This is a genomic window from Microtetraspora glauca, assembly GCF_040656155.1.
Taxonomy (GTDB): domain Bacteria; phylum Actinomycetota; class Actinomycetes; order Streptosporangiales; family Streptosporangiaceae; genus Microtetraspora; species Microtetraspora glauca.
Genome location: NZ_JBFALK010000003.1, coordinates 56,219 through 171,561 on the forward strand (window position 1 = coordinate 56,219; position 115,343 = coordinate 171,561).

Annotated in this window: 103 protein-coding genes, 1 pseudogene and 1 riboswitch (1 of these 105 cut by a window edge); of the genes and pseudogenes, 66 read left to right on the forward strand and 38 right to left on the reverse strand. The window is 70.1% G+C overall.

Features of this window, described 5'->3' with window-relative positions; translation table 11 throughout:
- Together AB0I59_RS06480 and AB0I59_RS06485 are read right to left on the reverse strand one after the other, a co-directional pair.
- A protein-coding gene (locus AB0I59_RS06480; protein ID WP_061252581.1) for a Fur family transcriptional regulator crosses the window boundary here: on the reverse strand, nt 1–130 show its 5' portion. The gene continues 302 nt to the left of window position 1, outside the view; 130 of the gene's 432 nt are visible here — the first part of the coding sequence; the start codon lies at nt 128–130; its stop codon lies off the left edge, out of view.
- A 178-nt stretch (nt 131–308) separates the two neighbouring features.
- Complete coding sequence (locus AB0I59_RS06485; protein ID WP_358130733.1) at nt 309–902, reverse strand: TetR/AcrR family transcriptional regulator; 594 nt, start codon at nt 900–902, stop codon at nt 309–311.
- Between the two features lie 278 nt (nt 903–1,180).
- Here AB0I59_RS06485 and AB0I59_RS06490 point away from each other — a divergent pair, with 278 nt between their 5' ends.
- From AB0I59_RS06490 to AB0I59_RS06530, 9 genes are all read left to right on the forward strand, one after another.
- Nucleotides 1,181–2,089 (forward strand): NAD(P)-dependent oxidoreductase, encoded by a 909-nt coding sequence (locus tag AB0I59_RS06490; protein WP_358130736.1) that lies wholly within the window; start codon nt 1,181–1,183, stop codon nt 2,087–2,089.
- Nucleotides 2,090–2,098: 9 nt separating this feature from the next.
- Nucleotides 2,099–2,272 (forward strand): hypothetical protein, encoded by a 174-nt coding sequence (locus AB0I59_RS06495; RefSeq protein ID WP_358130739.1) that lies wholly within the window; start codon nt 2,099–2,101, stop codon nt 2,270–2,272.
- Nucleotides 2,273–2,500: 228 nt separating this feature from the next.
- Nucleotides 2,501–3,142 carry a GOLPH3/VPS74 family protein gene (locus AB0I59_RS06500; protein ID WP_358130742.1) on the forward strand — a complete coding sequence of 214 codons (642 nt, stop codon included), beginning with the start codon at nt 2,501–2,503 and terminating at the stop codon, nt 3,140–3,142.
- A gap of 36 nt (nt 3,143–3,178) precedes the next feature.
- Nucleotides 3,179–4,651, forward strand: coding sequence for an APC family permease (locus AB0I59_RS06505; protein ID WP_061252578.1), 1,473 nt, complete (start codon nt 3,179–3,181; stop codon nt 4,649–4,651).
- A complete protein-coding gene (locus AB0I59_RS06510) occupies nt 4,648–5,289 on the forward strand; it encodes a GNAT family N-acetyltransferase (protein WP_358130745.1) in 642 nt (213 codons plus the stop codon). The genes AB0I59_RS06505 and AB0I59_RS06510 overlap by 4 nt, the downstream gene beginning before the upstream one ends.
- Nucleotides 5,290–5,696: 407 nt before the next feature.
- Nucleotides 5,697–5,879 carry a hypothetical protein gene (locus tag AB0I59_RS06515; protein ID WP_061252576.1) on the forward strand — a complete coding sequence of 61 codons (183 nt, stop codon included), beginning with the start codon at nt 5,697–5,699 and terminating at the stop codon, nt 5,877–5,879.
- An 89-nt stretch (nt 5,880–5,968) separates the two neighbouring features.
- A riboswitch (M-box (ykoK) riboswitch) is annotated at nt 5,969–6,143 on the forward strand.
- A 264-nt stretch (nt 6,144–6,407) separates the two neighbouring features.
- Nucleotides 6,408–8,057: an NRAMP family divalent metal transporter gene (locus AB0I59_RS06520; RefSeq protein WP_358130749.1), complete on the forward strand. Its 1,650-nt coding sequence runs from the start codon at nt 6,408–6,410 to the stop codon at nt 8,055–8,057.
- Between the two features lie 70 nt (nt 8,058–8,127).
- Nucleotides 8,128–8,907 carry an MgtC/SapB family protein gene (locus tag AB0I59_RS06525; RefSeq protein ID WP_358130752.1) on the forward strand — a complete coding sequence of 260 codons (780 nt, stop codon included), beginning with the start codon at nt 8,128–8,130 and terminating at the stop codon, nt 8,905–8,907.
- A 9-nt stretch (nt 8,908–8,916) separates the two neighbouring features.
- Nucleotides 8,917–9,114, forward strand: coding sequence for a hypothetical protein (locus AB0I59_RS06530; RefSeq protein WP_358130755.1), 198 nt, complete (start codon nt 8,917–8,919; stop codon nt 9,112–9,114).
- On the opposite strand, the gene AB0I59_RS06535 is transcribed toward AB0I59_RS06530, so the two are convergent.
- The gene (locus AB0I59_RS06535; RefSeq protein WP_358130758.1) at nt 9,094–10,491 is read right to left on the reverse strand and encodes a sensor histidine kinase; all 1,398 of its coding nucleotides are present in this window, start codon (nt 10,489–10,491) and stop codon (nt 9,094–9,096) included. The two genes, AB0I59_RS06530 and AB0I59_RS06535, sit on opposite strands and share 21 nt — an antisense overlap.
- Nucleotides 10,492–10,792: 301 nt before the next feature.
- On the opposite strand from AB0I59_RS06535, the gene AB0I59_RS06540 reads away from it, so the two are divergent.
- Both AB0I59_RS06540 and AB0I59_RS06545 read left to right on the forward strand, forming a co-directional pair.
- Nucleotides 10,793–11,461: a FadR/GntR family transcriptional regulator gene (locus AB0I59_RS06540; RefSeq protein WP_358130761.1), complete on the forward strand. Its 669-nt coding sequence runs from the start codon at nt 10,793–10,795 to the stop codon at nt 11,459–11,461.
- Complete coding sequence (locus tag AB0I59_RS06545) at nt 11,458–12,285, forward strand: ABC transporter ATP-binding protein (protein ID WP_358130764.1); 828 nt, start codon at nt 11,458–11,460, stop codon at nt 12,283–12,285. Before AB0I59_RS06540 ends, AB0I59_RS06545 begins: the two co-directional genes overlap by 4 nt.
- 143 nt (nt 12,286–12,428) lie before the next feature.
- Here AB0I59_RS06545 and pip read toward each other — a convergent pair whose 3' ends face one another.
- The 3 genes from pip to AB0I59_RS06560 are packed head-to-tail and all read right to left on the reverse strand — an operon-like array spanning nt 12,429 to nt 15,236.
- On the reverse strand, nt 12,429–13,385 hold the full coding sequence (gene pip / locus AB0I59_RS06550; protein WP_061252572.1) for a prolyl aminopeptidase: 957 nt from the start codon (nt 13,383–13,385) through the stop codon (nt 12,429–12,431).
- Nucleotides 13,386–13,389: 4 nt separating this feature from the next.
- A complete protein-coding gene (locus AB0I59_RS06555; RefSeq protein WP_358130768.1) occupies nt 13,390–14,277 on the reverse strand; it encodes an LLM class flavin-dependent oxidoreductase in 888 nt (295 codons plus the stop codon).
- Nucleotides 14,274–15,236 (reverse strand): NmrA/HSCARG family protein, encoded by a 963-nt coding sequence (locus AB0I59_RS06560; protein ID WP_358130771.1) that lies wholly within the window; start codon nt 15,234–15,236, stop codon nt 14,274–14,276. Before AB0I59_RS06560 ends, AB0I59_RS06555 begins: the two co-directional genes overlap by 4 nt.
- A gap of 84 nt (nt 15,237–15,320) precedes the next feature.
- Here AB0I59_RS06560 and AB0I59_RS06565 point away from each other — a divergent pair, with 84 nt between their 5' ends.
- Nucleotides 15,321–15,929: a TetR/AcrR family transcriptional regulator gene (locus tag AB0I59_RS06565; RefSeq protein WP_358130774.1), complete on the forward strand. Its 609-nt coding sequence runs from the start codon at nt 15,321–15,323 to the stop codon at nt 15,927–15,929.
- Nucleotides 15,930–16,010: 81 nt separating this feature from the next.
- Here AB0I59_RS06565 and AB0I59_RS06570 read toward each other — a convergent pair whose 3' ends face one another.
- On the reverse strand, nt 16,011–16,328 hold the full coding sequence (locus AB0I59_RS06570) for a hypothetical protein (RefSeq protein WP_358130776.1): 318 nt from the start codon (nt 16,326–16,328) through the stop codon (nt 16,011–16,013).
- A 9-nt stretch (nt 16,329–16,337) separates the two neighbouring features.
- Between AB0I59_RS06570 and AB0I59_RS06575 the strand changes: the two genes are divergently transcribed.
- The 5 genes from AB0I59_RS06575 (at nt 16,338) to AB0I59_RS06595 (ending at nt 20,985) form a co-directional block, all read left to right on the forward strand.
- On the forward strand, nt 16,338–16,607 hold the full coding sequence (locus AB0I59_RS06575) for a hypothetical protein (protein WP_358130779.1): 270 nt from the start codon (nt 16,338–16,340) through the stop codon (nt 16,605–16,607).
- Between the two features lie 710 nt (nt 16,608–17,317).
- The gene (locus AB0I59_RS06580; RefSeq protein ID WP_358130781.1) at nt 17,318–18,286 is read left to right on the forward strand and encodes an ABC transporter substrate-binding protein; all 969 of its coding nucleotides are present in this window, start codon (nt 17,318–17,320) and stop codon (nt 18,284–18,286) included.
- 53 nt (nt 18,287–18,339) lie between these two features.
- Nucleotides 18,340–19,212 (forward strand): ABC transporter permease, encoded by an 873-nt coding sequence (locus tag AB0I59_RS06585; RefSeq protein WP_061252567.1) that lies wholly within the window; start codon nt 18,340–18,342, stop codon nt 19,210–19,212.
- Nucleotides 19,209–20,096: an ABC transporter permease gene (locus AB0I59_RS06590; RefSeq protein WP_358130784.1), complete on the forward strand. Its 888-nt coding sequence runs from the start codon at nt 19,209–19,211 to the stop codon at nt 20,094–20,096. The genes AB0I59_RS06585 and AB0I59_RS06590 overlap by 4 nt, the downstream gene beginning before the upstream one ends.
- Nucleotides 20,083–20,985, forward strand: coding sequence for an ABC transporter ATP-binding protein (locus tag AB0I59_RS06595; RefSeq protein ID WP_358130787.1), 903 nt, complete (start codon nt 20,083–20,085; stop codon nt 20,983–20,985). Before AB0I59_RS06590 ends, AB0I59_RS06595 begins: the two co-directional genes overlap by 14 nt.
- 81 nt (nt 20,986–21,066) lie before the next feature.
- On the opposite strand, the gene AB0I59_RS06600 is transcribed toward AB0I59_RS06595, so the two are convergent.
- Both AB0I59_RS06600 and AB0I59_RS06605 read right to left on the reverse strand, forming a co-directional pair.
- Complete coding sequence (locus tag AB0I59_RS06600) at nt 21,067–23,490, reverse strand: carbohydrate-binding module family 20 domain-containing protein (protein ID WP_358130790.1); 2,424 nt, start codon at nt 23,488–23,490, stop codon at nt 21,067–21,069.
- A 447-nt stretch (nt 23,491–23,937) separates the two neighbouring features.
- Complete coding sequence (locus AB0I59_RS06605; protein ID WP_358130793.1) at nt 23,938–26,733, reverse strand: MFS transporter; 2,796 nt, start codon at nt 26,731–26,733, stop codon at nt 23,938–23,940.
- A 3-nt stretch (nt 26,734–26,736) separates the two neighbouring features.
- Here AB0I59_RS06605 and AB0I59_RS06610 point away from each other — a divergent pair, with 3 nt between their 5' ends.
- Nucleotides 26,737–28,125, forward strand: coding sequence for an alpha-amylase family glycosyl hydrolase (locus tag AB0I59_RS06610; protein WP_358130795.1), 1,389 nt, complete (start codon nt 26,737–26,739; stop codon nt 28,123–28,125).
- Between the two features lie 160 nt (nt 28,126–28,285).
- On the opposite strand, the gene AB0I59_RS06615 is transcribed toward AB0I59_RS06610, so the two are convergent.
- Nucleotides 28,286–29,323 carry a LacI family DNA-binding transcriptional regulator gene (locus tag AB0I59_RS06615; RefSeq protein ID WP_358130798.1) on the reverse strand — a complete coding sequence of 346 codons (1,038 nt, stop codon included), beginning with the start codon at nt 29,321–29,323 and terminating at the stop codon, nt 28,286–28,288.
- Between the two features lie 332 nt (nt 29,324–29,655).
- On the opposite strand from AB0I59_RS06615, the gene AB0I59_RS06620 reads away from it, so the two are divergent.
- Nucleotides 29,656–33,174, forward strand: coding sequence for a pullulanase-associated domain-containing protein (locus tag AB0I59_RS06620; RefSeq protein ID WP_358130801.1), 3,519 nt, complete (start codon nt 29,656–29,658; stop codon nt 33,172–33,174).
- Nucleotides 33,175–33,247: 73 nt separating this feature from the next.
- Here AB0I59_RS06620 and AB0I59_RS06625 read toward each other — a convergent pair whose 3' ends face one another.
- On the reverse strand, nt 33,248–34,072 hold the full coding sequence (locus AB0I59_RS06625; protein WP_358130804.1) for an IclR family transcriptional regulator: 825 nt from the start codon (nt 34,070–34,072) through the stop codon (nt 33,248–33,250).
- Between the two features lie 203 nt (nt 34,073–34,275).
- On the opposite strand from AB0I59_RS06625, the gene AB0I59_RS06630 reads away from it, so the two are divergent.
- From AB0I59_RS06630 to AB0I59_RS06650, 5 genes are read left to right on the forward strand one after another with little or no spacing between them, the layout of a single operon-like run.
- The gene (locus AB0I59_RS06630; RefSeq protein WP_358130807.1) at nt 34,276–35,031 is read left to right on the forward strand and encodes an SDR family NAD(P)-dependent oxidoreductase; all 756 of its coding nucleotides are present in this window, start codon (nt 34,276–34,278) and stop codon (nt 35,029–35,031) included.
- A complete protein-coding gene (locus AB0I59_RS06635) occupies nt 35,028–35,603 on the forward strand; it encodes a carboxymuconolactone decarboxylase family protein (protein WP_061252560.1) in 576 nt (191 codons plus the stop codon). Before AB0I59_RS06630 ends, AB0I59_RS06635 begins: the two co-directional genes overlap by 4 nt.
- Nucleotides 35,600–36,472, forward strand: a complete 873-nt coding sequence (locus AB0I59_RS06640; protein ID WP_061252559.1) for a fumarylacetoacetate hydrolase family protein — start codon at nt 35,600–35,602, stop codon at nt 36,470–36,472. Before AB0I59_RS06635 ends, AB0I59_RS06640 begins: the two co-directional genes overlap by 4 nt.
- Complete coding sequence (locus AB0I59_RS06645; protein ID WP_358130811.1) at nt 36,469–37,302, forward strand: fumarylacetoacetate hydrolase family protein; 834 nt, start codon at nt 36,469–36,471, stop codon at nt 37,300–37,302. The genes AB0I59_RS06640 and AB0I59_RS06645 overlap by 4 nt, the downstream gene beginning before the upstream one ends.
- Before the next feature lie 42 nt (nt 37,303–37,344).
- A complete protein-coding gene (locus tag AB0I59_RS06650; protein ID WP_061252557.1) occupies nt 37,345–38,130 on the forward strand; it encodes an SDR family NAD(P)-dependent oxidoreductase in 786 nt (261 codons plus the stop codon).
- Between the two features lie 85 nt (nt 38,131–38,215).
- On the opposite strand, the gene AB0I59_RS06655 is transcribed toward AB0I59_RS06650, so the two are convergent.
- The gene (locus AB0I59_RS06655; protein WP_358130814.1) at nt 38,216–38,800 is read right to left on the reverse strand and encodes a helix-turn-helix domain-containing protein; all 585 of its coding nucleotides are present in this window, start codon (nt 38,798–38,800) and stop codon (nt 38,216–38,218) included.
- A 67-nt stretch (nt 38,801–38,867) separates the two neighbouring features.
- Here AB0I59_RS06655 and AB0I59_RS06660 point away from each other — a divergent pair, with 67 nt between their 5' ends.
- From AB0I59_RS06660 to AB0I59_RS06715, 12 genes are all read left to right on the forward strand, one after another.
- On the forward strand, nt 38,868–39,584 hold the full coding sequence (locus AB0I59_RS06660; protein WP_061252555.1) for an AzlC family ABC transporter permease: 717 nt from the start codon (nt 38,868–38,870) through the stop codon (nt 39,582–39,584).
- Nucleotides 39,584–39,892 carry an AzlD domain-containing protein gene (locus AB0I59_RS06665; RefSeq protein WP_358130817.1) on the forward strand — a complete coding sequence of 103 codons (309 nt, stop codon included), beginning with the start codon at nt 39,584–39,586 and terminating at the stop codon, nt 39,890–39,892. The genes AB0I59_RS06660 and AB0I59_RS06665 overlap by 1 nt, the downstream gene beginning before the upstream one ends.
- Nucleotides 39,893–40,144: 252 nt before the next feature.
- Nucleotides 40,145–40,876, forward strand: a complete 732-nt coding sequence (locus tag AB0I59_RS06670; protein ID WP_061252553.1) for a PIG-L deacetylase family protein — start codon at nt 40,145–40,147, stop codon at nt 40,874–40,876.
- A gap of 10 nt (nt 40,877–40,886) precedes the next feature.
- Nucleotides 40,887–41,588: a 4-carboxy-4-hydroxy-2-oxoadipate aldolase/oxaloacetate decarboxylase gene (locus AB0I59_RS06675; RefSeq protein ID WP_061252552.1), complete on the forward strand. Its 702-nt coding sequence runs from the start codon at nt 40,887–40,889 to the stop codon at nt 41,586–41,588.
- Nucleotides 41,585–42,379 carry an NAD(P)-dependent oxidoreductase gene (locus AB0I59_RS06680; RefSeq protein ID WP_358130821.1) on the forward strand — a complete coding sequence of 265 codons (795 nt, stop codon included), beginning with the start codon at nt 41,585–41,587 and terminating at the stop codon, nt 42,377–42,379. Before AB0I59_RS06675 ends, AB0I59_RS06680 begins: the two co-directional genes overlap by 4 nt.
- Nucleotides 42,376–43,515, forward strand: a complete 1,140-nt coding sequence (locus AB0I59_RS06685; RefSeq protein WP_358130824.1) for a 4-oxalomesaconate tautomerase — start codon at nt 42,376–42,378, stop codon at nt 43,513–43,515. The genes AB0I59_RS06680 and AB0I59_RS06685 overlap by 4 nt, the downstream gene beginning before the upstream one ends.
- A gap of 68 nt (nt 43,516–43,583) precedes the next feature.
- A complete protein-coding gene (locus AB0I59_RS06690) occupies nt 43,584–44,537 on the forward strand; it encodes a VOC family protein (protein ID WP_358130827.1) in 954 nt (317 codons plus the stop codon).
- A gap of 101 nt (nt 44,538–44,638) precedes the next feature.
- On the forward strand, nt 44,639–45,307 hold the full coding sequence (locus tag AB0I59_RS06695) for a GntR family transcriptional regulator (RefSeq protein ID WP_061252549.1): 669 nt from the start codon (nt 44,639–44,641) through the stop codon (nt 45,305–45,307).
- 482 nt (nt 45,308–45,789) lie between these two features.
- Nucleotides 45,790–46,767, forward strand: a complete 978-nt coding sequence (locus tag AB0I59_RS06700) for an ABC transporter substrate-binding protein (protein ID WP_061252548.1) — start codon at nt 45,790–45,792, stop codon at nt 46,765–46,767.
- Entirely contained in the window at nt 46,764–47,594 is an 831-nt protein-coding gene (locus AB0I59_RS06705; protein WP_358130831.1) for an ABC transporter permease, read from the forward strand. The genes AB0I59_RS06700 and AB0I59_RS06705 overlap by 4 nt, the downstream gene beginning before the upstream one ends.
- Nucleotides 47,595–47,599: 5 nt before the next feature.
- Nucleotides 47,600–48,373: an ABC transporter permease gene (locus AB0I59_RS06710; protein WP_435830924.1), complete on the forward strand. Its 774-nt coding sequence runs from the start codon at nt 47,600–47,602 to the stop codon at nt 48,371–48,373.
- Between the two features lie 52 nt (nt 48,374–48,425).
- The gene (locus AB0I59_RS06715; RefSeq protein WP_358131581.1) at nt 48,426–49,208 is read left to right on the forward strand and encodes an ABC transporter ATP-binding protein; all 783 of its coding nucleotides are present in this window, start codon (nt 48,426–48,428) and stop codon (nt 49,206–49,208) included.
- Nucleotides 49,209–49,266: 58 nt separating this feature from the next.
- Here the strand turns inward: AB0I59_RS06715 and AB0I59_RS06720 are convergent, their stop codons facing one another.
- Nucleotides 49,267–50,505 (reverse strand): Cmx/CmrA family chloramphenicol efflux MFS transporter, encoded by a 1,239-nt coding sequence (locus AB0I59_RS06720; RefSeq protein ID WP_358130834.1) that lies wholly within the window; start codon nt 50,503–50,505, stop codon nt 49,267–49,269.
- A gap of 459 nt (nt 50,506–50,964) precedes the next feature.
- Nucleotides 50,965–51,483, reverse strand: a complete 519-nt coding sequence (locus AB0I59_RS06725) for a hypothetical protein (protein WP_358130837.1) — start codon at nt 51,481–51,483, stop codon at nt 50,965–50,967.
- A 598-nt stretch (nt 51,484–52,081) separates the two neighbouring features.
- On the opposite strand from AB0I59_RS06725, the gene AB0I59_RS06730 reads away from it, so the two are divergent.
- The 7 genes from AB0I59_RS06730 (at nt 52,082) to fes (ending at nt 57,446) form a co-directional block, all read left to right on the forward strand.
- Complete coding sequence (locus tag AB0I59_RS06730; RefSeq protein ID WP_358130839.1) at nt 52,082–52,429, forward strand: alpha/beta fold hydrolase; 348 nt, start codon at nt 52,082–52,084, stop codon at nt 52,427–52,429.
- The gene (locus tag AB0I59_RS06735; protein WP_358130842.1) at nt 52,404–52,628 is read left to right on the forward strand and encodes an alpha/beta fold hydrolase; all 225 of its coding nucleotides are present in this window, start codon (nt 52,404–52,406) and stop codon (nt 52,626–52,628) included. Before AB0I59_RS06730 ends, AB0I59_RS06735 begins: the two co-directional genes overlap by 26 nt.
- A 237-nt stretch (nt 52,629–52,865) precedes the next feature.
- Nucleotides 52,866–54,086: a cytochrome P450 gene (locus AB0I59_RS06740; protein WP_061252542.1), complete on the forward strand. Its 1,221-nt coding sequence runs from the start codon at nt 52,866–52,868 to the stop codon at nt 54,084–54,086.
- 2 nt (nt 54,087–54,088) lie between these two features.
- Entirely contained in the window at nt 54,089–54,748 is a 660-nt protein-coding gene (locus tag AB0I59_RS06745) for a TetR/AcrR family transcriptional regulator (protein ID WP_061252541.1), read from the forward strand.
- Nucleotides 54,749–54,767: 19 nt separating this feature from the next.
- A complete protein-coding gene (locus tag AB0I59_RS06750; RefSeq protein WP_061252540.1) occupies nt 54,768–54,968 on the forward strand; it encodes a ferredoxin in 201 nt (66 codons plus the stop codon).
- Nucleotides 54,965–56,152 carry an NAD(P)/FAD-dependent oxidoreductase gene (locus AB0I59_RS06755; protein ID WP_061252539.1) on the forward strand — a complete coding sequence of 396 codons (1,188 nt, stop codon included), beginning with the start codon at nt 54,965–54,967 and terminating at the stop codon, nt 56,150–56,152. The genes AB0I59_RS06750 and AB0I59_RS06755 overlap by 4 nt, the downstream gene beginning before the upstream one ends.
- Before the next feature lie 187 nt (nt 56,153–56,339).
- Nucleotides 56,340–57,446 (forward strand): enterochelin esterase, encoded by a 1,107-nt coding sequence (gene fes / locus AB0I59_RS06760; protein WP_358130848.1) that lies wholly within the window; start codon nt 56,340–56,342, stop codon nt 57,444–57,446.
- A gap of 24 nt (nt 57,447–57,470) precedes the next feature.
- On the opposite strand, the gene AB0I59_RS06765 is transcribed toward fes, so the two are convergent.
- The 6 genes from AB0I59_RS06765 to AB0I59_RS06790 all read right to left on the reverse strand — a co-directional run bounded on the left by AB0I59_RS06765 (nt 57,471) and on the right by AB0I59_RS06790 (nt 62,409).
- The gene (locus tag AB0I59_RS06765) at nt 57,471–58,217 is read right to left on the reverse strand and encodes a copper homeostasis protein CutC (RefSeq protein WP_358130851.1); all 747 of its coding nucleotides are present in this window, start codon (nt 58,215–58,217) and stop codon (nt 57,471–57,473) included.
- Nucleotides 58,214–59,179 (reverse strand): asparaginase, encoded by a 966-nt coding sequence (locus AB0I59_RS06770; protein ID WP_358130854.1) that lies wholly within the window; start codon nt 59,177–59,179, stop codon nt 58,214–58,216. Before AB0I59_RS06770 ends, AB0I59_RS06765 begins: the two co-directional genes overlap by 4 nt.
- A 67-nt stretch (nt 59,180–59,246) precedes the next feature.
- The gene (locus AB0I59_RS06775; protein ID WP_358130857.1) at nt 59,247–60,086 is read right to left on the reverse strand and encodes an amino acid ABC transporter permease; all 840 of its coding nucleotides are present in this window, start codon (nt 60,084–60,086) and stop codon (nt 59,247–59,249) included.
- The gene (locus AB0I59_RS06780) at nt 60,083–60,727 is read right to left on the reverse strand and encodes an amino acid ABC transporter permease (RefSeq protein WP_358130860.1); all 645 of its coding nucleotides are present in this window, start codon (nt 60,725–60,727) and stop codon (nt 60,083–60,085) included. Before AB0I59_RS06780 ends, AB0I59_RS06775 begins: the two co-directional genes overlap by 4 nt.
- Nucleotides 60,727–61,659 carry a glutamate ABC transporter substrate-binding protein gene (locus AB0I59_RS06785; RefSeq protein WP_061252826.1) on the reverse strand — a complete coding sequence of 311 codons (933 nt, stop codon included), beginning with the start codon at nt 61,657–61,659 and terminating at the stop codon, nt 60,727–60,729. Before AB0I59_RS06785 ends, AB0I59_RS06780 begins: the two co-directional genes overlap by 1 nt.
- A gap of 21 nt (nt 61,660–61,680) precedes the next feature.
- A complete protein-coding gene (locus tag AB0I59_RS06790) occupies nt 61,681–62,409 on the reverse strand; it encodes an amino acid ABC transporter ATP-binding protein (protein ID WP_061252533.1) in 729 nt (242 codons plus the stop codon).
- A gap of 105 nt (nt 62,410–62,514) precedes the next feature.
- Here AB0I59_RS06790 and AB0I59_RS06795 point away from each other — a divergent pair, with 105 nt between their 5' ends.
- Nucleotides 62,515–63,684 carry an ROK family transcriptional regulator gene (locus tag AB0I59_RS06795; RefSeq protein ID WP_061252532.1) on the forward strand — a complete coding sequence of 390 codons (1,170 nt, stop codon included), beginning with the start codon at nt 62,515–62,517 and terminating at the stop codon, nt 63,682–63,684.
- Nucleotides 63,685–63,766: 82 nt separating this feature from the next.
- Here AB0I59_RS06795 and AB0I59_RS06800 read toward each other — a convergent pair whose 3' ends face one another.
- Together AB0I59_RS06800 and AB0I59_RS06805 are read right to left on the reverse strand one after the other, a co-directional pair.
- The gene (locus AB0I59_RS06800; RefSeq protein ID WP_358130865.1) at nt 63,767–64,972 is read right to left on the reverse strand and encodes a ThiF family adenylyltransferase; all 1,206 of its coding nucleotides are present in this window, start codon (nt 64,970–64,972) and stop codon (nt 63,767–63,769) included.
- A 117-nt stretch (nt 64,973–65,089) separates the two neighbouring features.
- Nucleotides 65,090–65,845, reverse strand: coding sequence for a GNAT family N-acetyltransferase (locus tag AB0I59_RS06805; protein ID WP_358130868.1), 756 nt, complete (start codon nt 65,843–65,845; stop codon nt 65,090–65,092).
- A 483-nt stretch (nt 65,846–66,328) separates the two neighbouring features.
- Between AB0I59_RS06805 and AB0I59_RS06810 the strand changes: the two genes are divergently transcribed.
- Together AB0I59_RS06810 and AB0I59_RS06815 are read left to right on the forward strand one after the other, a co-directional pair.
- A complete protein-coding gene (locus AB0I59_RS06810) occupies nt 66,329–69,340 on the forward strand; it encodes an AfsR/SARP family transcriptional regulator (RefSeq protein WP_358130870.1) in 3,012 nt (1,003 codons plus the stop codon).
- 118 nt (nt 69,341–69,458) lie between these two features.
- Complete coding sequence (locus AB0I59_RS06815; protein ID WP_358130873.1) at nt 69,459–71,015, forward strand: radical SAM protein; 1,557 nt, start codon at nt 69,459–69,461, stop codon at nt 71,013–71,015.
- A gap of 55 nt (nt 71,016–71,070) precedes the next feature.
- Here the strand turns inward: AB0I59_RS06815 and AB0I59_RS06820 are convergent, their stop codons facing one another.
- The 3 genes from AB0I59_RS06820 to AB0I59_RS06830 form a co-directional block, all read right to left on the reverse strand.
- Entirely contained in the window at nt 71,071–72,672 is a 1,602-nt protein-coding gene (locus AB0I59_RS06820; RefSeq protein WP_358130875.1) for a DHA2 family efflux MFS transporter permease subunit, read from the reverse strand.
- A 59-nt stretch (nt 72,673–72,731) separates the two neighbouring features.
- Nucleotides 72,732–73,226 (reverse strand): MarR family winged helix-turn-helix transcriptional regulator, encoded by a 495-nt coding sequence (locus AB0I59_RS06825; protein ID WP_358130878.1) that lies wholly within the window; start codon nt 73,224–73,226, stop codon nt 72,732–72,734.
- Between the two features lie 253 nt (nt 73,227–73,479).
- Entirely contained in the window at nt 73,480–74,094 is a 615-nt protein-coding gene (locus AB0I59_RS06830) for a TetR/AcrR family transcriptional regulator (protein WP_358130881.1), read from the reverse strand.
- 71 nt (nt 74,095–74,165) lie between these two features.
- Here AB0I59_RS06830 and AB0I59_RS06835 point away from each other — a divergent pair, with 71 nt between their 5' ends.
- From AB0I59_RS06835 to AB0I59_RS06845, 3 genes are all read left to right on the forward strand, one after another.
- Entirely contained in the window at nt 74,166–74,786 is a 621-nt protein-coding gene (locus tag AB0I59_RS06835; RefSeq protein WP_358130884.1) for a peroxiredoxin-like family protein, read from the forward strand.
- Between the two features lie 79 nt (nt 74,787–74,865).
- Entirely contained in the window at nt 74,866–77,220 is a 2,355-nt protein-coding gene (locus AB0I59_RS06840) for a GH1 family beta-glucosidase (RefSeq protein WP_358130887.1), read from the forward strand.
- Nucleotides 77,221–77,376: 156 nt separating this feature from the next.
- A complete protein-coding gene (locus tag AB0I59_RS06845; protein WP_358130890.1) occupies nt 77,377–79,344 on the forward strand; it encodes a hypothetical protein in 1,968 nt (655 codons plus the stop codon).
- A 34-nt stretch (nt 79,345–79,378) separates the two neighbouring features.
- Here the strand turns inward: AB0I59_RS06845 and AB0I59_RS06850 are convergent, their stop codons facing one another.
- Nucleotides 79,379–79,525: a hypothetical protein gene (locus AB0I59_RS06850; protein WP_358130893.1), complete on the reverse strand. Its 147-nt coding sequence runs from the start codon at nt 79,523–79,525 to the stop codon at nt 79,379–79,381.
- Between the two features lie 95 nt (nt 79,526–79,620).
- Here AB0I59_RS06850 and AB0I59_RS06855 point away from each other — a divergent pair, with 95 nt between their 5' ends.
- The 4 genes from AB0I59_RS06855 to fumC all read left to right on the forward strand — a co-directional run bounded on the left by AB0I59_RS06855 (nt 79,621) and on the right by fumC (nt 84,723).
- Entirely contained in the window at nt 79,621–79,821 is a 201-nt protein-coding gene (locus tag AB0I59_RS06855) for a ferredoxin (protein WP_061252524.1), read from the forward strand.
- 1 nt (nt 79,822) lies between these two features.
- The gene (locus tag AB0I59_RS06860) at nt 79,823–81,100 is read left to right on the forward strand and encodes a cytochrome P450 (RefSeq protein ID WP_082776432.1); all 1,278 of its coding nucleotides are present in this window, start codon (nt 79,823–79,825) and stop codon (nt 81,098–81,100) included.
- Nucleotides 81,101–81,496: 396 nt separating this feature from the next.
- Entirely contained in the window at nt 81,497–83,224 is a 1,728-nt protein-coding gene (locus AB0I59_RS06865) for an NAD-dependent malic enzyme (protein WP_358130896.1), read from the forward strand.
- A gap of 50 nt (nt 83,225–83,274) precedes the next feature.
- On the forward strand, nt 83,275–84,723 hold the full coding sequence (gene fumC / locus AB0I59_RS06870; RefSeq protein WP_358130899.1) for a class II fumarate hydratase: 1,449 nt from the start codon (nt 83,275–83,277) through the stop codon (nt 84,721–84,723).
- Nucleotides 84,724–85,197: 474 nt separating this feature from the next.
- Here the strand turns inward: fumC and bla are convergent, their stop codons facing one another.
- The 7 genes from bla to AB0I59_RS06905 all read right to left on the reverse strand — a co-directional run bounded on the left by bla (nt 85,198) and on the right by AB0I59_RS06905 (nt 92,968).
- Nucleotides 85,198–86,232, reverse strand: a complete 1,035-nt coding sequence (bla, locus tag AB0I59_RS06875) for a class A beta-lactamase (RefSeq protein ID WP_358130902.1) — start codon at nt 86,230–86,232, stop codon at nt 85,198–85,200.
- Between the two features lie 223 nt (nt 86,233–86,455).
- A complete protein-coding gene (locus AB0I59_RS06880) occupies nt 86,456–87,532 on the reverse strand; it encodes a C45 family autoproteolytic acyltransferase/hydrolase (protein ID WP_061252521.1) in 1,077 nt (358 codons plus the stop codon).
- Between the two features lie 47 nt (nt 87,533–87,579).
- Nucleotides 87,580–88,422, reverse strand: a complete 843-nt coding sequence (locus tag AB0I59_RS06885) for an ABC transporter ATP-binding protein (RefSeq protein ID WP_082776430.1) — start codon at nt 88,420–88,422, stop codon at nt 87,580–87,582.
- Entirely contained in the window at nt 88,419–89,468 is a 1,050-nt protein-coding gene (locus AB0I59_RS06890; RefSeq protein ID WP_358130907.1) for an ABC transporter ATP-binding protein, read from the reverse strand. The genes AB0I59_RS06885 and AB0I59_RS06890 overlap by 4 nt, the downstream gene beginning before the upstream one ends.
- Complete coding sequence (locus tag AB0I59_RS06895; protein WP_358130910.1) at nt 89,465–90,331, reverse strand: ABC transporter permease; 867 nt, start codon at nt 90,329–90,331, stop codon at nt 89,465–89,467. Before AB0I59_RS06895 ends, AB0I59_RS06890 begins: the two co-directional genes overlap by 4 nt.
- Nucleotides 90,328–91,275 (reverse strand): ABC transporter permease, encoded by a 948-nt coding sequence (locus tag AB0I59_RS06900; protein WP_358130913.1) that lies wholly within the window; start codon nt 91,273–91,275, stop codon nt 90,328–90,330. Before AB0I59_RS06900 ends, AB0I59_RS06895 begins: the two co-directional genes overlap by 4 nt.
- Nucleotides 91,276–91,330: 55 nt before the next feature.
- Entirely contained in the window at nt 91,331–92,968 is a 1,638-nt protein-coding gene (locus tag AB0I59_RS06905) for an ABC transporter substrate-binding protein (protein ID WP_358130916.1), read from the reverse strand.
- Nucleotides 92,969–93,094: 126 nt separating this feature from the next.
- Here AB0I59_RS06905 and AB0I59_RS06910 point away from each other — a divergent pair, with 126 nt between their 5' ends.
- Together AB0I59_RS06910 and AB0I59_RS06915 are read left to right on the forward strand one after the other, a co-directional pair.
- Nucleotides 93,095–94,129 carry a LacI family DNA-binding transcriptional regulator gene (locus AB0I59_RS06910; protein ID WP_358130919.1) on the forward strand — a complete coding sequence of 345 codons (1,035 nt, stop codon included), beginning with the start codon at nt 93,095–93,097 and terminating at the stop codon, nt 94,127–94,129.
- Nucleotides 94,130–94,296: 167 nt separating this feature from the next.
- Nucleotides 94,297–94,548, forward strand: coding sequence for a helix-turn-helix domain-containing protein (locus AB0I59_RS06915; protein WP_358130921.1), 252 nt, complete (start codon nt 94,297–94,299; stop codon nt 94,546–94,548).
- Nucleotides 94,549–94,569: 21 nt separating this feature from the next.
- Here the strand turns inward: AB0I59_RS06915 and AB0I59_RS06920 are convergent, their stop codons facing one another.
- Together AB0I59_RS06920 and AB0I59_RS06925 are read right to left on the reverse strand one after the other, a co-directional pair.
- A complete protein-coding gene (locus tag AB0I59_RS06920; RefSeq protein ID WP_061252517.1) occupies nt 94,570–95,541 on the reverse strand; it encodes a serine hydrolase domain-containing protein in 972 nt (323 codons plus the stop codon).
- A 95-nt stretch (nt 95,542–95,636) separates the two neighbouring features.
- Entirely contained in the window at nt 95,637–97,079 is a 1,443-nt protein-coding gene (locus AB0I59_RS06925; protein ID WP_358130923.1) for a methyltransferase domain-containing protein, read from the reverse strand.
- A 199-nt stretch (nt 97,080–97,278) separates the two neighbouring features.
- Here AB0I59_RS06925 and AB0I59_RS06930 point away from each other — a divergent pair, with 199 nt between their 5' ends.
- From AB0I59_RS06930 to AB0I59_RS06940, 3 genes and pseudogenes are all read left to right on the forward strand, one after another.
- On the forward strand, nt 97,279–97,581 hold the full coding sequence (locus AB0I59_RS06930) for a hypothetical protein (protein ID WP_358130926.1): 303 nt from the start codon (nt 97,279–97,281) through the stop codon (nt 97,579–97,581).
- A 325-nt stretch (nt 97,582–97,906) separates the two neighbouring features.
- Nucleotides 97,907–98,179, forward strand: a complete 273-nt coding sequence (locus AB0I59_RS06935; RefSeq protein WP_061252515.1) for a beta-ketoacyl-[acyl-carrier-protein] synthase family protein — start codon at nt 97,907–97,909, stop codon at nt 98,177–98,179.
- Nucleotides 98,131–98,403 (forward strand): annotated as a pseudogene (locus AB0I59_RS06940) (beta-ketoacyl synthase N-terminal-like domain-containing protein); the annotation flags it as partial. The gene AB0I59_RS06935 and the pseudogene AB0I59_RS06940, both read left to right, overlap by 49 nt.
- Before the next feature lie 27 nt (nt 98,404–98,430).
- Here the strand turns inward: AB0I59_RS06940 and AB0I59_RS06945 are convergent.
- Nucleotides 98,431–99,258, reverse strand: coding sequence for a methyltransferase domain-containing protein (locus AB0I59_RS06945; RefSeq protein ID WP_358130929.1), 828 nt, complete (start codon nt 99,256–99,258; stop codon nt 98,431–98,433).
- Nucleotides 99,259–99,302: 44 nt separating this feature from the next.
- A complete protein-coding gene (locus tag AB0I59_RS06950) occupies nt 99,303–100,613 on the reverse strand; it encodes a chymotrypsin family serine protease (RefSeq protein WP_358130932.1) in 1,311 nt (436 codons plus the stop codon).
- 617 nt (nt 100,614–101,230) lie between these two features.
- Here AB0I59_RS06950 and AB0I59_RS06955 point away from each other — a divergent pair.
- The 8 genes from AB0I59_RS06955 (at nt 101,231) to AB0I59_RS06990 (ending at nt 114,232) form a co-directional block, all read left to right on the forward strand.
- Entirely contained in the window at nt 101,231–101,584 is a 354-nt protein-coding gene (locus AB0I59_RS06955; RefSeq protein ID WP_358130934.1) for a hypothetical protein, read from the forward strand.
- A gap of 22 nt (nt 101,585–101,606) precedes the next feature.
- Entirely contained in the window at nt 101,607–101,822 is a 216-nt protein-coding gene (locus AB0I59_RS06960; protein WP_358130937.1) for a hypothetical protein, read from the forward strand.
- Between the two features lie 649 nt (nt 101,823–102,471).
- Complete coding sequence (gene lanL / locus AB0I59_RS06965) at nt 102,472–105,288, forward strand: class IV lanthionine synthetase LanL (protein WP_358130940.1); 2,817 nt, start codon at nt 102,472–102,474, stop codon at nt 105,286–105,288.
- A 13-nt stretch (nt 105,289–105,301) separates the two neighbouring features.
- Nucleotides 105,302–107,152, forward strand: a complete 1,851-nt coding sequence (locus AB0I59_RS06970) for an alpha/beta hydrolase family protein (protein WP_358130942.1) — start codon at nt 105,302–105,304, stop codon at nt 107,150–107,152.
- 345 nt (nt 107,153–107,497) lie between these two features.
- On the forward strand, nt 107,498–108,808 hold the full coding sequence (locus AB0I59_RS06975) for an MFS transporter (protein ID WP_358130945.1): 1,311 nt from the start codon (nt 107,498–107,500) through the stop codon (nt 108,806–108,808).
- On the forward strand, nt 108,798–109,832 hold the full coding sequence (locus AB0I59_RS06980) for a tetratricopeptide repeat protein (protein ID WP_082776428.1): 1,035 nt from the start codon (nt 108,798–108,800) through the stop codon (nt 109,830–109,832). The genes AB0I59_RS06975 and AB0I59_RS06980 overlap by 11 nt, the downstream gene beginning before the upstream one ends.
- Before the next feature lie 56 nt (nt 109,833–109,888).
- The gene (locus tag AB0I59_RS06985) at nt 109,889–110,443 is read left to right on the forward strand and encodes a hypothetical protein (protein WP_358130948.1); all 555 of its coding nucleotides are present in this window, start codon (nt 109,889–109,891) and stop codon (nt 110,441–110,443) included.
- Between the two features lie 474 nt (nt 110,444–110,917).
- Nucleotides 110,918–114,232 carry an ATP-binding protein gene (locus AB0I59_RS06990; RefSeq protein WP_358130951.1) on the forward strand — a complete coding sequence of 1,105 codons (3,315 nt, stop codon included), beginning with the start codon at nt 110,918–110,920 and terminating at the stop codon, nt 114,230–114,232.
- A 50-nt stretch (nt 114,233–114,282) separates the two neighbouring features.
- Here AB0I59_RS06990 and AB0I59_RS06995 read toward each other — a convergent pair whose 3' ends face one another.
- Nucleotides 114,283–115,095 (reverse strand): hypothetical protein, encoded by an 813-nt coding sequence (locus AB0I59_RS06995; protein ID WP_358130954.1) that lies wholly within the window; start codon nt 115,093–115,095, stop codon nt 114,283–114,285.
- Nucleotides 115,096–115,343 lie beyond the last annotated feature (248 nt).

Consider the following 115,343-nt stretch of genomic DNA (forward strand, 5'->3'; position numbering starts at 1 on the left):
CCCCGGAGGCGATCGCCTCGACGTCGAGGTGGTCACCGTCCCGGACCGTCTCGAGCAGCGCGACGCGGGCTGCCGTCACCCGCAGGCCGACACTGCGCAGCTCCTCGGCGGTGGTCTGGGATGCGGTCATGGCGCCTAACCTACCGCCATAAACACGAATAGTTCAAGACAATGAATGTTCCGAGTGTTTGACCGCCTCAAGTGACCACACGCCGCGACGGGGCGAAGGGCGGGCGTGGGGGCACGTCACGGTCAGGCTGTCCCCGTACCGCCGCCTCGGGGTGACCCGCCGGTCACGCACTGTCGGCTCAGACGCGCGAGACCCAGCCGTCCAGGAAAGGACCGAGCTCCCCCGCCACGGTCGTCAGAGCGCGTACATCCTGCTCGGACCTGGCGATCAGGATCGCCCCCTCCAGCGCGCTGATCATGAGGGTCGCGAGTGAGCCGGCCCTCTGCTCCGGTACGCCCATGTCCCTCAGCGCTCGGGCCACCGGCCGGTTCCAGCAGTCGAACGCGGCGGCGGCCGCGGCCCTGGTGGATTCGGTGGAGTCCGCGCAGTCCACCGTCGCCGCGGCGACGGGGCAACCTCCGGTGAACCCGGCCGTCTGGAACTCGTCGATCCACTGGCGCGCCATCGCCGCGAACAGCCCGCTCGGCGACGGCTCGGACATCTCACCGAGAAACCGGGCGACGCGCTTACCGGCGTAGCGGCCGGCCCATTCCACGGCCTCGTTGACGAGCTGCTCCTTGCCTCCGGGGAAATAGTGCTGGAGCGATCCCCGCGGCGCTCGCGCGTGCGCGACGACGTCCCGCATCCCCGTCGCGGTCACCCCGTCGCGCCGGATGAGCTGAGCCGCGCTGAAGACCATCCGCTCGCGCGGTCCTCTCTCGGAAACCGCCATCGCCGACCTCCCACTGACTCACGCGTTTTCGGCCCCCGTAGGCCGAGCCGGCCCATCGACGCCGGACACCCCGCCCAGAGCCAGGAACACGCTCCGGATCCAGGCGACCGGCACGCCGGGTTCGGCGCTCTCGAGGCCGCGGGCACCCACTATGACCGCTGTCATAGACAAACTACTATGACGACTGTCATAGTCGGCGAGGTCGGCGGCTCCACAGAGGCCGCAACTCCCCCGGCGGCTCTCCGGAAAGAAGAACCGTCGACCAGAGATGGCGGTGGATGTTGGACGTCGGTTTCATCGGCCTCGGTGTCATGGGCCGGCCCATGGCACTCAATCTGGCCCGGTCCGGTACGGCCGTCGTCGTCTGGAACCGCACCGCCGCCAGGAGCGAACCACTGCGCGCGGCGGGCGCCGCGGTGGCGACGAGTCCCGCGGAGGTCTTCAGGCGGGCCCGCGTGGTGATCCTCATGCTGGCCGACGGCGCCGCGATCGACTCGGCCCTCGGCCGTGGCACGCCGGACTTCGGCGCGTGCGTCGCCCGGCGCACGATCGTCCACATGGGGACGACGTCGCCCGACTATTCACGCGGGCTCGAAGACGACGTTCGCGCGGCCGGCGGCAGCTATGTCGAAGCTCCCGTATCCGGCTCGCGCGGGCCCGCGGAGGACGGCCGACTCGTGGCGATGCTGGCCGGAGAACAGGCGGCGGTGGCGGCCGTCCGCCCGCTGCTCCGGCCGATGTGCGCCGAGACGTTCGACTGCGGGAGGGTCCCGAACGCGCTGCTGATGAAACTCTCGGTGAACCTGTTTCTGATCACCATGGTCACCGGCCTCACCGAGGCGTTCCACTTCGCCGATCGGCACGGACTGGACAAGCGACAGTTCCTGGCCGTGCTCGACGCCGGTCCGATGGCGAGCAGCGTGTCCCGCGTGAAGGCCTCCAAGCTGATGGACCGCGACTTCGACGTCCAGGCCGCGGCCCTGGACGTCCTGAAGAACAACCGGCTGATCGCCGAGGCGGCCCGGGAGTCCGGCGTGGCGTCGCCCCTGCTGGACGTCTGCCACGCCCTCTTCGGCGAGGCAGTGGCCCTGGGGCACGGCCAGTCCGACATGGTGGCGGTCCTGCGCGCCATCGAGGCCCGGACCGATGGAGACCGGCGCCACCGAAGGAGCAGAAGATCGCCGTAAGCTGCCCGGATGGCCGAAGAAGTGATCGACCCGCTCGCCGAAGTGGAGTCCCTCCTCTCACGCCACCTCTTCTCACCCGTCACCGTCGTCGACTGGCAGCGCCTGGAGCCTTGGGCTGAGCTCGCGGGCTACACCCACGCCCTCAACGACGCCGTCTGCCTCCACGCGGCACGCCGTCGTTGAGCGTTCGCCGCGCGAAAACGTACACAGCACACAATTCCGTACACGAGTTCGGCTACCTCGGCCACTCTCGTTTTGCTCAAAACGTTATGTAATGCAGCAAACCGAAGCGAATGTCCCGGCACATATCCACTCAAGAGGAGTGCTGGGCGCGGCTGTTCCCCTATTGGCCGGATCCGGCCAACAATCATCGATGACAGTTTTGACAAATCGCCTATATTATCGCCGTTCGTGGCTGAAGGTGATCATTCGAGCCCGTCACTGACCGACGATTTGTTCTTTGTCATGCACGACAGCGTGACGGGTCGTACGCGACTCCATCCGCGCCTCGCGAGCCTCGGGCTGGCAGGCGCGGTCATCAGTGAACTGATGCTCGCCGAGCGTGCCACTCTCGACCTCGCGTCGGGCCAGGACCGCCTCTACGCGACCTCCCGAGACGCCACCGGCGATCCGCTCACGCAGAGCGTGCTCGACCACCTCATCGCCGAGCCGCAACATCCAGTGGCCACCTGGCTCCACTTCTTCGCCCGCACGATCTACGCCGACGTCACGGGCAGGATGATCGCCGCGAAGCTGCTCAAACCACCGGCAAGGCACCTGTTGAAACAGCAGCCCGCGGCCCCTGTGAACACGAACACGGCCGCGTGGCCGCTCGCCCGCCTCAACCTCTCCGTCGAGCGGCGCAAGCCGCCCGTGATCAGGGACTGCGTCCTCTTCGGGCTCTTCGTCGCCACCGGCGGTGCCCAGCGGGCTCTCCGGGAGCACGATCCCGCGTTCGCGGCCGCCACGATCGCCGTGCTTTCCGCACCGCTGCAAAAACTCATCGTTCAGACCCAGGTCGCCGTCGGCGAAGCCGTCATCAGCCGTCGGTGACCCCTCTTCCCCACCCCCTATCTCACGGAGTTCTGGATGTCCCTCACAGAGCAGCGGCCCAGCGCCGTCTCCGCCGCACTGGCCAAGGACCGGCTCGGTGTCCCATCGGTCGTGTTCTTCGTCATCTCCGCGGCGGCGCCGCTGATGGTCGTCGCGGGTTCGGTCCCGACGGCGTACGCGGTGACGGGCGTCATCGGCGTGCCGTTCGCGTTCCTGATGCTGGGCGCGATCTTCACGCTTTTCGCCGTCGGGTACGTGACGATGGCCAGGCACGTCGTGAACGCGGGCGCGTTCTACGCCTATGCCGCCCAAGGGCTCGGCCGGACGCAGGGGGTGGCGACCGCGTGGGTGGCCCTGCTGGCCTACAACGCGCTGCAACTGGGCCTCTACGGCATCATCGGGTCGGCGGCCGAGCCGCTGCTGCTCGACTGGTTCGGCGGCTCGCCAGCGTGGTGGGTGATCGCGCTGGTGGCGTGGGCGCTGACCGGCCTGCTCGGCCTGCTGCGCGTGGACGTCAACGGCAAGATCCTCTCCGTCCTGCTGGTCAGCGAGATCGCCGTCGTCCTGGTGTTCGATATCGGTGACCTGCTCCACGCCGCCCCGAGCGGCATCAGCTTCGAGGGCTTCACCCCCGGTTCGCTGTTCGTGCCCGGCGTGGGTGCCGCACTCGCCACCGTCGTCGCGGGGTTCGCCGGCATCGAGTCGTCGGTCGTCTTCGCCGAGGAGTCCAAGGATCGCAACAGGACCGTGCCCCTCGCGACCTATCTGGGCATCGCGATCATCGCGGTTCTGTACGCGATCTCCGCCTGGGCGCAGACGGTGCCGACCGGGCCGGACGGGATCGTCAAGGCGGCGTCCGAGCAGGGGACCGAGCTGATCTTCAACCAGGCGGCCGCCCACCTGGGCTCGGCCGTATCGACGATCGGCTCCGTGCTGTTCGTGACCAGCAGCATGGCGTGCATGATCGCCTTCCACAACACCACGGCCCGCTACATCTTCGCCCTGGGCCGCGAGAACGTGCTTCCCTCGGTCTTCGGGCGCACCTCGGCCCGCACCGCCGCTCCGATGGCCGGATCGGTGCTGCAGACGGTGCTCGGCCTGATCGTGATCACCGTCTACGCGGTCTTCGGCCTCGATCCGGTGACGAAGCTGTTCTTCACGTTCGGCGCCTTCGGTGGCCTCGGGCTGCTGACCCTGCTCACCGTCACCTCGATCTCGGTGATCGTGTTCTTCGCCCGGAACCCGTCGGAGGAGACGGTGTGGCGGACGCGCGTCGCCCCGGCCCTGGCCGCCCTGGCGCTCTGCGTGATCATCGGGATGACTCTGATCAACTTCGACACGGTCCTCGACGTCGCGCCCGACGCGGCCATCCGCTGGATCCTGCCCGGCATCTACGTCGTCGCGATCATCCTTGGCGTCGCGTGGGCGCGCGTGCTGAAGGCGACCAGGCCGGAGGTGTACGCCAACATCGGCCTGGGCGCGCAGGCCGTCAGCGGAGGCTCCAAGTGACGGCCGAGATCACCCGGATGACCGACGCCACCGTGGCCGGCGAGATCATCGCCGACATCTTCAGCCGCGACGAGATCACCAGGTGGCTCATCCCGCCGGTGCGGGACCGGCTGCCGATCCAGCGGCGGTTCTTCACCATGCAGACGGCGCACGCGCTCGACCACGGCGACATCTACGGGGTCCACGAGTCGGGCGAGCTCGCCGGGGTCGCGGTCTGGTTCACCGCGCCGTTCCCCGAGATCCCCGGCCAGGAGGAGGCGATCGCCGCATTCGCCGGGGAACACGCCGAACGCTACGGCATCCTCGGCCAGCTGATGGACAAGCTCCACCCGCACGAACCGCACCACTACCTGGCGTTCATCGCCCTGGTACGAGGGCGAACCGGCCGCGGCCTCGGCAGCCTGCTCCTGGAGGAGCACCACCGGCGGCTCGACGCCCAAGGGATGCCGGCCTACCTGGAGGCCAGCAGCGAGGCGAGCCGCCGGCTCTATCTCCGGCACGGCTACGTGGACATGCCGGAGCTGCTCCGGCTGCCCGGTGGTCCGGTCATGTATCCGATGTGGCGCGCGCCGTCCATCCGGGACGGCCGACCGGCCGACGGACATGGTGAAGACAGCGGTCCCGACGCCCTCGAGTGATCAGCCCGGAGAAGCAGGTGGAGGCCCCGGCAGCGGGCCTCCACCTCACAGGGGTGAATGCCCGTACACCGACTCCCTCATCGAAATACGGCCCGTAAGAATTCCCGTCTCGACGCTTCCGTTTTCCCCTCGGGGCGTCGGCGATTTACCGCGCGTCGGTGTCTTCCCGCCCGGCATGGGCGATGTCCGCTCCGGGCGGCCGAGATTCGCGGCAGTTCACGGCTTCGATCTCTTGCCGCGGAGTGGGCCCCTTTGTCTCGGCGAAACGCCGTCCGATTTCCGCCAGTATTAACCGTCGCGAAGCTGTGAGAGTCGTCGTGTTTCGACGCCACCACGGAAGCGAAGGTAAGGGCGCATGCACAAGATCTCCGAGCTGAAGGTGCTGTATTTCGGCCTTCCAGGTCAGAGTGGTCCGCGCCCATGTCGACGAGGAGTTGATCATCCCTGGGACGCACTACGTGGACCCGCTGAAGTGGGATCCGCTCATCATGAAGTTCTGCGAGTTCTTCGGAGGCGGGCAGAACGTGCATCCGTCGAGGCTCGCCGAGGGCTGGGAGATGCCGCATCAGCTCCAGCGGGCGGCCGGCTGATCGCGGAGACCTCCTCTCCTCCCCGTGATCGCAGGTCAGGACAGTCTCTGTGGTTGTCGTCTCCGCCGAGTGCGGCCTACGCTGACAGGTAGGCACCTCGTTAGGTGAGGCGTCTGTCCGGATATAGGCCACTGACCCCACGACGTCGAGAGACGCCCAGGGTCAGGACACCTCTCCCCGGCCTAAGGGGTGAGGCCAGGTGGCTTCCCGCGAGTTCCGCGGGCATACGCCGGGCAGTGCCGAAGCTCTTACGAGATGTGGGGTGCGCCGCCTGTCGCGAGGCGAGCCCCGTCTTGGATGCGACGCCGCGGGGATCCGCGGTGCCTGGCCGGACGGAGGTGAGGACGTGTCTGAAAGTAGGCGGGGCCGAAGTCGGCCCAAGACTCGCGTGTCCTCATCTGCCTCCGGCATGCGGTAACCGGCTTCGCCCGTTCCCGCCGTTCCGCCCCGTACGGCGGGCGGCACGCGCGGGGACGACGGCTGAACGCATGCCCCCGGCAGCCCGCTCCGGGCTGAGAGGGGTTCACCATGGCCTCCACTGACTTCACCGCGACCGGCGGGGGGATCACCGCCGACCGTCGCGGCACGGCTATGGACAACGCCCACGCCGGCGACATCCACGGCGCCCTCGGCACCATCAGGCACGGCGCGACCGCGCCCCTGGGCCTGTCCGCCAAGTTCAAGACGCTGCTGGCGATCATCGGTCCTGGCCTGATCGTGATGGTCGGCGACAACGACGCCGGCGCGTTCGCCACGTACGGGCAGGCCGGCCAGAACTACGGCACCGCCCTGCTGTGGACGCTGCTGCTGCTGGTGCCGGTGCTGTACGTCAACCAGGAGATGGTGCTCCGCCTTGGCGCCGTCACCGGCGTCGGCCACGCCCGCCTCATCCTGGAACGCTTCGGCCGATTCTGGGGCACGTTCAGCGTCATCGACCTGTTCCTCCTCAACGCCCTCACTCTGGTCACCGAGTTCATCGGCATCACGCTGGCCGCCGGCTATCTGGGCCTGCCGAAGATCCCTTCGGTCATCCTCGCGGGACTGGTCATCATGGCCGCCGCCTCCACCGGGTCGTTCCGCCGCTTCGAGCGGATCGCCGTCGCGTTGTGCGGGGCGTCCCTGCTCCTCGTGCCCGTGTACGTCATGGCGCATCCGGCTGCCTCCGAGGTGGCCCGCGGATTCCTGGTCCCCTCGCTGCCCGAGGGCCCCGGAGGCATGGGCACGCTGATGCTGCTCGTCATCGGCGTCGTCGGCACGACCGTCGCCCCCTGGCAGCTGTTCTTCCAGCAGTCCTACGTCATCGACAAGCGCATCACCCCACGCTTCATCGCGTACGAGAAGGCCGACCTGTGGATCGGCATCCTCGTAGTGATCATCGGCGCGGCCGCCATGATGGGCTTCACCGCCGCCGCTTTCGCCGGTACGGGCGCCGCCGGGAACTTCACCGACTCCGCCGGCATCGCCCACGGCCTTGAGGCGTACGCGGGCCGGGCCGCCGGCGCGCTGTTCGCCGTCGCGCTGCTGGACGCCTGCGTCATCGGCGCCTTCGCGGTCTCCCTGTCCACCGCCTACGCCATCGGGGACGTCCTCAGCCTCAACCACTCGCTGCACCGCGGGCTCAGGCAGGCCAAGGGCTTCTACGCCGTGTACGCCGGCCTGATCTCGGCCGCGGCCACCGTCGTGCTGATCCCCGGCTCACCTCTCGGCCTGCTCACCGAGGGCGTGCAGGCGCTGGCGGGAGTACTCCTCCCGAGCGCGTCGGTGTTCCTGCTGCTGCTGTGCAACGACCGGCAGATCCTCGGGCCATGGGTGAACGGCCGGGCCACCAACCTGTTCACCTCGCTGGTCGTCGGCGTCCTGGTCACCCTGTCGGTGATCCTCACCGCCGCCGTCCTGTTCCCGGGCATCGGCGTGGCCCAGATCCTGATGATCATGGGCGGATGCGGCGCCACCGGCGCGGCCGCGACGGCGTACGCCCTCGCGCGCCGACGCCGATCCGCCGCCGAGCCTGTCGACCGTACCGGCAGGGACGACTGGCGGACGCCGCCGACGGCCGAGATCGGCCGACCCGTCCTGTCCACGACACGCCGGCTGGGCATGGCCGTATTGCGCCTCTACCTGACCGTCGCCACGGTGCTCGTCATCGTCAAGATCGTCCAGATGGCGCTCGGTCACTGACCTCCGCGTCGCTGCGAGACGCTCGCGCACGTCCGCGACATCCGACGAACGAGCCGGCCCCCGGAACGGCGTGAGCGACCCGGCCGCCCATGACGGAGAGGAGCGCGAGACCATGCACGCGCTGACCACCACCGAGTTCGTACTGCGCCTGGCCGTCGGGACGGGCTGCGGCGCACTGATCGGTCTCGAGCGGCAATGGCGGGCCCGGATGGCCGGCCTGCGCACCAACGCGCTGGTCGCCACCGGCGCGACCCTGTTCGTCCTCTACTCCACCGCGGTGGGCGACCTGGCCGGCCCCACCCGGGTCGCCTCCTATGTGGTGTCCGGCATCGGCTTCCTCGGCGCCGGGGTGATCCTCCGGGACGGGTTCAACATCCGTGGTCTCAACACCGCCGCCACCCTGTGGTGCTCGGCCGCGGTCGGCGTGCTGGCCGCCTCCGGCTACTTCGCCTTCACCGCCATCGCCACCGTGGCCGTCGTGGCGGTCCACCTTCTGGGCCGCCCCCTGGGACGGCTCATCGACCACGAGACCCCGGGCACGGACGAGGATCTCCACCCTTACCTGCTGCGTCTGATCTGCCGGTCCCGGGACGAACAGCATGTCCGCGCGCTGCTGGTCCAGTACACGTCCGGCGGTGAAGTGATCTTGTGCGGCATCAACACCACCCGCGCCGATCCGGGTGGCGACACCCGATTGACCGCTCACCTGCTCCTCGACGGGAATGCCGCCACACATCTGGAGCACCTGATCGCCCGGCTGTCCCTTGAGCCCGGCATTCACGCTGTCGACTGGTACACCGCCGACGATCAGGCCGCGAACGCTCCCGGCCCCGTCGCCACGACGAGTTAGGGGGCGGTGATGACGACCATCTCGTGGTACCGATTCCGTCCGGCTCTGCTCGCGTCCGTCGTCGGCGTAGCCCCCGCGACCCACCTCGTCACCACGCAGGCGCACCCGCCGCGCTACGGCCATGCCGCGGTGCTGATCGGGCTGCTGGTATTCCTGGCCGTCGTCATCCTTCTCGTGATCGCCGTCTTACGATCCCGAAGGAGATGACACGGCGGGCGCGTCGTCTGCGGGAGGCCCCGCCCGGCCGGGTACGCGCAGCACGAACCGTGCGCCGCGGGGGCTGTCTTCGATGGTGAGGGTGCCACCGTGGGCTTCGGCGATCTGCCGGGCGATCGGCAGGCCGAGCCCGGTGCCGCCGGCGTCTCGCCGGCGGGATGCCTCCAGACGGGCGAACCGCTGGAAGACGACCTCGCGCTGGTCGGGGGCGACGCCCTCGCCGTCGTCACAGACCTCCAGCACCGCCACGCCCGCCTCCAGGGTGAGCGTGACGGTGATGGCGGAGTCGGCGTGCCGTTCGGCGTTGTCGAGCAGGTTGTTCAGCAGCCGGGCCAATCCGATCCGCTCCCCGTCGACCATCACGCCGGGGGTGAGGTGGCGGAGCACCGCGACCCTGCGCGGCCGCCGGTCCAGCTCGCACACCACCAGGCCGGTCAGGCTGATCACTTCGTGCCGGCCGCTGACGCCCGCGTCCAGCCGCGCGATCTGCAGCAGGTCGGTGATCAGGTCCTGCAGGCGCTCCACGCTGTCCAGCAGCGTGTTCGCCATTCGCGGCCAGTCGGTCTCATCCGGGTACATGAGCGCTTCCTCGATCTGCGCGCGTATGGCGGTCAGCGGGCTACGCAGGTCGTGGGAGGCGTCGGAGGCGAATCGGAGTTGCTGTTCGACCGCCGACTGGGCCCGGTCCAGGGTCCGGTTCGCGATCTCGGCGAGGTCTCGGAGCTCGTCTCGGTACTTCGGTACCGGCACCCTGTGGCCGAGGTCGCTCGCGGTGATCTGGGCGAGCTTGCCGCTGATGGCACGCACCGGCTCCAGGGTCTTGCCGACGGTCCGGTAGGTGCCCACTGCGACGACCCCGACGAGCAGGAGCCAGCCGACGGCGAGCGGGATCAGCAGCCGAGGGCCCACATACCAGGGGACGTCGGCGACGGCCATGTCGAGCCGCCAGACGCCGTTGTCCCGATGGAAGGGATACTCGATAATGATCTTGCACCGCCCGGGGAACACCGGGCCGCCGCACCGCCTCTCGGTCGCGAAGGCGTCGACGTCGGGCTGCAGGTTCGTCATCGGCGGCTTGCCCGCCATATCCGGGGTGGCGGCGACAATCGTCCCGACCTGATCGAACAGCTGAACCGCCGTGCCTGACCGGCCCGCCGCCAGGTGGGGGGATACCCCGCCGCGTACCTGCTTGGCCACGTTCACCGCGTGGGCGACGAGCTGCTTCGTCCGGTACTCGATGGCGGCCTCCCGCACCGCCACCAGGACCAACGCCGCGACGGCGGTGCAGATCAGCGCCATGACGGTGCCGGCCACCACGGTCAGGCGGGTCCTGATCGAGCAGTTGTGCCACGCGTTCACCCTGCTCACCCCCCGGGACCGGATGCACCGCACCTGAGGAGACTCCTTACCGGTCAGGCGGAGACTCACCGCCAAAGGTGGGCAAACGTCAGCGGGAGCGCATGGAATGCCCATGCCATGGCGAAGGGGCGAGAAGGGCTTCTGTGGGGCCCGGGACGAGGTCGCCGCCTTTCCCCGGGAGCGCGACCGCGCCACCGGCACCCCGAAGACAAGTCCTCAGACGTCTGAGGACATGCTAGGGTCGTGCTCCCCGGAAACGATGACGAGGTGGGAAGTGGCGGAGTCATCCCGGCTGCGGCATGGGCCTGTCGTGCCACAGCTCGAAAACCTGCTGCGCGAGCTGATTCGGAACGGCCGCTGGAAGGCCGGTGAGAGGCTGCCGAGCGAGGTGGGACTCGCGGCCGAGCTCGGGGTCGGGCGCTCGTCGGTACGGGAGGCCCTACGCTTGCTGGCCCGTGACGGCCTGGTGGACGTGCGACACGGCTCGGGCACCTTCGTCGCCGACGTCCTTCCGGCCATCGCGGAGACACCCGACGTGAACGAGCTCCTGCGCCGTGCCCGGTTGCTTGAGGCCTACGAGGTGCGCAGGGCGCTTGAGGTGGAGGCCGCCCGGCTGGCCGCGCGACGGGCCCGCCCGGAGGATGTCGAACGGTTGAAGCTGCGGTTGCGAAACCGTCAGGAGCGGATCGGCGACGAAGCGTCCGCGTTCGTCGACGCCGATCTCGACTTCCATCGTGCGGTCGTGGAGCTGTCCGGCAACGCCGTTCTGCTCGGGCTGTTCACGACGGTGGAACCGGTGTTGCGCGAAGCGCTGGTCGAGATGGTCGAGCACGAGACCGACATGCCGGACGTATCGTGCTCGCACGCGGACCTGCTGGCGGCGCTGGAGAACGGCGACGTCGAGGGCGCGATCGCCGCCACGGTGGAGAACCTTGAGGCGGCCCTCACCCTCATCAGGACGGAGTCGGCAGACCGATGATCGTTTCTCGTCCTTCGGACACCGGCCCCGTGCTGCGGGCGGACGGCGTCGACGTCGTCCGTGACGGTAACCACCTGCTGCGGTCGATCTCGCTGACGGTGCACAGGGGGGAACACTGGGCCCTGCTCGGCGCCAACGGCGCGGGCAAGAGCACCCTGCTCAACCTGCTCGGCGCGGTCACTCACCCCACGCGCGGCATCGTCGAGGTTCTCGGACGCAAGCTGGGGCGGGTCGACATGCGGGAACTACGGTCCTACCTGGGCCACGTCAACCCGCGGCACGCGCCCGACGTGCCGCTGCGGGTCAGGGACGTCGTCCTGACCGGCCTGACCAACACGACCGCGCTCGTACCCCGCTGGGCACCCACCCCGGAAGAGGTCGAGCGGGCCGGCCGGTTGATCGGCATGCTGGGAATGAGCGCCAGGAGCGACGCCCACTGGCCGACCCTGTCCCAAGGCGAACGCGGCCGGACCCTGATCGCGCGGGCGCTCATGCCGCAGCCCCGGCTGCTCCTGCTCGACGAACCGGCCACGGGGCTGGACCTGGCCGCCCGCGAGCAGCTTCTCAGCAGCATCGACGCGCTTCGGAGCCGTCACCCGTCGCTCGCGACGGTCCTGGTCACCCACCACCTCGAGGAACTCCCGGCCAGCACCACGCACGCGATGCTGCTGCGCGAGGGGCGGTGCCTCGCCTCGGGACGCGTCGACGACGTCCTGACCACCGCCCAGGTCAGCATGTGCTTCGATCACCCTGTCCGAATCACACGGAGCGGCGGCCGATGGGCCGCCCGAGCGGATCGTGTCCTGGCCGTCGACGCGGGCTGAGCGGCCCTCCTCGCGAAGCCGCCGCTCCCGCTCGCCTTCGACCTTCGACCCCTCCCCCGCGCCGCCACCACGCCGGGGTTTCAGGTCGCGCGGGGCGGCGGAGTCCTCGGACCCCTACAGCGCTCCGGGCGTCCCACGGGCGGTCAGGGCCGGAACCGGTCGGTGGCGTCGATCAGGCGGTGGCGGATCCCCGGTTCCGAGCCGCCGTGTCCCGCGTCCTCGACGATATGGAACTCGGCCTCAGGCCAGGCCTGGTGCAGGTCCCACGCTTGATCGGGCGGGGTCTTCATGTCGTAGCGGCCGCTGACGATCACGGCGGGTATGCGCCGGATGCGGTCGATGCCCGCCAGGAGGCCCTCCTCCGGGAGGAAACCACCGTTGCTGATGTAGTGGTGGGTGATGCGGGCGAAGGTCAGGATGTCGGCATCGCCGAGCTCCGGCGGATCGACCGGGAGCAGGGTGTTGGCCGAGAACTCCCAGCCCATCCAGGCACGGGCCGCGGGGATGTGGACCGCGGGGTCCGGGTCGCCGATGCGGCGGCCGTAGGCGGTGATCAGGTCGTGCCTCTCGGCGGCGGGGATCGCGTCGCGGAACGCGGCCCACTCGGCCGGGAAGAGGCGGGCGGCGCCCGTGGGGGTGAAGCTCCAGCTCTCATCGGACGGGCGAACGAGGTAGATGCCGCGCAACACCAGTTCGGTGACGCGGCCGGGGTGGGCCTGGGCATACGAGAGGGCGAGGGTGCTGCCCCAGCTTCCGCCGAAGACCAGCCAGCGATCGATGGAGAGGTGCTCGCGGAGCCGTTCGATGTCGGCGACCAGGTGCGGGGTGGTGTTGCGCTCCAACGAGACCCGCGGGTCTCCGGCGCTCGGCCGGCTGGCGCCGCAGTTCCGCTGGTCGAACAGCACGATCCGGTACGCCTCCGGATCGAAGAACCGGCGGAAGCCGGGCAGGAGGCCCCCACCGGGGCCGCCGTGCAGGAAGACCGCGGGTTTTCCGGCGGGATTCCCGCAGACCTCCCAGTAGATCTCGTTGCCGTCGCCGGCATCGAGCCGACCGGACTCATATGGCTCAATCGGCGGATAGAACTCCTTCAGCCCCATACGATCAAGTAGACCACCCGGCAGCGGGTTCCGCGCGGTGCGCAGTTGGAGCACCAACGGAATGCGAAGGAAGAATCATGCGACAGCCGGGTTGGTGGGTGGCGCGCGCCGGCGTGGGGTTCGTGCGGGCGTGCGTAGTGGCGGTCGTCAGCATGCTGGTCCTCCTCGGACCAGTTGAACGCCGGCGATGTCGGTCTGCCTGAGGGGAGCGTTGCTCTCGCTGTTCCCTGGCACGAATGTGCGGGATCAGACAAGGAGGTGCGCGGCGAGTTCCGGCAGTTTGAGAGCGGTCGGGGCTCAGCACGCATAGTTGGGTGATGGCCAGGAGCGCGTCGGGGCCGAGTGTCGCCCTGGCGGTGCGGGTGTACTCGACAGGCATGCCCAGCACGTTGGCGCCCCGGGTGCGCTCGGCGGCGAGCGCGAGCATGGTGGGGTCAAGGGCGGCGAGCACGCGGTGGAGCGGGACCGTTGTGGTGGGTGGCCCGAACGGGGCGGCGTCCAGTGTGTCGAGGTAGGAGCGCATCGTTGCCGGTGGTGGGCTGAAGTGGTGGCCGCGGACGTCCTCAGCGAGGCTGGGGTGGCTCTCCCAGAGACCGAGCAGGAATCGCCCGGGGAACGCTTCCTCCAGGGTGCGCTGGGCGGCGGCGGTCGTCACCGCGTCGCGTGCGTAGATGTCGGTCATGCCGGCGGCCACTGTGATCCGCCGGGTGGCTGACAGCAGGATCGCGGCCTGCGCCATGGCCTCTCGCCCCGTGGTCTCGGCGAACCACAGTGTGCTGTAGCCCAGATCCTCGATCGCGGCCGCGGCCTCGCGGACTCCTGCCGCGGGGTAGGTGTCGAGGTCTCCCGCCCAGATCCCAATGCGCCCGAGGGCGCGCTCGCGGGCGCTCACGCCTGCTGCTCCGCGGTGCGCCGGGTGGCCAGGAAGGCGGCGATCTGGGCAGCGCCAGTGCGTTCCAGCCAGGTACGCAAATCCATCGCCCCGGGGTGGATCCGGCGAGTGGCGGGGATGTCCGCGCGGTAGCCGAGTTTGTTGAGCCACTCGTAAGCGAACGCGAAATCCTCGCCGAGGGCCCGGATCGCATCGATCGGGATCTGGGCATACGGCAGCGGGTGTCCGAGCGCGCGTTCGATGGCCGCGGCGATCTGGACCGGCGTGAGCTCGTCCGCCGCCAGCGCGACCGAGCTGCCGATCCACTCCTCGGGCCGGGAGAAAGCCAGCGCGGTGACGAAGCCGACATCGTCCACGGCCATGATCTGCTGAGGGATCTGGGGCGCGAGGGCGGTGGTCAACGCTCCGCCTTGCAGGGCGTATCCGCTCGTGAAGTTCTCCATGAAGGAGACCGGCCGCAGGATCGTCGCGGGTAAGCCGAGCCCGGCGATGTGCTGCTCGATCCGCCACTTGCTGATCAGGTTTCCCGGCAGCGTTTCGCTCTCGTGACGGTCTGCGCCGGCAACCGAGGTGAAGACGAAATGCTCGACGCCGACGGCGTATGCCGCCTCGGCAACGTTGATCCCCCAGCGGACCTCGTCGTCGGCGCTGAAGCCCGGCGCGGTGCCGGGAGAGCCGACGGTGGGCTGGACGCTGAACATGCCGTAGGCGCCTTGCGCCGCGGAGATCAAGGAAGCTACGTCCTCCATCTGCGCCCGCACGATGTGCGCGCCGACGCTCGCCAGCGCCCTGGCCGACGCCCCGTTCGGATCACGCGTGAGCGCGCGCACCTGCCAACCGCTGCTCAGCAGGTGCTGCGTCACCGCGCGACCCTGCAGACCGGTCGCCCCCACCACGACGATGGTCCTAGCTGTCGATTCCACGTCTCTCCTCGACCTCGTCCATGCCGACGAAGGCACCTCCCCATAACTGGGGTGCCCCTCCGGTTATCGCTCGATACGATATGGAGTGCCACCCCAGTTAGCAAGCCGTCAGGAGATCCCGTGCCCAAGGACGCAACCGCCCCGGCTCCGCGGCCAATGCGTGCCGACGCGCGCCGCAACTACAACCGCGTCGTGGCCGCCGCCGAGACCGTCATCGCGGAACACGGCGCCGAGGCCTCCCTGGAGGAGATCGCCCGGCACGCCGGGGTCGGCTCGGCCACCCTCCACCGGCACTTCCCCACCCGGCAGGCCCTTCTGGAAGCCGTTTTCAAGAGCCGAGTAGAGGCCCTCTGCGCCAAGGCGCACGACCTGCTCTCCGATCCCGACCCGGGAACCGCGCTCGTTACCTGGCTTCGCGCCGTCGGCGCACACGCTGTAGCCAACCGCGGCCTCGGGGCCTCACTGATGCGCGGGGCCCGCCACGGCGGCCCAACCTTGGGAAACACCTGCCACACGATGATCGTCAGCGCCGGCGACGAACTCCTTGCGCGCGCCCGCCAAGCGAACGCCGTACGCCCCGAGGCCGCCATTGTCCAGCTACTCAAGCTCGTCAGCGCCATCGCCCTGGCCACCGAGGAGGAACCCGACGGCCCAACCCAGGCCGACCAACTGCTCGACCTAGCCCTCGACGGAGTACGCCTTCACCGAACGTCCCGGCCCCACAAGTGAGGCTCGACAGAGCCCATGATCGCCACGAAGACTCGTTCCGGTGAAGCGCCGGCGATCCCAATCGATTCCGATGCGGATCTCCTACGGAGCCACGCCTATCCTCGGTTGCTCTAAGATCATTAAAATGAAACCGATCACCCCCGTGACCGTTTCAGATGAATGACCGTCGTGAGAGGCGGCCACACGCCTTAACGCCTCTGACAGATGTTCCTCTTCACGGGTTTGGCTGTTGGCGACTTCCTCTACTTCCGCCACCCGCGATCGGAGCGGCTCCGTCCGATGGTTACGGATCTGTAGTTCCCGCGACATCCTGTCCAGGTCGGCGGCAATCTGCTCGCGTTCACTCACCGCCGCGCGGATACTCTCGAGTTCCAACCGCAGGTCGGCCAGATCGGCCATTTCTTCTCCGTGTTCTACGCGGGTCCGCTCAAGGGCGTCGACAGCGGCTCGCCGTTCCCGTCTGAGGTCTTCCAGGCGCTCGTGGATTTCTTCGAGTTGTCGCCGTGCCGCTCGGGTAGCGCGGCCGGTAAGGAGGTCGGGGAGCTGCACGAGCGCGAAGAGGATCATCATCGCGACACCGATCGTCCAGCGCTTCCGCGTGTTACTCAAATCGGTGGCACCAACGAAGTCTCCGGAGAGGCCGACTGCTCCGATCGCGCCGACGACAACGCTTCGTAGGATCCCTAGGAGAATGCGCACCGGCGATCAGTGGCGGGATGGCCGACAGATGTGACCGAGCATCATTTCAACCAGTTGGGCGGCCACACGATCGAGGGTCGCGCGTGGTCGCGCCGTTGACGGTCGCCGCCCACATCCCGGGCCGGAATGGATACCGGCGTTGGAAGGTCTGGCCCATCCTGGTTCTCCCTTTCGAGGGGCAAGGGTGCGGATGGTCATCTCCAAACGATCAATGCGCTCAACGCCGGTTTGCCGTCGGGAACCGCACGAAACTGAGCCTCGATGGGAAATCGCTGTTTCCTGATCCATTCACCTTTTCGTCTCCGGCGGATCACCTCCTCGGAGCCGGCCGCGGTGCGGGGATCGATCGTGTGCGATGGCGCGTGAACCGGCGGAACCGACCGGCGATCCCGACCCGCCGATGAGCGCCGGGGGTTCCATGCCGCCCGCCCGGCTGCTGTCCGATCGTCGGATCAGCGCCCCGACCAAGGAGAAGGCATGCCACTCCCCCGCCGCGCCCTCCGCTGGACACACGCCTCTTCTATGACGTAATACGAGATATTGTTTCGCATATTGACATGGACAGAAGGTTCCTCCTACGTTCGTGCGTACCCCTCAACCCCCCTTCCTGGCCGGCCTCGCCCCATCCCGGAACGGCTCAGCCCTCCGGCGACACGGGCGCGGCACGGCAAGGGAACCAAGGAGTCTGCATGCGAACACGACGCATGGGAGCCCTCACGGCTCTGGTCACAGTCCTTCTCTCCACGGCATGCGGCGGCGACGATTCAGGTGGGACCGCTTCGGGGGGCGGTCCCGCCAAGGTGTCCGTGACCACCTTCGGGTGCGAGATCTGGAACACCTGGGCCACCGCCAAGGGCCTGTTCGCCAAGCACGGACTCGAAGTCGAGTTCGTCAAGTCCACGGGCGGGTCCTCCGCCATCGCCGCCGTACTCTCGGGCGCGGCCGACTTCGGTTACGTCAACGGCTTCACCGCGATCAACGCCTACAACACGGGGTTCCCGATCCAGATGGTCTCCGGCGCGAACGTCAACGCGCTGCCTCCCGCGGAACCGGCCCAGGGCGTCTTCGTCGCCAAGGACTCGCCGATCAAGACGGCCGGCGACCTCGCCGGTAAGAAGATCGCGGTCAACGAGATCAACGGCATCAACCAGATCGCCACGTCGAGCTGGCTCAGCGCCAACGGTGTGGACCCGGCCTCGGTCTCCTTCGTCGCACTGCCGTACGCCGAGCAGGTGACCGCGGTCGTCAACGGCAACGTGGCCGCCGCGCAGATGGGGCACCAGCTGCTCGGAGCCCGGGGCTCGGAGGTGCACAGCATCGCCGACCCGTTCGCCGCCGCGGGCCGCCTCTACATCGCGACGTACGTGACCTCGAAGGACTTCGTCGCCAAGAGTGACGCGGCCAAGAAGTTCCACGAGGCCATCAAGGAGACGATGGCGCAGCTCGGCGACCCGGCGAACACGAAGGAGTCGTTCACGCTGCTGTCGGACTGCAACAAGGTCCCCGCGGAGACGCTGGAGAAGCAGCCGCAGAACGCGCTCGCACCCGACGTCGAGATGGCGACGCTGAACGACATGGCCAAGAAGATGGTCGATCTCAAGCTCATCCCGAAGCAGCCGGACCTCGAGCCCCTCGTCCCCGACTTCGCCCGGTCCTGATGCGGGCGCGCGGTGGACCGGTGGACGACACGAGCGGGAAGGGGACGAGACCGGTGGCGACAGGCGAGCGAACGCGCCCGCAGGCGCCGGACACGCCCGGGACCGGCCCGGATACCTCGTCGGGACAGGCCGCCGGGACCGGCGGGCGCGGACGGGGTCCGCTGCCCGCCTGGGTGCTCGGCGGCGCGGGCGTCGTCACGATGTTCGTGTGCTGGGACCTGGTGGTGCGCCTGGGAGTGATCTCTCCGGACTCGGTCCCCCCTCCCGCTGACACGATGGTGCGCCTGGCCGAGTTACTGGCCGACGCGTCCTTCCTCGGCCAGGTGCTGCAGACCCTGCTGGCCTGGCTGGTTTCCATGCTCCTCGCCTCGGCGGTGGGCGTCCCACTCGGCCTGGTGCTCGGCTACTTCGCCACGTTGTACCGCCCGGCGTCGGCGCTGGTGCACGCGGCCAGATCGATCCCCTCGTCGGCCTTCCTGCCGATCGTGATCCTGCTGTTCGGGCTCGGCCTGCAGATGAAGGTCTCACTGAGTGCCTACGCCGTCTTCTGGCCGATCCTGCTCAACGCGATGTACGGCGTGCGCGACGCGGAGCCGCTGATGCTGACCGCCGGCCGTGCCATGGGGTGGGGCCGGGGAAGGCTCCTGGCCCGGATCGTGTTGCCCTCGGCCGCCCCGGCCATCGCCACCGGTCTGCGGGTGGCCTGCTCGACCGCGCTCATCGTCGTGCTCTCGGCCGAGTTGCTCGGTGCCACCAGCGGCGTCGGAACGGTGATCACGACCTATCAGGAGGCCCAGCGTCCCGACTACGTCTACGCCGGAATCCTGATCATCGGAGTGCTCGGAATGCTGATCTACTACGGGGTCAACCTCGCCGAGCGGCTGCTCGTGCCGTGGGGCCACGCCCAGCGGGGAGCCGACCGGTGAGCGCCGCGAACGGCACGGGCGCCGTCACGCCGCCCGCCGCTCCCTCCGGCGTCTCGGTGGCGGGAGTCGCGGGCCGCGTACTGCGGGGCCTGGCGTGGGCGGGACAGCGGCTGTGGCTGCTCGCCGCCCTGCTGGTGCTCTGGGAGGTGCTCGCCCGCCAGGCGGGATCGCTGTTCATCCCGCCGTTCTCCACGATCGTCACCGCCTTCGCGGACACGTGGCTGTCGGATCGGCCGGTCGCGCTGTTCCTCAGCGACCAGTTCCGGGCCGACGTCCTGCCCAGCCTCGCCCGGCTCGGCGCCGGGTACGGCATGGCGACCGTGATCGGCGTCTGCGGCGGCATCGTGCTGGGTGTGTGGCGCCAGGCGGGCGCGTTCTTCAACCCGCTGATCAGGTTGGGCATGGCGGTGCCCGTCACGATGCTGCTGCCCGTCGCGATCGTGATCTTCGGTATCACGAGTGGGATGAACATCTTCCTGATCGCACTCGGCTGCCTGTGGCCGATCCTGGTCAACACCTATGACGGGATCCGCGGCCTGGACACCACGATGACGACGGCCGCCCGCAGCCTGCGGCTCTCCCCGCGGCGGCACTTCCTCAGCGTGCTGCTCCCCGGCGCGAGCCCGTCGATCGTCGCCGGGATGCGGATCAGCGTTGGCATCGGGCTGGTGCTGATGGTGATCTCGGAGCTCTTCGCTGCCACCGCCGGCCTCGGTTTCTTCATCGTCAACCAGCAGAAGTTGTTCCGCTTCCCGGAACTGTGGTCGGCGATCCTGCTCGTCGCGCTGCTCGGCATCCTGCTCAACGGGATCTTCGAGCTGGCGGAGAGATCGGTCCTGCGCTGGCACCGGGCCGCCAAGGCGGGCGCGGGTGACCGGCGGTGACGGCGGCCACGTGCTCGAACAGAAGGGACATCGTCTCGTGGAAGTCTCGATGACCAAGGACCCCGGCGGCACGACCGGGTCCGCGACGCCGATCCTCGACGTCCGCGGGGTCACCAAGTCCTATCCTTCGCGGCGGGGCGACGTCCTGGCCGTCCGCGGCATCGACTTCGCGGTCCGCCCGGGAGAGTTCGTCTCCGTGGTCGGCCCCTCCGGCTGCGGCAAGACCACCCTGATGATGTGCGTCGCCGGTCTGCTGCCGCTCAGCGGCGGGACGCTCACCTTCCGCGGCAGCCCGATGACCGGCCCGCAGGACGGCGTCGCGGTCGTCTTCCAGGACTACAGCCGCTCCCTGTTCCCGTGGCTGACCGTCGAGAAGAACGTCGCGCTGCCGCTCAGGGACAGGAAGATCCCCCGGCCGGAGATCCGTAGCCGCGTGGGGCAGGCGCTGGAGACCGTCGGGCTCGGACACGCCGCCGGACTCCACCCGTGGCAGCTCTCCGGCGGCATGCAGCAGCGGGTGGCGATCGCCCGCGGGCTGGCCGTACGCCCGGAGATGCTCATCATGGACGAGCCGTTCGCCTCCGTGGACGCGCAGACCCGGGCCAGCCTGGAAGACCTGGTCCTGAGGATCTGGGCCGAGACCGGGACCACCGTGCTGTTCGTCACCCACGACATCGACGAGGCGGTGTACCTCTCCGACCGCGTCGTCGTGCTGTCCCAGGGGCCCTCCATCGTCGTCGCCGACATCCCGGTCGAGTTGCCGCGCCCCCGGGACCAGATCGAGACCAAGCAGATCCCGCTGTTCGGCGCCCTCCGCGCTCAGGTGTTCAACCTGGTGATGGCCTCCGAACGGCGTACCTCCCTCTCGGGACCGGGGGCGCGCGACTGAGCACCGGTGTCCGCCCGTCACGGGCGGACACCGACGGTGGCCGGTCCGTGAAGGTCCGGCCGCCGTCGGTCTGGTTGGGGGCTACTTCCAGGTGTCGTTGCTGGTGTGGGTTCCGGTGGCCGGGGTGGTGAAGCTCCGGTTGGAGCCGGACTCCCAGGTCACGGCGCCGTCGGGGTTCTTCTTGACGTACTTGTACTCGACGGCGGTGTTGGGGGGCAGGTTGACCGCCACCCGCCAGATCGGGTAGCCGGCCGAGGACAGGGCGATCGCCTGGTTGGGATCCCAGCCACCGAGGGCGGGGACGTTACCGACGACGAAGACGTTCTGGCCGTACCAGGTGGTGACGTCGGCGTTGAAGTAGGTGGCGATCTGCGAGGCGGTGTCGCCGCGGAAGGTCTCGGTGACGGCGTGGGTTCCGCTCGCGGGGGTGGTGAAGGCCCGGTTGGAGCCGGACTCCCAGGTCACGGCGCCGGCGGTGGTCTTCTTGATGAACTTGTACTCCACCGCGGTGGACTTGGGCAGCTCGATGACGCCGGAGTACAGGTTGTCGCCCTGCGCGGTCAGCTTGATCGCGTCCGCCGGGGCCCACGACCCGAGGGCCGGGATGTCGCCGACGACGTAGAGGTTCTGGTCGGCGGCCGCGGTCGCGGTGACGGTGAACGTGGTGGCGATCTTGTCGCTGACGGGCGGGGGCACGTAGGTGTCGGTGCGGGTGTCGGTGCCGCTCGCCGGGGTGGTGAAGGTCCGGTTGGCGGCCTCCTGCTCCACCACGGTCGCGCCGTTCTTGATCAGGTACTTGTAGGAGACGGCGGTGGAGGCGGGCAGTTCGACGGTGGTCTTGTAGGTGCCGCCGCCGTTGGCGGTCAGCGCGACCGAGTTCGTGGTGCTGCCGCCGCCGAGGGCCGGGACGTTCCCGACGACGTGCAGGGTCTGTCCGGCGGCGAGGTCGGCGCTGACGGTGAAGGTCGTCGCGACCTTGGTGATGTCCGCCTTGGCGTTGACGTGGATCGCGACCGCGTTGTTGGCGGGGATGGTCACGGCGGCCTGGCCCCCGGAGACCGTGACCTTCGTGCCGGTGCAGCCGGTGGTGGTGGCGGCGCCGGAGATGACGTCGCAGTACTCGCCGTCGGCCAGGCCGGTGGTGAACTGCGCGGTGGAGGCGCTGCCGGAGTCGTTGATGCCGATCCAGGCGCGGTTGCCGCGGTGGAAGCCGATGACGTTGTTGTTGACGACCTTGAAGTCGGAGACGGACGTGACGCTCTTGGCGGCGTTGGCCCAGCCGACCATGCCCTTGATGCCGGTGGACTGGGTGAGGCAGTTCCAGCTGCTACCGCAGGAGGTGTCGGTGACGAACCCGTTGCCGTCGGAGGGCGGGGACTGGTTGCGGTTGCTGTAGGTGAAGCTGTCGTAGACCGACGGCTTGCCGTGCGGGTAGGCCAGCACGAAGTAGTTGGCCAGGGTGTAGTCGGTGCCGTCGCGCCAGGAGAGGGTGGCGCCGTCACGCTCGAGGTCGTGGTTGGTGACCATGGCGAAGACGTTGGCGCTCGGGGCGTCCAGGTTCCAGTTCGGGAGGTTGGCCAGGTTGGAGATCGAGCCCTGGAACTGGGCCTTGACGCCCTTGGCGTAGGCGAAGTCCAGGACGTCGCCGTTGCCGATGAACGCCCGGGCCTTCAGCGCGTCGTTGGTGGCGCCGTCGAAGATCTCCTGCGCGACGTACGGGCGCTTGCCCTCGGCGACGGTGTTGTTCAGCTTGCCGAGGATCGCGGCGAAGTCGCTCTTCTTGATGTGCTTGACGGCGTCGACGCGGAACCCGTCCACGCCGAGCCCGATGAGGTCGTTCAGGTAGTCCGCGATCTTGTTACGGACGTACTCCTTCTCGGTGTACAGGTCCGACAGCGCCAGCAGTTCGCAACTGGTCACCTGGGACTCGTTGTTCCAGTCGTTGATGCCGCCGGAGGTCGGGCAGTTGTCACCCGGGTGGTGGAAGTCGCCGTTCCCGTACGGGACGGCCGGGTAGCTGTAGCCGGTGAAGGAGGTCCCGGCGTAGCCGGTCACTCCGCCGGGGTTGTTCGTCCCCGCCATGTGGTTGACGACGGCGTCGACGTAGACGCGTACGCCCGCGTTGTGGCAGGCCGTCACCATCGAGGCGAACTGGGCCCGGTTGCCGAACCGGGATTCGAGCTTGTAGGAGACCGGCTGGTACACCTCGTACCACGGGTGCACCCCGTCACTGCTGTTGGGGAGGCTGACCGATTCCTGCGGCGGCGCGACCTGGACCGCGCCGAAACCCGCCGGGCCGAGGTGATCGGTGCAGGCGGCCGAGACGGACTTCCAGTTCCATTCCCACAGGTTGGCCGTCACCACGCTGTCGTTCAGCGTGACCGCGGCGTTCGCGGGAGTCGCGGCGACCGCGACGGCCACCGGGGTGATGCCGAACGCGGCGACCGCGGCGGCGAGGAGGACATGACGGACTCTGCTGCGCAGGCGTGACCTAGCTCGTTCCATGGGGGGATGGCCTACTTCCGGAGACGATGGCGCTTGGGGGGCGGGACGGCCGTCCGTGTAGCAGAACAATCTTCGATCTCCGCAAGGATTGCAAGAGATTTCAGCAAGATTTCTGAAACTTGCCGGTAACGCTGCATTCACATACATTCCGCCGTCACCAGCGGCCGCATATGGCGCCAGGGCAAGCCGGAACGCCGACGGGAGATCGGTGATCGGGCACACCGAAACACCGAAATACTTAGACACCGAGACACCCGGCACCGAGACGCCGAGACGCCGAGACTCCGAGATGATCTCTTGGCGGGCGGGTGGCTCGACATTCCGTTCCGGCGTCGTGCCGGCGCACGCCTCGGTCCCGATGCCCGGCCGCGCCGAATGGAGGGCGGCTTCGACCGCGTACGCCCCCCCCGGCACGCTCGGCGGCGACGCCCTCTGGAGGAACCAGGGTCAGCGGCGGTTCCGGACGCTCTCGAAGCCGATCAGGTCGTCGGGGACGGCGTCCGGGACCTCCTCGTCGAACCTGGCCAGCGCGCGTACCCGCGTCGAGACGAGCGCGATCGTGGCGATGGCCAGGGCGAAGCACACGTACATGAACCCGATTCCGCGGCCCGCGCCGATGCCGATCACCGCGCCGACCGTACCGGCCAGCGGCCCGTCCGGGGCGAGCAGCGGCTCGAACACGGAGGCTCCGTACGGTGCCACCAGACCGAACCCGATCGGCAGGGTCGACCAGGCGACCAGGGTGTTGAGCGCGATGACCCTGCCGTGGAACCGCTGCGGCACCTTCACCTGGATGATCGTCGCGTAGATCCCGTTGACCAGGGTGAGGCACAGGGACATGCCGAACGCGCCCGCCGCGATCAGCGTCAGATCGGCCCGCACACCGGTGACAAGGCAGGCGACCGACAGGGCGAGGGTCGCCGTCAGCACCCCGCGTAGCCTGCGCCGCCGCGGCCCGCCCCACGCGGTCATGGCCAGACCGCCGACGAACGCCCCCAGTCCCCCGGCGAACGACACCCGCCCGACCTCGGGGACCCCCGCGAACGCCAGGACCAGCGGCGAGATCATCAGGAACAGCGGCGAGAGGAACACGTTCAGCACGGCGAAGAAGCCGAGCATGCCGCGGAATCCCCGGTTGCCCCAGGAGTAGCGCAACCCGTGGAGGATCTCCGTCCCGATGGACTCCCGCCGGGTCGCGGCCATCGTCTTCGGGAAGCGGGTCACCAGGACGACCCCGACGGCCAGGACGTAACTCACCACGTCGATGACCAGGATGCCGTCGATGCCGATGACGGCCATCAGGCCGACAGCGACCAGCGGCACGACGAGCTGGGCCGTACCGGTGGCCATCTGCATGACGCCGTTGGCGTGGCCGAGGAAGCGTTTCGGCACGAGCTGCGGTATCGCCGAGGTGTACGCCAGCCGCTGGAACGTCAGGGCGACCGACAGCAACGCGAGCAGCGGGTAGACGTGCCAGGTCTGCAGGTTCCCGGTCCACAACAGGATCCCGAAGGTCAGCTGCGTGCCGCCGGCTCCGATGTCTCCCGCGAGCAGCACCCTGCGGCGGTCGAGCCGGTCCACGAGCGCCCCGGCCAGCGGCGACACCAGCATGCCCGGCACCAGCCCGAGCACCGCGAGCAGCGCGAAGCTGACCAGCGAGCCGATCGTGGTGTAGATCCAGACCGGGATGGCGAACTCGGTCAGCGCCGACCCGATGATGGACACGAGCTGTCCGACCGCGACCAGTCCGAACCGCCGCATGCTCGGGCGTGGTCCGCCGCCCGGTTCCTCAGCGGTACGGAATACCGGGCTCCGGCCCGCCGGGGGCCGGTCCGCCGGGGGCCGGTCCGCCGGGGTTCGCACCGACACTCCGTGCAGCCACCAGGTGGACCGGTCGGTACGGCTGAGCCGTTCCGGCTGTCCTTCGGCGATCGCCTGATGGGTGGAGGTGAGGATCTCGGCCAGCTCCTCCGCCCGATACTTCACGAAGAAATGGCCCGCTTCGTCCAGGACGGCCACGCCGGTGACGTCCGTCAGCAGATGCCACTCGCGGAAACGTTCCTGGTAGAACTCGGTGGCCGGGTCGCGGTCGCCCGCCACAGAGATGATCGGGGCGCGGAGCGGCTCGGCCCCCTCCTCGAACAGCCGGGTGAAATAGCGCTCCGCCTCCTTCGTCCCCTTGCGCCGGTTGTCGATCACCAGCGTGAGCTGGTCCCGGCCCAGCTCGTCGACGTCCAGGCCGGCCGCCTGCAACGCGTTGGCCCACAGTTGGTCACTGCGCAGCCGGTCGGTCAGCTCCGACCATGCCCCCGCGATCCGGGACAACCGGGTCTTGACCCGGGCGAACGGGAAGATGCCTCCCAGGTAGACCGCGTCGACCTCGCGTCCGGCCGCCTCCAGGGCGCGGGCGATCTCCACGGTGAGCATCACACCCAGCCCGCAGTGGCCGTACAGCGTGAGCGGGCCGGTCACGTTGGCCAGGATCTCCTGGACGCATTCGGCGGCGACCTCGTCCAGCGGCCTGGCCTGCTCGCCCAGCTCGTGCCCGGGGACGGCGATGGAGAAGAGCGCCCATCCGTCGGGAAGCGCGTCCGCCAGCGGCTTGTAGATCACCGCGCTGCCCCCGCCGTACGGCGCGCAGACCAGCGTGTCCGTGGTCGGCCGGTCCGGGGTGAGGCGGTGCAGGAGCCTGCGCGGGCCGTCCTCCCCCTGCTCGGCCAGCCGGCCCAGCTCGCGCACGGTGGGATGGCGGAACAGGTCCATGATGGTGATCCGGCGTTCCGGCGCGACCGCGCGCATCCGGGCGACGACCTGCATGGCCAGCAGGGAGTGCCCGCCCAGCTCGAAGAAGTCGTCCAGCGCGCCGACGCGTGGCACGCCGAGGACACCGGCCCAGATCGCGGTGACGGCCTCCTCCATCGGCGTCGCGGGCGGCGTGTACTCCGCCTCTCCGGCAGGTTCGCCACCGGGATCGGGCAACGCGGCCCGGTCCACCTTGCCGTGCGACTTCAGCGGCAGAGTGGCCAGCCAGACGTAGCGGGACGGGATCATGTAGTCGGGCAGCAGCGCGCGCAGCGTCTCGCGCAGCCGCGCGGCGTCCGGGCGGGACTCGGCATCCGGGTGGCCGAGGTAGGCGACCAGGCGGTCTCCCCGCAGTTCCACCACCGCCTGGGCGACCCCGGGCAGCCCGGCGAGCACCGATTCGATCTCACCCAGCTCGACCCGGTATCCCCTGATCTTCACCTGGTGGTCGGTACGGCCGAGGAACTGCAGGTCGCCGCCGGGCAGCCAGCGGCCGAGGTCGCCGGTCCGGTACAGCCGAGCGCCGGGCCCGCCGTAGGGGTCGGGGACGAACCGGTCGGCGGTGAGGCCCGGCCTGCCCAGGTATCCCCGGGCCAGCCGCGCGCCGCCGAGATAGATTGCTGGCTGCACGACGACCTGGCCGACTTCAACACCGAGAACGCCGAGGTCCAGAAATACCTGATCGACGCCTACAACCGGTACATCGACATGGGCGTCGACGGCTTCCGCGTGGACACCGCGGTGCACATCCCGCGGGTCACCTGGAACCGCCGCTTCCTGCCCGCCCTCTACGACCACATCACCGCGAAGTTCGGCGCGCGGGCGGCCAAGGACTTCTACGTCTTCGGTGAGGTCGCCGCGTTCGTGAACGACAAGTGGAACCGCGGCTCGGTCAACCACTCCGCGCAGTTCTACACGTGGAAGGAGCGCAAGGAGTACAGCGCGGACGACGCGGCGGCGGCGCTGGAGCAGTACAACTACGAGCAGCAGCTCGGAACGGGCAACCAGCCCACCAGCACCAACGCGTTCCTGAACGGCAACGCCTACCACGCGCCCGACCACACGAAGTTCTCCGGCATGAACATCATCGACATGCGCATGCACATGAACTTCTCGGACGCGCAGAACGCCTTCAACAACGGCAAGGACTCCGACGACAGCACCAACGACGCCACCTACAACGCCGTCTACGTCGACTCGCACGACTACGGGCCGAACAAGTCGGGCTTCCGCTACAGCGGCGGCACCGACGCCTGGGCCGAGAACATGAGCCTGATGTGGACGTTCCGCGGCATCCCTACCCTCTACTACGGATCGGAGATCGAGTTCCAGAAGGGCAAGCAGATCGACTGCGGACCCACCTGCCCGCTGGCGAACACCGGCCGCGCGTACTACGGCGGCAACATCGAGGGCGACGTCACGGCGAGCGACTTCGGGGTGGTCTCCAGCGCCTCCGGCGCGGTGGCGAACACGCTCAGCCAGCCGCTGGTCAAGCATGTGCAGCGGCTCAACCAGATCCGCCGGGCGATCCCCGCCCTGCGGAAGGGCCAGTACTCCACCGAGGGCGTGTCCGGCCAGATCGCCTACAAGCGCCGGTTCACCGACGGATCGGTGGACAGCTTCGTCCTGGTGACCGTCTCCGGGAACGCCACCTTCACCGGCATCCCGAACGGCACCTACGTGGACGCGGTCACCGGGGACAGCAAGACCGTCACCGGCGGAACCCTTTCGATCAACCTGAGCGGCAAGGGCAACATGCGTGCCTACGTGCTCAGCCTGTCCGGCCACCCGGCCCCTGGCAAGATCGGAACCGACGGGCCCTACCTGAAGTGAAGCGCGACCAGGTGTGGGCGGCGGCCGCCGCCCACACCGGGCGACGGCCGTGCGCGGCTCCAGGGCTCTTCGGTCTGTTTGGGATCGAAGGTCACGACCGGCTCCGGGCCGACCGCCCGGCCGCTTCACCGCACGCGTCCCGCGCCGCGCTGTGGTGGTCCTAGTCCTCCGTCTTGGCGTCACCCGTCTTGGTGGGGACCGGGCCGGTGGAGCGGCGGACCACCAGCTCGGGCCGGTACAGCAGCTCGGTCCGCGGTGCCCGGACGCCGCCGATCTCCTCCAGCAGGTTCTCCACCGCGGCCAGTCCCATGTCGCGGACCGGCTGGCGCAGGGTGGTGAGCGGCGGATCGAGGTAGGCGGTCATCGGGGAGTCGTCGAACCCGACGATCGAGACATCCTCGGGGACGCGCAGGTCGCGCTGGCGGGCGCCGCGGATGGCGCCGATGGCCATGATGTCGCTGCCGCAGCAGATGGCGGTGCAGCCGCGGTCGAGCAGCTGCTGAGCGGCGGACTGGCCTCCCTCGATGGTGAAGAGCGAGGGGACGACGAGGTCGTCGGTGTCGGTGACCCCGGCGTACTCGGCCATGGCGCGGCGGAACCCGGCGATTTTGCGGATGGAGGGAACGAAGCGTTCCTGGCCGACGGCCAGGCCGATCCTGCGGTGGCCGAGGGAGACCAGATGGCTGACGGCCATGTCGAGGGCGGCGGCGTCGTCGTTGGAGATGAAGGGCGCGTCGATGTCGGGGCGGTAACCGTTGATCAGGACCATGGGCAGGCCGAGCCCGATCAGGCGGCGGTAGCGGGCCCGGTCGGAGCGGGAGTCGGCGTGCAGGCCGTTGACGAAGACGATGCCGGAGACGCCGCGTTCGAGCAGGAGGTCGGTGTAGTCGTCCTCGGTGATGCCGCCGGGGGTCTGGGTGCAGAGCACGGCGGTGTATCCGGACAGGACGAGCGCGCTTTCTATCACCTGGGCGAACGCCGGGAAGATCGGGTTGGTGAGCTCCGGGACGATCAGGCCGATCAGTCCGGCGTGTTGCTGGCGGAGTTTGGCGGGGCGCTCGTACCCGAGGACGTCGAGAGCGGTGAGGACCGCCTGTCGTGTCGCGGCGGCCACGCCTGGCTTGCCGTTGAGCACCCGGCTGACAGTCGCCTCACTCACGCCCGCGTGGGCGGCGACGTCGGCGAGTCTCATTGTCATGGCGGCTAACTTACCTTTCTTGCACCAGGCCGCATCTCGCCTTGTGGATGGTACGGCGGTGCGGTGCAGCGAGTGGCGCGCCATGTCATGGCCCGCCGGGACACCGGTTTTGCTGTCAATTCTTTCACTGCTTGCAGAGCTGGACGGCCCCGATTCCGGCGCGATGCCTGCCCACGCGGAATCCGGGGTGCACCAGACCGAAGCCCGGGTCCGCCCGGCAGCAGCCGCAGATCGCGAAGCCCCGCGCGAACGGACTGAAAGTTCTTGCAGAGTTTGCGGAAGGCCTGTAGCTTTCGGAAAATCACGAAATCCGAACATGCCCTGGAGGCACCGTGCCCGTGCACCCCCCACGACGGCGACGGCCGACACCGTTCCGGCTGCTCGGCTCGGTGCTCGCCGCGACCGTCGCCGCGCTCCCCCTCCTGCCCATCACCCCGGCCTCCGCGTACGGCTCCCCGCATGGACAGCCCGCGCACCCGGTCAAGGGCGGCCCCAGCCGTACCAGCGAGCCGGGCGACCGGCAGCTCGCCCGCAGCGGCGAACGGCCCGCGCTGAGCCGCGAGCGGTTCTACTTCGTGATGACCGACAGGTTCGCCAACGGCTCCGCGGACAACGACCGCGGCGGGTTGGCCGGCGACCGCCTCACCACCGGATTCGACCCCACCGACTCCGGCTTCTACCAGGGCGGCGACCTCGACGGGATAGTGAGACGACTCGACTACATCAAGGGCCTCGGCACCACGGCCATCTGGCTCACCCCGTCGTTCCAGAACCGGCCCGTCCAGGGCACCGGGGCGAACGCCTCCGCCGGATACCACGGCTACTGGATCACCGACTTCACCCGCGTCGACCCCCACCTGGGCACCAACGCGGACATGAAGAAGCTGGTGAAGGAGGCCCATCGGCGGGGCATGAAGGTCTTCTTCGACATCATCACCAACCACACCGCCGACGGCATCGACTACCGCGAGAAGCAGTACGGCTACCGCGGCACGAAGGCATACCCGTACCTGGACGCCGACGGCAGACCGTTCGACGACCGGGACCACGCCGACGGCACGACACCGTTCCCGAGGGTGGACTCCGGCTCTTTCCCCTACACCCCGGTCCCGGTGCCCGGGGTCACCAAGTCGCCGGCCTGGCTGAACGACCCGACGATGTACCACAACCGCGGCGACTCCACCTTCGCCGGGGAGAGCTCCGAGTACGGCGACTTCGTCGGCCTGGACGATCTGTGGACCGAACGGCCCGAGGTCGTCAAGGGCATGACCGACATCTACACCACCTGGGTCCGGGAGACCGGCATCGACGGCTTCAGGATCGACACCGCCAAGCACGTGAACATGGAGTTCTGGCGGCGCTTCGCCCCGGACGTCAAGGGCTACGCCGAACGGCTGGGCGACAAGGACTTCTTCATGTTCGGCGAGGTCTTCACCGACGACCCGCGGACCACGTCGCTCTATTCGACCACCGGTGGGATGAGCGCGGTGCTCGACTTCCCGTTCCAGTCGGCGGCCAGGGCGTACGCCTCCCAGGGCGCCGGGGCGGCGACGCTGAGCGCGCTCTACCGGGCCGACGACTACTACACCGACGCCGACTCGAACGCGTACTCGCTGCCCACCTTCCTCGGCAACCACGACATGGGCAGGTTCGGCTACTTCCTCAAGCGGGACAACCCGCAGGCCGGTGACGCCGAGCTGCTGCGCCGCGACCTGCTGGCGCACGAGCTGATGTACCTCACCCGGGGCCAGCCGGTCGTCTACTACGGCGACGAGCAGGGGTTCACCGGCCAGGGCGGGGACAAGGCCGCCCGCGCCTCGATGTTCGCGTCGCGGACCGCCGCCTACCTGTCGGACGACCTGATCGGCACCACGGCCACGCACGCCCAGGACAACTTCGTCGTCCGGCATCCGCTGTACCAGGGCATCTCGGCGCTGGCCGCACTCACCGACCGGCATCCGGCGCTGCGTGACGGCGCCCAGATCGAACGGCTCAGCGACGGCGGCGTCTACGCCTTCTCCAGGCTCGAAGCCGACAGGCGGATCGAGTACGTGGTGGCTCTCAACAACGGCTCCGCCGCCCGGCGGGTGAAGGTCCCCACTTACTCGGCGCGGACCGCGTTCACCCCGATCTACCCGAACGGCGGCGCCCCGGTGACGACCGGAGCCGACCGCACACTGGACATGACCGTCCCGGCGCTGTCCGCGGTGGTGTACCAGGCCGGGAAGCCGATCCCCCATCCCGCGGCGGCGCCCGATATCGGCGTCACGCTGCCGGACGACCGGCTGACCGGCCGGGCCGAGATCACCGCCGACGTACCGGGCGGCGGCTTCGACCAGGTCACGTTCGCCGTGAAGGTCGGCACCGGCCCGTGGACGGTGCTGGGCACCGACGACGCCCGGCCGTTCCGGGTGTTCCACGACGTCGGCGACCTCGCGGCCGGGACGTCCGTGACGTACAAGGCCGTGGTCCGCGACTCGGCGGGCCGGATCGCCTCGGCGAAGGCGTCGGCGACGGTGGCCGCGCAGCCCCCGGTCGAGGAGCCCGGCGAGCAGCGGCGCGACTGGCTGGTGGTGCACTACCAGCGGCCCGGCGGCGACTACGACGGCTGGGGCCTGCGGGTCGACGGCGACGTCGCCCAGCCCTCCGCCTCGGACGCCCCGGTGCCGCTGTCCGGGCAGGACGCCTACGGACGGTTCGCCTGGATCAGGCTCAAGCCCGGCGCCGACGCCGTCACCCTGACCGTGCGGAACGGCGACCAGTCGGACGGCGCGCCACGTACCGTCGATCCGGGGCGTAACGCCGAGATCTGGCTGACCCAGGGCAAGGATGACGCGGCCACGTCCCTGGCGGAGGCGCGCGGATACGCGACCGTCCACTACCGGCGGCCGGACAAGACGTACGACGGCTGGGGCCTGCACCTGTGGGGCGGCGGGCTCGCCGACGGGGCCGCGACCGAGTGGAACGCGCCGCGTCCCGCCGACGGCCAGGACGAATACGGTGTCTACTGGAAGGTCCCGATCAGGGACGCCGAAGCTCCGGTCAACTTCATCATCCACAAGGGCGACCAGAAGGACCCGGGCGGCGATCAGTCGCTGCTGCCGTCCGCGCAGCCGGACGGATGGGTCGACTCGGGCGTCACGGCGGTGCGTCCCACCAGGGCGGCCGCCGACAATGTGGCGATCCTGCACTACAGCCGGCCGGACGGCGACTACGAGGGGTGGGGCGCGCACGTCTTCGGGAGCGGCGCGGCCCAGCCGACCGAGTGGGACACGCCGCTGGCCCCGGCGGGCCGCGACGGCTTCGGCGCGTACTTCGCCGTGCCGCTGACTGACGGCGCGTCGACCATCAGCTACATCCTGCACAAGGGCGGCGAGAAGGACCTGCCCGACGACCAGGTGCTGGAGTTCGCCGCGTACGGCAACGAGGTCTGGATCCAGGCCGCCACGCCGGGGTACGTGCTGCCGCAGACCGGCGGGCGCGGTCTGGATGCCGACCTTTCCGCCGTCAAGGCGCACTGGATCGACGGCACGACGTTGGCGTGGGACATCAGGCCACTGAGCACCGGCCGGTACGCCATGGTCTACTCGCCGAAGCGGGACCTGGCGATCAAGGACGGCGAGCTGACCGGCGACGTGCACGTGCTCCGGCTGGTGCCGGTCGCGGGCGGGCTGACCCCTGACCAGCGGGAGAGTCATCCCGATCTCGCGTCGTACGCCGCCTTCACCGTGGACCCGCGCGACACCGGCCGGGTGTCCGCGGCCGTCGCGGCGCAACTCGCCGCCACCGAGCGTGCCGCCGACGGGCGGCTGCTCACCGCGACGGGGGTGCGGATCGCGGCGCCCAGGTGACCGACGAACACGGTCTCGCCGCCGATGGAGTCGATCCCCGGCCGGCTGATGGCGGCACGAACGCGGCCGGCCGTCAGCCGGCCGGGCAGCCGAGCAGGGTGGAGATCTCCTGGCTCGTCCGCGCGGCCGGCGGGCGAAGCTCTCTGATGATGCGCTGGGTCGACCAGTCGCGCGCCTGCACCGCGATGTTCAGGCCCGCGACGACCCGGCCCGAGGCGTCGCGAACCGGTACGGCGACAGAGCGCAGGCCGAAGGCGAGCTCCTCGTCCTGGATGGCCCACCCGTCCCTGCGAATGGCCGTGAGCTCCCCGCGCAGTTCGTCAAGCGACAGCTTGGCGTTGGGCCCGTGCGCCGGGCCGAAGGAGCCGGCCGTGACACGAGACGCCAGCTCGTCGTCGTCGAGGTGGGCGAGCAGCAGCTTGCCGATCGAGGTGTAGACCGCGGGCAGGGTGGAGCCGACCTGGATGTTGGCCGTCACCAGGTCGGAGTTGCGCAGGCGGATCAGGTAGAGCACCTGGTCGCCGGTGAGCACGCACAGATTGACGGTCTCCCCGGTGGCCTCGGCCAGCGCCTGCAGGCCGGGAGCGGCGATCTCCACCAGGTCCATGCCGCGCAGCGCGGCCGTCCCCAGGGTGAGCACGCGCACGCCGGGCCGGTAGTCGCCGTTCGGCAGGTGGACGAGATAGCCCTCCGCGGCCAGCGTCATCACCATGCGGTAGGTGGTCGGCAGGGGCATGCCGGTGGCCGCGGCCATGTCACTGACCCGCCAGACCGGCTGCTGCTCGGTGAAGAGCGACAGCAGGCGGAGGCCCTTGGCCAGGGCCTCGATGCGGTACTCCGGCCGGGGGCCGGCCTCGGTCGCCTGCGCGTTCTGGGCCTGCCGTCGCCTGGCGGGCATGCCACGCCCCTCGCTCTCTCGCACCGTCCCCGGCGGCGCGGCCGCAGCGGCCGCATGAAGACAACCTACTTTCGAGGGGCGAGAATACCACGCGCACGCCAGCGTGTACGGATACGCACCGTGGACAACTCCGATGACACGGGTCTAGCATCGGCGCCACCTAAATGAAATCGACTTTCATAGAGTGAACTTGGAGGCCGGTCATGGAGTGGCTCGGTCTGAACGGCCGCAAGGCGCTCGTCATGGGCGCCGGCGGGCTCGGAGCCGCGTGCGCCAGGGGCCTGGCCGAGGCGGGAGCGTCCGTGCTGGTCGTGGACGTCGATGTGACCAAGCTCAAGGAACTGCGGGCCGATCCGGGCCTCGCGGCAGCCGACGCGCGCGTCGTCTCCGCCGACCTGGCGAGCTCGGAAGCGTGCGAGGCCGCGGTTCAGGGTGCCGCCGAGGAACTCGGCGGGCTGGACATGTTGGTGCACGCGATCGGGACCAACGACCGCCGCCCGGTGGTCGACACTCCCGACGAGGTCTGGGAGCGCGTCGTCACCCTGAACCTGTCCAGCGCCTTCTGGACCGGACGGGCCGCCGGCCGGCTGATGCGTGGTGCCGGTCGGGGCAGCATGGTGTTCTTCTCGTCGGTCTCCTCCCGGCTCGCGCACCTCCACCACGGCCCCTACGCGGCCAGCAAGGGCGGACTCGACCAGCTGGTCAAGGTGATGGCCAGGGAGTGGGCGGCCGACCGGCTGACCGTCAACGCGGTGGCGCCCGGCTACACCGAGACGGAGCTGACCCGCGCGTACCTGGCCAAGCCGGGGATGCGGGAGGAGATGACCGGGCTGGTCCCCGCCGGGCGCCTCGGTACGCCGGAGGACGTGGTGGGCGCGGTCCTGTTCCTCCTGTCGCCCCGGGCCTCGTTCATCACCGGCCAGGTCCTGTACGTCGACGGCGGCAGGACCCTCGTATGAGGGCGCGGCTGGCCGGACTGTCACCGGACGCGCTGGACGAGGAGCAGGCCGAGCTCTACCGGGCCATCACCGGCGGGCCGCGTGCCGCGGGGCCCCAGGCCTTCGCCCTCACCGACGAGCGGGGGCGGCTGCGCGGCCCGTTCAACGCCATGCTGCTGAGCCCGCCGGTCGGCGGCGCTCTCCAGGCCGTGGGCGCGGCGGTGCGCTACCACTCGGTGCTGACCGCCCGGGTGCGTGAGATCGCGATCCTGGTGGTGGCCGCGCACTGGGGCAGCGACTTCGAGCGTGAGGCGCACGAGGCGGTCGGCCGAACCTGCGGTCTGACCGAGGCCGAACTGGCCGCGCTGCGCGAAGGCGCGCTGCCCGGCCTGCCGGACCCGGGCGAGCTGGCGGCCGCGCGCGCGGCCGCCGCGCTGGCCCGCGCGGGAGACCTGACGGACGAGGAGTACGGCAACGCGGTGGCGGCGCTGGGCGAGCGCGGCCTGTTCGAGTTGACGACGCTTGTCGGCTACTACGCCACGCTGGCACTCCAGCTGCGGATCTTCGCAGGTGAGCACAAGGAGAAGGCATGAAACTGATCACCTTCGACGAGGGCCGCGTCGGGCGGCTGGAGCTGGAGGAACGCCTGGTCATCCCGCTGGAGGTGCCCTCGACGCGCGAGTACTTCGAGCGGGGAGGCCACGCCCCGGAGACCGGCGAGCGGCTGACGCTGGACGACGTACGGCTGCGCGCTCCCATCGTGCCGAAGAAGTTCTTCCACACCTCGGGCAACTTCCGCGAGCACGAGGACGAGTCGAGGAACGTCGACTGGTCCCACCCCATGCACAAGGGCATCGTCTTCTTCCAGAACGTCGACGCCATCGTCGGCCCGGACGAGCCCGTCATCTACCCCGAGCACCTGACCAGCGAGCTGGACTATGAGCTGGAGATCGCGGTCGTCATCGGCAGGAGCGGCAAGTTCTTCGGTGTGGACGACGCGCCCGACCACATCGCCGGATACGTGGTGTTCAACGACATCACGGCCCGCGACATCCAGCGCAGGGAGATGGAGTCGGGCGTCTTCTCCTTCTGCAAGGCGATCGACACCTTCTGCCCGCTGGGGCCGTACATCGTCACCGCGGACGAGATCCCGGACGCGCAGAACCTGGACATGGAGCTGCGGGTCAACGGCCAGGTCCGGCAGAAGTCCAACACCAACCGCATGTCCGTGTCCATCCCGCACCTGGTCGCCTACCACTCCCCGCAGGGCTACAGCGCGGGCGACCTGGTCACCACCGGCACCGTCCAGGGCGTGGCCGGATTCAGCGGCAACCCGGACCTGTATCTCAAGCCGGGCGACGTGGTCGAGGCCGAGGTCGAACGGCTGGGTGTGCTGCGGACCCCGATCGTCAGCTGGGAGCAGGGGCACGGCACCCCCGTACCGCGGAAGGTGGACTGGTGAGGCTCGGCGTCCTGGGCGGCCGCGCCGTACTGGCCGACGGCGACCGCGCCCTCGACGTCGGCGCGGCCTCCGGGCTCCCCTCCGATCCGATGGCGCTGCTGGAGAGATGGCCGGAGCTGCGGGACTGGGCGGCGGGACAGCCGGACAGCACCTACGACCTGCCCCTCGACCACGCCGCTCTGGAGGCGCCGGTGCCGAGGCCGCGGCAGGTGTTCGCGGTCGCGCTGAACTATCCGCCGCACGCTGTGGAAGCCGGCTTCACGCCGCCGGCCGATCCGCTCGTCTTCACCAAGTTCCCCACCTGCGTCACGGGGCCGCAGGCCACCGTCACATTGCCCGAGGGCAAGGTGGATTGGGAGGTCGAACTCGTGGCGGTGATCGGGCGGGAGACCCGCCGGGTGAGCGAGGAGCGGGCCTGGGAGTCCGTGGCGGCGCTCACCGTGGGGCAGGACCTGTCCGAACGCGTCACACAGTCGCGGGGTGTGCCGCCGCAGTTCAGCCTGGGCAAGTCCTTTCCGGGTTTCGGCCCCACCGGCCCCCTCCTGGTCACCCCGGACGAGTTCGACGATCCCGATGACCTGGAGATCACCGCTCTGCTCAACGGCGAGGTCGTCCAGCACGACCGCACCAGATCGATGATCTTCCCGGTCGCCGAGCTGATCGCCCGGCTGTCGGCCGTCGTGCCGCTGCTGCCCGGCGATCTCATCTTCACCGGCACCCCCGCCGGAGTCGGCAACCGCCGCACCCCGCCCCGATACCTCACCGAGGGCGACGAACTCGTCAGCCGCGTCCAGGGCATCGGCGAGCTGCGCCAGCGCTTCGCCCGCTGAGGACGCACGCGAAGACAGCCCACCGAAGACAGGAGACCCCCCGTGTCCGAGCAACCCTTTCCTCGCCGCTTCACCGGCAAGACCGTGCTGGTGACCGGAGCGGGTACCGGCTACGGCGCCGAGATCGCCGTGCGCGCCGCGCAGGAAGGCGCTCGCGTGGCCGTGCACTACAACAGCTCCGTCGCGGGCGCCGAGCGTACGGCCGCCCGGATCAAGGATGTGGGCGGCGAGGCGTTCACCGTCCGGGCCGACATCAGCAGGCACGACGACATCCGCCGCATGGCCGGGGAGGTCTTCGGCCGCTTCGGCGTGCTCGACGTGCTGGTCAACAACGTCGGCGACGTCGCGGCCGAGCAGATGTCCTGGCGCGACCTGACCGAGGAGTCCATCGACCGCGTGCTCGCCGTCGACGTCAAGGGCACGATGTTGTGCACGCACGAGGTCGGCACGCGCATGCTCGACCAGGGCCACGGCTCCATCGTCAACATCGGCTCCACCGTGATCGTGCGTGGCAGCGCCCGCGCGCCGCAGTACGCGGCGGCCAAGTACGGCATCCTCGGCATCACCAAGTCCTACGCCGCGGCATTCGCCCCCACCGTGCGGGTCAACACGTTCGCGCCCGGCTTCATCGAGACCGAGGCCACCCTCAACAGGGAGGACTGGAAGAACGGCCGCCGCGAGGAGCTGATCGCCAAGACGCCCATGCGCCGGATCCCGGGCCCCGCCGAACTCGCCGGTACAGCGCTCTTCCTGGCCACGGACGACGCACGCCACATGACCGGCGTCTACCTCAACGCCGACGGAGGCTTCAACATGATCGGAGCCTGATCGCGCGGCCCGTGCGGCGGGATTCCGCATCAGCTCCTCTTCCGCGCGAACGCGGACAGGCCGGAGTGACAGGAGTCCGAGCGGCTCAGATGTGCTCCATGAGGATCACTGCCGTGGTGTCGGGGTGGAGGGCCTCGAAAACGTGCGGCGCGTCGCCGGGGTAGGTGATGTAGTCGCCCGGGCCGAGCTCGACCGGATCGTCCGCCGGGCCGACCAGCGCCCGGCCGGCGCTGAGCACCACGTGCTCCGTCGTGCCGGGCATGTGCGGTTCCGAGTTCCGCGGCTCCCCCGGCCGCGCCGTGATCCGGTAGAGGTCCCGGCGAGCACCCGGAGGACAGGACGCCAGCAGCGTGGCGGCGTAGCTCGCCCGCTCTGAGTAGGTGGCGGGCCCCTCGCCGGCGCGGATCACCCGTACGCTCGCGCGCGGCGGGTCGACCAACCGGCTGAACGGCACGCCGAGTGCGACGCCCAGCGCCCACAGGGTCTCCACACTCGGATTCCCCGAGCCCGACTCCAGCTGGGACAGCGTGGACTTGGCGATGCCCGCCCGCCTGGCCAACTCGGTCAAAGACAGTCCCGCGCGGTCACGCTCCCGGCGGATCGACGCCGCGATCAGCGCGATCAGGGCGTGGGACGAGGTCTCTCCGTCACCGGGGGAACCGTTACGCACGTGTTCGCTCCAGACGTCGTTCTGTTCGACTTGACGAACGCAAGCGTTCTTGTTCAGGATAACAAACATGCGTTCGTTATGGCGAACAATCGATCGCGGCACGCTCCGCGACATCGCCCTGGTCTGCCTCGCCGACGCGGTCGTCGGCGCGTCCTTCGGCGCGATCACCGTGTCCGGCGGCCTCGACGCCTCGGTGCCGATCGTCATGTCCCTGCTGGTCTTCGCCGGTGGCGCCCAGTTCGCCGCGGTGGGCGTGCTGCTCGCGGGTGGAAGCGCCGTCGCCGCTGTCGCCGCCGGCCTGGTGCTCAACGCCCGCCTCCTGCCCTTCGGCTTCGCGATCGCGGACGTGCTCGGCGAGCGGTGGTGGACGCGGCTGCCGGGCGCGCATCTGATGACGGACGAGTCGGTCGCGTTCGCGTTACGCCAGGGCGACCGGCCGCGGCGGCGGGCGGCGTTCTGGATCTGCGGCGTCGCCGTGTTCGCGTCCTGGAACCTGGCCGTCGTGATCGGCGCGCTGGCCGGCCGGACCGTCGGCGACACCGGCGCCCTCGGCCTCGACGCCGCCTTCCCCGCTGTCCTGCTCGCCCTGGTGCTGCCCGCGCTCGCCGATCGCGGCACACGTCGGGGCGCGCTGCTCGGCGCGGGCATCGCCGCCGCGACCACGCCGTTCCTGCCCGCCGGGCTGCCGGTGCTGCTCTCGCTGGCCGGTCTCCTGCCGGTCGCCCGATCCGTCACGAGCGCCGCGACCGCCACGCAGGCCGATCCGGCACAGGAGGTCCGCTGATGCCGATGCTCGCCATCGCCCTGCTGGCGGCCGGGACCTACGCGTTCCGACTGGGCGGCCCGCTGCTCGGGGATCGGCTGCGTGTCCCGGACCGCCTGCGGCAGTTGCTCTCCACCGCCGCCGTCGTGCTGCTGGTCGCCCTGGTGGCCACGGCCGCGCTCACCGAGGGGAACGGTTTCGCCGGCTGGGCCAGGCCGTCCGGCGTGCTGGTCGCCGGGATCCTCGCGGCCCGGCGCGCGCCGTTCCCCGTGGTGGTCGTCGCCGCCGCCGCGACCACGGCGCTGCTCCGCTGGTACGGCGTGCCCTGATCCAGCCGCAGCGTCCGCCCGTCCGCCCGTCCGCCGTCCCCGTCCCCGATCAGGACGCCCCATCGACTGCGACCGGCTTCTCCCGTGCCGATGCAATTTCCGGCACGGGTTGTGACGAACAGATAGTTGGGCATATTGTTGACAATCTCGTAGCTAATCGCGTTGGCGACCCCTGGGACCTGTTCGGGCCACGTTGTCTCGATCATGTGGACGATCCGGCGGTGTCGCCGCCCGGACAGGAGAAGGACGGGTATGCCGACCAAGGGACCCCTGCTGGTCATCACCGCTCATCCAGGAGACTTCGTCTGGCGCGCCGGTGGGGCCATCGCGCTGGCCACCCAGAGCGGGCAGCGCGCCGTGATCGCCTGTCTCAGCTTCGGCGAGCGCGGCGAGTCCGCGAGCCTGTGGCGCGAGGGACACAGCTTGGACGAGGTCAAGGCGGTCCGGCGTGAGGAGGGTGAGAAGGCGGCCGGCGCGTTGGGCGCCGAGGTGGTCTTCTTCGACGCGGGTGACTACCCGTTGGTCGAGACGCCGGAACTGACCCGGTCACTGGTCGACCTGTACCGGAGCCTGCACCCGTCCGTCGTGCTGACGCACGCGCCGAACGACCCGTACAACATCGATCACCCCGTCGCCGGACAGATCGCACTCAGGACGCGGATCCTCGCCCAGGCCGCCGGGGTGCCGGGTGACGGCGAGGTGATCGGCGCTCCCCCGGTGTTCTGCTTCGAGCCGCACCAGCCGGAGGTGTGCGACTTCCGGCCCGACGTCCTGCTGGACATCACGCCGGTGTGGGAGCTGAAGCTCTCGGCGATGCGGAGTCTCGGCGCGCAGGGCCACCTGGTGGAGTACTACAGCGATCTGAGCCGCCGTCGCGGGGTGCAGGCCAAGCGCAACAGCGGGCCGAACCTGGGGCTGCCCGTGGATGCGTACGCCGAGGCCTACCAGCGGGTCTACCCGCAGGTCACCTCCGAGCTGGACTAGGAGGGCTCGCATGGCAGGGCACTATGTCGTACGAAACGTGCCACGGCCCGACCCGGAGGTGGTCGCAGGACTGCGCGACGCCGGGGTGGCCACGGTGCACGAGGCGGCGGGCCGTACCGGCCTCGTGGCCCCGGCCGTCCGCCCCCGGCAGGATGGCGCGGTGATCGCGGGTTCCGCGGTCACGGTGTCGAGCCACCCCGGCGACAACCTGATGATCCACGCGGCGGTGGAGATGTGCCGGGAGGGGGACGTCCTCGTGGTGACGACGACCTCCCCCTCCACCGACGGCATGTTTGGCGACCTGCTCGCGGCGTCGCTGCTCTCGCGGGGAGTGGCGGGCATCGTGACGGACGCCGGGGTGCGTGACATCGCCTCCCTGCGCGCGATGGGGTTCCCCGTCTGGGCGCGCGCCGTCTCGGCTCAGGGCACCGTCAAGGCGAGCCCTGGCTCCGTCAACGTGCCGGTCGTCTGCGGTGGCCAGGTGGTACGGCCCGGCGACGTCGTGGTGGCCGACGACGACGGGGTCATGTGCGTGCCGGCCGCGTCGGCCGCGGACGTGCTGGCCCGGGCCCGGACCCGGATCGCGGCCGAGGAGGACAAACGGGCGGCCCTCCGCTCCGGGGTGCTCGGCGTCGACATGTACGGCCTGCGCGAGCTGCTGTCCCGGCTGGGCGTCAGCTATGTCGACGACCTCCCCGAGGAGGACGCGTGAAGCCGCGCGTCGCCCTGCTCGGACTCGGTGAGGCCGGTTACGCGATCGCCTCGGGGCTCCGCGCCCACGCGCACGTCACCGGCTTCGATCCCGCGTGGACGGGACGCCCGGTCGACTTCACCGTCACGGAGACCCCCGCCGAGGCCGTGGCCGGGGCACAGGTGATCATCGCGCTGACGGCGGCCGCCGACGCGCCCGGCGCGCTGGAGTCCGCACTCGGGCACACCGCGTCCGATGCCGTCTACCTCGATCTGGCCACCGCCAGCCCGGATCTCAAGCGCGAGCTGGCGGCCACCGCGACCGCGCACGGGCTGACCTTCGCCGAGGGTGTCCTGATGGCACCCGTGCTCCGGCTGCTGGTGAGGACCCCCGTCCTGGCCGCCGGTCCGGGCGCCGGACGGGCCACCGAGCTGCTGTCCGCCTGCGGGATGGACATCACCTCGCTCGGTGCGGAGGTCGGCCAGGCGGCGGCGCGCAAACTGCTGCGCAGCATCGTGGTGAAGGGCCTGACCGCCTTGATGGTCGAGTCGTTGCGGGTGGCGGAGACGCAGGGGCTCGGGGAATGGTGTCACGACCATCTGGTCGACACCTTGACCGAGCTCGACGGCGACGTGATCCGCAGGCTCCTCGACGGCACCGTGCTGCACAGTGAACGCCGCGTGGCCGAGATGGAGGCGGCCGTCCGGATGGCCAGGTCGGCCGGGGAGTCCGCGGCGATGACCCTGGCCACCGTCGAGGTCCTGAAGTCGGTGTCCGGCCGGGGCGTTCCGCGGTTGGGGACGGCGCCGTGAACACCGTGGAAGAGATCGATGACGCGGGGATCCGGTGCATGCTGATGCGCGGCGGAACCTCGAAGGGCGCCTACTTCCTCGCGGAGGACCTGCCCGCCGAGGAGGACCGGCGCGATGACCTGCTGCTGCGGCTGATGGGCTCGCCCGACGCCCGGCAGATCGACGGGATCGGCGGTGGCCATCCGCTGACGAGCAAGGTGGCCGTCATCTCCCGCTCCCCGGACCCCCGCGCGGACGTCGACTACCTGTTCCTGCAGGTACAGGTCACCGAGGCCGGCGTCTCGGCGCGGCAGACCTGCGGCAACCTCCTGGCCGGCGTCGCGCCGTTCGCCATCGAGCGCGGGCTGGTCCCGGTGGACGGCGACACGACCCGGGTCCGCATCCGCATCCTCAACGGGGGCGGCGCGGCGACCGCCACCGTGGACACCCGTGACGGCCGGGTGAGGTACGCGGGCGGCACCCTCATCTCGGGCGTGCCGTTCCCGTCCGCGCCGGTGACCCTCTACTTCGAGGGAACGGAGGGCGCGACGTGCGGCGGTCTCCTGCCCACCGGTTCCGTACGGAACGAGATCGCCGGCGTGGCGACGACCTGCGTCGACAACGGCATGCCCGTGGTGGTGATGGCCGCCAGGTCACTCGGGGTGACGGGGTACGAGTCCCCCTCCGAACTGGAGGGCGACGCGACGCTGAAGGCGAAGGTCGAGGAGATCCGGCTGCGGGCGGGCGAGCTGATGGGGCTGGGCGACGTGCGGGCGACCACGGTGCCCAAGATGACCCTGGTGGCCGCACCCCTTGACGGGGGCACCATCTCGACCCGGACCTTCATCCCGCACCGGGTCCACACCTCCATCGGTGTCCTGGGTGCGGTCTCGGTCGCCACCGCCGTACTCGTCGAGGGCTCGGTCGCCGCCGAGGTGGCCGCCGAGGCCGGCGCCGGGGTCGCCGCCGGGGTCGCCGCGCGTACGGCATCGGGAGCCACCCTGCGGATCGAGCATCCGACCGGCTTCTTCGACGCCTCCGTCGAGGTGTCCGGGAGCGGGACGGCCCTGCGCGTCCGCCGCTCCGGAGTGGTGAGCACCGCGCGCAAGCTCTTCGACGGCCGGGTCTGGCCGCGCCGGGCCGACCCCCGGCGGTGAATCCGCAGTTCTGAGAACGCAGGCGCCGCGAGCCGCCTGAACCATGGCACCGACCGAGAGGAGATCCGATGCAGTCAGCGGCATTCGGCGACATCGCCCACCTGGGATCCGTCGAGATTTTCAGCCCCGTGCCGGAGGAGACCCGCGACTTCTTCGTGAACCTGATGGCGATGAAGGAGATCCACCGGGAGGGCGACTCGATCTACGTGCACTCGTGGGACGACTACGAGCGCTACACCGTGAAGATCACCGGCAGGGACCGGGCCGGCGTCGGCCGTACGTTCCTGCGGGCGGCCGGCCCGCAGGCGCTGAGCCGCCGGGTCGAGGCCGTCGAGGCGGCCGGGCTCGGCGCCGGGTGGAGCGAGTCGGAGTTCGGGCTCGGACCCGTCTACCTCTTCACCGACCCGGACGGCCACGACATGGGCCTGTATTACGAGACGGAGCGGTACGTCGCGACCGAGGAGCACCGGCCGTCGTTGAAGAACCAGGCCTCGGCCTTCCCCGGGAGAGGCGCGAACGTCCGGCGTCTGGACCACGTGAACTTCCTCGCCTCGGACGTGGCGGCGGCCGGCGACTTCGTGACCGGCGGGCTGGGAGCGCGGCCCACGGAGCAGATCGTGAACGACGACGGCTCCCCCGCCGCCGTGTGGTTCTCGGTCTGCAACAAGTCCTACGACCTCGTGTACACCTCCGACTGGAGCGGCACGCGGGGACGCCTGCACCACGTGGCGTTCGCGACCGACACCAGGGAGGACATCCTGCGGGCGGCCGACGTCTTCCTCGAGGCGGGCATCCACATCGAGACCGGCCCGCACAAGCACGCCATCCAGCAGACGTTCTTCCTCTACGTCTGGGAGCCCGGCGGCAACCGCGTCGAGCTGTGCAACGCCGGCGCCCGGCTGATCCTGGCCCCCGACTGGGAGGTCATCACGTGGACGCAGGCGGAGCGCGCCAAGGGGCAGGCGTGGGGACTGAAGACCATCGAGTCGTTCCACACCCACGGCACGCCCGTGATCGAGTGATGCCCGCCGCCGCCCGTACGACCGCCGGTCACGATTTGGTCACCTAGAATGTCGCCAGCCACAACAGCGCCGTTCCGCGGCACCGACACGGGAGGAAGATCATGAAGGCGGTCGACCCCCAAGAGCTGGTCGTGAAGATCCGCCGATCGGTGCTGGACGGGCACTTCGCCGCCGGGCAGCGCCTCGTCGAAGCCGAGCTGTGCGACCTTTACCAGGTCAGCCGGTCCACCGTGCGGCAAGCACTGCGAGAGCTCGTCGCCGACGGCCTCGTCGAGGTGCAGCGCAACAAGGGCGCGCGGGTCCGCGTGATCTCCACCGCCGAGGCGGTGGAGATCACGGAAGTGCGGATGGTGCTCGAGGGCCTGCTGGCGGCGAAGGCGGCCGAGCGGGTGACGCCCGGCCAGGCCGACAGGCTGCTCCAGATCAGGCGGGCGATGCGCGAGAGGGTCGAAGGGCACGATCCGCTGGCCTACTCCGAGCTCAACGCGTCCCTGCACGCCCTCATCCAGGAGATCGCGGGCCAGGAGACCGCCCGCACCATCCTCCTCCGGCTGCAGGGCCAACTCGTCCGCCACCAGTTCCGCCTGGCCCTTCAGCCGGGCCGGTCCACCGTCTCCCTCGGGCAGCACGAGAAGATCGTCGACGCCATCGTGGCGCGGGACCCCGCGGCCGCCGAGGCAGCCATGCGCGAGCACCTGCGCGATGTGATCACCCAGATCTCGAAGTCCACGACGCCCCATGTCGAGGCGGCGGTGCTGGCCAAGTCCTGAGATCCCGGACTCGCGCGCCCTCGTCCTCGTATCCCCTCCACTCGCGGCCCCCCACTCGCGAACCACCTACTCGTGAGTGAACCCCCATCCGAAGGCCACGGCCGTCCGCGCCGGAGGCCTCTTTCGGCATGCCCCAATACATCCATAGAGTGACGACAAATTTGGCGCAGCTCTTGGTAAACAAATCGTTGACAATCGCGTACATAATTCATAGCATCGGCCTCACAAACGAGCGGTGCCATCGGGGAAGGCAGCCATCGGTCGGCTGCCGTCTCGCGACCGCCCTCCGCGGTCGCCGGGCGGGCACCGCGGTACGCGCCCGAACGTTCGGCCTGCTCTCCTCTGGGGACCGGCAGTGCGACCAGCGTCGTCCTGCGCGGTGGAACGGTGGAGGGGAACGCGCCGATCCGAAGGCCTCGTCCGGCCGTGACGAGCGCCGACGTCACCTCCTCACCCCCCGACCGACGTCCTGGAGAAGCACCGTGACCAAAATTCGCGCGGTTCTGGCCGCCGCCTCCGTTCTCTTCCTCACCGCGTGCGGGGGCGGGCAGACCCCTTCCCCGGACGCGTCCGACGCCGGTAGGCCGGCCTCGGCCGGCCTCACCTCGGTGAAGGTCAGCGTGATCCCCATCGTCGACGTGGCGCCGGTCTACCTCGGCGCTCAGGAGGGATTCTTCGCCGAGGAAGGGCTGAAGCTGGAGCTCGTGTCCGCGCAGGGCGGTGCCGCCATCGTCCCCGCCGTCGTCAGCGGTCAGGTGGAGTTCGGGTTCAGCAACTTCACGTCGCTGATCATCGCCCGGTCCAAGGGCCTCCCCCTCAAGGTCGTCACGCCCGGCGCCGGCTCGACGGGCGCCCAGGGCAAGGACTTCGGAGGGGTGGTCGTCAAGGCCGACAGCCCGCTGAAGTCCGCCGCGGACCTCGCCGGGAAGCGCGTCGCGGTCAACACCCTCAACAACATCAACGACACCACGGTCCGGGCCTCGATCCGGGCCGCCGGCGGTGACCCGAAGAACGTCGAATTCGTCGAGCTGCCCTTCCCGGACATGCTCGCCGCGCTGGACAAGGGAAGCGTCGACGCCGTCCAGGTCGTCGAGCCGTTCCTGGCGACCGCCCAGAAGAACGGTGACCGCGTGATCGCGTCGAACTATGTGGACACCGCTCCTGAGCTGGCCATCGCCGGTTACTTCACCTCCGAGCAGACCATCGCCTCCAAGCCCGACCTGGTGAAGCGCTTCACCTCCGCGATGCTGAAGTCCCTGAAGTACGCCTCCGACAACCCGGACGCGGTGCGCAAGGTCCTGCTCACCTACACGAAGATCGATTCGGCTATGGCCGGCTCGCTCACACTCCCCACGTATCCCTCGGAGATCAACCGTGGGTCGCTCGAGACCCTGTCGAAGCTCGCCCTGCAGGACGGCCTGATCCAGACCGCTCCCGATCTCGGCGGGCTCCTTCCGTGACGGTGGCGGTGACGGCGGGCACGCCGGGACGGGGCCGGGGCGGACGCCGTCACCGCCCTCTCCCCACCTGGGCCCTGGGCCTGATCGGCCTGGCCGGGCTGGTGACGGTGGTGGAGCTGGCGCCCCGGGCCGGGCTGGTGGACGAGCGGTTCCTGCCGCCGTTCAGCGACATGGTCTCGGCGCTGGCGGATCAGGCCGCGACGGCGGAGTTCTGGCAGTCGCTGCTGGAGACGTTGCGCGGCTGGGCGATCGGTCTGTCGATCGCGATGGTCGCGGGCGTGGTGCTGGGAATCCTGATCGGCGGCATCCCGCTGCTGCGGGCGGCGATGAACTCGACGATCGAGTTCCTGCGACCGATCCCGTCGGTGGCGCTGATCCCGCTGGCCGTGCTGCTGTTCGGCACGGACATGCGCTCGACACTTCTGCTGGTGGTGTACGCCGCCTTCTGGCAGGTGCTGGTGCAGGTTCTGTACGGCGTGCAGGACGTGGACCCGGTCGCCCGGGAGACCGCGCGCTCGTACCGGTTCCGTCCGCTGACCCAGGTGCGCACGGTGATCTGGCCGACCGCGCTGCCGTACATGATGACCGGGTTCCGGCTGGGCGCGGCGGTGGCGTTGATCCTGGAGATCACCGGTGAGCTGATCATCGGGTCGCCCGGGCTCGGCAGGCAGATCGCGGTGGCACAGACCTCCGGCGCGGTGGCGGCGATGTACGCCCTGGTCATCGTGGTCGGTCTGATAGGTGTGGTCGTCAACGTGATCGCGCGCGCCGCCGAGCGCCGGGCGCTGCGTTGGCACCCCTCGATCCGTGGGGAGGTTCCCCGGTGAACACGCTGAGCGCGGGCCGGAAGGTCCTGCTGCTGCTGGCCGTGCCGGTACTGCTGGTCGCGGCGTGGTGGGCGGCGACGGCGGACAGCACCGACTTCTTCTGGCCGCCGCTGAGCCAGATCGTGGGCACGTTCGGCGAGACCTGGTTCACCGGCCGGTTCACCGCAGATGTGCTGCCCAGTCTGGCCCGGCTGCTGGTGGGCTACCTGGTGGCCGTGGCGCTGGGGGTGGGCCTGGGCACCGCGATCGGTTCCTCGCGTACGCTCCGTGGCCTGCTGGAGCCGGTCCTGGAGTTCTTCCGGGCGATCCCGTCGCCGGTGCTGGTGCCGATCCTGATGCTGTTCGCCGGCATCGGGAACGAGATGAAGGTGCTGGTGATCGTCTCCGGGTGCGTCTGGCCGGTGCTGCTGAACGCGGTGGAGGGTGTGCGCGCGCTGGACGAGGTGCTGCGCGACACCGCCCGCTGCTACCGGCTGCGCCCCCACTCGCGGCTCGTCCATCTGGTGCTGCGGGGAGCCAGCCCGCAGATCGCCGCCGGTGCGCGGCAGGCGCTGTCCATCGGGATCATCCTGATGGTGATCAGCGAGATGTTCGCCGCGAGCAACGGCGTGGGCTTCACCATCATCCAGTTCCAGCGCAGCTTCGCGATCCCGCAGATGTGGACCGGGATCATCATGCTCGGGCTGATCGGCATCGCCCTGTCGGTGATCTTCCGGGCGGCGGAGGCCCGGCTGCTGAGCTGGTACACCGGTCTGCGCATGTCACAGCGAGAGGGCTGAGATGACCACCGCACCCATCGGCGCCGCCGCGCGCCCGGAGAGCTCCACCACGATGCTGGACGTCCGCAACCTGAAGAAGGTCTACGAGGGCAGGGGCCGCAGCGTGGAGGCGGTCCGCGACCTGACCTTCACCATCGCGTCCGGCGAACTCGTCTGCATCGTCGGGCCCTCCGGCGCCGGCAAGACCACCCTGCTGAGATGCGTCGCGGGGCTGCTGGACAGCACCGCCGGTGAGGTGGTGCTCGAAGGTGAGAGGGTGACCGGCCCGCCCCCCGGCATGGCCGTGGTCTTCCAGGAGTACGGCCGCAGCCTGTTCCCCTGGATGACCGTACGGCAGAACGTCGAGCTCCCGCTGAAGGAGAAGAAGGTCCCCAAGGCCGAACGGCAGCGGCTCGTCCGGGAGGCGCTGGAGGCCGTCGGCCTGGCCGACGCCCAGGGCGCCCATCCCTGGCAGCTGTCGGGAGGCATGCAGCAGCGCGTGGCCATCGCCCGCGCGGTCGCCTACGAACCGCATCTCCTGCTGATGGACGAACCGTTCGCCGCCGTCGACGCCCAGACCCGCGCCGACCTCGAAGACCTCGTCCGCTCCCTGTGGAAGCGCCTCGGGGTCACCGTGCTGTTCGTCACCCATGACATCGACGAGTCCGTCTACCTCGGCCAGCGCGTCATCGTCCTGTCCGACTCGCCGACGGTCGTGCTCGAAGAGGTCACCATCGACCTGCCGGATGAGCGTGACCAGCTCGTCACCCGCTCCCTGCCCCGCTTCTCCGAGCTCCGGGCCCACGTCTACGAGCTCATCCAGCAGGCCAAGGGCGGCCACCGCCCGGCCTCCTGAGCCGGGGGTGGGCGCCGGTGGCCCGGACCACAGCCAGACGGCGATCTCCTCGCTGGAGTCAGCGGCCACCCGGGCGAGTGCGTGGCGCGGCCCGGCCATCTTCCGGCCGGGCCGCTCCTCGCCGGCCGCGCGGCGATGGTGCCTGCCGTATGGCCTGGGCGAGGCCCGCCGTGACGAGCGCCGCCGCCACCAGCAGGGCGCTGACCCACAGCGGCGAGCGGTAGCCGAGCCCTGCGGCGATGGTGGCGCCGCCGACGGCGGGGCCGACGGCCGCCCCTACGTTGAGGGCCGCGGTCGCGAAGGAGCCGCCGAGCGAGGGCGCCCGGGGCGCCGCGTACAGAACCTGGGCGATCAGGGTCGAGCCGACGGCGAACGACAGGGTCCCCTGGACAACCGTGAGCAGGAACGTGACGATCGGGCTGCCGGCTGTGAGCGCGAAGAGCGCCCATCCGGCGAGCAGGGCGATCCCACCCGGGATCAGGACCCGCATCGGCCGCGTGTCGGACAGGCGGCCGCCGATGGTCACTCCGGCGAACGACCCGAGACCGAACAGCGCCAGCATCACCGGCACCCAGCCCTCCGAGAAGCCGCTCACGTTGGTGACCAGCGGCGTCAGATACGTGAAAGTGCAGAAGGTGGCGGCGTTCACCAGCGCGGCCAGCACCAGAACGACCAGCAGGCGCGGCTCGCGCAGGGCCCGTAGTTCGCGCCGTGCGCGGGGACGGGCCTCGTCCGGGTCGCCGGTCGCCCGCACGGTGTCGGGCACCGAGCGCATCACGGCGACGACGGCGGGCAGGGAGATCAGGGCTACGGCCCAGAACGCCGACCGCCAGCCGAGCGTCTGACCGAGCGCGGCGCCGGCGGGCACACCGGCGACGCACGCGAGCGTGATACCGCCGAGCAGGATGGAGGTGGCCCGGCCTTTGGCGTTCTGCGGGACCATGCTGGTCGCCGTCGCGAGCCCCACGGCGAGGAAACCGGCGTTGGCCAGCGCTCCGAGGACCCGGGTCACCAGGAGCACGGAGAAGCTGGTGGTGACCGCGCCGGCGACATGCACGAGCATGAACGCGACCAGGAAGACGAGCAGCGCCCGCCTTCGTGGCCAGCGCAGGCTGAGGACCGCCATCAGCGGGGCGCCGACGATCATTCCTGCGGCGAAGGCGGACGTCAGCGCGCCGACGGCCGGGATGGACACATTCAGTTCACTGGCGATGTCCGGAACCAGTCCGGACAGCATGAACTCGGACGTTCCCTGGGCGAATACCGCCAGTCCGAGGATGTAGATGGCGAAGGGCATGAGCGGAAACTCCACGGCCGCGTCGGAAAAGCATCGCAAGGGGACGCGGCGCACCACCACGCAACCCCGAACCGGCCCGTTTTCGGGCGTACATCCAGGGCGCGCGGGCGCTACCGCGTGAAAGGAGAGGCCGGGTTCTGCACCACCCGCGGCACCACGACGGTGGCGGAGGTGGCGGCGCTCCCGGAAAGAGTCAGTCCGTACGACGGTGATCCGGCGGCGAGGGTGACGAAAGGGCGCGCGGCCTCAGGGACGGCGCTGCCGCGTGACATCACAGGACGCCACCGAAGGACCGGTGGCTAGCGTCTTGACGCCTCAGGACTGGACATGGGCCACACCATAGTCAACGGCGGCAAGAATCGTCCACCTGTGTCTCGTCCACCCGCGTCTCGTCCACCACATGAGGAGGCCGACCGGCCCACGGTCACCCGAGCGCGCGTCGGCGACGAATCGGGACGGTCACCCAGAGGCCGGGCCGCTCCAGACCTCGGCGTCGGCGAGGAACGCGTGCGTCGCGTCCCCCGCCACCGGGACGCCGCCGACAGCCAGCGTGCCAGTCGGGCAGGGCATGTAGACGTTGGTCAGCAGGTGCGGGATCCCGCCGAGGCCGAAGTCCTCGACCCGGCAGGCGCGCCGCTCCAGCGGAGGCCCGTCGATCATCACGGTCACGTCGGCCGCCGAAGCCCACAGGCCGGCGGTGAGGTCCAGATCCATGTCCACTGGCGCGACGGTGACCTCGGGCTCGGGCCAGTGCAGGCCCGCCACCTCGGGGAAGTGCCGGGTGAACTCCTTGGCCAGCCAGAGGGCCAGCGTCGGGTCGGGGCCCAGCGCCCTGGTGCGGCCCTCATGCCACAACACGACCGCCCTGCCGCTCCCGGCCTGCGACCAGTCGGCGCGCCAGACGGAGGCGAACGCCACGCGCCGCCCTCCGTCGGAGACTGTCAGGCCGGGGTTGGCGCCGATCAGCCGAATCGACATAGATGCTCCGTCCTCTCGCGTTCGGTCGGGAGCCGCCCGGTGCCGCGGCCGACGACCGGGGCGGTGATCGGCCGGGCGGCCCCAAGGACGGTACAACGCCCCTCCCATGCGCGGGAGGCCCGGCGCGAGCCAGGGCCGCGCGATCGAGCGCGGGCGCGTGGAAACTGGCGGACGTACTCGAGCGGCACGCCGCCGCACCAGTGCCGCCTGCTGATCAACGCGGTCGGCGACATGCTCTGAGAGGTGATCGCGCCAGGAGCGGGGAGAACCCAACGGCTCCAGTCCCGCGGTCGCCGGCCCCCGTTCCTGAACGTGGAAAGCGCCTTCGGCGGGGCGCTGACAGGACCTTCGGCGCCCGCTGTGCTTCCCGCTCAAAGGCGCTTTTCCTCACGGCGTGTTCGTCAGCAGCAGTGGGCCATATCAGCCGAGGCGGACGATGCGACGACCACCCCACCGGCAGTGGCGGACACGGCGAACAGCACGGCGGCCGTCAGGCGTAGCAACGTGCGCTTCATGGGATCTCCTTCGTTGGCAACAATCGGTCACCTCAATCCGGGAGTGGATCCGTCGGCGACCGCATCCCGGTTCGTAGACGACGATGCGCGGCCGCCCCTGGACAAATCTTGCGAACAACCTTGAATCGGCAGATCGGAACCGTTACGCATTCGGCGCCGGTCGCCGGATCCGTTCACGGCCGTGTGACCCGCTTCCGGCCACCATGGCGGCCATGATCAAAACCCTCTGCGCCGCCGTCGCCGACACCCTCGGTTTCGACCGCTTCGCCGTCTACGGAGTCTCGGGCGGCGGCCCGCACGCGCTGGCGTTCGCGGCTCGTCACCCCGACCGCGTCACTCGGGTGGCCTCGCTCGCCGCTCTGGCACCGCGCGACGCCGACGGGCTCGACCGGACCGCCGGGAACCGTGCCGGTCCGGCTCTGGCACGGTGAACTGGACCAGGTCGTACCGGCCGCCCACGCCCGCTGGCTCGGCGCCCGTATCCCGACCGCGACGTTGATCGTCCAGCCCGACGCGGGCCACGCGGGTCACTTCGACGCGACCCCGGCCACTCTGGACTGGCTCCTGAACGGCGACCGCACAGTCTCCGGCACCCCCATGCCCGGCACGGGACTCTTTGAGGGAGTTTGATCAAAGTCTGGTGCGATTTCATGTGCCTCGCCAGGTGGATTCGCCCTCGGTTTGTTCACGAGCACTGAGTGATCGCCGGATCCGGCCCGGCATCGCGCGGCCTGCGTCCCGGCAGCTCAGGCGTCTTGGCGGTCGTCGGGGCGAACCTTGGCTCAGGCTTTAAGTCAACTGCTTGACTTAAGATAACCGCCCGAGTTGACTGACAGCCAACTGGCAGTCAGACCGGAGGGGGCCGCAGTGAGTCCAGGTGACGGCGAGCAGGTACTGAGCTACCCGATTCCCAGCGAGGCGGCGCTCGAACCGCCGGCGGAGTGGGCGGCGTTGCGGCAGCGGTGCCCGGTGGCGCGGGTGAAGCTGCCCAGCGGCGACGAGGCGACGCTGCTCACCCGCTACGACGACGTCAAGCAGGTGCTGGCCGACCCGCGCTTCACCCGGTTGCTGAACGCGGACGACGCGGCGCGACTGTCGGACAACGAGTCGGGCGGGCTGTTCAGCACCGACATGGCGCAGGTGATCCCCGACAGCGGCGAGGGGCACCAGCGGTGGCGGCGGCTGGTCGGCAAGTGGTTCACGGCCAAGCGGATGGCCGCGCTGCGGCCCGTGATGGCGGAGATGGCCGAGCAGCTCATCGACGACATGATCAAGCGCGGCCAGCCGGCCGATCTCAAGGCGTGCCTGGGCTTCCCGCTGCCGGTGTACGTGATCTGCGACCTGCTGGGGGTGCCCGCCGCCGACCGGGACAGGTTCGCCTACTGGTCCGACACGCTGCTCAACCTCACCCGCTACGGCCAGACGGAGATCGACGAGGCACAGGCCGAGTTCATCCAGTACATGGCCGACCACGTCGCCGACAAGCGGGCGCAGCCGAGCGAGGACCTGCTCAGCGAACTGATCAAGGAGTCGGACGCCGACGGCGGCCGGCTGTCCGACGTCGAACTGCTGGCCACGGGCATGGCGCTGCTGGTGGCCGGGCACGAGACCACGGCGAACATGATCGGCAAGATGGTCGGCATGCTGCTGGCCGACCGCGCCCGCTGGGAGCGGTTGCTGGCCGACCGGTCGCTGGTGCGCTCGGCGGTGGAGGAGGCGCTGCGCTTCGACGCCAACCCCGGCTTCGGCATGCCGCGCTATCTCGGCGAGGAGGCCGAGGTCGGCGGGACGGTGCTGCCGCGCGGCACGACGGTGATATGCAGCATGGCCGCGGCCAACCGCGACGAGAGTGTCTTCGACGGCGCCGACGAGATGGATCTGGGCCGCAGCCCCAACCCGCATCTGGCCTTCGGCTCCGGGGCGCACTCGTGCCTGGGCCAGGCGCTGGCCCGCACCGAGCTCCAGGTCGTGCTCGAGGTGCTGCTGCGCAGGCTCCCCTCCCTGGAGCTGGCCGTCGCGGCGGAGGACCTGCGGCGGGTGGACGGGCTGGTCGTCGGCGGCCTGCGCGAAGTCCTCGTGCGCTGGTAACCATGACCGGCAGGACTGTTCGAGCCGAGCGGGTCAGTGCGACGCGGGAGCAGATTCTGACGGCGGCGGAGCGGTTGTTCGCCGAGCACGGGGTGTTCGCCGTGTCCAACCGCCAGGTCAGCGAGGCCGCCGGACAGGGCAACAACGCCGCGGTCGGCTACCACTTCGGTACGAAAGCGGACCTGGTGCGGGCGATCGTGCGCAAGCACGCCGAGCGGATGGAGCGCATACGCCGGCGGATGCTGGCCGAGGTCGGCGACTCCGCCGAGCTGCGGGACTGGGTGGCCTGTCTGGTGCACCCGATCACCGAGCATCTGGCCGCCCTCGGCAACCCCACCTGGTTCGCCCGGTTCGGCGCCCAGGTGATGACGGACCCCGCGCTGCGCGCAATCATGATCGACGAGGCTCTCACCTCCCCCACGCTCCTCCAGATCCTCGACGGGCTGAACCGATGCCTTCCCGAGCTGCCGGTCGAGGTGCGCGCCGAACGCGGGGACATGACGCGTCAGCTGATGATGCACGTGTGCGCCGACCGCGAACGCGCTCTGGCCGACGGCGGTCCGACGCCGCGCTCCAGCTGGCACAGCGCCGGGACCGGCCTGGTCGACGCGATCGTCGGGCTGTGGGCGGCCCCCGTCACACCGGACGCGGAGACGACCTGAAACAGAGAGGAACCCCACCATGAAGATCAACGTGGACGAGGCCAAATGCTGCGGCGCCGGTCAGTGCGTGCTGCTCGCGCCGGAGGTGTTCGACCAGCGCGACGACGACGGTGTCGTGATCCTGCTGGAGGCGGAGCCGTCCGAGCACCTGCACGCGGCGGTGCGCGAGGCCGCCGCCGTCTGCCCCGCGGCCGCCATCGAGCTGAGCGAGAGCACGTGACCGCTCCCTCCGGCGTTCTGGTGGTCGGTGCCTCCGCCGCCGGGCTGTCCACCGCCGAAGCGTTGCGCCGCAAGGGCTACCAGGGCCGCCTGACCGTCCTGGGCGCCGAGCCGCACCTGCCGTACGACCGGCCGCCGCTGTCCAAACAGGTCCTGGCTGGCGCCTGGGATCCCGAACGTGCTCGGCTGCGGCCGCAGGCGGCCCTGTCGGCGCTGGAGGCCGAGTTCCTTCTCGCCGACCCGGCCGTCGGCCTGGACACCGAGACGCGTACCGTCCACACCGCGTCCGGGCGCGCCCTGCGCGCCGACGCCGTCGTCGTCGCCACGGGACTGGGGCCCCGAACGCTCGCCGGGCAGGCCGGACTGGCCGGGGTCCACACACTGCGCACGCTGGACGACGCCGTGGCGCTGCGCGCGGACCTGCTGGCCTCCTCGCGGCTCGTGGTCGTCGGTGACGGGGTGCTCGGCGCCGAGATCGCCGCCACCGCGCGAGGCATGGGGCTGGCCGTCACCATGGCCGGTCCCCGACCGGCACCCTTGGCCGGCCAGCTCGGACCGGTGGTCGCGGGACTACTCGCCGACCTGCACACCGAGCGCGGGGTCCGCCTGCGGCTCGGCGCCGGAGTCAGCGGGCTCACCGGGCATCACGGGCGGGTCACGGGCGTGCGCCTGGACAGCGGCGAGGTGCTGCCCGCCGACGTGGTCGTGGTCGCGGTCGGTGCCGACCCGGCGACCGGTTGGCTCGCCGGCAGCGGCCTGCGGGTGGACAACGGGCTGGTGTGCGACTCACGTTGCCGCGCGGCCGAGGGCATCTACGCGGCCGGTGACGTGGCCCGCTGGCGCCACGTCACGCTGGACGCCTTGATCCGGCTGGAGAACCGGACCAACGCCACCGAACAGGCCACCGTCGTCGCGGCCAACATCCTCGGCGACGACCAGCCCTACCGGCCCGTGCCCTACTTCTGGACCGACCAGTTCGACGCCAGGATCCACGTCCACGGGACGCCGTCCGCCGACGCCGAGGTGACCGTCGTGGACGGCGACCTGGCCGGCCGCCGCTTCGTCGCCGTCTACCGCCGCGACGGCGCGATCACCGCCGTCCTCGGCTGGAACATGCCCAAGCAGGCCCGCCTGCGCCGCGGGCAGATCGGCGACGCGCTCCCCGACCTCGCTCCGGCGCCGTGACAGCGGGCGGAGAATCGGCTTTCCCCTGCTGATCGCCTCCGCCGGGTCGGCAGAGCACCGCGTCCTGTCATGCGGTCCCTCCTGTCCGGAGATCGCGACCGGCCCCCGTTCTGACACGGCATGCCCGGAAGGACCGCGTAGGGGCCGGACTCGTGAAATGCCATCAGAGAACCCGACGACGACCACGATGACGAGTCCGGCGGACCACCGGGTGACGCCGCTCGTCGAACCGTCTCCGATCCCGGGGAAGCGTCGCGTGACCTTCCTCTGGCGGGCCGGGTCCCCCGGAGAACGGGCGGTCGTCCTGATCAACACGCTCACCGACAGGGACCGGCACGCGGGCGACATCAGCCGCCACGTGACGACCGAGGAGGCGGGCGGCGACCTGCTCACCCTGACCTACGAGCTGGACGAGGACCTGCGCGCCTCGTACCAGATCCTGCCCTGCACTCAGATCCCGGCGACGGACCGGAACTCCTGGCGGCGGGTCATGGAGACCGCGCTGCCCGATCCCGGCAATCCCGAGACCGTCCCCGGGCAGCTCGGTCGCGGCCCCTCCTCCCTGCTGGAACTGCCGCTCGCGCCCGCCCAGCCGTACCGGGCCCGGCGTCCGGGGACACCGGAGGGACGGATCCACGAGGCCGGGGTCGCGGGACGGCGGGTCTGGGTCTACACCCCGCCCGGGCACGACGCGAGCACGGGCGACCACCCCGTCCTGGTCCTCCTTGACGGGGACACCTGGGCCGGGGTGCCGACGCTGGACAACCTGATCGCGGACGGACGGATGCCGCCGGCCGTCGCCGTGCTGCCCGACGCGGTGGACCGGCCGGCCCGGCTGCGCGACATGGCGTGCCACGAGCCGTTCGTCCGTTGGCTGGCCGACGAGCTGCTGCCGTGGGCCGGGCGCGAGTGGGGGGCGACGGCCGATCCCGCCCGCACCGTCATCGCGGGCCAGAGCCTCGGCGGGCTCACCTCCTCGTACGCGGCGTTCGTCGCGCCGGAGCGGTTCGGCAACGTGCTCTCGCAGTCGGGGTCGTACTGGTGGAGCGACGAGGATCCGGAGTGGCTGACCCGGCGGTACGCCGGGGCGGCGCGGCTGCCGGTCCGCTTCCACGTGGAGGCGGGCAGGCTCGAATGGCTGCTGCTGGAGCAGAACCGGCGCTTCGCCCGGACGCTCTTCGACAAGGGCTACGACGTGACCTACACCGAGTACAACGGAGGCCGCGATCCCGCCTGCTGGCTCGGCGGCCTCGGCGACGGCCTCGCCTCCCTGGCTTCGAGGTGGTCCCGGTGAACGGCCCGGCGAACCCGAACGCCCTCACGTCCCGCAAGCGGCGATCACATCCCCGACGACGCCGGGCGAGGTGACCCGGCGCGCGTACTCGGGCTGGCGAAGTTCGCCGCCCATGAACGGGTGGGGGTTGCGGTACACGGCGGGGCTGGGGGCGTCCACCAGCGCGGCGAAGTGGATCTCCTTGGCTCCGGTGGCCGCGACCACACGGCTCACGTTGCGCGGGGTGATGCCGCCGCCGGGCATGATGATCATCCGGTCCCCCGCGTGCTCGCCGAGCGAGGCGATCAGCGGCGCGCCTTCGAGGGCGGTGGTGTCCTGGCCCGAGGTGAGCACCCGGTCGACGCCCAGCGGGGCGAGCGTGTCGAGTGCGGCGAACGGGTCGGCGGTCATGTCGAACGCCCGGTGGAAGGTGACGGAAAGTCCCCCGGCGGCGCCGATGAGCCGCTTGACGACCTCGACGTCCACCTCTCCGGACGGGGTGAGCGCCCCTATCACCACGCCGTGCGCGCCCGCGTTCCCGATGGCCGCCACGTCGCGTTCCATGGCCGCGATCTCGTACTCGTCGTAGACGAAGTCGCCGCCTCTGGGACGGATGATCACATGGACGCGGATCGCCGAGACCGCGGCGAGGGTCGCCTCCACCACGCCCAAGGTGGGAGTGAGACCGCCCTCGAACAACGCCGAGCACAGCTCCACCCGATGCGCGCCGGCCCGTTCCGCCGCCAGAGCGCCCGCGGTGCTGTCGATGCAGACCTCGTAGCTAAGGCTCATATCCCCTCCAAAGCGTGGATTTCGCCGACGGGGGCGCCCCCGCCCAGCACCGGGACGCGCTCGAAGCCCGCCGCCGCCGTGACGTCGCCGCCCGCCGCCTTCAGCACGGCCAGCGCGATGGCGTTCGTCGCCCGAGGGCTGCCGTCGACGACCTTGACCGCTGCCGCGTGTCCTGTGGCCAGAGCGACGACGAGCACCCCCTCGGCCCCGCCCTTCGCCACCGCTCCCGGCAGCGCCCGCATCAGGGAGGTGTTGGGGTGGCCGGTGCCGCCGACGTACTCGGGATGCTCGCGCATCGCGTCGGCGACCGCCCTCGGCGCGGTTCCCGGCTCGGCCAGCACCATGCGCTGGACGGCCAGCGCCAGCCCGGTCAGTGACATCCCGAACAGCGGCGCCCCGCAGCCGTCCACCGCGACGTGGGCCACCTCCTCCCCCGACAGTTCCTCGACCACTTCGCGCACCCTGCGCTGCAGGGGATGAGCCGCGTCGAGGTAGGTGCCGGTCGGCCAGCCGGAGGCCGCGCAGGCGGCGAGCATCGCGGCGTGCTTGCCCGAGCAGTTCATGCGCTCGGCAGATGCGCTCATGCCCTCGCGGATCAGCCCGTGCCGAGTGGCCTCGTCCTCCGGCCAGTCGGCGGGGCAGCGGAGCGCGTCGAACCCGAGCCCCGCCGCGTCGAGCATCTCGGCGACCAGCCGTACGTGGACGTCCTCGCCCGTGTGGCTGCCGGCGGCGATGGCCAGGCGGGGCCCGTACAGATCGGCTCCGGCCGAAAGGCACGCCAGCGCCTGCAGCGGTTTGGCGGACGAGCGCGGCAGTATCGGCGCACCGGCCAGGCCGAGGGCGACGGCCGCGGTGCCGTCGGGCGCGAGGCCCACGGCGCTGCCGAAGTGCAGGCTCTCCGTGAATCCGGAACGCACCACCTCGGCGAGCGGGACGAGTCCGGGCACGGACGGTTCAGGCACTGACGGTTCAGGCACGGGCGGTTCAGGCACGGGCGGTTCAGGCAGGGGCGGTTCAGGCAGGGGCGGTTCAGGCACGGGCGGTGCTCCTTCGTGATCGGTCGGCCGCGACTGCGCGGGTCTCCTGAGTACGGGTTTCGAGGACGCGGGCGAGCTTCGACAACGACCCGTTGATCGCCAGGTAGACCAGCGCCACGACGATGTAGGTCTGGATGAGCAGGCCGTTGTAGGCCGCCAGGACCTTGCCGCTGTAGAGCAGTTCGGCGTAGCTGACCACGAAGCCGAGCGACGTGTCTTTCAGCAGGCCGACCGACTGGCTGACGATGGAGGGCAGCACGCGCCGGGCCGCCTGCGGCAGCACGATCGTGCGCATGGTCTGGCCGTGCGTGAGCCCGACGGCCAGACCCGCCTCGCCCTGCCCCTTGTCGACGGACAGGATTCCGGCCCGGAAGACCCCCGCGAACGCCGCCGCGTTCGACACCGCGAGCGGCACGACGAGCTTCCAGAACAGGGGCAGGTCCACCCCGTATCGGGGCAGGGCGAACAACATGACGTAGACGAGGAGCAGCGCCGGGATGGTCCGTACGGCCTCGATGTAGGCGGCCGCGGGCAGGCGCACCCAGCGGCGGCGAGACAACCTGCCCAGCGCCAGTGCCAGTCCGGCCGCCATGGCGAGCGCCGCCGCGACGACCGCCGCCAGCACCGTGGACCACAGGCCGCCGAGCAGGTAACGCCACATCGGCCACGTCGCGTACGGCTGCCAGCGCTCCGGATCGAGCTGCCCGGCCGCGGCGAACTGGCGGACGGCCAGCGCGAGGAGCCCCAGGATCGCGACCGTGCCGACCACGGTCGCGATCCGGATCCTACGGCGGGCGCGCGGTCCGGGCGCGTCGAAGAGGAGATCGCTCATCCGGCCGTCACCAACCGTCGTTCGAGCCGGCCGGTGACGAGGCCGACACAGGCGGCGATCAGCGCGTAGGCGAGACCCGCCCCGACGAAGATCGGGATCGGCTGGGCCTCGATGAGGTTGACGCGGTTGGCCGCCGCGGTCAGGTCGACCACGCCGACGGCAGCCGCGAGCGAGGTGTTCATCGTCAGGGCGATGAAGACGTTGCCCAGCGGCTGGATCACCGTGCGCAGCGCCTGCGGCAGGACCACGTGGCGCAGCGACTGGCCGAAGGTCAGCCCGAGCGCGCGTGCCGCCTCACCCTGGCCGGCGGAGACGGCGTTGACGCCGGAGCGCAGCGCCTCGGCGATGTAGGCGGCCTCGTAGACCGCGATGACCACGACGGCGGTGACCAGCAGATCCGCCTTGATCCCGATCTCCGGCAGGCCGAACACGGCGAGCACCAGCAGCACCAGGAGGGGCAGGTTCTGGAAGGTCTCGACGTACGCGGTGCCGATCCCGCGCAGGACCGCGACCGGGCTGACCCTCATGGAGGTGACGACGATCCCGAGCACCGCGGCGCCGGCGAACGAGGCCGCGGTGAGCTGGAGCGTCACGACCAGCCCCTCCCAGAACTCGGGAAGGTGATCCAGGAGCACGGACATCAGGAACCCGGAACCGATCCGATCTGCGGCGGGGCCGGGGCCTCGCCCTGGACGACCGTGCCTATGGAGTTCTTCCAGATCCCCTGCCAGACACCGGCGCTCTGGGTCTTCTTCAGCCAGTCGTTGACGAACTTCTTGAACTGGTCGTCACCGTGCTTGAGGCCGATGCCGTACGGATCGGTCGTGAAGGGGCTGCCGACGACCTCCACCGCCGGGTCCTTCTGCGCGTCGGCGATCAGGAGGGTCTCGTCCTGGACGTAGGCGACACCGCGGTCCTGCTTGAGCGCCTGGATGCACTCGGGGTCGCTTCCGAACGTCACGATCTCGGCCTGCGGGGCGAGCTTCTTGATGGCAGGGATGGCCGGGGTGTTGGCTCCCGCGATGACGGTCTTGCCGTTGAGGTCCTCCGGTTTGGCGATGCCCGTCGTCCCCTTCTTGACCGCGATGGTCAGGCCGGACGAGTAGTACGGCCCGGCGAAGGCGACCTGCTCGGCCCGCTCAGGCGTGATCGTGTAGGTCTGGAAGACCACGTCGACGGTGCCGTTGCTCAGCAGCGCCTCACGGGTCTCGGAGGCCGAGTTGACGATCTTCACCTTGGGCTCGCCGATGATGTACGTGGCGAGGGCCTTGCCCATGTCGGCGTCGAATCCCTCGACCTCGCCGGTCACCGGGTTCTGCTGCGACAACAGGGGTGCGTCGAGCGACCCGCCGACGATCAGCTCGCCCCGCTGCTTGATCTTCTCCATCGTGGAGCCGGGCAGGATGTCGGCGGCCGCGGCCACCGGTGCCTTGGCGAGCACACCAGCGCCCTCGGCGGCTCCTCCCGTCTCGCCCGGCACCGCCGGGCTACCCGAGCCCGTGCCGGAGCAGGCGGACAGGCCGATCATCGACACGGCGGCGACAGCGGCCACCCGCTTCATGGACACCACCATCGTGCCCACCATCCTTTGCGATCAGTGAGTGAGTACCTTGGCCAGGAAGTCCCTGGCCCGGTCCGTCCTGGGAGCTTCGAAGAACGTGTCCGGCCGGCCCGTCTCGACGATCCGGCCGCCGTCCATGAACACCACGCGGTCGGCGGCCCTGCGGGCGAACCCCATCTCGTGGGTGACGACGACCATGGTCATGCCGTCCGCGGCGAGTCCGGCCATGACGTCGAGGACTTCGCCGACCATCTCGGGGTCGAGCGCCGAGGTGGGCTCGTCGAAGAGCATCACCTTGGGGCGCATGGCGAGCGCCCGGGCGATGGCTGCCCGCTGCTGCTGCCCACCGGACAGGCGTGCGGGCAGCTTGCCGGCCTGCTCGGCGATGCCGACGCGTTCCAGCAGTTCCCGCGCGGTCCGCTCCGCCTCGGCGCGGCCGACGCCGCGCACCTTCATCGGCGCGAGCACCACGTTCTCCAGGACGGTCTTGTGCTGGAAGAGGTTGAAGGACTGGAACACCATCCCGACGTCGGCCCGGAGCCTGGCCAGTTCGCGGCCCTCCTCGGGAACCGGCACGCCGTCGATGCGGATGGTGCCGGAACTCGCGCTTTCCAGCCGGTTCAAGCAGCGGCACAGGGTGGACTTGCCGGATCCCGAGGGGCCGATCACCACGAGGACTTCGCCCTGCGCCACTTCGAGGTCGACATCGTGGAGAACATGATGATCACCGAACCATTTGTTCAGTGCTTGTATCTGGATCATCGGCCATCTTCCTTCGAGATCGAAGATTAAGCGGACCGTAATGGACGATTCTCACGCAAGTCAACACATTGCCGCACTAAGTACAGCCGTGGTATTCCTCTGTTCATGTCAGGCAAAGAGCGACTGCCCGTACGAGGGGCTCAAGGAGACCTCCTGCGCCTGGTCGCGGGCGGCCACGCCGAGTCCCGGGCGGAGCTCGCCCGCCTCTCCGGCCTGGCGGCCTCCAGCGTCTCCCTGCGCGTCGAGGAACTGATCGATTCCGGCCTGCTCGTCGAGGAGGGATCCGGAGCCTCCCGCGGCGGGCGGCGGCCACGGCGGCTGCGGCTCAGCCCCACCGCCGGACTGCTGGCGGTGGCCGACCTCGGGGCGCACCACGTCCGCCTCGGCCTGCTCGACCTCAGCGGCACCCCGCTGGTCATCGAGGAGCACCCCTGCGACATCAACCGGGGCCCCGAGGCGGTTCTGGACTGGATGGCGGACGTGTTCGACGAACTGCTGGAGCGCCACGGGAGGGACGGCTCCTCCGTCGTCCCGCTGCGCGGGATCGGCACCGGGATCCCCGGTCCCGTGGACCCAGCCAGCGGTCGCGTGGTGTCCCCCTCGCGCATGCCCGGCTGGAACAACTTCCCCGTCGCCGAGCATCTGGGCAGGCGGTACGACCTGCCGGTCCTCGTGGAGAACGACGCCAACCTCATGGCCATCGGCGAGGCCCGCGCCTGGCCCCGCTGCGACAACCTCATGGTCCTGAAAGCGGGCACCGGCATAGGGTGCGGGGTCATCGTCGAGGGCCGCCTGCACAGGGGACGAGGGGCGGCGGGCGACATCAGCCACGTCCGGGTCAGGACGGACTCCTCCGTCACCTGCTCCTGCGGGCACTCCGACTGTCTGGAGGCCTACGCCAGCGGAGCCGCGCTGATGAGCGCCCTGGCCGAGCACGGCATCACCGTACGACGGCCCGCGGGCATCGTGACCTCCGTCGACGACGGCGTACCCGAGGCGACGGCGCTGGTCAGGAACGCCGGGCGCCTCATCGGCGAGGTGCTCACCGTGCTGGTGAACTTCTTCAACCCCGACGCCATCGTGGTCGGCGGCAGCCTCTCCGCGGCCGAACCGCTCATCTCCGCGATCCGAGCCGCCGTCTACGAGCGCTGCCTACCTCTCGCCACGCGCGACTTGGAGATCGCCGTCACCCGCGTCGGCCGGGACGCGGCCCTCCTCGGTGCCGGATCCCTCCTCCTGGACGCCGCGCTGGCCTTCGAGTCCACCCACGTCTAGACCGGGGGTGTCACGTGGATCTCCGCCACGGCGAGTGGGCGGCGCGTAGGCCAAGAAGATCCATGAACCCGAGTTCTCCGGGTCAACGCCCGTAACCGGCGTCCGCACCGGCGACCGTCGAGGGTGCGAGCGCGGGAGCGGACACGGCGGGATCTCCGTACATCCGATGGTCGTCCGTGACGAGCGTGCCGGGGTCCACGTAGTACCGGCCGGAGGCGACGGGCTCCCCGAGGAGGAGGCGGCGCGCGGCGTCCGTGACGATGCCTCCGCCGAGTGAGACTCCGGAGGCGAGTTGGGGCCAGCTACTGATCGTCTTGCCGATCTCGGGGAGCGAGGCGACCATGCGCGGGCTCAGCAGCCGTTCACCGAGGAGGGCCAGCACGATGGGGATCTTGGCCTCGGCCGCCAGCCCGTCCAGATCCTCGGCCCGGACGTCGCCCAGCAGGCCGTGGAGGATCGGCCGATCGGGCTCCAGGTCGAAGCGCTCGACGTCCAGAAGACCTCGATCGCTCGTGTCCATGAGCACCGGGATGCCGTGCGCGCGTGCGCGCTCCCGTACGGCGACCTTGACGTGCAGGTCGTCGCACTCCTCGACGAGGAGGTCCAGCTTGCCGCCCGCGAGAAGGAAGTCGTCGACGGTGTCCCGCCGCACCCCGTGCGGGTAGCGCTCGATGTCCAGGTACGGGTTGATCTCGGCCATCTGCCGCGCGGACAGAACGGTCTTCTCCACTCCGAGGTCCGGCAGGCCGGCCCTGATCCGATTGAGGTTCGTCATTTCGAGCGTGTCGAAATCGGCGAGCCGGAAGAAGCCGCCCACACCTTCGAGGGCCATCGTGACCGCCGCTGCGTTGCCGACGGACAGTCCGATGACGCCGATGCGCGTGCCAAAGAGGCGCCGCTGCTCGGCGCGAGTGATCTTGTTTCGGTTGCGGTCGGTGCGCAGCTCTCCGAACTCCGCGGCGGGAAGCGCGCGTACGAGTACGCCGGACCACGGATACCAGACGAACGTGCCGTATCGCGTGAGCTCACGCCCGGCCAGGTGAAGCCGGATCCGCCGGTCCAGTTCGGCGTCGGATCCGCTCACTGCGGGGTCGCGGGCGGCCATCAGCTCGGCCAGCTGCCTCTCCACGGAGTCATGGACCCGCCGTACGGATCCGGAGCGCAACAACCGGTGGAGTGCCGCTTCGTCCTCTTCGGCGGAAAGGTCGAAGAGGACGGGACGCCAGTCGGGCGATCCTGGGGATGTGGCGGAGAGTCTGGTCAGCTCGTGCCAGAGTTCGTCGTGCATCGGAGTTCCTCGGGGGTGGCGGTGATCGGCGGGAGATGACGAGGACAAACGGGAGATGCCGGGGACCGGCGGGAGATGACGGGGATCGACGTCCATTCCATCGGCCGGCGCCCGCTGTCATCGTGAAACGGCGGCCAGTTCCTCTCTGGGACCGTACGGACGCATGGCGCCGGCGAGGGCCGCGACGCCGTCGCGCACGGCGTGCAGAACCTGGGCGCGTGTGGCGAAGCTCAGGAACACCTGCTCGTGCCGGTTCGTCGGCGGGAAGAACCCGTCGACGCACAGAGCGGCGTCCGCCGTCCCGTAGGCGGATGTCAGGACCGCCTTGTCGGCGATCTTCCGGAACGAGACCCACGTGTCCCAGTCGGCCGTGAACCGGTCGAGTACGGCTCCGCGAGCGAGGCGCGCCAGTATGGTCGAGAGGCCCTTCCCGCGGAACTCCGGGTGGATCCACAGACCGCCGACGTGCCCGACCCTCCCGGCCAGCGTGGGAAACGTCGCCGGGAGAACCAGCCGGAGCCCGTCCGGCATGCCGGCGGGAACCGGATCGAACCACAGTTTCAACGACCTGACCAGCATGGTGAAGTCCGTGGTCTCGAACACCCGGCCCGCGATGCAGGCGACGGTTCCGCCCGTCTCGTCACGGACCCACAGACAGAGGCTCTCGCCGGGCGCCACCTTGCCGCACCCGGGATCGAACGTCGGGTTGACCCCGTCCGTGCCCGCGGCGCTCCTCATATGGGATGCCCAGCGGGCCAGGTCGTCGCTCAGGAACAGACGCAGTCCGCGGATGCCCGACAGTTCGACGCAGGTGGCCGCCAGTTCCCGGACCTCGGCGAGGCGGAAAACCGCTTCGACGGTGGATGGATTCAACGACAATTCCATTACTGCCCCTCAGGCATGCGGATGTACGGGTGACGCCGTGTACTCGTCGAGGACGGTAGCGGCGGCATGTCAGAGCCGGATCCGAGTCGTCTCAAGGTCGGCGTCGTCGCCCTCATCACGGGCGGGACGGTCCACGCGGCCACATCCGCGTCACCGCCAAGGTTTTCACGCGGGCATCGGTTTTCAAGCGCACATCAATCGAATAGCCGTATATACGAAACCTCTGACACGCCCCCTGCACAACTCCATCCACCGCCGCGGCGAGCCCGCCTTCACGATCGAGCGATCTGGACACCACATGACGTCGGCCATCCCATGCCACCGGAGCGATCACGCGGAATCCGGGGATCATCCGCGGCGGGTCCTCCCCACGCGTCCGGCCGGGCACTCGGCCGGGCACTCCCGTCCCGCGACCGATGCGGCGGCCGGGAGGCACCGGACCCCGTACTCCACGGCGATCGGAGCGGCCAGATGAACCGGACGGCGACGAGCCCGCCGAACGCGCGCTGCACACTCGTGATCGCGGCAGCCGGCTACGGCAAGACCGAGACGCTGCACCGCTGGTTACGCGGCCACCGCGCGAGCTGGCATTCCGCGGTGGTTCCCGACCTCGGCGACGAGGACGTGGCGGTACTCGACGATCTGGCCGCGGTCCCCGCCGCCGAGCTCAGGGCGTTCGTCGAGCGCGCGGCTCCGAAGACGAGGCTCATGCTCGTCTCACGCCTGCCCCTCCCCGGTCTGGCGGCCGTACCCGGTCTGCGGATGATCGGCCCGGCCGATCTCGCGCTGCCTCCGGCGAGGGTGGCCGCGATCCTGCGGGAACAGTACGGCGTGCACGACGCGAACCTGGCCAGGAGGGTCCACGGGCTGACCGCGGGCTGGCCCGCCCTCGTCCACCTGACCGGCGCGCGACTGGTCACGGCGGCTCCCACTCCCGCCGAACTCCTGCCCGCCAGCATCGCGGGCCCGGGAACCGCACCCTTCGGCTTCGTGGAGACGGAGGTGCTCGCGCCCTTCGAGCCCGGCACGCGCCGGCTGCTGCGCGCCATCGCGCATCTGGGCCCCGTCTCCGCCGGGCTCTGCCGCGCGCTGGGCGTCGACAGTCCGGAGCCGGCGCTCGACCTGTTGCTCAGGACCGGCCTGCTCGTCCCGACGCACAACACGGCCGCCCGCCCGCACGACGACCCGCGGTGGGCGCCCACGTACCGGCTGGTGCCGTTGGTGGCCGAGGTGGTCCGGACCCGCTGGCCGCTCTCCGAGGCGAAGCGCCATCGGCTGCTTCGCGACGCCGCGGGCTGGTACGAGCGCATGCGGATGATCGGGGCGGCGGTCACCGCCCGCCGGCACGCCGCGGACCACTCCGGCTTCCTTCGCGTCCTCCGGGAGCACGGTCGCGAAGGGATCGCGGAGGGCTCCGCCGCGGCGGTCGGCGACGCGATCCGTTCGCTTCCGCCGGCGTCGCGCGACCGGGAACTCCGCCTCCTGCTCGGGCAGGCGCTGACCGTGACGGGTCACTACGACGAGGCGCTCGCCACGTTCGCCGCCGACGCGGACCGCCTCGACGCGGGACTCGCCTGGAGGCTCGGCACGGTGCACTACCTGCGCGCACGCCCCCATGCCGCGATAGAGACCTTCGAGCGGGTGGAGCTCCCGGAGGTGGAGGGCGTCGACGAGGCGATGCTGCACGCGTCGCATGCCCTCGCCCGCTGGATGATCGGCGATCTCGCGCGATCCGGCGAGTTGTCCGAGCGGGCGCTCGCCGTCGCCGGCCGCGGCGACGACACCGCGGCCGCGGCCATGGCCCACACGGCCCTGGCGATGCACGCGACGCTGTCCGGCGACCCGGTCGCCAACGCGGAACACTACGAGCGCGCGCTCGGGCTCGCGGAACGAGCCGGAGACATCGTCCAGATCTCGCGCGTCCGCGCCAACCGCGCCGGGCTGTTGCTCAACGAGGGCGGCTACCCGGAGGCGCTCGCCGAAGCGCTCGCGGCGGCGGCTCTCGCGGAGACGTGCGACGCGATGGCGGTTCTCCCCGTCGCCCTGTGCAACGCCGGTGAGGCGCTCACCCTGCTCGGCCGGATCGAGGAGGCGTCCGATCTCTTCGGGTACGCCGTGTCGCTCTACCAGCGGCTCGGCTCGGCCAAGGTGGCCTACCCGTTGCTCGGGCTGGCCGACATCCACCACTGGCGTGGGCAGCACCAGCTCGCCCGCGCCGCCTACGAGGAAGCGGTACGGATCGCCGAACCGACGGGCGATCTGCAGGCTCTCGTGCCCGCGTTGTCGGGTCTCGCGCTGGTGCTGTGCCGTGAGGACCCGGGTACGGCGAAGCGCCTCGCGACCCGCGCCGCCACGATGGCGACGGGGAGACGCGCGGCGCGGGCGCTGATCGTCAGGGGGTGGGTCGCCGTCCTCTCCGGCGATCTGGAATGCGCGGCCGGCATGGCGGGAGAGGCGGCGGATCTCGCGCGCCGCCACCGCGACAAGCCCGCCGTGGCCCAGGCGCTGGAGCTGCACGCCGCGATCGACCCCGCCCAGGCGGCGCACGCGCTCGCCGAGGCCGCCACGACATGGCAGGTCACCGGGGCCACCCTGCACGTCGATCGCCTGCGGGCGATGCGCGGCCGGCTGCCCGACTCCAACGCCGCCGACCGCATCGAGGGACGTGCCGCCGCCGAGAGGCTCCGGGGGGCGGGCATCCGGCTGATCTCTCCGCTGGCGCCGGAACCTCCCCAGGTGTCGATCTCGACGCTCGGCCGCTTCGAGGTCGTGGTGAACGGCGTCACGCTGCCCCCGTCGGCGTGGCAGTCCAGAAAGGCGCGGGACCTGCTGCGGATCCTCCTCTCCCGGCGTGGCCGGATGACCGGGCGCGAGGAGATCGCCGAGTCGCTGTGGCCGGGCGAGGATTCCGGCAGAGTCGGCCACCGGCTGTCGGTCGCGCTGTCGGTCCTGCGCTCGGTCCTCGATCCCGACCGCCGTGCCGCGACCGATCACTTCATCCGGGCCAGCCCTGGCGCCGTGGCCCTGGACACCTCCCGGGTGACGATCGACGTGGAGGACTTCCTGGAAGAGGCGGAGCACGGTCTGCGCCTTGGGAAGCACGGCCGGGCCGTACTGGCCGGCGTCGAGCGCCACTACACCGGGGACTTCCTGGAGGACGAGCCGTACGAGGAATGGGCGGTCGCCACTCGCGAGCTGGCACGCGCCACCTACCTGCGGGTCGTGCGAGCGCTGGCGCAACTCGCCGTCGAAGCCGGGGACGTCGACGAGGCGATCCGATGGCTGCTACGCATCCTCGACCTGTCCCCGTACGACGAGCAGCCGCACCTGGACCTGGTCCGCGTGCTCAGCGACGGGGGCCGGCACGGGGAGGCGCGGCGGGCGTACCAGAGGTACGCGGCGGCCATGCGCGCGATCGGGGTCGCTCCGTCGCGGCCGCCCGCAGCCGGGGACCGCGCACGGCCAGACGGGGCGGGGCCCTGACCTCCCGCGACACCGAGGAGGAGACACGGGGTGTCGGCACCCCCCGGCACCGGGTCATGAGTCCCGCGGGAGTGGGGGCCAGGTGAAGTTCGCCGGTACGAAAACGAAGTGAGAGAGCGTGGACCGATACGAAAGGAACGTGGGAGGCGATCACTGGCCGGAGGGCACCCTGCCGCTGATCGAGGATCGCGTCGCGGCGGCGAGGCGAGCCGTCGCGAAGCTCGAATCTCTCGACCGGTACGGCATCCGGCGCACGCTGCACGGTTTCCACACCGTCTCCGACTACTACCCTCTCCGGGCGACGGCGCCGATCGACGCCGGAGAAGCCGAGGAGATCGTATCCGCGGTCGGCGGGTCACCCTTCAAGATGTACCTCCGCCTCCCGTTCCGTGAAAGCGGCTGCGCTTTCTGCCGGCCGCACGGATCGCCGACGGAGCGGGGCGTGGGCCGCATAATCAAAGAAGGGGATGCGCTCCGCCTCATCGAGAACGAGCTGGCTGTATATCACGACGTACTCGGTGGACCGCTCATCGCCCTCGCGCTGCGGATCGGAGGCGGCCTTCCGTCGCGAAACAACCTGCTGGCCAAGCTGTTCAACCGGGTGAAGAACCATCTCGCCGTCAGGCCCGGGGCGAAAGTCACGATCGAGATCCATCCCGAAGACCACGAAGACCACGATATTCGCGAGAAACTCGGAATCTTGAAGGATTTCGGAGTCACCGATCTGGTGCTCGACCTGCACAGCGGACATCCTCGGACCCTCGAGCACATCGGCCGGCCACCGTCGTCACTCGACACCTATCTCAGGCTGGTCGATACGTGCCTCGACGAAGGACACGATTCCATCGTCACCACGCTGGCCGCCGGCCTGCCTTTCGAGACGTTCGAAAGCCTGGACCATACGATCCGGCTGATCGCCGATATTCCTCAGGTCAGCGCCGTGAATATCTTCCCCGCTGTCACACGGGGGGCGGATCCGGGCTCGCGGAATCTCCGGCACCTTCCGCGGGATTCCCACAGCGCCGAGGTACGCGACCAGATGTGGCTCTTCGCGCGTAACACGATGCGCGCGTTGGGATACGTCGAGGGTCCCTTCTCCTCCATGCGCCGGTCGAGCCGGTCGGACCGGCGAAGCGACGAGTTCGAGCAGGTCGGTTCCCTAGGAGCCGGCATCTCGGCGTCCGGCTATCTGGACGGCCCGGACTGGGGAGCGCGGTACCACAACGCCTGCGATCCCCGGGACTACGCGGAGCGAATCGGTCGCAACCGGCTGGCCATCTGGCGTCTCGGCAGGTTGGACCGCACCGAACAGATGCGCCGCACGATCATCTCCGGCCTGGCGAACCTGGAGGTCGGCGACCTGTTCGAGATCGAAGAGCGCTACGGCGTATCGATCGACGCCCTCTACGGTCGCGTCTTCAACGCCCTGCTCGAACTCGGCCTCATCGGCGTCGACACCGCACGCCGTGGAATCCGCCTCACCGAAGAAGGGCTCTGCCGCCTGGAGGAGATCACGTACTTTCTCGGTAGCGACCTCGTCAAGGACGCCTGCGATGAACCGCCGTCGCCGGAAGATCCCCACCATCGCACGGTCACCGTGCCGCGTAGGGACCGACGGCGATTCGAGGCCTTCGTCGGCGAGCAGGACGAGGCTTTCCTGCACCGGCTCAGGTGAACGCGTCCCTCTGCCATCCCGGCCGTCGGCGGGCCACCGCACCACATGATCACGGTCAGTGCGCGGCCGGTACGTCGACGGGCGCCTGGCCGCGCCGTACGCCCAGGACCGCGGCGAGGGCGCCGGCGACGCACAGCACACCGGTGACGGTCAGCGCGGCGTGGAAGCCGTGGACGAACGCCTGGTTGCTCCCCTCGATGACGGCCGCCTTCAGGGTGGCCGGCATCGACGAGGAGACGGGGGCGACACCCTGGGCGACGGCGCTCACGGCCCCTTCCAGCTCGCGGGCCGTGACGGCGGGTGTACCGGCGTCGGTGAGTGCCCCGAACAGGGCCGAGCCCGCCCTGCTCGCCAGAAGCGACGCCAGGACCGAGGTGCCCAGCGCGCCGCCCAGTTGCAGTGCGGTGCTCTGCAGGCCGCCCGCGACGCCTGCGTCCTTGATGGGGGCGTTGCCGACGACGGCCTCGGAGGAGGCGGACATGACCATGCCGACGCCCAGGCCCAGCAGGACGAACCCCGGCCACAGGGAGTGGTAGGACGAGTCGACCGCCACCCCGAGCAGGGCGAAAGCGGCCCCGGCCTGCAGCGCCATGCCCAGCGGCATCGTCAGCCGGGGGCCGAAGCGCTCGGTGAGCTTGGCGCCGATCAGCGGCGCGACGATGGAGGCGAGGCTGAGCGGGAGCGTGTAGACACCGGTCATCACGGCGCTGTATCCGCGGACGTTCTGCAGATAGAGCATCAGCAGGAAGATCACGCCGAGCAGCACGAAGAAGTTGAGTGCCGTGATCACCGTACCGACCGTCAGGGACGGATTCCGGAACAGCCGCATGGGCAGCAGCGGGTACCGGCGCCGGGCCTCGAAGAGGCAGAATCCGGCCAGGACGAGGATGCCGAGTCCCAGGCAGCCGAGCGTGGCGGCGGAGCCCCAGCCCCAGGTCTCCCCCTTGACCACGCCGAAGACCAGGATCAGCATGCCGAGCGCCAGCAGGACCACGCCCACGACGTCGAATCGCTCCGTGCCGCCGTGCGGCCTGCTCCGGGGCAGCACGCGCAGGCCGAAGACGAGGCCGACGACGCCGATCGGCGCGTTGATGTAGAAGACCCACTCCCAGCTGACGTGTTCCACGAACAGCCCGCCGACGATCGGCCCCAGCGCGGTGGAGACGGACGACACCATGGCCCAGATGCCGACCGCCATTCCGAACTTCGCCGGGGAGAAGACGGCGCGCATCAGCCCCAGGGTGTTGGGCATCATCAGCGCGGCGAAGAGCCCCTGGACCGCGCGGAGGGCGATGACTCCCTCGATCGAACCGATCAGGCCGATGGCGACCGACGAGACGACGAAGCCGGCCATGCCGACGAGGAAGAAGGTACGGCGGCCGAACCGGTCCCCGAGCTTCCCGCCGAGGATCAGCAGGGCGGCGAGCGCCAGCAGGTAGGCGTTGGTCACCCATTGCAGCTGGGCCAGGGACGCGTGCAGATCTGCGCTGATGTACGGGTTGGCGATGGACACCACACTGCCGTCGAGGCTGACCATGAACAGCCCGAAGCAGACGGCGGCGAGAGTGAACCAGGGGTTCAGGCGCGCGGGTGGTCGGGCGGGAGCCACGCCGTCCGTGGATGGAGCGATCTTACGGTCCACGGAGGGAGAAGTCATGAAGGGGTGGTTCCTTGTCGTTCGATACGGCTCTTGCGAGCTGGCGGCCGCCGGACGCGTCATCCGGTGGCGGGGTGAACCTGGCGGAGCAAGGCGGTGAGGGCGGGCAGTGCCCGCCCGATGGCCGCGACCTCGTCGGCGCTCAGGGCGTTCAGACCGTCGCCGAGGACCGTCGACGTCAGGGCCTCCGCGATCGCGAAACGCCGGTCGGCCTCCTCCGTGGTGTGCAGATGCACGATGCGCCGGTCGGCGGGATCGGTGACCCGCTCCAGCTGCCCCTGCCCGGCGAGCTGCGACACCATCGCGCTGACGTTGTTGGGCTTCATCAGCAGTTCGTCGGCCGCCTCGCGCACGGTGATCCCCGGCCGCTCCTTCACGAGCCGCACCAACGCGAGCTGCCCCTCGGGAAGCACGGGATGGGGGAACTCGATGTGGACCCGGCGCTCCACGGCCCGCAGGAGGCGGGGAAGCAGGGCGCCCAGCTGTGACACCACCTCAAGGGACACAAGGGCGGCGCGGTCGTCCGGGCTCGGCAGGGGGCTGGAGGAGGGCATGTCAGCAAATATAGGTATACGGAGATAGGTATGTCAAAATACCCATAACCGCCACCCCGGCGCCGAGGGCCGGAATCCACCCGATCGCCACCACGGACGCCGCAACGTGCCGAAAGGGGACCCGCCGACGGGCCGCATCATCGACGGCGACGCCTGACAGTGACCCTCTGCCAAGACACCGACGACGTACTGCTGGACGAGCCGACGCTCCGGTGCCTCCACGCGCTCGAGCACAGGGATCAGGCCGCGGGTGTCACGTCTCCATACCTCGCAACAGGGTGGCCAGTCCCCCGTGGAACTCCTCGTCCGCGTCGACGGTGCGGGCCCGCCTCGCCGTATCGGCCAGGTGGGGGAACTCGGTTCGCGACAGGCCGGCGATGCTCTCCGTGCCGGGCCCCGCCAGGGACCCGAGGTGTTCGAGCTGGATGGCCCCGACGACGTAGGCGAGCAGGCAGCGCAGGGCGATGACGCGCTTCCGGCCGTCCAGGCCCGCTTCGGTGAGGATGCCGACCACCGATTCCGACCAGCGCATCAGGCCGGCGGACCGGTGCCGGTGCGTGATGATCAGCGGAACGACCCCTGGGTGAGCGCCGACGCTGTCGCGCACACGGTGGACCAGGATCTCGATCCGCTCCTGCCAGGACCCGTCCGTGGCGGGCGGCGTGGTGTCGACGGCGCCGAGGACGGACTCGATGACGAGCTGTTCGAGTTCTTCCCGATCGTCGATGTACCGGTAGAGCGCCATGGTGCTCATCCCGACCTGTTGGGCGACCGCGCGCATCGACAGGCCGGCGAGCCCCTCGCGGTCGATGACGGCGAGGGCGGCCGAGGCCAGCTGAGCAGGGGTGAGTGAACGCGGGCGTGGCATGACGCTTGAAAGCGTACGGCATACACCTATGATCGTAGGCGTATGACGTACACCTAAAAGAGAGGTGCCCGATGAGTTCGTCCCGAACAGTGCTGAAGCCCGGGTCCTTACTTCCCGCCCGTGAGCTGACCGCGGTCTCCGGCCGTCCGATCGCCATCCCCGACCCCGAGCGGATGATCCACCTGCAGTTCCGGCGGTTCGCGGGTTGCCCGGTCTGCAACCTGCACCTGCGCTCGGTGGTGCGGCGGTACGACGAGATCGAGGCGGCCGGAGTCCGCGAGGTCGTGGTCTTCCACTCGCCCGCCGAAGAACTGGCCGAGCACACCGCCGACCTGCCGTTCCCCCTGATCGCCGATCCCGGCAAGCGGCTGTACGTCGAGTTCGGCGTGGAGTCGGCGCCCCGCTCGCTGCTCGACCCCCGTGTGTGGGGTCCGATCGTCCGCGCGGTCACGCTGAGCGCGTGGGCGATCCTGCGCGGCCGGGAACGCGGACCGGCGGCCAGGCCTCATGGCGGCCGCCTCGGCCTTCCCGCCGACTTCCTGATCGGCCGCGATGGGCGGGTGCTCGCCGCGAAGTACGGCGAACACGCCTACGACCAATGGTCCGTCGACGAGCTGCTCGACCTGGCGTCCCATGCGCCGACGCCGACGCCGACGAGAGAGGGGTCGTCCTCCGACGCCGACCTGACGTGATTCCTTCCACCTGAGTGGCGGCGCCGACGTGCGACGCGGCAGACTGAGCGCTCACTGAGACATAGGGGGATTCGCATAGATGGGCACCGCTTCGTTCCCAGAGAACTTCGTCTGGGGAGTGTCCACGTCCGCGTTCCAGATCGAGGGCGCCACCGACCAGGACGGCCGGGGACCCTCCATCTGGGACAGATTCGCGGACGAGGCGTACGGCGACCCGGCCTGCGATCACTACGTGCGCTATCGCGAAGACGTCCGGCTGATGCAGGACCTGGGCATCGCCGCCTACCGGTTCTCGGTGAGCTGGTCGCGGGTGCTCCCGGAGGGGCACGGCCGGGTCAACAACCCGGGGCTCGACTTCTATGACAGGCTCGTTGACGAACTGCTGCGGGCGGGCATCGCCCCCTACGCCACCCTGTACCACTGGGACCTGCCACAGGCGCTCCAGGACCGCGGGGGGTGGACCTCCCGTGACACGGCCCTCCACTTCGCCGAGTACGCCGGCCTCGTGTACGACAGGATCGGCGACCGCGTGGACACCTGGTTCACGTTCAACGAGCCATGGGTCGCCGCCTTCCTCGGCCACGCCTCAGGAGTGCACGCCCCGGGCCGGCAGTCGGCGGCCGACGCCTTCGTCAGCGCCCACCACATGCTGCTCGCGCACGGGCTGGGCCTGGAGGCGCTGCGCGCGCAGGGCGCCGCCAGAGCCGGCGTCGTGCTGAACCTCTCGCCCGTTCTCACTCCCGCGCAGCTCGGTGACATGTCCCTCGACCTCCCCGAGGAGGACGCCGAGGCGGTGGCGAGGATCGACGCCCTGCACAACCGGCAGTTCCTGGAGCCGGTACTGCGTGGCCACTACCCCGCCGACCTGCTGCCCCTGGTCGAGAAGATCGCGGGGCTCGGCCACATCCACGACGGAGACCTCGACCTCGTCGGCCGGCCCATCGACCTGCTCGGCGTCAACTACTACACGCCCATCGTGGTGCGGGCCCAGCCCAGCACCCCGGCCGACCCGGCGTTCCCGGGCAGCGAGGGCGTCCTGTTCTGCAGCGTTCCCACGGCCGTCACCGCGATGGGCTGGCCCATCATGCCGAGCGGCCTCTCCCTGGTCCTGCGGCGCCTGTCTGAGGAGTATCCCGAGACCGAACTGATGATCACCGAGAACGGCGCCGACTTCGTCGACGTCGTGGCCGGCGACGGCATCCACGACCTCGACCGGATGAGTTTCGTCGAGGAGCACCTGCGCGCCCTGCGGACCTCGCTCGACGAGGGCGCCCGGGTCCGCGGCTACCTGCTGTGGTCGCTGCTCGACTGCGTCGAATGGGCGGACGGCTACCGGCGCAAGTTCGGCATCGTCCACGTCGACTTCACCACGCAGCGGCGGCTGCTCAAGGACAGCGCCCTGTGGTACCGCGATGTCATCAAGCGCAACGGGCTCGGCGCCGAACGGCCGAAGCGGCCCACTCTGGAGACCGTCGCCGCCCGCGCGGGCGTCTCCCGGGCCACGGTCTCGCGGGTCGTCAACAGCGAGGCGTCGGTCAGCCCCGAGGCGCGCGCCGCCGTGTTGCGCGCCGTCCAGGAGCTGGGCTACGTACCCAACGCCGCCGCGCGGAGCCTCGTCACCCGGCGGACCGACTCTGTCGCGCTCGTCCTGTCCGTCCCCCGGCACGGCGGCGACTCGCTGATCTCCGCCGTCGTCCAGTACGTCACCAGCGTCCTGGAGGGGGCGGGCAAGCAGATCACGCTGATGCTCGCCGACACGGCCGAGAGCCATCGGCGCATCATCAGGCACGTGGAGGCGAGGCAGGTGGACGGGGTCGTCCTCGTCCCCCCGGACGGTCCTGACACGCTGGCCGAGCGGCTCGCGCGTACCGGTGTGCCGATCGTGCTGCTCGGCCGGCCCGCCATCGCCTCCCTCGTGCCCTACGTGGAGGTGGACAACACGGGTGGCGCCAAGGCCGCGACCCGGCACCTCCTCGACCGGGGGCGCCGCCGCATCGGCGTGATCTGCGGGCCCATGGACCTCGTCGCCGTACAGGACCGCCTCGCCGGGCACCTGGCCACGCTCCACGAGGACGGGCTGCGACCGGCGATCGCGCTCGCCGGCCTGGACAGGCGGTCGGGCGTCACGGCGGCGCGCGAGCTCCTGTCCGGCCATCCCGACCTGGACGCCGTGTTCGCCACCTCCGACGAGCTGGCGATCGGCGCGCTGGAGGCGGCACGTGAGGCGGGGCTGCGGGTGCCCCAGGATCTGGCGATCGTGGGGTTCGACGACATCCACGCCGCCTCCTGCACGACCCCGCCGCTCACCACCATCCGGGTGCCCACCGCGGACCAGGCCCTGGCGCTGGCCCGCCTGCTCCTGTCCCGCCTCGACGGCCGCCACACCCCCCTCGTCGTCGTTCCCACTCGCCTGGTGGTCCGCGACACGACGTGACCCTCGCCGTCGAAGAACAGGCCGGGCGGAAAAAGCACCTTGGCGGGTGGTTGCAAGAGTGCCGTAAGTGATCTCCCCTATTCATGATCCACCACCGATCACATCGTGAGCGGGGCCGGGACGCGTGGGAGAGATCAAGATGAGTGAAGCGATTCGATGAGCTACTTCGACTGGCAGGACATCGTCAAGCACTTCGGCTCGATGACGTACGAAGCGGGTTCGAGGACAGCGGAGGCGATCGACGCGCTCACCGACGACCTCGGCATGGCGTACGTGCCGAGCGACCTTCCGGACACCATCAGGGAGGACTGGGCCGAACGGGTGCAGGCCGCGGCGGACGCCGGAGTTCCCGCGCTGCTGGCCCGCCTCGACCACCCCGATCCCGAGATGCGGCGCATCGTGACCTTCGTCCTGGCGTATATGGACGGGGAGGAGGAGCTGGCCGCGGCGCTGCGGGCGCGGCTCGACACCGAGTCCGACCCGGCCGCGAAGGTCGGCCTCCTGGTCGCGCTGGCCCGCCACCCGGGCGAGCACGCGTTCCTGCGGGCGCTGACCGCCGCCGCGCATCCGGCCGTGACACGTTTCGGCGCCGCGTTCGGGCTGGTGCTGCAGCGCAAGGAGTGGTTCGGAAACGACAAGGACGTCACCTCCGGCGGCGACCTCGATGATCAGACCATCGATGCGCTGACCCTCTTCGTCAGGGACGAGGTCGAAGAACCCCTGTGCGAGCTCGCCTGGGCGGAGCCGGAGTGGAACTCCACCTTCCACGCCGTGAGCGACCTGCTCCGATGGATCCCGGACGCGGAGACCCGCTGGGCGGCCCGAATGCTCGACCTGCTCCGAAGCGGTGAATGCTCGAACGAGTGGGCCGGCAGCTGCTGCTGGAAGGCGATCAAGGGTGTGCACCCTCAGCACCCGCTGGCCGGACCGCTCGGACGACAGGTCGCAGACCTGCTCACGCACCCCGACCCCACGCTGCGGAAGGCGGCGCTCGGAAACATCGGGGCCTGGATCCGTGATTCGGACGGCCCGGCCGCCGCCGGTTACGTCGACCGGGTGGCCGCGGCGCTGTCCGATCCGAACCTGTCCGCCGTCGCGCTCGACGTACTCGTGGAGTGCGGCGACGAGCGATGCGTGCCTGGCTTGCGGCGGATGCTCGCCCTGCCCATCGACGAGGCGGCGGAGAAGCTGCTGTCCGGCGCCGCTCCGTTCGCTGAGGCGTTGATGCCCGCCGTACGGGCACGGCTGGTGAAGGGGATCGACCAGTTCGAGCTGCGCCGCCTGCTCAATGCGATCACCACGTGGGGCGAGCCGGTGCGGGCCGCCCTGCCGGAGCTGACCGCGATGATCACGACGACGCACAGCCACGAGTCCTGGGATCAGAACGTCATGCGTCTGTGCATGGCCATCGGCAGGCTCGGTGCGCCGGCGGCCGAGCCTGCGACGGTCGAGGCCCTGCGTTCCGTGGCGACCGGCCCCTCGCTGCACCAGCGGCTGTGGGCCATCAGCGCCCTGAAGGCCATCGGTCACCCCACCGACCACATCGTGACGTTGCTGCTCGGCGTCATCGCCGACAACCCGGCCCGCTCACCCGAGCCCGGGGTACGGGTGAGCACCTTCACTGATGCCATGGCCTGTGACGACCTCTGCCGTCTGGGCCCCCGCGCCGGGCGGGCCGAGCCGGCGCTACGTGCACTGCTGGACGAAGGCGGTGAGACGGCGGGAATCCGTTCAAAGGTGGCGTGGACCCTGTGGGAGGTCACCCATGATGCCCAGACCGCCGTTCAGGTGTTGCTGGAACAGATCGATGTCGTGGACCGGCCAGAGCACGAACTCAACTACCTGAGCTGGATGGGCGCCGCTGCCGAGTCCGCGCTCACCGTGTTGGACGTGCTGCGGGAGGGCATGGGCGCGACAGCCCGGCAGGCGGGACTCACCGCCGCCGCCATCCGCCGAGCGATCCACGAAGCCCCGCGACAGACCGGTGCCGAGGCCGAAAGTCTGGCGGGTATCGAGGCTACGGCTGACACATCCGGTGGCACTTGTGGCGCCCGGCCACCAGGTGGAAGGACGCCGGACAACGTTCCCCGCCACAATCACGCTCTTGACGAATCAAATGAATGATCTTTTAATTCGCGCATGGGGCGTATCGCGGGCGTCACCGCCGCAGCGACCCCCGCGGCCACCTCATCGTCGAGGCGCTGGTCGCGGTCGCCCAGGCGGGCGGCGAGCTGGACCCCGCGCTGTCGCCCGACGCGCTGGCCCACTTCTGCCTGCTGCTCGCGATCGGCAGCGCGCTCGTCACACCTGACCTGCACGCGGTCGGCGACCAGGAGTGGACCGCGCTGCTGGGCCGCCTCGTGACCGCACTCGCACCCCCTCCCAGAACGGAGCACCCCAGTGAGAGTCCAGATCGACCCTGAACGCTGCCAGGGGCACGGCCGCTGCTACGACCTCGCCCCGGAACTGTTCGCCGAGGACGAGGAGGGCTATGGGCAGGTGCTCGTGGACGGCGTCGTGCCGCCGGACCAGGGGCACGACGCCCGGCGAGCCGTGTCCAACTGCCCCGAACGAGCGATAGCCCTTCTCCAGGAGGCCTGACGTGACCGCCGACGACCGCTTCGCAGAGGACTTCAGGCAGGCGCGGGCAGACCTGCCTCTCGGCACGCGCAACGAGATCATCACGGGGCCCGTCTCGGACTGGGCGACCGACTTCTCCCACCTGGAGGCCGAGTGGGCTGCCGATCCGTACCGCATCCAGGACGAGCTGCGGCAGCGCTGCCCGATCGCGCGCACCGGTCGGTTCGGCGGAGGCTGGTTGCCCACCCGCTATGAGGATGTCGCCGAGATCGCCTACGACACCGAACGTTTCTCCTCGCGGTCGATCATCATGAGCAACTTCCGGCCGCCTCGGGAGCTGGCGCCGGTGGGCGGCACGCCGCCGATCTCCTCCGACCCGCCGTTCCACCGTGACGCGCGCAGGCTGCTGCTGCCCGCGTTCACCAAGAGCGCGGTCGCCGGACGGGAGCAGGCGACCAGAGCATTCTGCCACTCACTCATCGACACCTTCGAGGGGCAGGACGTCGTCGACGCCGCCCGCGACTACGCCCAGCACATCCCGGTGCGGGTCATCGCCGACATGCTCGGCTTCCCGCCCGATGACGGGCCGCGCTTCCGCGAGTTCATCGAGAACGCGCTCGAGGGCGTCAACCTGCCGCCGGAGCAGCGACTGGCCCGGATGGAGCAGCTGTTCGAGTATCTCCAGGAACAGATCCGCGACCACGTCGACCACCCGCGCGAGGACCTGACGACCTACCTCGTCAACGCCGAGCTGTACGGGCAGAAGCTCGCCCCCTCCCATGTGGCGGGGACGATGGCCCTGCTGCTCATCGCCGGCATCGACACGACATGGAGCGCGATCGGCGCGTCGTTGTGGCACCTCGCGAAGACTCCGGCCGACCGCGGGCGCCTGATCGCCGACCCGGCGCTGCTGCCGACCGCGATGGAGGAGTTCCTCCGCGCCTACGCGCCGGTCACGATGGCGCGGCTGGTGAAGGACGACATGCACTGGCACGGCGTCGGCATGAAAGCCGACGACTGGGTCCTGCTGTCGTTCCCGGCCGCCAACAGAGACCCGGCGCAGTTCGAGCGAGCGGACGAGGTCGTCATCGATCGCGAGGTCAACCGGCACGCCGCGTTCGGTCTGGGCATCCACCGCTGCGTGGGCTCGCACCTCGCGCGCATGGAGTTGCGGGTCGCCCTGGAGGTGTGGCTGGAGCGGATTCCGGAGTTCAGCCTCGCCGATCCGGCGGCCGTGGCGTGGTCCACCGGCCAGGTCCGCGGGCCGCGCGCGCTGCCCGTTCGCGTCGCCCCCAGGTGACGGCCCCGAAAGCAGGCAACGTACTTTCTCTTGGCGGTAACGCGGCCCTCTCCACCAGGGCCGCCGGCCTCCCAGGCCCGTGAGGCCGCCCGGAGGAACGGCATTCGACGATCGGCTCAGGCCGACGCCTTTACGATGTAGATCACATCATGGGATCCGTCGGCGGCGGCTTCGGGGTCCACAGGGCGAAGTGAAGGAGCGACCGCGCCGCCTGCCACTCACCGCTGGAGCGCGCCCGCGGGTGTCGTCACGCCTCTCCAGGGGTGACAAATCAAGCCTTAGGCAGGCTTAGGGCGGGCTTGGCGCGGCTGGCGTTTCCTGCGGGCAGGGGCAGATGGACAGGCGAGCGACACGCCCCTTGCGAGCGGCGGGTGGATGTGAAACGCCGGAGGCGGAATGCAAACCGATAAGAACCAGCGGCCGACCGGTGCCAACCGGATCTTCGAAGAGACGGACGAGGGGTACCTCACCTCCGCACGTGGCCTCGAGGTGCTGCGAGAGCCCCTGCTGAACAAGGGGACCGCGTTCACCGTCGAGGAACGCGACGAACTCGAGCTGCACGGTCTGCTCCCGTCGGCCGTGGAGACGATCGACCAGCAGGCGCGCCGGGTGTACGCCCAATACCGGGCACAGGCGAGCGACCTGCTGAAGAACATCTACCTGGAGGCCCTGCGCGACCGCAACGAGGTGTTGTACTACCGGGTGCTTTCCGATCACCTGCGGGACATGCTGCCGATCGTCTACGACCCCACGGTCGCGCAGGCCATCAAGAACTACAACCACGAATACCGGCGACCCCGGGGCGTCTACCTGTCCGTCGACGACGTGGACGGCGTCGAGCGCGCCTTCACCGACCTCGGGCTGGGCCCGGACGACGTGGATCTGGTGGTGGCCTCCGACGCCGAGGAGATCCTGGGCATCGGAGACTGGGGAGTCGGCGGTGGCGCCGGGATCACGGCCGGCAAGCTCGCCGTCTACACCGCCGCGGCCGGGATCGACCCGGCACGCGCCGTCCCGGTGGCGCTCGACGTCGGCACGGACAACGAGGGCCTGCTGAACGATCCCGGCTATGTCGGCAACCGGCACGCGCGGGTACGCGGGCAACGCTACGACGACTTCATCGACGCGTACGTCACCACCGTCACCCGGATGTTCCCGGGCGCCCTGCTGCACTGGGAGGACTTCGGCCCGTCCAACGGCCGGCGGATCCTGGAGAAGTACACCGGCCGCATCCCCACCTTCAACGACGACATGCAGGGGACCGGCGCGATCGTGCTGGCCGCCATGCTGGGCGCCGTCCAGGTGTCCGGGACGCCGATGCGCGAGCAGCGGATCATCGTCTTCGGCGCAGGCACCGCGGGCATCGGGATCGCCGACCAACTGCGGTCGGCGATGGTGCGGGATGGCCTGGATCCGGACGCCGCGACCCGGCGCATCTGGCCCGTCGACAAACAGGGCCTGCTCCTCGACGACATGACCGGCCTGCGGGACTTCCAGGCGCCGTACGCCAGGCCCGCCGAGGAGGTGCGCGGCTGGAAGCGGGACGGTGGCATTGGCCTGCCGGAGGTGGTCGAGCGGGTCAGACCGACGATGCTGCTCGGCACCTCGACCGCGCACGGCGCCTTCACCGAGCAGATCGTGCGCGCGATGGCGGCGGGCGTCGACCGGCCCGTCATCTTCCCGATCTCCAATCCCACGGAGCGGATCGAGGCGATGCCCGCTGACCTGTTGCGCTGGACCGACGGCCGTGCCCTGATCGCCACCGGCATCCCGGTCAACCCGATCACCTATGGCCGGATGACCTACGCGATCGCGCAGGCCAACAACGCGCTGCTGTACCCGGGATTGGGGCTGGGAACGATCGTGTCCCGCGCGCGGCGGGTCAGCGACGGCATGCTCCAGGCGGCGGCCGAGGCCGTGGGCGGCATGGTGGATGTGGCGGCTCCGGGCGCGTCGCTGCTGCCTCAGGTGGAGAACCTGCGGGAGGTGTCGGCGACCGTCGCGGTCGCGGTCGCCGAGCAGGCCGCGAGGGAGAACCTGGCCCGCGCCGATCTCAAGGACCCGGTCCAGCAGGTTCAGGACGCGATGTGGCAGCCGGTGTACAGGCGGGTCAGGGGGCGGTAGCCGTGACCGCGGACGATCGACGCGCCGGCGCAGGGCCGCCCGTCCGGGACGTGCCCATCGGGCTCACGGGCTCCGGCACCCGCACCGAGACCGACTCCATCGGCGAGATCGAGGTGCCGGCCGACCACTACTGGGGCGCGCAGACCCAGCGCTCGCTGATCCACTTCGACATCGGGGATGACCGCATGCCGAAGGAGGTCTACCACGCGTACGGCTACATCAAGAAGGCCGCGGCGATCGTCAATGGCGCGGCCGGTCGGCTGCCCCGGTGGAAGGCCGACCTCATCGCGCGCGTCGCCGACGAGGTGATCCGCGGCGACCTCGACGCGGAGTTCCCCCTGTACGTCTGGCAGACCGGCTCGGGGACGCAGTCGAACATGAACGTCAACGAGGTGATCTCCAACCGGGCGATCCAGCTTGTCGGAGGCGAGCTCGGCAGCAAGCACCCGGTGCACCCTAACGACCACGTCAACATGGGGCAGTCGTCCAACGACACCTTCGTCACAGCCATGCACATCGCCGCCGTCCAGATGATCGAGACGCGGCTGCTGGCGGCGTCGGGCCGGTTACGCGATGCCGCCGAGACCAAGAGCCGTGAGTGGGAGAATGTGGTCAAGATCGGCCGTACCCATCTCGAAGACGCCACCCCGCTCACCGTCGGTCAGGAATGGTCGGGATATGCCGCCCAGCTCGCCGACGCGATCGATCATCTCAGCGGTACGCTGCCCGGACTGTACCGGTTGGCGATCGGCGGAACGGCGGTGGGTACCGGCCTGAACGCGCCTCCCGGCTTCGGGGATGAGGTCGCCGCGCGGATAGCCGACCTCACCGGGCGCCCGTTTGTCAGCGCGGCCAACAAGTTCGCCGCCCAGGCCTCCTGCGACGCTCTGGTTCGCGCGTCGGCGGCCGTACGCGCGCTGGCGGTGCCGCTGTTCAAGTTCGCCAACGACATGCGCTGGCTGGGGTCGGGGCCGCGCACCGGCCTGCACGAGCTGATCCTGCCCGCCAACGAGCCGGGATCGTCGATCATGCCGGGCAAGGTCAACCCCACCCAGGCCGAAGCGATGCTGATGGTCGCCGTTCAGGTCATGGGAAACGACACCGCGGTCTCGTTGGCCGGAGCCGAGGGCAACTTCGAGCTCAACGCCTTCCGCCCGATCATCATCGACAATGTCCTGCATTCGGTGCGGATCCTGTCGGACATGATCGACCACTTCCGCACCTACCTCGTCGAAGGTGTCCGGCTCGACACCGCGAAGCTCAAGGACAACATCGACAGGTCCATCATGATGGTGACCGCGCTCAGTCCGGTCGTCGGCTACGACAAGGCCGCACGGATCGCCCATCGCGCGCTGGATGAGGACCTCACGCTCAGGGACGCCGCCCTCAGGTCGGGGGTCAGCGAACACCTGTACGACCAGATCGTCATAGCCGAACGGCTCACCCGGCCCGGAGTCGCCGGACAGGACAGCGGCCACGAACCCCCGAAGAAAGGCTGACACCGACGGCATCACCGTGACCGCCACCTTTGCCGGCCGCCCATGCCGCCAACGTCGAAGCCCTTGTCCCCTGACACGAGCATGTCCGGCTTCAGCAGGTACAGCGGGCGCCGGGGTCAGGGTGCTCGACACGAGCCTGGTCACCGCGTCCTTCTCGCAGGATCTGTGGTATCGCGATCCCAAGGTGACGCCGGGCGACCTCGTCGTGGTCTTCCACGAACCGGGGCAATGGCTCCGGCCTCCTCGTCCGCCTGCTGCAACCTCGGCGAAAGCCCCGATGACGGCGTGCTCCCGGCCGCGAAGGCGCCCCCGGAAGCGGTGAACGGCACGGCAGCGCGAAAAGGAGCCCGGCTGGATGCCGGGCTCCTTCGTCGTCACGGGTGGGGCCGAGTGTCACCTCACCCAAGGTCCGTATCTCAACCGTCCACATGGCGGCGGCCACGCGGAGCGGCGCGCCCACGCCCTCGGCGGGGGTCAGAGCCGGCCGAGGGCCCGGGCCAGTGCGGTGGCGGTGGACGCGATCACCTTCTCGTCGGCGGCGACGCCGTTGGTGCTCCGGTTGGTGAAGATCGAGATGATGATCGGCGCGGAGGATCGGGGTGGCCAGGCGATGGCGATGTCGTTCGCGGTCCCGTAGTTCCCCGAGCCGCCGGTGCCGGTCTTGTCGCCGATCGTCCAGTCCTTGGGGAGGCCGGCCCGGATCCGCTCATAACCGGTGACGGCGCCGCGGAGCCAGCCGATCAGCCGCTTCCTGTCCCTGGCGTCGAGCGCGTCGCCCACGGTGAGTCGGGACAGGCTGCCCGCGGCGGCCGCGGGGGTGGAGGTGTCGCGCTTCTCGCCGGGCTTCCACCTGGTGAGGTGGGGCTCGTAGCGATCGAGCCGGCTCTCCGGGTCGCCCAGGGAGCGGAAGTACTCGGTCAGCCCCGCGGGACCGCCGATCTGCTTCAGCAGCAGGTTGCCGGCGAGGCCGTCGCTCTTGGTGACCGCCGCGCGGCAGAGCTGCGCGAGGGTCATGCCGGTGCCGGTGTGCTCCCTGGTCTCCGCCGAGTTCGGCAGCACCTCGCTGGGCTTCCAGCGCTGTACCCGGCCGAGGAGGCCGGGGTCGGTGTCGCGCGCCTTGCGGAGGACCGCGGCGCACGCGTACGCCTTGAACATGGAGTTGAAGGGGAAGCGCTCGTTCGCCCGGTAGCCGACGGCCTTGCCCGTGCCCAGGTCGATCGCCACCGCTCCGACGCGTCCCTTGTACGACGCTTCGAGTGCTCGAAGCTTGCGCCGGAGATCGGCGTCCGGGGTGATCCGGATGGGAACCGCACTGCCGTCCTGGGCAACGGGGGGCGGGGTGGTCTGGGCGGGAACCGCGCCGCTGGTCCGGGCAGCGGGGGGCGCGGCACCCGTCGGGGTGACGGTCGCGCTCGTTCCGCAGGCGGACGCGAGCAGACAGGACATCGTCATCACCGCGACACCCAGCCGGGACTGCAGCGGGATATCCCGTCGGAATTGAAATCTCATCCGGGGAAGCAGAGCAGAGATCGACCACGCGTGTCCAATATCGATACGAGGAATCGATCGATACGGAAGCGGGTATCGCCGCCCGGGTGCGATACCCGCGCCGCCTGATCGACGGTTATCTGCTCGGCCGCCGCGGCTGCGCTCGGCCCGCGCGACACGACACAGGCCGTCGCCACCGCGTACGGGACGGGGCTGGTCGTGCCGCGCTCCCGCGGTCCGAGGATCAGCGTGCGCTGATCGTCGTCCAGGTCGACGGCCGGGCCGTGCACGGGCCTCCGTCGTGCAGCATGAGCCGGCCGGCCTCGGGATCGACCGCGATCGTGGCCAGTGTCGCCCACCGCGCGCCGAGCTTCGCGTCGACCGGCGGATGGCAGCAGACCTCGGCGCCGTCGCCGTGATGGGCGGTGAGCAGCGCGGCGATGTCGTCGGCGTCGTCGAGGCGGTGGCCGTCCCGCAGCCTTTCATTCAGCAGGCGCGCCCGGTCATACGTCTCGGGTTCGGCCCGTCCGCGGAACTCGCCCGCGGCGAGTGCCGGGTCGATGAAGTGGTTGGTGTGCACGAGCCGGCCGGTCTCGTCCGGCGGGATCACCGCCACGCCGGCGGGGCTGAGTTCGACGCACGCCGCCCGGTCCGCGGTCACGACGGTCACGACGGTGGAGGCGGACACCGGGGCCCCGCTCAGGATGTCGATCGCGTCGGCGAACGACTCCGCGCCGCCCAGCACCCTGCGCGCGACGAGGTGGACCGGTACGCCGTCCGCGCCGTCGTCCATGTGGCCGAGAATGTTGAACAACACTCCGACCCCGGCCTCGTTCACGCCGATCTTCGCGAGTATGCCGTGCTCGGTGATGCCGGTGAAGCTCACCGTGTCGCCGCGCACCGACTGGACGTGCCATCCGTCGGCCAGTTCCTCGTGCCAGTCCCACGTCTGACCGCCCAGGGCGCGTGGGCCGGTGCGGACCACGGTGGAGCACTCGCCCCCGCGGGGCGTGCCCGCCACGGCGAGGATCTCCGTACGCGCGTTGAGCGCGGCGACCACCCACAACGGCACGCCCGCCCCTTCGGCGACTCCCTCGATCTCCTCGGCCAGCTCGGGCGACCAGGCGCTCGTCGCGGCGAGGCATCGCAGGGCGAGCGCGGGGACGTCGAGCGTCACGCCCCGGGCCGCCGCAGCGACCTCGAAGAGCTCGGAGTACGTGCGCCACGTCCGCGCGATCTCGGCACCGGTCCGGCGGCCGCGGTCGTGGCCGCGCCGCCTCGGATCGGTTCCCTCCACCCGCAGATGCGTACGGGGGCTCACTGGTGCACCATCCTCCTGTCCGTGGTCATCGTGTGTGGCAGGGAGACTCACGTCTCCACCTCCGCGAGGTCGCTGCCGTTGGAAAGCCGCGGCCGCCATCCCGGTCGCGGCGCGCTGTCGCGAAGCAGCACGGTGTACGGGTGCCGTGGATGGTCGAGCACCTCGGATGTGCTTCCACGCTCGACGATCCGGCCCTGTCGCATGACGACGACCTCCTCGCTCACCTGCCGGACGACGGACAGGTCATGGGTGATGAACAGGTACGTGAGCCGCCGGGCCCGCCGGATCTCGGCCAGCAGGTTCAGGACCTGCGCCTGCACCGAGACGTCCAGCGCGGCGACGGCCTCGTCCAGCACGAGGACGCGTGGTTCGGCGGCGAGCGCCCGCGCGATCGCGACCCGTTGCTGCTGCCCGCCGCTGAGCTCGCCGGGCAGCGCCCGGGCGTGCGCGGGTCGCAGCCCGACCTGGTCGAGCAGTTCGTCGACCCGGCGGCGCGCGTCCGCGCCGGTGACCCGGTGATGGGCCGCCAGCACCTCTCTGATCGCCGCCTCGACCGTGCGGCGGCGGTTCAGCGACCCGTTCGGATCCTGGAAGACCATCTGGATGTCCCGGGCGCGGGATCGCCGCTCCGCCCGGCGCGGCCGCTGCGCCACCGGGCGCCCGGCGAGGACGACGTCTCCGGCGTCCGCTCGTTCGAGACCGACCAGGACCCGCGCGAGGGTCGTCTTGCCCGATCCCGACTCCCCCACCACCGCGAGGCAGCTTCCGTCGGCGACGCTCAGGCTGACGTCGTCGAGCGCGCGTACCGTGCGGCGCCGACGGCCCCGGCCGACGGCGAACTCCTTGCGCAGCCCGCTGATCTCGATGACGTTCCCGCCGGTCGTGCTCACGTCGTCGCCTCCGTTTCCCTGTCCCGGACCGGTTCGCCGGTCGTCTCACCGGACGTCTCACCGGGCGTCTCACCGGCCAGCTCGTCGGCCAGCTCGTCACTGCGCAGGCAGCGGGTGGCACGGCCGGCGTGGTGGACCAGCGCGGGCTCATCCCGCTCGCAGCGAGGCGCCGCCCACGGGCAGCGGGCCGCGAAGGCGCAGCCTCCCTCGACCTCGTACGCGGCGATGGGCCGGCCAGGGATGACGGGAAGCTCCGAGGCCCTCGCGGTGATGCTGGGCCGGGAGTCGAGCAGCAGGCGCGTGTACGGATGTCTCGGCGCCGCGTGGAGCTGCGCGGGCGTCGCGATCTCGACGATCTCCCCGGCGTACAGCACCGCGATCCGGTCGCACACGGCCGAGGCCAGTTCGAGGTCGTGGGTGACGAAGAGCATCGCCATCCCGTGCTCTCGGCGTTGCCCGTCGAGGATGGCCATGACCTCCGACTGCGTGGTCACGTCGAGTGCCGTGGTGGGCTCGTCCGCCAGCAGCAGCCGCGGGGAGCTCGCCACCGCGGCGGCGATGACGACCCGCTGCAGCATCCCGCCGGACAGCTGGTGCGGGTAGGACCCCATGCAGCGGTCCACGTCGGCGATCCCGACCCGCGCGAGCAGGTCACGCGCCCGGCGGGTGGCCGCGTCCCGGCTCTCCCCGCGCGCGTCGCAGAGCCCTTCGACGAGGAACTGCGAGACGCGGAGCACCGGGTTCAACGCGGCCCTGGGGTTCTGGCTGATCATGGTCACGTCGTTGGCGCGTACCCGGCGTAGGGCGGCGGCATCGAGCCCCCGCACATCCGCACCGTCGAGCAGCACCCGGCCCGTCACGCGAGCTCCCGGAGGCTCGGTGCGCAGGACGGTGCGCAGCGTCATGGACTTGCCCGACCCGGATTCACCGACGAGACCGAGGGCCTCGCCGGGCGCGAGGGACAGGGAGACGCCCCGCAGGAGCGCCCGGTCCCCGCGCTTCGACGGCAGGTCGAGGCGGACATCGTCGAGTTCGAGGACGTTCACGCGCGGCCACCCGCCTTCCGGCCGCCGAGCCGTTCGCCGATGACGCTGAACGCGGCGACCGCGACGACGATGCACACGCCGGCGTACATGCTCTGCTGGGGGTGGCCCTGGAGCAGGGAGTCCTTCCCCTGAGACACCATCAGTCCCCAGTCGGCGGTCGGCGGCTGGACGCCGAGGCCCAGGAACGACAGCGCGGCGAGGTCGATCATCGCGTACCCGAAGTTGATGGCGGCCCCGGTGAGGATCTGCGGCGCGATGTTGGGCAGGATGTGCCGCAGGCTGACGACCGCCCCCGACAACCCCTGGAGCTCGGCCGCCTGGACGTAGGCGAGCCGCCTCTCACGCAGCGCGACGCTGCGCAGCACGCGGGCGCTGTAGGGCACGTACGCGATCGCGAGCGCGATCGTGACCTGCGCGAGCCCGGTCCCGAACACCGCGACGGCGAGGATCGCCAGCAGCAGGTTCGGGAAGGCGAAGAGCAGGTCGAGGACGCGACCGAGGAACGCGTCGACGTGCCGGCCGAACCAGGCGGCGACGAGCGCCAGCAGGGTGGCGCCCCCGCCGGCGAGCAGGACCACGACGGCGGCGCCGAGCAGGCTGGTCCGCGCGCCGTACAGGAGCCGGGCGAGCAGGTCCCGGCCCGACTGATCGGTGCCGAGCAGGTGTTCGGCGCCGGGACTCTGATAGCGCTCGATGACGCTGCCCACGGCCGGATCGTGGGACGTGAGCAGAGGTGCGCACAGCGCGGCCAGCGTGATCAGGGCGATGACCACGGCGGCGGCGATGCCGAGCGGGCCGAGCCGTTCGGCCAGGTCGCCGCCGCGCCGGCGGGCCGCCGGACGGGCGAGGGTCTCCGCGCTCACGCGCTCTCACCTCCGAACTGAACACGCGGGTCGATCACCGCGTAGAGGACGTCGATCACCAGGTTGACCACTCCGAACACCGCGACCAGGACGAGCGCGATGGCCTGCACCACGGCGAAGTCCTTCTGCTGCACGGAATTGATGAGCATGGCGCCGATGCCGTCGAGGGTGAAGGCGTGCTCGACGACCGCCGCGCCGGCGACGAGTGCGGCGATGTTCACCCCGACGATCGTCGTCACGGGCAGCATCGCGTTGCGGACGATGTGCCGGCGCGCCACGACGCGCCAGGGCACGCCGCGCGCCAGGGCGACGGAGACGTGCTCCGCTCCGCGTTCCTCCACGACGGCGGTGCGCGTGATCCGGGCGACCACGGCGGCCGCCGGGAGCGCGAGCGCCACGGCGGGTAGCGTCAGATGCGCCATGCGGTCGGCGAACCCGGCGCCGGCTCCGAAGACGGGGAACCAGCCCAGCGTCACGGAGAACATGCTCATGAGCAGGACGGCCGCGAAGAACGTGGGGATCGCGAATCCGACGCTCGATCCGAGCAGGACGGCGGTGTCGAAGGCTCCGCCCCTCAGACCGGCGATCGCCCCCGCGAGGACGCCGAACACCACGATGATGACGGCGGCGTACAGCGTCAGCCACAGGGTCGTCGGGATCCGGGACAGCAGCAGCGACGCGACGTCCTGGCGGGTCGTGAGGGACTCGCCGAGATCCCCGGTGAGCACGCCGCTCAGCCAGTTCCAGTAACGGAGCAGGAAGGGATCGTCCAGGCCGTACTGCGCCCGGATCGACGCGAGGACCTCGGGGCTGACGGTCCGGCCCTGGACGAGGAAGCTCTCGGGCGTGCCCGGGGCGGCGTACATCGCCGCGAAGATGAGGAAACTTGAGATGAGGAGGGTGGCGGCCAGCGCACCGAGCCGCCGGATAACGAAGCGCAGCACATTGCCTCCGATCAGGAGGTGAGGGGCGCGTCACCGCGCCCCGGGTCCGTCATGGTCACGCCGCGCCGAGGTCGGCGGCCCAGGGGTAGTAGAGGTAGACGAACGAGGCCGGCACACCGGTCACCCGCTTGTTGAGGAACAGCCGGACCGACGGCGCGGCGATCGGGATCCACGGCATCTGCTCCATGACCTTCGCCTGGAGCTCGGTGACGAGCGTCGCCCGCTTCGCCTCGTCCAGCGTTCCGGCCGCCTCCGCGATGAGGCTCTGGGCCTGCGGGTCGTCGTAGCCGTTGAAGTTCTGCGATCCGCCCTTGGCGGCGATCGTGCGCAGGAAGGCGAGCGGGTCGGGGATGTCCATGTAGTTCGTCGTCATGAACCCGTCGTAACCGGCGCGGGCCTTGGGGTCGGAGAAGAAGGCTCCGTACTGCGCGCTCGGGACTCCCTTGGGCTGGACGGTGAGGCCCAGCTCGCGGGCGGCGTTGGACATCTCCGACAGGATGTCGGCGTAGAACTGGCGCTCGCTGGGGTAGGCGATGGTGATCGGCGCGCTGCCGACGTCGACCCCCGAGAGGAGCTTCTTCGCCTCGTCGAGGCTCTTCTTCGTGTCCGGCAGGGCGTCGTACGCCTTTCCGAACACCTCGTCGCCGTACGTCCAGCCGCCTCGCGGCACCAGCGAGCGCGGCACCTGGGCGGTTCCGGCGAACACGGTCTGCGCGATGGCCTCACGGTCGGTGGCGAGGGCCAGCGCCCGCCGCACGGCCGGGTTGCCGAGGGCCCCGTCACCGGTGCTGATGACGCCGACCAGCTGGAGCGACTTGCCGAAGTACAGCGTGCCGTCGCCGGCGTTGGAGAGCTGGTCGACCGCGCCGAGGGGGACGTCGTACGAGCCGTCGATGGCGTTCGTCTGCAGGGCGCTCGCGATCGCGCCCGGGTCGACGATGAACTGCAGGTCGATCTGCTTGGTCTTGGCCCGCCGCGACGCGTCCCAGTAGGCGTCGTTGCGCAGCATCGTGATCTTGGAGCCCTTCTCCCAGGACGAGAGTGTGAAGGGCCCGGTGCACATGACCGACCCTTCGGGCGTGCCGTACTTCGCGCCCGCCTCGGCACGCTGCTTGCGCTCGACGACCACGCCGATCGGGGTGGCCATGTACGAGTTGAGCGTGGCGTCCGGCTTCTTCAGCGTGATCGTGACCTGCCTGTCGCCGGTCTTCTCGATGCTCGCGATGTTGCCGGTGATCTGGTCGGAGGCCCAGTAGCTGCCCTCCTTCGGGTCGAGGTGACGGCGGAGGCTGAACACCACGTCGTCGGCGGTCATCGGCTCACCGTCCCAGAACCGCACACCGTCCCGCAGGGTGTAAACCCAGGTCTTCTGGTCGGAGGTCTCGACCTTCTCCGCCAGGTTGGGCTTCATGGAGTAGTCGGGGTCCAGCCGCATCAACCCCTCGCAGAGGTTCGCGACGACCGTGTTCTCCGGGTAGTTGAACGCCTTGATCGGATCAAGTGACGCGGGCTCGCCGAAGGGCAGGTTCCAGGTCGCCTTGTCGAGATCCCGCTGTGCGGCCGGGGTGATCACCAGGAGGTCGTCGAGCTTCTGACCGGCCGTCTTCGGGCCGGCCGGGTCGGCGCCGCCGCCACACGCGGCGAGCCCCAGGCTCAGCGAGGCGGCGAAGATCGCCTTCGCGTATATGCGCATCTCGTTCTCCGAACTGCCGGGGAGTGGACCCTTTGAGGCCATTTGTGCAGGCCCTGGGCGTAACAGGCAGCGACCATACAACACAAAACGTTTTAGTAAAAGGTTTTGTGGCCTACTATGTTCGGTATGTCCGAGCAGGGATCACCACCCGCACGCCCGACGATCCGTGATGTCGCGCGTGAGGCGGGCGTCTCCGTCACGACGGTGTCCCACGCGCTGAACGGCAAAGGAACCGCCTCGGAGGCCACGCGGCAGCGGGTCCTCGCCGTCGCCGACCGCCTGGCCTACCGCGCCCACCCCATGGCGCGCGGGCTCCGCCAGGGGCGCACCGGTGTCCTCGGGCTCGACATGCGCCCGCTCGACGCGATCGGGTCCTACCTGCCCGAGGGTGTGGATTACTTCATGCGGTTCGCCGGCGCGGCCGCGGTGACCGCGCTCGACCACGGCCTCGGGCTCATGCTCGTGCCGGACCTGACGCGCTCGGACATCCCCCAGTACGCCCATGGCGTGGACGGCTACGTCGTCGGCGACCCGGTGCGCAACGATCCCGTCCTCACCCGGCTGCTCGACGCCGCCATTCCGGTCGTCACCGTGGGCCGCGACCCCGGGCGGCCGAAGTTCACCGACTGGGTCGGGCCCGACGACGCGTACGAGACCGAACGCGTCCTCGAACTGCTGCGGTCGCGCGGCGCCGAAAACATCGCCCTCCTGGCCGGCACCGACGACAACGCGTGGAACGTCGACTCAGAAAAGGCCTACCGGTCGTGGGCGCGACGCGGCGGCATGCCGACGCGGGTACTGCACATCCCCGAGGCGGCGGGCGAGGACGGCGGCCGCGACGCCGCCCGGCGACTCCTGAGAGGAAAGCAGCCGCGGCCCGACGCGATCTACTGCCAGACGGGTCGGCACGCGGCGGGGGTCCTCGCCGAGGCTCGTCGGCTGGGCGTGTCCGTCCCTCACGATCTGCTCATCGCGGCCGGCTCGGACGCGCAGCAGACCCGCCTCGCCGTACCGGGGATCACGGCCCTCGATCTCGGACCGGAGGACTCGGGCAGGGCCGCCGTGGAACTGCTCATCGCACGCCTGGCCGGCGACACCACACCCGGGCCGATCATCCTGCCCACCGAGCTGCGCATACGCGCGTCGACCGGGGACGCCTGACACCGGACGCGCGACGGGTACGCGGGGCGGCACGCGTCCGCCGACGTCATCCATTTCCCGCACCTGGTGAGCGTGCCCGGCGTACCGGAACGGCTCCCCCTGCACGAGGCGGCGCGGCTCGGCGAGATCCCGGGCATCGCGGTCGGTCTGAGCCGCCCGCTCGCGCCGTGCTCGGGGCCGCACTGCGTTACGACGCCGAGCACGGCTCACAGCTGGTCGCCCCGGTCCGCACCCGGATGGAACGCGACCGCAGGATCGACGACGCGGCCAGGGCGCTGCACGTCCACCCGAACACCCTGGCGTACCGCCCGCGCAGGTTCGGCGCGCTCACCGGCCTCGATCTGGCCTCGACCGGCGACTTCACCGAGGTGTGGCTCGCGATCCGGGCGGCGCAGCAGCTCGGCGGGATCTCCCAGTGAGGCGGCGCCGGGGAGGCGATTTCAAGGTCTGCGGCCGATCCCGGCCAGGATCACCTCGTCGATCACGACCGTGGCGGTCGGCTGGTCGGGCAGGTCGTACTGCCCGGCGGTCACGGCGACGGCGAGGTTCAGCGCGGGCGCCACGTAGATCCGCTGACCTCCGTTGCCGAAGGCACCCACCCAGGTGTCGCCGATGTACCACTGGTAGCCGTAGTGCCGGCCCTCGCTGATCGGCACGTGCGGACGGAGCGCCGCCGCCAGCCAGGACGCGGGCACGATGCCGCCGCCGCCGTCCAGCACGAGCCGCGCGACGGCGAGGAGGTCGCGGGGGGCCAGCCGGAGCCCGGAGGCCGCCAGCGCGGTCCCGTCGTCACCGGTCGCCCACTCGAAACGCCCGATCCCCAGCGGCTCGAACAGCCGGGCCCGCGCGTAGTCCGCCAGCGCCGATCCCGTGCCCTTCTCGATGAGCCGGGCCACCAGCGCCGATGCCCCTCCGCAGTAGGACCAGCGCGTGCCGGGCTCTGCCACGATCGGTCGCTCCAGGATGTAGCGGAACCGGTCCGGGGCGAGCTCCATCGCGATCTCGCTGTTGGCGGCGCTCGTGTAGGGCACGTTCTCATTCCACTCAAAGCCGAGCGTCATGGTGAGCGCGTGCCCGACCGTCAGCGCGGCCCGCCGGGGATCCCCCGCGAGATCCGGGTATTCGGGGAAGTGCCGGAGCAACGGCTCGTGTGGCTCCGGCACCCGGCCGTCAGCCAGCGCGATGCCGTACAGCAGGCCGACGACGCTCTTGGTGACCGACCGGACGTCATGCGGCGTCTCGGGCGTGAAACGAACCCGGCCGAGCGACTCGTTCAGCCGGAAGTCCACTCCCTCTCCGTAGTACTCAAGGATCACTCGGCCGTCGCGGACGGCGACGACGCCATGAAGGTCGGGAATCCGGCCCTGCTCGGCGGCACGGGCGAGACGGCGGGTGAATCGGTCATCTTTCATGACCTCTGTTCTAGGCCCTGCCGCCGTGTCAGGCTGAACCCGGCCGAGAGCATGGATCCGAGTGCGGCACATCGCCCGCCCCGCGTCCTCGGCGCTCACCCGGAACGCCGCGAAGGGGTGAGCCGGTAGACGTGTGTCTCGAGAACCATGCTGATCTCATATTGCTTGCTCGAGCAGACATCCCGCGCTTCCTGGAGAAGCTCCTCCATATCAGCCTGGGAGCACCCGGAGAACAAGATGTTCCATACGTCCCTCTCTCCGATCAGGAGCTCATCGTGACCGGAGCGGGGCTCCGGTCCCGCCGCACTGCGCAGCGCGGTGGAGAAACGCCGGACGAGCCGGAACCCGAACTCCTCGGCACGCTTCGGCAGATCGTTCATGATCAGCCGGTCGCCGGTGTAGGCGCGGCCGCGCCGATGGATCAAGCGCGTGATCGCCTCCGGGCCCGAGAAACCGCGATCGTCGACGTCGACCACGTACAGCAGCCCGCCGGGCCGCAGAACGCGACGTGTCTCCAGGAGGAGCAGATCAGGGCTGCGGAGATGGGCGAACATGAAATTCGCGGTGACCACGTCATGCGACGCGCCGGGTTCACCCGTGGCGTACGCCGTGCCCTCCCTGACATCACAATCGGGGAGGCTCGAGCGGGCTCTCGAGAGGAGCGGGGCGACAGGTTCGACACCCCGTAAGTGGTAGCCTGCCAACGGCCGCGTCCCGGCGACCGCGGCCAGATACTCCCCGGATCCGGTCCCGATGTCCAGCAGCGACGCGGGCGGGGGCGGGAAGGGCGCCGAGGCCAGGCGCGACCGCTGCTCGGTCAGCACCACCTCGTTCCTGGCGATCAGACGGGACATCTCCGTCCGAGGGGACAGCATCTCCGGACGGCGGATCTCGGCCGCGAGGCGCTCTATGGCCAGGAGACCCTCGCGTCCGCCGTCCACGAGAAAGCGGACGAGGGAGGGAACGGGAATGCCGTCGCCGCGGGCGGAGTAGTCCCTGGTGAGGTCCCGGTGCTTGAGGTAGAACTCCTCCAGTTCTTCTTTTCCCTCCACCTTCATGATCGCGAGCGCCTTGTCGCTGGCGCCGACCTCGGCGTGGTAGACGAAATTCCTTCTCGCGTAACGATCGATCAGCTGCTGAACCCAGGCGGGGACGGCCAGGAAGAAGCGAGACGGAACCAGCGACTCGCAGATCTGCCGTAACATCGACGTCCCGGCCTCCGCGCTTATGAGGCGGCCTCGATATGCCGGGAGCTCCACTCGCTTGCCGATCTGGACAGTGGGCCCATCCGTGTCCGCCAGCCCCATGGCGGCCAGTTCCGGCGCTCCGGGTTCGTAGACGTACGCGGAGATGGCCGCCATGATCTCGCCATTGTCGAAAGCGCAAAGGTGGATGCCCTCCGGGTCCTTGTCGTGGCGTACCCAGTCCTCCGTCCAGCCCAGTTCGTCCCTGAGCACACGCCTCCGGATGCCGACGATCTCATCGCCGCCGTCGTCCCAGTCGATCCAGCGCGCTTCTATTCCGCTTCTGCCGCTCATTCAAGCCTCTCCTTGATTCACCCGAAGTAGCCCAGAGATGTCGGCGAAGAGACCGGGGAGCTGGGGCGGCCCTGACGGCTCCCGGGGTGCCGCGTCGCCGGACCATCCAGGTGCGACGGCGCGGACGACGGCCGGACGACGAAAAGGCTCCGCGGCCCCGCCGGCCCGTCAGCGGCCTCCGGCTGAGCACCTTCCGATCGTGCGGCTGCGACCTTTTCCTTTTCTTGTCGCCGATAAAGAGAGCCTTGCGGGCGATCAGGACCTCATCGCCTTCGAGCCTGCGGGCAGAGACCGCCGTCGACCCGGGTCCTGCGCCTTCACCAAGGTGCCGCCCGATCCGGCGACGCCCATCGCGCCGTCCGGTGAGCCTCATGGCCTGGCATACGCCCATCCGCGGTTCGCGCCACCCGTCGACAAGGAACCCCGGAGAGTAAATCTTGCCAATGGCAAGTTAGTTGAAGATGACGAGTACGGTCCCGACGACCGGCTTCTTTCGATCTGATCCCTCGAGGGTCGCGTCGGTTGGCGTCGTGCCCGGATTTCCGTCCGAATGCGCGGCGAACAGGAGCTTCCGAACGTCGGCCTTCACTCGTATACCCACCACGGTCAGCTGGCCGGGAAGTTCACATGACCCACATCGCCGCCGTTTGCGGTGCCCTTCCTCCGTACCGCTATCCGCAGTCGGAAATCACAGACGCGATCGCACAGGCGTGACTTCCCCAAGGGGGCAGCCGCCGCTTGCTCGACCGGCTGCACACGTCCGCCGGGTCGAGCACCGCAACCTGGTTCTGCGCCTGGAGGAGTACGGCAGGGTCAACGGCTTCGGGATGGCCAACGACACGTTCATCGAGGCGGCCGTCGAGCTGGGGACCGAGGTGCTGAGGTCGGCGCTGGACGCCGCCGGACTGGCGCCGGGCGCCGTCGACATGATCATGTACACCTCGGCGACCGGCATCGCCCTGCCGTCCATCGACGCGAGGGTGGCGAGCCGCCTCGGGATGCGCTCCGACGTCAGGCGGATACCGATGTTCGGCCTCGCCTGCCTCGGCGGAGTGCCTGCGCCTCCGGCGCGGAGTCCATCGGTCACGGGATCGAGATGATCAAGGGGGGCCGCGCCGACGTGGTCGTCGCCGGGGGCACCGAGGCGGCCATCCATCCCATGTGTCTGAACTCCTTCGCCGCGATGCGGGCGGTGTCCAGGCGGAACGGCGAGCCGGAGCGCGCGTCCCGGCCGTTCGACAAAGGGCGTGACGGGTTCGTCCTCGGCGATGGCTCGGGCATCGTGGTGCTGGAGTCGGAAGAGCACGCGCGAGCGCGTGGGGCGACCCACCGGGGCGGCGCCGCACCGCCGTCACACCAGAACGCTGGTCCGGCTGGGTTTCGTCGCCACCGCCACGTAGATGGGCATGGCCACGAGGAGACATCCCCGGGCGTCGGCCAGTTCGAGGGAGTCGAACCAGTCCGCCCGATCTCCCTCCGCCACGAGGTCGGCCTGCCGCCTGTCGAGGACCGGGATCACGGACGCGGCATCCGCCAGGCTGGTCGCTATCGGGTGAACCGAGCGCACCATGGGATCGGCCAGGCCTGCCTCCACCAGCCGGCGGTGTAGCGTGCGGCCGATGGTCGGCTGACGTAACTTCAGCCGGAACGCGTCCAGAGCGCGCGTCGTCAGGGCCGGGTCGACACCGTCGACGACGAGCGCGCCCCAGTCGGCGTCGACGACGCAGACCCGGCCACCGGGAGACAGCGACCGCGCCATGGAACCGACTGCCGCATCGGGATCGGAAACGTGCTGCAGGACCCGCTCGCACCACACCACGTCGAAATCGGCGCCGAGGTCGAGGGAGGTCACATCCGCGACCTGGTACGTCACCACCGCGTCCTGCGGTGAGGCGACGTGATCGTCGCGGGCCGCGGCCACCATCGCGGGGTTCAGGTCGACGGCGGCCACCGACCCGTCCGGGCCCACCGTATGGGCGAAGGCCGTCGACATCTCGCCGAGCCCGCATCCCACGTCCAGGACGCTGCTGCCGGGAGCAACCGACAGCAGGTCCAGGGCGGCAGCGCGCACCGCCCATATCACCGGGTGCTGGGAGGCCCGCGCGAGATACTTCTCGGCCGCCGCCTGTTCCGCGGCCGTCGAACTCGCCTGGAACAACTTTCCGTCTTCGCCGTCCACGGACATCCTCTCCGCCGATCCCGCCTGCTGCCCTGCTCGTACGGTTACTTCTTGGCGTCCGCCGTCAAGCCCTGCTGCGGACCGTCCACGACGGGGATGGCGCTGTAGCGGGCGAGGGCCTGGCTCGTGTCGGCGTAGTAAATCCGCCATGCGCATTCCCGTCCCGTCCACATCTCGCCCGTGCACGCCACCTTCGTGTTCACGTCGCCGGCCGTGATCGTCCCCTTGGCGAGGACCTTGGCGTTGGCGCTGGTCAGCTCGAAGACGGGTCCGCCGCTGTCACCGTGACCGGCGGCACTGGTGTGGTCGACCTGCTCGGCCTTCACCAGCGGATAGGCGCTGCCGACCGAGAGGTTGTTGGCCTTGACCTGGATGTTGCACAGAACGCCGGAGGAGGCGCCCGACGTGCACAGCCAGTTGCCGACGTTGCTGAACGACGCTCCGGCGATGGGCTTGGTGTACGACGAGTTCTGCCAGCCGCCGTCCCACATGCGGCCGGCCCCCCGCGCGTTGATGATGAGGGTGTCCGCTCGCTGGTTGTCGTTGACCACGAGACCCATGGGGTCGCCGCCGCCGTCGAAGACGGTCTCGCCCAGGCCGGCGCAGTGTGCGGCGCTCAGCAGACTGGTGGTGCCCTGGACATGCATGGGCCAGCCGACGGTGCAGTTCCCCGTCCTGGCCCCGGCGTAGTAGGGAGCGGTGTCGTCCTCACGGCACCACGAGGCGCCGTCCGCGCAATGTCCCGCGAACGGCGTCATCTCCACTTCGCCCGCGGCCGTATCCACGCGCACGTCCACGCTCGCCGTGGTCAGGAGGCTCTGGGCGTCGAGGCTCTGGGCCTGCGACCGTCCCTTCGCCCACCGCGCGTCGATGCCGCTGCCGTCCGCGCGAGGAGCGGCCTCCCCGATGGCGCCGTTCGCGCCGAGCCGCTGCACCTGCGCGAGGAGCTGCTCCTGGTTGTATCGCGCCGGCAGCACCCGGACGGGAACGGACCTGTTTTGCTCGTCGATGACACGCTGGACGGAGGCGGGCACCCTGCCCTGCCAGTACACGAGGAGTTCCCGGTTCTCCGGGGCCGCGACCACGCTCGCGTAACCGCTCCCCCTGGTCGCCGCGGCCGCCTTCTGGATCTTCTCCGCGGCCGCGTTGAGCGTGTTCTGCATGCTCATCAGGTCGCCCCAGGTGGCGAAACCACCGGGCACGGGGGCGGCCGCCAGCGCGGCCGCGACCGTGCCGTCCCCCGTATCCTCTCCCGAGGTCCGCGCCTGTACAGCGGGGCTCCCCATACCGACGACGAGCAGCAGGAAGGCTCCCGCCGCGAGCCCGGCACGCCGGACCGCGCATGCACTGTTCACCGATACCTCCTTGGATGAGTTCTGGGAGGCCCACCACGAGGGCGCGACTCATGGTCGTTCCGTCTTCTCCGGCTGCTCCTTGTCGTTGGTAAGATGACGCATTCTGATTATCTTGTCAATGTCAAAATCACCCTGAGCCGCCTCCGGGTTCTGCGCCGCGCGCCGCGAGGATCAGCTCGGCAGAGGACCCGACCGGCGGCACGGCGACCTCCACGACAGGCAGGTTGCTCGTCGCTCTCCCGGACCCCTTAAACCGTGAGCGAACCGAGGCCGGTTCCCTTGTGAAATACCTGGCGCTTGCCGCGGAGCTTCCAATAGGGACTAAAACTCATCCACCGACCCCTTTAGGAGACTTAAGGGAACCCGCCGCACGCTGGTGGCCCGCCGGCTTTTCGTCGTACGCCGCTCGGCGAGATGAGTTCACCGTTCACCTCATCGCCCCGGCGCTTACCCACGTAAGGGCGTAAGTGTCCGAAAACACCCATGCCGTCGCACCTTATTCATGGCAAATCTTGTCGTAGACGGACCGGGCCCGGGCACACATCTTGTCAATTACAAGTTGGGTCGGGTGACGTGGGAGCGCCGGACCCCGGACCACCCTCTGAACGGAGACACACATGACGGAAGCACAGGCCCTGCCCGACGTGGCCCCTACGTCCCGGCTCGCCTACAGCGTGGAGATGGTGCATCGGATGCGGATGCTGATCGACGAGGAGATCCGCCAGGTCAAAGCGAAGGCCGACCTTCGAATCGCCGAGCTGGAGCAGGCGATGCGTGACATCGAAGCCAGGCAGGTGCCGCGCCCTACCTTCCACCCGCTACTCCCCCCGGGGCGTCAGGGCTATCCGGACACGCCTGCCGACCGCGATCCGTACGCGTATGCCCCAGACCTGCATGACAGCGATGCGGAACCTCGAACTCTGAGAGGCTTCACAAAGGGCCTGGACGCCAGGGACTGGGTGCGAGGATGACCCTCGCCGAAGTAGGCGCGTCATGGTCTCGTTGATCCGCTTGTTCGGGTCATACGCCCACGGCCGGATCATCGACCGCCGGCACTCCCCGCTGGTCTCCGCCCGCATGCGGCGGGTACACCACCTCGCCAGGGGTCGAAGAGCACTCGAGAACCCGCTGCCGCTCGAACCCGGAGAGCAGGGGGACGATGACGGGGACGGGCTGATCATCCCCCCGCCCCCCTGGTGGCGCTCGTGACCGCACGCGACAGCCGCCACAAGTCGCCTTAATCCACGCGGATCAAGGTTCCACTGGTGATTCGGAACAACGATTCCGTCAGACCCGCCGCCGGGCCCCGCAGAAACGAAAGGAAATCATCCTTCCCGCAGCCTCTGCAGCATTGCGGGCAATCTCACCCTTGACAAGGGAAACCTGAGGGCCGGTCCTGTGCCCGTCGGTTCAACCCCCGCGAACAGGCAGACTTTCCCGCTCGCCGCCCAGGTCGCCATTATTTGCCAACCGGCCTCCTTGTCACCGCCGATGCGGCTTCTCTTCTCCGCCGACAAGAAGGACGGCCATGCCCAAATAACCAGTCTGCGCCCCATTCACAGAGCAATACTTTGAGTATGCGTATCCCATTACACGAATGACTCAGGGACAACCGCCAATGTCGCTTCCCCTGAAAGCCCTTGAGCCGTATACCGTACGACCTCTCACCTCGTACGCGGCGGTTTAAGCGCCCGCTAGGCGCCCATAAGGACTCCCCCGGATTCTGAGCACGCCTCCCCGGCCGCGGCCGGGGAGGCCTCCCCCTGCCTGCCGGTCTTCCCGCCGTCGCAGACGGGGACCAGGCGGGATCCGGGCGGATTCAGCCGTCAGATAAGACGACGGGGGTTGCGGCGTGAGCATGAGCGGTACAGGTGCGCAGGAGCGTGAGGGCACGGACGCCCACCTGCTGGAGGACATCGCCAGGGCCGCCGTGCGTCGGCACGCGAACAGCGGGACCGGCGAGACGGGATATCCGGCGGCGGCCGGCGACGGGTGGGAGATCCGGTGCGGCAGACCGTGGACATACGTCACCCCGGCCCCGCTCCCCGCCCGGGCGCAGGGCTGGAAGCTGCACCTGTCGGCGACGCCGCTGTCGGCTCCGATCGTGCTGGCGCGAGCGGCCGAGGTGCTCGCCCGCCACCGCTGCCCGTTCAAATTCGCCGCCGCTCTCGAGGATCTGGCCGCTCTCCTCGACAGGGGCGCCGACCGCGGATCGGTCGGCAAGTTCGTCACCGTCTATCCCCCGGACGACGAGGCGGCGAGGGCGATCGCCGGGGAGCTGCACGCAGCCACCTACGGCCTGCCCGGTCCGCCCATTCTCTCCGACCGGGCCTACCGGCCGGGCAGCCTGGTCCACTATCGCTTCGGGGTGTTCTCGGCGCGGAGCGCGCTCGACAACGACGGCGCCTACAGTTCGAGTCTGACCGCCCCCGACGGCGCCAGCGTGATCGACCGGCGCAACGCCTGGTACTCGCCCCCGGAATGGGCCACCTGCCCGTTCGAGTCGGGCCAGGCTCCGGTGCGCACCGCCGCTCCGGAGGCCATATTGCTGGCCGACCGGTTCGTGGTCCGCCAGGCGATCCGCCATGGCGCGAAGGGCGGGGTGTTTCTGGCGGAGGACCGGATCTCCGGCCGGCGGGTGGTGATCAAGCAGGCGCGCCCGCACCTCAGCTCCACGCTGGGAGGACAGGACGAACGCGACCATCTCCGTCACGAGGCGCGCATGCTCGACCTCCTCGCGCCGCTGGGCGTCACCAGTCGCAAGATGGACCTGTTCGAGCAGGACGGCAACCTGTTCCTGGCCCAGGAGCACCTCGAAGGCACGATGCTCAGCGCCTGGGCCGGTGAGGAGCAGCTCGCGAACCCCGGCGGATGGCAGGCCGCGGCGATGAGCGTGGTGCGCAGGCTCGCCCGCTTGGTCCGTGTCGTGCACCAGCAGGGCTACGTGCTGCGGGACCTGACTCCGGACAACGTCATCGTCGGCTCGGACGGCGACTGCCGGCTGATCGACCTGGAGATGGCGGCCGTCCCCGGCGCCCCGGTGGCGAGGGCGTTCACGCCGGGCTACGCGCCGCCCGAGCAGGTGCGCGGGCCCAGGCACGGCCCGGCGCCGACGGCCGAAGTGGACCTGTACGCCCTGGGAGCGACAGTGTTCTTCCTCGCCACGGCCTGCCGGCCGATGCTCGCCGCCGACGACACACCGGGGGACCGCGCGTGGGATTCCCGCGTACGGTCGCTGGTCGAGGTGGCGTCGGGGGGCAACGCCCTGGCCCAGGCGATGGCGCCGATGATCCTTGGCCTGATGCGGGAGGACCCGGCCCGGCGCTGGGATCTGCGCCGGGTCGACGAGTTCCTCGACAGGCCGGACACCGAACCCGGGCCCTTCGCGACCCCCGCCCATCGCCTCGACAGGGTGGATCAGGACCGCCTGCTCCGCGACGGGGTCGCGCACACGCTCCGGCGGATGGACCGCGACGCGGCCGGCGATCCGGAAGGGCGCGGCCGCCTCTGGCCCGCCTCGGGTTTCGGCGCCGCCTCCGACCCCTGCGCGGTCCAGTACGGCACAGCCGGAGTTCTCAAACTCCTGGCCTCGCTTCTGGACACTCCCGCCGGCGCGGAGGGCGGCATCCCGGAGTCGTGGCGCTCCGATGTCACCGCCACGCTGGAGAGCGCGGCCGGCTGGACGGCCCGGCGTGTGGCCGCTGAGGCCAGGCCGTCGCCGGGGCTGTACTTCGGCCGGGCCGGTATCGCCTGGGGCCTGTACGAAGCCGGCCGGGTGCTCGCCGACGACGGCCTGTGCACGGCGGCCGTCGACCTGGGGCTGGGTCTGCCGGTCGCCTGGCCGAACCCGGACGTCTGCCACGGCCTGGCCGGCACCGGGCTGGCCCTGCTGCACCTGTGGCATGCCACCGGCGACGAGCGGTTCGGTGACATGGCCGGCCGCTGCGCCGACGCCCTGCTCGCGAGCGCCGAGCGCACGCCCGGCGGAGTGCTGTGGACGATCCCCGAAACCTTCCCCTCCGCACTCGCCGGCCTGGTCCACTACGGCTTCGCCCACGGCGTGGCCGGGATCGGGACCTTCCTGCTCGCCGCCGCCACCGGCCTCGAACGCGACGACTGCCTGGACACGGCCCTGCTCGCCGGACGGACGCTGCTGGCCGCGGCCCATCCCATCGGCGAGGCCACCTGGTGGGGGGAATCCCCCGGCGGCACCGTCAAGTTGCCGCACTGGTGCAGCGGGTCCTCGGGGATCGGCACCTTCCTGATCCGCCTCCACCGCGCGACGGGTGGGGAACGTCTCCTGGAGGCCGCGAGAGGTGCCGCGGCGGCCGTCCGCCGTTCCCGTCTGTCCTCGGGAAGCGCCGCCTGCCACGGACTCGCGGGCGACGGACAGTTCCTGCTCGACATGGCCGGCCTGCTCGGCGAACCCGCCTACCACGACCAGGCCGAAGAACTGGCCGCATGCCTGTCAGCGCGTGCGGTGCTCCGAGACGGGCTGCTCGTGGTGCCGGACGAGAACGGCGACAAGGTGAGCTTCGGCTGGAACACCGGCCTGGCGGGAGTCCTCGACTTCCTGCACCGGCTGCGCCGCGGCGGCGCCCGTTCCTGGACGGCCGACGTCCCCGCTCGCGTCACCGCGCCGACGGCGACGGCGACGGACGGCGAGACGCCATGAGCACCGAGACGCCATGAGCACCGAGACGACGAGCACGGAGACGACGAGCACGGAGACGGGCCCGGTCGCCGGCAGGAGGGCCACGCACCCTCCGGAGCTCCGGCGGATCAACTTCCGGTTCTCCGGCAAAGGGCGTTACGCCGCGTGCCTCACGGCCGGCGACCGCCGTCCCCTCGCGCCGGAGCTGTGGGATCTCACCGGAGCGCGCCCTGTGTCCCACGTGCTGTGCCCGTGGGACGGAGACGGCCCCTGGAGCACCGCGGTGCCATCCGACGACGGGAACATCCTGCTCAGCCGGGCCGAGAGCGGAGGGATCCACCGGCTCCTCCTCGTCGTCCCCGGCGCGGTGGGCTCCGCCGCGCAGGTCCACGAGCTGGCCGCCCTTCGGGGTGGCGGCCTCAGGCTGGTGGCCGGTGAGACCTCGGGAACCGCCGCTCTGGCCTTCCACACGACCCCGGCGGGCGGCACGGCCGTCTGGCGGCTGTCCGGCGTGGCCGAGCCCCCCGAACGGGTCGCCGACGTGCCGTTCCCTCTGGCGGGAGGCGTGCGGATCGACGAGAGGGGGCACCTGCTCGCTCTGGCCGCGCCGTACGGGCAGGGGACCCGCACTGTGGTGCTGGACCTGTCCCGTGGCACCGTCTCCCCACTGTCCGGCCTGCCGGAGGAGGAGCATCTCCTGCTCGCCGCTCCGCGCGGCGGGATACTGCTGACGGCCCGCGAGAGCGGAGGCGTCTGCCAGCTGGGAATCCGCCGGCGGGACGACGACGGGCCGACCGCCTTTCCCGAGGGCCTCAACATGATTGAGGAAGCGGTCACTCCGCTCGCCCTCGACCCGGCGGGAAGACATCTCGCGCTGTCGGTCACCCGAGGTGTCCGCTCCGTCGTTTTGCTGTACGACCTGGCGGAGGACGGCGTCCAGGAAATCGGGCCGGCGGCCGGGATCGTGGTGCCCGCGGCCCGCTGGAGCGAGGACGGGCTGCGGCTGGTCCACTCGGCTCCCGACCGTCCGCCCCGGGTGGTGACGGTGCCCGCTCCCCTCAGAGGACATTTCGTGGCGGACGACGCCCCCTCTCCGTGGACGCCTGCCGGAGCACGCCTCTTCGACGGTCCGGACGGCCCCATCGAGGCGGTCGTCTACGGCGAGCCCGCCCACGCGGCGCGCGTGGTCCTCGCCCTGCACGGAGGGCCCCAGGCCGCCTGGCAGCTCACCTACGAGCCGCTGTTCCAGCGTCTGGCCGCCGAGGATGTCGCCGTGGTCGCCCCCAACCAGCGCGGCAGCACCGGATACGGTGCCGCTCACCGCGACGCGATCATCGGCGCCTGGGGCGGGCCCGATCTCGCCGACATCCTCCGCCTGGGGCGGATCCTGACCGCGCTGCGAGGGCCCGGCCACTCCCGGCCCATGCTGTATGGCGCGAGCTACGGCGCCTACCTGTCCCTCCTGGCGGCCGCCGCCGAGCCGAACCTGTGGGACCGCGCCGCCGCCGTCGCGCCGTTCCTGTCCGGGCGCGAGTTGTACGAGGACGGGCCGGCTCCCGTGCGGGCCATGCTCGACCGTCTGCAGGGCCGCGAGGAGATCACCGGCGACGACCTCGGTCCCCGGGACCTGCTCCGGCTGGCCGGCCGCATCCGAATGCCGCTCCTCCTCATCCACGGCGACCAGGACTCGATCATCCCTGTCGATCACTCGCGACGGCTGTGCGACCGGCTGACGGCGGCCGGTCATCCCCGTATCGATCTCACGTACGTGGAGGTCCCGGGCGCGGGGCACGACCCGCTGACCGGGCAGGAGGGTCACCTCGTCCTCGAACGTCTCATCGCCTTCCTCCGCGCCACGTCGCCCTCCGCCATACAGGGCGGATAGACCGGCCGACGGCAGACGGACCCCGTCTCCTCCTTAAGCATCCACTAGTAAGTCGCAAGTCAATCTTGTCACCATCAAGATAACGGTCCGATCAGCCGTCGGGCCGAGTCCTTCGATTCCAAAGGAGTCCCGATGTCTCTCCACGACGAGACCGTCCTCGAGCCCGGCCTGTCCACCAACCACAACGAGACCGTCCTCGAGCCCGGCCTGTCCACCAACCACAACGAGACCGTTCTGGCCTGAACCGATCCGACGAGTTCCGGCGAGTAACCGGACCGGAAGCAGCCTGACCCATCGGGAGTTCCGCAACGCTCCTGTTGACGGACGGAAGGACGGGCGGAGCGGATGCCGTCTCAGGAGTTGGTTCCACGCCTTCCCGGGCGCGCGTGGCTCGCCCTCTGCGGCGACGCCGTGTCCGCGGCCGGAGCCGGTCTCACTCTCCCCTTCCTCCTCGTCTACTTGCACGACGTGCGGGGAATCGAACTCGGGCCGGCCGGGCTCGTCCTCTCGGCGATCGCGATCGCCGGACTCGTCGGAACCCCCCTCGGCGGGCTGCTCGCCGATCGTCTCGGTCCACGACGGCCGGCCGCGGCGGGCCTTGTCCTCGCCGCGGCCGGTACCGCCGGATTGATCGGCATACGGAGCGCGTGGCAGGCCGCGCTCTGGGCCGCGGTCTACGGATTCGGGACCGCGGTCACCGAGCCGGCGTTCCAGGCGCTGTTGAGCACCTTGGTCCGTCCGGCCCAGCGCCCACAGGTGTTCGCGGTACGGCACGCCCTGCTCAACGTCGGGCTCAGCACAGGCAGCCTGCTCGCCGCGTTCTTGGTGGACTTCTCGTCACCGCGGACCTTCGTCACGATCTACGTGATCGACGCGGCCAGCTTCCTCACGTTCGCCGTGCTGGTCGCCCGAGCACCACGTCGCGGTCACGCCGTCCCCGGACCCCGCGTCCCCGGACCCCGCGTCCGCGGCCCTCGTGTTCGCGGCGGATACCGCGAGATACTCGCCGACCGGCTGTTGCTGCGGATCTGCGTGTCCGTCGCCGTGGTCTTCACCTGCGGGTACGGGCAGTACTACAGCGCCTACCCGATCTTCTCCGTGCAGACGGGCGGTCTCGGCGCCGCCGCGTTGCAGCTGACCTTCCTCGCCAACACCTGCACGGTCGTTGCCGCTCAACTCTTCGTCCTGCGCCTGGCGACCAGGCGTCGCCGTGGCCTCGCGTTCGCTTCGTCGGCCGCGCTCATGGCCGGCGCCTGGCTCGTCGTGGCGGGCGCCGCGCAGCTCGGAGGCGGCCCGGCCGCCGTCGCGGCGTTCATGGTCGCGATGGTCCTGTTCGCCATCGGTGAGACGCTCATGGCCCCAAGCGTTCCCGCCATCGTGAACGATCTGGCGTCCGATGCCAGCCGTGGCAGATACAACGGGGCCTACACCTTCGCGCAGAATCTGGGCTACATCATCGGGCCGGCGATGGCCGGCGCGGCGCTCGGCTCCGGGCACGGATCCGTACTCTTCCTGGGCCTGGCCCTGGCACTCGGCCTCGTGGCCCTGCAGGCGGCCAGGCTCGACCGCCTCCTCGCCCCCTCAGTGAACCTCGTCGACGCCGGCCCGGCCGGCGACCGCGACATCCATACGGAACCCACACGCGATGGCCATTGACACCCCAGAAGACAGGACTGCGCCGAGCGCCGGCCCGCGTCCCGGCGACACAGATCCCGCCGTACGCGAAACCGAGCCGCATGGCGACACGCCCGCCGCTTTGCTGTCGGCGGCGGAGGCGTGGCGGCGACGCGGACGCTTCGACGAGGCCGAACGGGCGCTGGAGCGAGCCGTCCAGCTCACCCGCGCTACCGGAACACCGCAGGATGTCCGGCTACGCGCGCTGGACGCTCTCGCCGGGCTGCTTCGCGTCAGGGGGAGCTACCGCCGGTCGGACGAGGTGCTGCGGGGCGCGCTCCGCCTTGCCGAGCAGGCATCGGGACCTGCCTCCCTCGCGGTCGCACGCATCTGCAACAGCCTGGGTGTGCTCCACAAGTACACGGGACGGTTCGAGGAGTCCGAGTCCTTCTACCACCGGGCCCTCGCGATCGTCGAAGCCGAGCTCGGCGACGACCACCCTTTCACGGCCACCCTCTACCACAATCTCGGCGGCCTGAACCACGCACGGGGGACACACGCGCGGGGAGAGCCCTTCGCCCGCCGCTCGGTGGAGATCCGGCAGCGGACTTGTGATCCGGCGGATCCGGAGCTGGCCGCCGACAAGGCCGCCCTCGCCGCGATCGTCCACGCGCTCGGCGACCTCGACGAGGCGGAGCGCCTGCTGGTGGAGGCGCTCACCGTATTCGAGACGCGACTGGGCCCGGAAGACTACGAAGTCGCCTCCTGCCTGAACAACCTCGCCGCGATCCACTATTCGAAAGACCACCTCGAAGCGGCCGAGAAGGGCTACCGCCAGGTCCTGTCCATCAAGGAACGGCTGCTGGGCCCGGCTCATCCGGAACTCGCCGTCGCGCTCAACAACCTCGCGATGACCCTCTGGAAGCGCGGCCGGCCCGAGGCCGCCGTGCCCGCCTTCGAGCGTGCGATCACCCTGCTGGGCAGGGAGGTCGAGCAGGAACAGCCGGTCCGGCAGGCCTGCCTGCGCAATCTGGAGAACTGCCGGCAGTCGATGCGAGGGCGGTAACGCCACGCCCCTGCCGTTTCTCTCCCCCGCGGGATCCATCGTCGCCGTCAGCGATCGTGCTCCGGCAGCTCGGTGTCGATGCCGCGCTCAGTGCCGAGAGCCGCGCCGGCGGGCTCCCCTCGGCGCTGCCCGGAAGGGACCTTCTCGATACACCCGCACTCGGCATCTCGCCCGCCTGCGAGGATGCCCTGATTCTCAAGGAGCAGTTGATGATTGATCCGCGCTTCCCCCTCGCCAGCTGGTTCCTGATCGTCTCAGGGGCCGGCTTTCTCATCGTCTACGCTCTTCCGCTCCTGCTAGCGCCGCTGCGGTGGGCGCGCTGGTTCCGGTGGGAGGTCGCCTCGAGCCCCACGGACCTCACCGTGTACTTCGGGCGCTGCCTTGGCGGCGTCGCGGTAGCCGTCACCTGGGCCGCGCTCGCCGCTGCGTCCGATCCCGAGCACCACGTGATCGTTTTCGACCTCATCGCGGTCGCGTGCGGGCTCCAGACGCTCATCCACGTGGACGGCGCGGTGCGCCGTACCCAGCCGTGGACGGAGACCGTCGAGATCGGCCTGTACGCCGCCCTCTGCGGTGCTTCTGTAGCCATTCGCGTCCTGCTGCTGACCTGACCGTCCGAACGCGACCTACCGGATCCGGTGGAGCCGGCTACGCGGCAACGGCGAGGGGCCGTCGCCGGGTGCCTGCCCACCGGACCTGCAGACCCCTCGCCGCCCCACCATCACCGGCAGGCGTTCACAACCCATCTCCAAGCCGGCCAGACGAGACTGTCTCCCCTGTCTGATTCACCTGGGGAGGAGCTCACATGGCATAGCCAGGTCGACGTCCCGCCCGGCGCCGCCTGTCATGGCCGAGAAGCCCGAAGCCTCGGCGAGATACGGCAGAGGACTATCTCCCGACATGCTCCTATTTGTCGTGAATAGCAGCACGGCACGAACTACATCCGTTGCCGCGTCTGTCGATAGGAGATGCCCTCTCTGTCACAGATCCATGACAAATGTTGCAGAAGACCCGATAAGGGATATTTCATGCACGAAAAGGATCCCGAAGCAGCCGCCGTATCTACTGGCCGACAAGGTGAGGGCATGGATTTCCGCGTCCTGGGTCCCTTCGAAGTACGTGACGACGACGGGGCGATCGTCGGCCTCGGCGGTCCACGGCAAAGAGCCGTCCTCGCCCGGCTGGTGATCGCCGCGGGGGCGGTCGTCTCCACGGACACGCTGATCGACGATCTCTACCAAGGCACGCCTCCCGCGACCGCCTTGGCCTCGCTCCATGTCTATGTGTCGAACCTGCGCCGGGCCATAGAGCCGGGGCGGGCGCCACGCACGCCCCCGCAACTCCTCATCGCACGACGGCCCGGCTACCTGCTGGACACGCCGAACGTCGACGCGCTGCGGTTCGCCGCACTCGTCACCGACGCCGAACACCGCCCGTCGGAGCAGGCGCTCTCCCGGTTGGACGAGGCTCTTGGGCTCTGGCGCGGCACTCCGTACGGCGAGTTCTCGGGTGAGCTGTGGGCGGTCACCGAAGTGAACCGCATGTGCGAGTTACGCCTGGTGGCGATGGAGCGTCGCGCCGAGGCACTGCTGGATCTCGGCCGGCCGCAGGCGGTGATCAACGACCTGGAGTCCCAAACCGGCAGGCATCCGCTGCGCGAGCGCCTGTGGTGGCTGCTCGCCCTCGCTCTCTACCGCTCCGGCCGGCAGGCCGACGCCCTCGCCACATTGCGCCGGGCCAGGAGCCTCATCGTCGAGCAGCTGGGCCTGGATCCCGGCCCCGAGCTGCAGACGCTGGAAGACGACATCCTCCGGCAGGCGATCACAGCCCCACCGAGCCGCGTCACGTTGGCTCCCGCCGGCCCGGCCGCCGCCCTCGTCGGCGTGCCCTCGCCGCCCCCGAGGCTCGGCCGCGACCAGCAGCTCGCACAAATGGAGATCCTGCTTCACCGCGGTGACGTGAACACCATCGCGGTGAGCGGTGAGCCCGGCATCGGCAAGACATGGCTCCTGGAGGCTTTCAGCGAGCGGTGCTCCGAGCTTGGCCGCCTGGCGCTCTGGGGCGGCTGCCAGGAGATCGAAGGAGCTCTGCCGCTCTGGCCGTGGATCCAGGTCCTCAGGTCGCTCTCGCAGGTCCACCCGCCTTTGGACAGGCAGGCTCTCACCGGTCTCCTCAACGAGGAGGCGCCGACGGGCTCGGCCGTGGGGGCGAAGATGCATCGCCACCGAGCCATCGCCGATTGGCTCGTCGCAACCGCGCGGGTCCAGCCCCTGTTGATCATCTTCGATGATCTCCATTGGGCCGATCTCGCGACCCTCGAACTCCTCGGCGACGTGATGGCCCTCATCAAGGACTCGCGGGAGTGCGTCCCGCTCACGGTGGTCATGGCGTTCCGGGACAGCGGAGATCCGTCCGCCATCGAGTGCGTCCTCGGCCGGCTCGCCCGATACGAACTGCTCCGCCTTCGACTGGCCGGCCTCGACGCCGGCACGGTGCAGGCCCTGGCCGCCACGATGGGCTCCCACCTCGACGAGCAGACCGCGCACCGGCTGACCCGGCGCACCGGCGGCAACCCGTTCTTCGTCCGCGAGACGCTGCGGATGCTCGCCCACGGCCACCCGCTGGACACCCTGCCCGACGCGGTCGCCAGTCTCATCCTCCAGCGGCTGACCGCGGTCGGTCCGCAGGTGGCGGACGTGCTGAAGGTCGCCGCGGTGATCGGCAGAGACTTCGACCCGGACGTCGTCGCCCAGATCTGTCAGGCCGACGCCTACGACCTCCTCGATCAGGCGGTCAAGGCCGGACTGATCCTGTCGGCGGCCAACCGCATGGCCTTCGCCCATGACCTGGTGAGGGAGACTCTCATACGGGAGATCCCTCCGTTGCGGAAGGCGACGATCCACCGCGCGGCGATGAACGCGCTCGCCACGCGTCCCGCGGTGGACCTGGCCGTCATCGCCCACCACGCGATCGAGGCCGGTCCAGCGGCGTACGCCGAGGCGGTTCACTGGGCCCGGGCGATGGCCGAGCAGGCGACCCTTCGCCTTGCCTACGAGGAGGCCGCCATGTGGTGGGCCCACGCGGTCAAGGCCCACGGCGCGAGCGCCGGCGATCCGGCCGACCATGTGGAGCTGCTGCTCCGGCAGGCGAAGGCGCTGCTCGAGGCGGGGGACGCACTCGGTGCCAGGAAGGTGCGCGCTCAGGCGATCCGAATCGCCGACCGTGCCGGCGACCAGGGCGGCCCCCGCCTGATCGCTCGTGCGCTGACCGCGCTGGACGCACCGTCGATCTGGAACCTGCGCAACCCCTATCAGGAAGTAGAGCTGCAGCTGCTGCACCGGTTCGAGCTCGCGCTGCGGGCGCTGCCCGACGACGACAGCCCCGAGCGGGCACGTCTGCTCGCCGGACTCGCTCAGGAGCTGTACGACGGGACCAACGACCCGCGCTGCGACATCTACTCCATGGAAGCCGTCGGGATGGCACGGCGGCTCGACGATCCGCAACTCCTGATGCGGATAATCAACGCACGCTACCTGTCGCTCCCGAGCAGCATCTACGTGGAGCAGTCCATGGAGATCGCCGAGGAGATCGGAGAGCTCGCGCGGCGTACGCAGACTCCCGAGTTCGAACTGCTTTCGGAGATGATGCTCACCTACCGCCGTATGGAGCTGGTCGACCTGCTGGGAGCCGACGAGGCGGCCGCCCGATGCGACCGGATTCTCAACCAGATGCCCCTGCCGTGGCCCCGCTTCCAGCACACGGTGTGGCGCGCGGGACGTCTGGCCATCTCCGGACGGTTCGACGACGCCGAGGCCATGTACGCGGACGCCGAGCGGCAGGCCGAGCACATCGGCATGTGGTACGCCGGCTCGATAGTGACCCTGGGCCGTCTCCTTCTCCACTACCAGCGCGGGACGATCGCCGACGCGGGTCCGCTCGTCGACGCGCTCGCGGGCGTTCATCCCAGCACGGACCAGCTGCTGCAGGTGCTCATGTTGTGCGCGCAGGACAGGCTGGATGAGGCGCAGAAACTGGCAGCGAAGGGATGGCTGCCACCACCACTCGACTGGGCCTGGCTCACCGTCACCTGTCTGCAGGGGGCGGCGCAGGCGGCGGTCGGAGACATCGAGGCATGTGAGGCCACCTATGCCGTCCTCGCCCCCTACAGCGGGCGGATATCGGTGGGAGCCGCCATCGCTTTCCTCGGGCCCGTGGACTGGTACCTGGCATTGCTGGCCTCGGCCATGGGCGATGAGGCGGCCGCCGTACGGCACCTGTTGACTCTCGCACAGCTGGCGGGCCGGGCCGGGCTGAGTATGTGGAGGAATCGCGTGATGGCGGTCGCCGGCCTGAAGATCTCGCCCGTGCGGTGGGACGCGAGCGTCGCGAAGGCCGGATGACCTCGCCGTAGCCGGCGGCCGCGGCCCTCCGGCTGCGGCAGGGGATCGTCTCATCTCTCCTTGCCGTCCAGCCCGAGGTCGGCTCTCGCGAGGTCCCGGCACTCTCCCAGGTACACGGCGAAACACACCAGCGCGGTCTTGCCCACGTCCACCTGCCGCCACAGCAGGGCCGGGTCGCTCAAGCTGGACTCGAGATCGCGCCGCCAGGTTTTCAGGTGATCAGCATGCCAAGCGATCTGGGCCGCCAGGAAATCGAAGCAGTCCGAATCTCTGCCGAAGACTCGCCGGCAGTTCGCCAGAAGAGCAGGACCGATCGTCACGAGCAACCGCCCGACCTCATAGGAAATGGCGGCACCGCAGAATGGGGATGGACCGTGAATCACGTTCTCGCAGAGCCTAACGTAGAACTCCGCGCCGGCCAAAGGGGACATCCCCAATAAGACTTCCACGTCAAGCGACTCACCGTGCCGGTCACGCCACCAGCCCGCCGTCGCACGGACCGATTCCAGCAGCATCGACTCGGAATCACGATCCGGCCCGCCTGTGTCCGGCGTCTTCTCGAACGGCCCCGTCCCCGGACGGCCGTATCCCCAGCGCCGCCTCGGGAGCCACCGCCCCTCATAACGGGTCAGGTAAAGACCATGGGCGCTGAAGCGCAGGAACCACCGAGCGAACAGGCGGCCTTCGCAGTCGGGCGACAGTAATCGCACCAGCCCCTGTTCCTCGGCCATGAGACGGCGTTCCTGCTCCAACGCCGCCTCGTATTGGTGCAGGGCCTCCAATTCGTCTACTCCTCGATGCTCACGAGCAAGACTCCACCGCACGAAGACGAACCCACCGCCATCGTGACTGACGAGTTCCATCAACCGATGAATTCGCCGTCAGACAGAGAATCACCGCAAGCACTTGTGATCTACTAAGCCCCGAGCGCTCTCCGATCGTGTTGCGACTGCGGAGTTCCGAATCGTCTGCGGCCCACGTCGATCGCTCCCCGCGAGCCGTGTGCCCAACCGTCCCCTTCGCTCTTACTGTCATCCACTCGTGAAGTCACCGATGAGGCGCCGGCCAGCACCGGCGTAAATTTCTCTTAACCGCCACCACGGAAGAGCCC

Bases quoted from the DNA above. Each gene is read 5' to 3' on its own strand.
- AB0I59_RS06845 (WP_358130890.1), top strand. From the start codon at position 77,377: ATGAGCTACTTCGACTGGCAGGACATCGTCAAGCACTTCGGCTCGATG.
- AB0I59_RS06795 (WP_061252532.1), top strand. From the start codon at position 62,515: ATGTCAGGCAAAGAGCGACTGCCCGTACGAGGGGCTCAAGGAGACCTC.
- AB0I59_RS06715 (WP_358131581.1), top strand. From the start codon at position 48,426: ATGCTGGACGTCCGCAACCTGAAGAAGGTCTACGAGGGCAGGGGCCGC.
- AB0I59_RS06920 (WP_061252517.1), bottom strand. From the start codon at position 95,541: ATGAAAGATGACCGATTCACCCGCCGTCTCGCCCGTGCCGCCGAGCAG.
- AB0I59_RS06995 (WP_358130954.1), bottom strand. From the start codon at position 115,095: ATGGAACTCGTCAGTCACGATGGCGGTGGGTTCGTCTTCGTGCGGTGG.
- AB0I59_RS06810 (WP_358130870.1), top strand. From the start codon at position 66,329: ATGAACCGGACGGCGACGAGCCCGCCGAACGCGCGCTGCACACTCGTG.
- AB0I59_RS06935 (WP_061252515.1), top strand. From the start codon at position 97,907: ATGGCCAACGACACGTTCATCGAGGCGGCCGTCGAGCTGGGGACCGAG.
- AB0I59_RS06485 (WP_358130733.1), bottom strand. From the start codon at position 902: ATGGCGGTTTCCGAGAGAGGACCGCGCGAGCGGATGGTCTTCAGCGCG.
- AB0I59_RS06775 (WP_358130857.1), bottom strand. From the start codon at position 60,086: ATGAGCGATCTCCTCTTCGACGCGCCCGGACCGCGCGCCCGCCGTAGG.
- AB0I59_RS06730 (WP_358130839.1), top strand. From the start codon at position 52,082: ATGCGCGGCCGCCCCTGGACAAATCTTGCGAACAACCTTGAATCGGCA.
- AB0I59_RS06865 (WP_358130896.1), top strand. From the start codon at position 81,497: ATGCAAACCGATAAGAACCAGCGGCCGACCGGTGCCAACCGGATCTTC.
- AB0I59_RS06505 (WP_061252578.1), top strand. From the start codon at position 3,179: ATGTCCCTCACAGAGCAGCGGCCCAGCGCCGTCTCCGCCGCACTGGCC.
- AB0I59_RS06785 (WP_061252826.1), bottom strand. From the start codon at position 61,659: ATGGTGGTGTCCATGAAGCGGGTGGCCGCTGTCGCCGCCGTGTCGATG.
- AB0I59_RS06745 (WP_061252541.1), top strand. From the start codon at position 54,089: ATGACCGGCAGGACTGTTCGAGCCGAGCGGGTCAGTGCGACGCGGGAG.
- AB0I59_RS06640 (WP_061252559.1), top strand. From the start codon at position 35,600: ATGAAACTGATCACCTTCGACGAGGGCCGCGTCGGGCGGCTGGAGCTG.
- AB0I59_RS06570 (WP_358130776.1), bottom strand. From the start codon at position 16,328: ATGGCCGATCTGGCCGACCTGCGGTTGGAACTCGAGAGTATCCGCGCG.
- AB0I59_RS06825 (WP_358130878.1), bottom strand. From the start codon at position 73,226: ATGCCCTCCTCCAGCCCCCTGCCGAGCCCGGACGACCGCGCCGCCCTT.
- AB0I59_RS06830 (WP_358130881.1), bottom strand. From the start codon at position 74,094: ATGCCACGCCCGCGTTCACTCACCCCTGCTCAGCTGGCCTCGGCCGCC.
- AB0I59_RS06955 (WP_358130934.1), top strand. From the start codon at position 101,231: ATGACGGAAGCACAGGCCCTGCCCGACGTGGCCCCTACGTCCCGGCTC.
- AB0I59_RS06800 (WP_358130865.1), bottom strand. From the start codon at position 64,972: ATGCACGACGAACTCTGGCACGAGCTGACCAGACTCTCCGCCACATCC.
- AB0I59_RS06635 (WP_061252560.1), top strand. From the start codon at position 35,028: ATGAGGGCGCGGCTGGCCGGACTGTCACCGGACGCGCTGGACGAGGAG.
- AB0I59_RS06840 (WP_358130887.1), top strand. From the start codon at position 74,866: ATGGGCACCGCTTCGTTCCCAGAGAACTTCGTCTGGGGAGTGTCCACG.
- AB0I59_RS06750 (WP_061252540.1), top strand. From the start codon at position 54,768: ATGAAGATCAACGTGGACGAGGCCAAATGCTGCGGCGCCGGTCAGTGC.
- AB0I59_RS06835 (WP_358130884.1), top strand. From the start codon at position 74,166: ATGAGTTCGTCCCGAACAGTGCTGAAGCCCGGGTCCTTACTTCCCGCC.
- AB0I59_RS06905 (WP_358130916.1), bottom strand. From the start codon at position 92,968: ATGCGCATATACGCGAAGGCGATCTTCGCCGCCTCGCTGAGCCTGGGG.
- AB0I59_RS06665 (WP_358130817.1), top strand. From the start codon at position 39,584: ATGCCGATGCTCGCCATCGCCCTGCTGGCGGCCGGGACCTACGCGTTC.
- AB0I59_RS06695 (WP_061252549.1), top strand. From the start codon at position 44,639: ATGAAGGCGGTCGACCCCCAAGAGCTGGTCGTGAAGATCCGCCGATCG.
- AB0I59_RS06545 (WP_358130764.1), top strand. From the start codon at position 11,458: ATGATCGTTTCTCGTCCTTCGGACACCGGCCCCGTGCTGCGGGCGGAC.
- AB0I59_RS06530 (WP_358130755.1), top strand. From the start codon at position 8,917: ATGACGACCATCTCGTGGTACCGATTCCGTCCGGCTCTGCTCGCGTCC.
- AB0I59_RS06630 (WP_358130807.1), top strand. From the start codon at position 34,276: ATGGAGTGGCTCGGTCTGAACGGCCGCAAGGCGCTCGTCATGGGCGCC.
- AB0I59_RS06765 (WP_358130851.1), bottom strand. From the start codon at position 58,217: ATGAGCCTTAGCTACGAGGTCTGCATCGACAGCACCGCGGGCGCTCTG.
- AB0I59_RS06675 (WP_061252552.1), top strand. From the start codon at position 40,887: ATGGCAGGGCACTATGTCGTACGAAACGTGCCACGGCCCGACCCGGAG.
- AB0I59_RS06660 (WP_061252555.1), top strand. From the start codon at position 38,868: ATGCGTTCGTTATGGCGAACAATCGATCGCGGCACGCTCCGCGACATC.
- AB0I59_RS06990 (WP_358130951.1), top strand. From the start codon at position 110,918: ATGGATTTCCGCGTCCTGGGTCCCTTCGAAGTACGTGACGACGACGGG.
- AB0I59_RS06910 (WP_358130919.1), top strand. From the start codon at position 93,095: ATGTCCGAGCAGGGATCACCACCCGCACGCCCGACGATCCGTGATGTC.
- fes (WP_358130848.1), top strand. From the start codon at position 56,340: ATGACGAGTCCGGCGGACCACCGGGTGACGCCGCTCGTCGAACCGTCT.
- AB0I59_RS06960 (WP_358130937.1), top strand. From the start codon at position 101,607: ATGGTCTCGTTGATCCGCTTGTTCGGGTCATACGCCCACGGCCGGATC.
- AB0I59_RS06725 (WP_358130837.1), bottom strand. From the start codon at position 51,483: ATGTCGATTCGGCTGATCGGCGCCAACCCCGGCCTGACAGTCTCCGAC.
- AB0I59_RS06490 (WP_358130736.1), top strand. From the start codon at position 1,181: ATGTTGGACGTCGGTTTCATCGGCCTCGGTGTCATGGGCCGGCCCATG.
- AB0I59_RS06520 (WP_358130749.1), top strand. From the start codon at position 6,408: ATGGCCTCCACTGACTTCACCGCGACCGGCGGGGGGATCACCGCCGAC.
- AB0I59_RS06970 (WP_358130942.1), top strand. From the start codon at position 105,302: ATGAGCACCGAGACGACGAGCACGGAGACGACGAGCACGGAGACGGGC.
- AB0I59_RS06720 (WP_358130834.1), bottom strand. From the start codon at position 50,505: ATGCCCTTCGCCATCTACATCCTCGGACTGGCGGTATTCGCCCAGGGA.
- AB0I59_RS06580 (WP_358130781.1), top strand. From the start codon at position 17,318: ATGCGAACACGACGCATGGGAGCCCTCACGGCTCTGGTCACAGTCCTT.
- bla (WP_358130902.1), bottom strand. From the start codon at position 86,232: ATGAGATTTCAATTCCGACGGGATATCCCGCTGCAGTCCCGGCTGGGT.
- AB0I59_RS06600 (WP_358130790.1), bottom strand. From the start codon at position 23,490: ATGGAACGAGCTAGGTCACGCCTGCGCAGCAGAGTCCGTCATGTCCTC.
- AB0I59_RS06780 (WP_358130860.1), bottom strand. From the start codon at position 60,727: ATGTCCGTGCTCCTGGATCACCTTCCCGAGTTCTGGGAGGGGCTGGTC.
- AB0I59_RS06670 (WP_061252553.1), top strand. From the start codon at position 40,145: ATGCCGACCAAGGGACCCCTGCTGGTCATCACCGCTCATCCAGGAGAC.
- AB0I59_RS06820 (WP_358130875.1), bottom strand. From the start codon at position 72,672: ATGACTTCTCCCTCCGTGGACCGTAAGATCGCTCCATCCACGGACGGC.
- AB0I59_RS06925 (WP_358130923.1), bottom strand. From the start codon at position 97,079: ATGAGCGGCAGAAGCGGAATAGAAGCGCGCTGGATCGACTGGGACGAC.
- AB0I59_RS06615 (WP_358130798.1), bottom strand. From the start codon at position 29,323: ATGACAATGAGACTCGCCGACGTCGCCGCCCACGCGGGCGTGAGTGAG.
- AB0I59_RS06625 (WP_358130804.1), bottom strand. From the start codon at position 34,072: ATGCCCGCCAGGCGACGGCAGGCCCAGAACGCGCAGGCGACCGAGGCC.
- AB0I59_RS06495 (WP_358130739.1), top strand. From the start codon at position 2,099: ATGGCCGAAGAAGTGATCGACCCGCTCGCCGAAGTGGAGTCCCTCCTC.
- AB0I59_RS06790 (WP_061252533.1), bottom strand. From the start codon at position 62,409: ATGATCCAGATACAAGCACTGAACAAATGGTTCGGTGATCATCATGTT.
- lanL (WP_358130940.1), top strand. From the start codon at position 102,472: ATGAGCGGTACAGGTGCGCAGGAGCGTGAGGGCACGGACGCCCACCTG.
- AB0I59_RS06975 (WP_358130945.1), top strand. From the start codon at position 107,498: ATGCCGTCTCAGGAGTTGGTTCCACGCCTTCCCGGGCGCGCGTGGCTC.
- pip (WP_061252572.1), bottom strand. From the start codon at position 13,385: ATGGGGCTGAAGGAGTTCTATCCGCCGATTGAGCCATATGAGTCCGGT.
- AB0I59_RS06980 (WP_082776428.1), top strand. From the start codon at position 108,798: ATGGCCATTGACACCCCAGAAGACAGGACTGCGCCGAGCGCCGGCCCG.
- AB0I59_RS06690 (WP_358130827.1), top strand. From the start codon at position 43,584: ATGCAGTCAGCGGCATTCGGCGACATCGCCCACCTGGGATCCGTCGAG.